Source organism: Vibrio sp. A8-1 (assembly GCF_013048685.1).
Classification (GTDB): domain Bacteria; phylum Pseudomonadota; class Gammaproteobacteria; order Enterobacterales; family Vibrionaceae; genus Vibrio; species Vibrio metschnikovii.
In genome coordinates, this window is the sequence record NZ_VHTC01000004.1 from 57672 (window position 1) to 173014 (window position 115343).

General features: G+C 44.9%; 101 protein-coding genes, 2 tRNA genes and 1 pseudogene (2 of these 104 cut by a window edge). 53 read left to right on the forward strand and 51 right to left on the reverse strand.

The window, feature by feature from the left end; all coding sequences use genetic code 11:
* The 5 genes in view from FKN93_RS03165 to FKN93_RS03185 are tightly spaced (at most 57 nt apart) and all read right to left on the reverse strand, a layout consistent with a single transcriptional unit that may run on beyond the window.
* A protein-coding gene (locus FKN93_RS03165; RefSeq protein ID WP_170904511.1) for a LuxQ periplasmic sensor domain-containing protein crosses the window boundary here: on the reverse strand, positions 1–2352 show its 5' portion. It extends 180 nt beyond the left edge of the window; the window shows 2352 of its 2532 coding nt (coding positions 1–2352); the start codon lies at positions 2350–2352; its stop codon lies off the left edge, out of view.
* A gap of 57 nt (positions 2353–2409) precedes the next feature.
* The gene (locus tag FKN93_RS03170; protein WP_004396677.1) at positions 2410–3501 is read right to left on the reverse strand and encodes a substrate-binding domain-containing protein; all 1092 of its coding nucleotides are present in this window, start codon (positions 3499–3501) and stop codon (positions 2410–2412) included.
* A 50-nt stretch (positions 3502–3551) separates the two neighbouring features.
* A complete protein-coding gene (locus FKN93_RS03175) occupies positions 3552–3833 on the reverse strand; it encodes a GIY-YIG nuclease family protein (protein WP_040905107.1) in 282 nt (93 codons plus the stop codon).
* Positions 3834–3835: 2 nt separating this feature from the next.
* The gene (locus FKN93_RS03180; RefSeq protein ID WP_004396678.1) at positions 3836–4468 is read right to left on the reverse strand and encodes a YceH family protein; all 633 of its coding nucleotides are present in this window, start codon (positions 4466–4468) and stop codon (positions 3836–3838) included.
* A gap of 42 nt (positions 4469–4510) precedes the next feature.
* Entirely contained in the window at positions 4511–4714 is a 204-nt protein-coding gene (locus FKN93_RS03185; protein ID WP_040905109.1) for a hypothetical protein, read from the reverse strand.
* Positions 4715–5104: 390 nt separating this feature from the next.
* Between FKN93_RS03185 and FKN93_RS03190 the strand changes: the two genes are divergently transcribed.
* On the forward strand, positions 5105–5434 hold the full coding sequence (locus FKN93_RS03190) for a DUF496 family protein (protein ID WP_004396679.1): 330 nt from the start codon (positions 5105–5107) through the stop codon (positions 5432–5434).
* Between the two features lie 323 nt (positions 5435–5757).
* Positions 5758–6009, forward strand: coding sequence for a YgjV family protein (locus FKN93_RS03195; protein ID WP_004396680.1), 252 nt, complete (start codon positions 5758–5760; stop codon positions 6007–6009).
* Between the two features lie 103 nt (positions 6010–6112).
* Here FKN93_RS03195 and glpK read toward each other — a convergent pair whose 3' ends face one another.
* Positions 6113–7633, reverse strand: coding sequence for a glycerol kinase GlpK (gene glpK, locus FKN93_RS03200; RefSeq protein WP_004396681.1), 1521 nt, complete (start codon positions 7631–7633; stop codon positions 6113–6115).
* A gap of 50 nt (positions 7634–7683) precedes the next feature.
* Positions 7684–8538 carry an MIP/aquaporin family protein gene (locus FKN93_RS03205; protein ID WP_004396682.1) on the reverse strand — a complete coding sequence of 285 codons (855 nt, stop codon included), beginning with the start codon at positions 8536–8538 and terminating at the stop codon, positions 7684–7686.
* A gap of 659 nt (positions 8539–9197) precedes the next feature.
* Between FKN93_RS03205 and glpA the strand changes: the two genes are divergently transcribed.
* From glpA to glpC, 3 genes are read left to right on the forward strand one after another with little or no spacing between them, the layout of a single operon-like run.
* Positions 9198–10847, forward strand: coding sequence for an anaerobic glycerol-3-phosphate dehydrogenase subunit A (gene glpA / locus FKN93_RS03210; protein WP_158145509.1), 1650 nt, complete (start codon positions 9198–9200; stop codon positions 10845–10847).
* Positions 10844–12157 carry a glycerol-3-phosphate dehydrogenase subunit GlpB gene (glpB, locus tag FKN93_RS03215; protein ID WP_170904471.1) on the forward strand — a complete coding sequence of 438 codons (1314 nt, stop codon included), beginning with the start codon at positions 10844–10846 and terminating at the stop codon, positions 12155–12157. The genes glpA and glpB overlap by 4 nt, the downstream gene beginning before the upstream one ends.
* Positions 12154–13380: an anaerobic glycerol-3-phosphate dehydrogenase subunit GlpC gene (gene glpC / locus FKN93_RS03220; RefSeq protein ID WP_158145340.1), complete on the forward strand. Its 1227-nt coding sequence runs from the start codon at positions 12154–12156 to the stop codon at positions 13378–13380. Before glpB ends, glpC begins: the two co-directional genes overlap by 4 nt.
* A 91-nt stretch (positions 13381–13471) precedes the next feature.
* Here glpC and FKN93_RS03225 read toward each other — a convergent pair whose 3' ends face one another.
* Positions 13472–14563: a ketoacyl-ACP synthase III gene (locus tag FKN93_RS03225; protein ID WP_170904472.1), complete on the reverse strand. Its 1092-nt coding sequence runs from the start codon at positions 14561–14563 to the stop codon at positions 13472–13474.
* A gap of 186 nt (positions 14564–14749) precedes the next feature.
* Here FKN93_RS03225 and trxC point away from each other — a divergent pair, with 186 nt between their 5' ends.
* The 3 genes from trxC (at position 14750) to FKN93_RS03240 (ending at position 16826) form a co-directional block, all read left to right on the forward strand.
* Positions 14750–15184, forward strand: a complete 435-nt coding sequence (gene trxC, locus FKN93_RS03230) for a thioredoxin TrxC (protein WP_040905111.1) — start codon at positions 14750–14752, stop codon at positions 15182–15184.
* A gap of 193 nt (positions 15185–15377) precedes the next feature.
* Positions 15378–16532, forward strand: a complete 1155-nt coding sequence (locus FKN93_RS03235; RefSeq protein ID WP_115152604.1) for an MFS transporter — start codon at positions 15378–15380, stop codon at positions 16530–16532.
* Between the two features lie 102 nt (positions 16533–16634).
* Positions 16635–16826: a DUF2986 domain-containing protein gene (locus tag FKN93_RS03240; RefSeq protein WP_004396688.1), complete on the forward strand. Its 192-nt coding sequence runs from the start codon at positions 16635–16637 to the stop codon at positions 16824–16826.
* On the opposite strand, the gene FKN93_RS03245 is transcribed toward FKN93_RS03240, so the two are convergent.
* On the reverse strand, positions 16815–17288 hold the full coding sequence (locus FKN93_RS03245; RefSeq protein ID WP_004396689.1) for an NYN domain-containing protein: 474 nt from the start codon (positions 17286–17288) through the stop codon (positions 16815–16817). The genes FKN93_RS03240 and FKN93_RS03245 overlap by 12 nt on opposite strands.
* A 328-nt stretch (positions 17289–17616) precedes the next feature.
* Between FKN93_RS03245 and FKN93_RS03250 the strand changes: the two genes are divergently transcribed.
* Positions 17617–19197: a BCCT family transporter gene (locus FKN93_RS03250; protein WP_158137228.1), complete on the forward strand. Its 1581-nt coding sequence runs from the start codon at positions 17617–17619 to the stop codon at positions 19195–19197.
* Positions 19198–19376: 179 nt separating this feature from the next.
* Here the strand turns inward: FKN93_RS03250 and FKN93_RS03255 are convergent.
* The 7 genes from FKN93_RS03255 to FKN93_RS03285 all read right to left on the reverse strand — a co-directional run bounded on the left by FKN93_RS03255 (position 19377) and on the right by FKN93_RS03285 (position 25915).
* Positions 19377–19450, reverse strand: a tRNA-Cys gene (locus FKN93_RS03255).
* A gap of 26 nt (positions 19451–19476) precedes the next feature.
* Positions 19477–19563, reverse strand: a tRNA-Leu gene (locus tag FKN93_RS03260).
* 351 nt (positions 19564–19914) lie between these two features.
* Positions 19915–20259 carry a helix-turn-helix transcriptional regulator gene (locus tag FKN93_RS03265; protein WP_004396691.1) on the reverse strand — a complete coding sequence of 115 codons (345 nt, stop codon included), beginning with the start codon at positions 20257–20259 and terminating at the stop codon, positions 19915–19917.
* 285 nt (positions 20260–20544) lie between these two features.
* Positions 20545–21711 carry a D-alanyl-D-alanine carboxypeptidase family protein gene (locus FKN93_RS03270; RefSeq protein WP_154171212.1) on the reverse strand — a complete coding sequence of 389 codons (1167 nt, stop codon included), beginning with the start codon at positions 21709–21711 and terminating at the stop codon, positions 20545–20547.
* Positions 21712–21944: 233 nt separating this feature from the next.
* Positions 21945–22871, reverse strand: a complete 927-nt coding sequence (gene speB / locus FKN93_RS03275; protein ID WP_154170747.1) for an agmatinase — start codon at positions 22869–22871, stop codon at positions 21945–21947.
* Positions 22872–24782 (reverse strand): arginine decarboxylase, encoded by a 1911-nt coding sequence (speA, locus tag FKN93_RS03280; RefSeq protein WP_170904473.1) that lies wholly within the window; start codon positions 24780–24782, stop codon positions 22872–22874.
* Positions 24783–25090: 308 nt separating this feature from the next.
* On the reverse strand, positions 25091–25915 hold the full coding sequence (locus FKN93_RS03285; RefSeq protein WP_202598167.1) for a tetratricopeptide repeat protein: 825 nt from the start codon (positions 25913–25915) through the stop codon (positions 25091–25093).
* Between the two features lie 576 nt (positions 25916–26491).
* On the opposite strand from FKN93_RS03285, the gene FKN93_RS03290 reads away from it, so the two are divergent.
* Complete coding sequence (locus tag FKN93_RS03290) at positions 26492–27067, forward strand: mechanosensitive ion channel domain-containing protein (protein WP_154170749.1); 576 nt, start codon at positions 26492–26494, stop codon at positions 27065–27067.
* A 70-nt stretch (positions 27068–27137) separates the two neighbouring features.
* On the opposite strand, the gene hutZ is transcribed toward FKN93_RS03290, so the two are convergent.
* Both hutZ and hutX read right to left on the reverse strand, forming a co-directional pair.
* Positions 27138–27668, reverse strand: a complete 531-nt coding sequence (gene hutZ / locus FKN93_RS03295; RefSeq protein WP_154170750.1) for a heme utilization protein HutZ — start codon at positions 27666–27668, stop codon at positions 27138–27140.
* A gap of 22 nt (positions 27669–27690) precedes the next feature.
* Positions 27691–28194, reverse strand: coding sequence for a heme utilization cystosolic carrier protein HutX (hutX, locus tag FKN93_RS03300; RefSeq protein ID WP_158137226.1), 504 nt, complete (start codon positions 28192–28194; stop codon positions 27691–27693).
* Positions 28195–28390: 196 nt separating this feature from the next.
* On the opposite strand from hutX, the gene FKN93_RS03305 reads away from it, so the two are divergent.
* From FKN93_RS03305 to FKN93_RS03315, 3 genes are read left to right on the forward strand one after another with little or no spacing between them, the layout of a single operon-like run.
* On the forward strand, positions 28391–29245 hold the full coding sequence (locus FKN93_RS03305; protein ID WP_233268120.1) for a hemin ABC transporter substrate-binding protein: 855 nt from the start codon (positions 28391–28393) through the stop codon (positions 29243–29245).
* A 17-nt stretch (positions 29246–29262) separates the two neighbouring features.
* Positions 29263–30282 (forward strand): iron ABC transporter permease, encoded by a 1020-nt coding sequence (locus FKN93_RS03310; protein ID WP_332395846.1) that lies wholly within the window; start codon positions 29263–29265, stop codon positions 30280–30282.
* Positions 30282–31061 (forward strand): heme ABC transporter ATP-binding protein, encoded by a 780-nt coding sequence (locus tag FKN93_RS03315; protein WP_154170751.1) that lies wholly within the window; start codon positions 30282–30284, stop codon positions 31059–31061. The genes FKN93_RS03310 and FKN93_RS03315 overlap by 1 nt, the downstream gene beginning before the upstream one ends.
* On the opposite strand, the gene FKN93_RS03320 is transcribed toward FKN93_RS03315, so the two are convergent.
* A complete protein-coding gene (locus FKN93_RS03320) occupies positions 31058–31528 on the reverse strand; it encodes a TetR family transcriptional regulator (RefSeq protein ID WP_170904474.1) in 471 nt (156 codons plus the stop codon). The two genes, FKN93_RS03315 and FKN93_RS03320, sit on opposite strands and share 4 nt — an antisense overlap.
* A 375-nt stretch (positions 31529–31903) precedes the next feature.
* On the opposite strand from FKN93_RS03320, the gene FKN93_RS03325 reads away from it, so the two are divergent.
* Both FKN93_RS03325 and FKN93_RS03330 read left to right on the forward strand, forming a co-directional pair.
* Positions 31904–32203, forward strand: coding sequence for a YfcZ/YiiS family protein (locus tag FKN93_RS03325; RefSeq protein ID WP_004396702.1), 300 nt, complete (start codon positions 31904–31906; stop codon positions 32201–32203).
* A 127-nt stretch (positions 32204–32330) separates the two neighbouring features.
* The gene (locus FKN93_RS03330) at positions 32331–32930 is read left to right on the forward strand and encodes a hypothetical protein (RefSeq protein ID WP_170904475.1); all 600 of its coding nucleotides are present in this window, start codon (positions 32331–32333) and stop codon (positions 32928–32930) included.
* Positions 32931–32952: 22 nt separating this feature from the next.
* Here FKN93_RS03330 and FKN93_RS03335 read toward each other — a convergent pair whose 3' ends face one another.
* The gene (locus FKN93_RS03335) at positions 32953–33561 is read right to left on the reverse strand and encodes an AraC family transcriptional regulator (RefSeq protein WP_170904476.1); all 609 of its coding nucleotides are present in this window, start codon (positions 33559–33561) and stop codon (positions 32953–32955) included.
* Positions 33562–33739: 178 nt separating this feature from the next.
* Between FKN93_RS03335 and FKN93_RS03340 the strand changes: the two genes are divergently transcribed.
* Complete coding sequence (locus FKN93_RS03340) at positions 33740–34846, forward strand: 1-acyl-sn-glycerol-3-phosphate acyltransferase (RefSeq protein ID WP_004396705.1); 1107 nt, start codon at positions 33740–33742, stop codon at positions 34844–34846.
* 69 nt (positions 34847–34915) lie between these two features.
* Here the strand turns inward: FKN93_RS03340 and FKN93_RS03345 are convergent, their stop codons facing one another.
* Positions 34916–36739, reverse strand: a complete 1824-nt coding sequence (locus FKN93_RS03345) for a hybrid-cluster NAD(P)-dependent oxidoreductase (RefSeq protein ID WP_170904477.1) — start codon at positions 36737–36739, stop codon at positions 34916–34918.
* Positions 36740–36940: 201 nt separating this feature from the next.
* On the opposite strand from FKN93_RS03345, the gene pyrC reads away from it, so the two are divergent.
* Entirely contained in the window at positions 36941–37969 is a 1029-nt protein-coding gene (pyrC, locus tag FKN93_RS03350) for a dihydroorotase (protein WP_004396707.1), read from the forward strand.
* A 74-nt stretch (positions 37970–38043) separates the two neighbouring features.
* Positions 38044–38982, forward strand: coding sequence for a M14 family metallocarboxypeptidase (locus tag FKN93_RS03355; RefSeq protein WP_170904478.1), 939 nt, complete (start codon positions 38044–38046; stop codon positions 38980–38982).
* A 101-nt stretch (positions 38983–39083) separates the two neighbouring features.
* Here FKN93_RS03355 and FKN93_RS03360 read toward each other — a convergent pair whose 3' ends face one another.
* Positions 39084–39875 (reverse strand): helix-turn-helix transcriptional regulator, encoded by a 792-nt coding sequence (locus FKN93_RS03360; protein WP_170904479.1) that lies wholly within the window; start codon positions 39873–39875, stop codon positions 39084–39086.
* A 97-nt stretch (positions 39876–39972) separates the two neighbouring features.
* Here FKN93_RS03360 and FKN93_RS03365 point away from each other — a divergent pair, with 97 nt between their 5' ends.
* From FKN93_RS03365 to FKN93_RS03375, 3 genes are all read left to right on the forward strand, one after another.
* Positions 39973–40875, forward strand: a complete 903-nt coding sequence (locus tag FKN93_RS03365; protein ID WP_170904480.1) for a DMT family transporter — start codon at positions 39973–39975, stop codon at positions 40873–40875.
* Between the two features lie 174 nt (positions 40876–41049).
* The gene (locus FKN93_RS03370) at positions 41050–41814 is read left to right on the forward strand and encodes a DeoR/GlpR family transcriptional regulator (protein WP_004396711.1); all 765 of its coding nucleotides are present in this window, start codon (positions 41050–41052) and stop codon (positions 41812–41814) included.
* A 239-nt stretch (positions 41815–42053) separates the two neighbouring features.
* Positions 42054–42776: a LuxR family transcriptional regulator gene (locus tag FKN93_RS03375; RefSeq protein ID WP_154170757.1), complete on the forward strand. Its 723-nt coding sequence runs from the start codon at positions 42054–42056 to the stop codon at positions 42774–42776.
* Between the two features lie 2 nt (positions 42777–42778).
* Here FKN93_RS03375 and FKN93_RS03380 read toward each other — a convergent pair whose 3' ends face one another.
* Positions 42779–43360 (reverse strand): acyl-homoserine-lactone synthase, encoded by a 582-nt coding sequence (locus FKN93_RS03380; RefSeq protein WP_158145321.1) that lies wholly within the window; start codon positions 43358–43360, stop codon positions 42779–42781.
* Between the two features lie 379 nt (positions 43361–43739).
* Here FKN93_RS03380 and FKN93_RS03385 point away from each other — a divergent pair, with 379 nt between their 5' ends.
* The 4 genes from FKN93_RS03385 (at position 43740) to FKN93_RS03400 (ending at position 45729) form a co-directional block, all read left to right on the forward strand.
* A complete protein-coding gene (locus FKN93_RS03385; RefSeq protein ID WP_004396713.1) occupies positions 43740–44234 on the forward strand; it encodes an acyl-CoA thioesterase in 495 nt (164 codons plus the stop codon).
* A 255-nt stretch (positions 44235–44489) separates the two neighbouring features.
* Positions 44490–44738, forward strand: coding sequence for a DUF3297 family protein (locus FKN93_RS03390; protein ID WP_040905130.1), 249 nt, complete (start codon positions 44490–44492; stop codon positions 44736–44738).
* 113 nt (positions 44739–44851) lie between these two features.
* Positions 44852–45103, forward strand: a complete 252-nt coding sequence (locus tag FKN93_RS03395; RefSeq protein ID WP_154170759.1) for a DUF2999 family protein — start codon at positions 44852–44854, stop codon at positions 45101–45103.
* Between the two features lie 374 nt (positions 45104–45477).
* Positions 45478–45729: a hypothetical protein gene (locus FKN93_RS03400; protein WP_040905134.1), complete on the forward strand. Its 252-nt coding sequence runs from the start codon at positions 45478–45480 to the stop codon at positions 45727–45729.
* Positions 45730–46027: 298 nt separating this feature from the next.
* Here FKN93_RS03400 and malG read toward each other — a convergent pair whose 3' ends face one another.
* The 3 genes from malG to malE all read right to left on the reverse strand — a co-directional run bounded on the left by malG (position 46028) and on the right by malE (position 49768).
* Complete coding sequence (malG, locus tag FKN93_RS03405; protein WP_004396716.1) at positions 46028–46918, reverse strand: maltose ABC transporter permease MalG; 891 nt, start codon at positions 46916–46918, stop codon at positions 46028–46030.
* An 11-nt stretch (positions 46919–46929) separates the two neighbouring features.
* On the reverse strand, positions 46930–48507 hold the full coding sequence (malF, locus tag FKN93_RS03410) for a maltose ABC transporter permease MalF (RefSeq protein WP_161438354.1): 1578 nt from the start codon (positions 48505–48507) through the stop codon (positions 46930–46932).
* A 79-nt stretch (positions 48508–48586) separates the two neighbouring features.
* Positions 48587–49768: a maltose/maltodextrin ABC transporter substrate-binding protein MalE gene (gene malE / locus FKN93_RS03415; protein WP_004396718.1), complete on the reverse strand. Its 1182-nt coding sequence runs from the start codon at positions 49766–49768 to the stop codon at positions 48587–48589.
* A 713-nt stretch (positions 49769–50481) separates the two neighbouring features.
* Between malE and malK the strand changes: the two genes are divergently transcribed.
* Positions 50482–51603, forward strand: a complete 1122-nt coding sequence (gene malK, locus FKN93_RS03420; protein ID WP_004396719.1) for a maltose/maltodextrin ABC transporter ATP-binding protein MalK — start codon at positions 50482–50484, stop codon at positions 51601–51603.
* A gap of 55 nt (positions 51604–51658) precedes the next feature.
* On the opposite strand, the gene FKN93_RS03425 is transcribed toward malK, so the two are convergent.
* Positions 51659–52561, reverse strand: coding sequence for a DMT family transporter (locus FKN93_RS03425; RefSeq protein WP_154170762.1), 903 nt, complete (start codon positions 52559–52561; stop codon positions 51659–51661).
* Between the two features lie 95 nt (positions 52562–52656).
* On the opposite strand from FKN93_RS03425, the gene FKN93_RS03430 reads away from it, so the two are divergent.
* Both FKN93_RS03430 and speG read left to right on the forward strand, forming a co-directional pair.
* Positions 52657–54075, forward strand: a complete 1419-nt coding sequence (locus FKN93_RS03430) for a PLP-dependent aminotransferase family protein (RefSeq protein WP_170904481.1) — start codon at positions 52657–52659, stop codon at positions 54073–54075.
* Between the two features lie 99 nt (positions 54076–54174).
* The gene (gene speG, locus FKN93_RS03435) at positions 54175–54702 is read left to right on the forward strand and encodes a spermidine N1-acetyltransferase (RefSeq protein WP_004396722.1); all 528 of its coding nucleotides are present in this window, start codon (positions 54175–54177) and stop codon (positions 54700–54702) included.
* A gap of 104 nt (positions 54703–54806) precedes the next feature.
* Here speG and FKN93_RS03440 read toward each other — a convergent pair whose 3' ends face one another.
* From FKN93_RS03440 to FKN93_RS03455, 4 genes are all read right to left on the reverse strand, one after another.
* Positions 54807–55415 (reverse strand): 2OG-Fe(II) oxygenase, encoded by a 609-nt coding sequence (locus tag FKN93_RS03440; protein WP_170904482.1) that lies wholly within the window; start codon positions 55413–55415, stop codon positions 54807–54809.
* A 210-nt stretch (positions 55416–55625) separates the two neighbouring features.
* Positions 55626–57281, reverse strand: a complete 1656-nt coding sequence (locus FKN93_RS03445) for a dihydroxyacetone kinase subunit DhaK (RefSeq protein ID WP_158137213.1) — start codon at positions 57279–57281, stop codon at positions 55626–55628.
* Between the two features lie 373 nt (positions 57282–57654).
* Complete coding sequence (gene dhaL / locus FKN93_RS03450; RefSeq protein ID WP_154170766.1) at positions 57655–58296, reverse strand: dihydroxyacetone kinase subunit DhaL; 642 nt, start codon at positions 58294–58296, stop codon at positions 57655–57657.
* A 3-nt stretch (positions 58297–58299) separates the two neighbouring features.
* Entirely contained in the window at positions 58300–59298 is a 999-nt protein-coding gene (locus FKN93_RS03455; protein WP_158137212.1) for a dihydroxyacetone kinase subunit DhaK, read from the reverse strand.
* Positions 59299–59632: 334 nt separating this feature from the next.
* Here FKN93_RS03455 and FKN93_RS03460 point away from each other — a divergent pair, with 334 nt between their 5' ends.
* The 3 genes from FKN93_RS03460 to FKN93_RS03470 all read left to right on the forward strand — a co-directional run bounded on the left by FKN93_RS03460 (position 59633) and on the right by FKN93_RS03470 (position 63066).
* Positions 59633–60718: a glycerol dehydrogenase gene (locus FKN93_RS03460; protein WP_158137211.1), complete on the forward strand. Its 1086-nt coding sequence runs from the start codon at positions 59633–59635 to the stop codon at positions 60716–60718.
* A 94-nt stretch (positions 60719–60812) separates the two neighbouring features.
* A complete protein-coding gene (locus FKN93_RS03465) occupies positions 60813–62702 on the forward strand; it encodes a sigma 54-interacting transcriptional regulator (RefSeq protein WP_170904483.1) in 1890 nt (629 codons plus the stop codon).
* 127 nt (positions 62703–62829) lie between these two features.
* Positions 62830–63066: a hypothetical protein gene (locus FKN93_RS03470; protein WP_004396755.1), complete on the forward strand. Its 237-nt coding sequence runs from the start codon at positions 62830–62832 to the stop codon at positions 63064–63066.
* A gap of 302 nt (positions 63067–63368) precedes the next feature.
* Here the strand turns inward: FKN93_RS03470 and tdh are convergent, their stop codons facing one another.
* The 3 genes from tdh to FKN93_RS03485 all read right to left on the reverse strand — a co-directional run bounded on the left by tdh (position 63369) and on the right by FKN93_RS03485 (position 67120).
* A complete protein-coding gene (gene tdh, locus FKN93_RS03475) occupies positions 63369–64403 on the reverse strand; it encodes an L-threonine 3-dehydrogenase (RefSeq protein WP_170904484.1) in 1035 nt (344 codons plus the stop codon).
* Positions 64400–65596, reverse strand: a complete 1197-nt coding sequence (locus FKN93_RS03480; RefSeq protein WP_170904485.1) for a glycine C-acetyltransferase — start codon at positions 65594–65596, stop codon at positions 64400–64402. The genes tdh and FKN93_RS03480 overlap by 4 nt, the downstream gene beginning before the upstream one ends.
* 267 nt (positions 65597–65863) lie before the next feature.
* Positions 65864–67120: an SGNH/GDSL hydrolase family protein gene (locus FKN93_RS03485; protein ID WP_170904486.1), complete on the reverse strand. Its 1257-nt coding sequence runs from the start codon at positions 67118–67120 to the stop codon at positions 65864–65866.
* 561 nt (positions 67121–67681) lie between these two features.
* Here FKN93_RS03485 and FKN93_RS03490 point away from each other — a divergent pair.
* From FKN93_RS03490 to FKN93_RS03500, 3 genes and pseudogenes are all read left to right on the forward strand, one after another.
* Positions 67682–69349, forward strand: a pseudogene (locus FKN93_RS03490) (S8 family serine peptidase); the annotation flags it as partial.
* Positions 69350–69572: 223 nt separating this feature from the next.
* Positions 69573–69881 (forward strand): hypothetical protein, encoded by a 309-nt coding sequence (locus tag FKN93_RS03495; RefSeq protein ID WP_154170773.1) that lies wholly within the window; start codon positions 69573–69575, stop codon positions 69879–69881.
* Between the two features lie 387 nt (positions 69882–70268).
* Positions 70269–71204, forward strand: a complete 936-nt coding sequence (locus FKN93_RS03500) for a LysR family transcriptional regulator (protein WP_004396761.1) — start codon at positions 70269–70271, stop codon at positions 71202–71204.
* A 50-nt stretch (positions 71205–71254) separates the two neighbouring features.
* Here FKN93_RS03500 and FKN93_RS03505 read toward each other — a convergent pair whose 3' ends face one another.
* On the reverse strand, positions 71255–71626 hold the full coding sequence (locus FKN93_RS03505) for a cytochrome b562 (RefSeq protein ID WP_203341993.1): 372 nt from the start codon (positions 71624–71626) through the stop codon (positions 71255–71257).
* Between the two features lie 142 nt (positions 71627–71768).
* Complete coding sequence (locus tag FKN93_RS03510; protein ID WP_170904488.1) at positions 71769–72518, reverse strand: phosphatase; 750 nt, start codon at positions 72516–72518, stop codon at positions 71769–71771.
* Positions 72519–72727: 209 nt separating this feature from the next.
* Between FKN93_RS03510 and FKN93_RS03515 the strand changes: the two genes are divergently transcribed.
* The 5 genes from FKN93_RS03515 (at position 72728) to FKN93_RS03535 (ending at position 79799) form a co-directional block, all read left to right on the forward strand.
* The gene (locus tag FKN93_RS03515; RefSeq protein WP_170904489.1) at positions 72728–75607 is read left to right on the forward strand and encodes an HD domain-containing phosphohydrolase; all 2880 of its coding nucleotides are present in this window, start codon (positions 72728–72730) and stop codon (positions 75605–75607) included.
* Between the two features lie 234 nt (positions 75608–75841).
* A complete protein-coding gene (zwf, locus tag FKN93_RS03520) occupies positions 75842–77344 on the forward strand; it encodes a glucose-6-phosphate dehydrogenase (RefSeq protein ID WP_170904513.1) in 1503 nt (500 codons plus the stop codon).
* Positions 77341–78057: a 6-phosphogluconolactonase gene (gene pgl, locus FKN93_RS03525; protein ID WP_154170777.1), complete on the forward strand. Its 717-nt coding sequence runs from the start codon at positions 77341–77343 to the stop codon at positions 78055–78057. Before zwf ends, pgl begins: the two co-directional genes overlap by 4 nt.
* Before the next feature lie 13 nt (positions 78058–78070).
* A complete protein-coding gene (gene gnd, locus FKN93_RS03530; protein ID WP_170904490.1) occupies positions 78071–79519 on the forward strand; it encodes a decarboxylating NADP(+)-dependent phosphogluconate dehydrogenase in 1449 nt (482 codons plus the stop codon).
* A 139-nt stretch (positions 79520–79658) separates the two neighbouring features.
* Positions 79659–79799 carry a hypothetical protein gene (locus tag FKN93_RS03535; protein ID WP_004396768.1) on the forward strand — a complete coding sequence of 47 codons (141 nt, stop codon included), beginning with the start codon at positions 79659–79661 and terminating at the stop codon, positions 79797–79799.
* Positions 79800–79908: 109 nt separating this feature from the next.
* On the opposite strand, the gene FKN93_RS03540 is transcribed toward FKN93_RS03535, so the two are convergent.
* A complete protein-coding gene (locus FKN93_RS03540) occupies positions 79909–80811 on the reverse strand; it encodes a LysR family transcriptional regulator (protein ID WP_170904491.1) in 903 nt (300 codons plus the stop codon).
* 125 nt (positions 80812–80936) lie between these two features.
* Here FKN93_RS03540 and FKN93_RS03545 point away from each other — a divergent pair, with 125 nt between their 5' ends.
* Both FKN93_RS03545 and FKN93_RS03550 read left to right on the forward strand, forming a co-directional pair.
* Positions 80937–81800, forward strand: coding sequence for an MBL fold metallo-hydrolase (locus FKN93_RS03545; RefSeq protein ID WP_154170780.1), 864 nt, complete (start codon positions 80937–80939; stop codon positions 81798–81800).
* Complete coding sequence (locus FKN93_RS03550) at positions 81794–82429, forward strand: DsbA family protein (protein WP_170904492.1); 636 nt, start codon at positions 81794–81796, stop codon at positions 82427–82429. The genes FKN93_RS03545 and FKN93_RS03550 overlap by 7 nt, the downstream gene beginning before the upstream one ends.
* Positions 82430–82515: 86 nt before the next feature.
* Here the strand turns inward: FKN93_RS03550 and katG are convergent, their stop codons facing one another.
* Positions 82516–84690: a catalase/peroxidase HPI gene (gene katG / locus FKN93_RS03555; RefSeq protein ID WP_170904493.1), complete on the reverse strand. Its 2175-nt coding sequence runs from the start codon at positions 84688–84690 to the stop codon at positions 82516–82518.
* A 649-nt stretch (positions 84691–85339) separates the two neighbouring features.
* Between katG and FKN93_RS03560 the strand changes: the two genes are divergently transcribed.
* Entirely contained in the window at positions 85340–85801 is a 462-nt protein-coding gene (locus tag FKN93_RS03560; RefSeq protein ID WP_004396773.1) for a Dps family protein, read from the forward strand.
* Between the two features lie 296 nt (positions 85802–86097).
* Positions 86098–87450, forward strand: a complete 1353-nt coding sequence (gdhA, locus tag FKN93_RS03565) for an NADP-specific glutamate dehydrogenase (RefSeq protein ID WP_170904494.1) — start codon at positions 86098–86100, stop codon at positions 87448–87450.
* A 37-nt stretch (positions 87451–87487) separates the two neighbouring features.
* Here gdhA and FKN93_RS03570 read toward each other — a convergent pair whose 3' ends face one another.
* The 3 genes from FKN93_RS03570 to pncB form a co-directional block, all read right to left on the reverse strand.
* Entirely contained in the window at positions 87488–87664 is a 177-nt protein-coding gene (locus FKN93_RS03570) for a hypothetical protein (RefSeq protein WP_170904495.1), read from the reverse strand.
* Positions 87665–87717: 53 nt separating this feature from the next.
* The gene (locus tag FKN93_RS03575; protein WP_170904496.1) at positions 87718–88761 is read right to left on the reverse strand and encodes an oxidoreductase; all 1044 of its coding nucleotides are present in this window, start codon (positions 88759–88761) and stop codon (positions 87718–87720) included.
* Between the two features lie 159 nt (positions 88762–88920).
* A complete protein-coding gene (gene pncB / locus FKN93_RS03580; RefSeq protein WP_170904497.1) occupies positions 88921–90228 on the reverse strand; it encodes a nicotinate phosphoribosyltransferase in 1308 nt (435 codons plus the stop codon).
* 294 nt (positions 90229–90522) lie between these two features.
* Between pncB and FKN93_RS03585 the strand changes: the two genes are divergently transcribed.
* Together FKN93_RS03585 and FKN93_RS03590 are read left to right on the forward strand one after the other, a co-directional pair.
* Entirely contained in the window at positions 90523–91239 is a 717-nt protein-coding gene (locus tag FKN93_RS03585) for an NUDIX hydrolase (RefSeq protein ID WP_158145282.1), read from the forward strand.
* A 67-nt stretch (positions 91240–91306) separates the two neighbouring features.
* Entirely contained in the window at positions 91307–91921 is a 615-nt protein-coding gene (locus tag FKN93_RS03590) for a triacylglycerol lipase (RefSeq protein WP_161425988.1), read from the forward strand.
* Positions 91922–91991: 70 nt separating this feature from the next.
* Here FKN93_RS03590 and FKN93_RS03595 read toward each other — a convergent pair whose 3' ends face one another.
* Positions 91992–92279: a DUF134 domain-containing protein gene (locus FKN93_RS03595; protein ID WP_161425989.1), complete on the reverse strand. Its 288-nt coding sequence runs from the start codon at positions 92277–92279 to the stop codon at positions 91992–91994.
* Positions 92280–92506: 227 nt separating this feature from the next.
* Between FKN93_RS03595 and nhaD the strand changes: the two genes are divergently transcribed.
* Complete coding sequence (nhaD, locus tag FKN93_RS03600; RefSeq protein ID WP_004396793.1) at positions 92507–93943, forward strand: sodium:proton antiporter NhaD; 1437 nt, start codon at positions 92507–92509, stop codon at positions 93941–93943.
* A 160-nt stretch (positions 93944–94103) separates the two neighbouring features.
* Here the strand turns inward: nhaD and FKN93_RS03605 are convergent, their stop codons facing one another.
* The 7 genes from FKN93_RS03605 to FKN93_RS03635 all read right to left on the reverse strand — a co-directional run bounded on the left by FKN93_RS03605 (position 94104) and on the right by FKN93_RS03635 (position 102490).
* The gene (locus tag FKN93_RS03605) at positions 94104–94490 is read right to left on the reverse strand and encodes a hypothetical protein (RefSeq protein WP_004396794.1); all 387 of its coding nucleotides are present in this window, start codon (positions 94488–94490) and stop codon (positions 94104–94106) included.
* A 428-nt stretch (positions 94491–94918) separates the two neighbouring features.
* Entirely contained in the window at positions 94919–96145 is a 1227-nt protein-coding gene (gene gltS, locus FKN93_RS03610; protein ID WP_170904498.1) for a sodium/glutamate symporter, read from the reverse strand.
* Positions 96146–96521: 376 nt separating this feature from the next.
* A complete protein-coding gene (gltS, locus tag FKN93_RS03615; RefSeq protein ID WP_158145278.1) occupies positions 96522–97748 on the reverse strand; it encodes a sodium/glutamate symporter in 1227 nt (408 codons plus the stop codon).
* Positions 97749–98397: 649 nt separating this feature from the next.
* Positions 98398–99318 (reverse strand): L,D-transpeptidase family protein, encoded by a 921-nt coding sequence (locus FKN93_RS03620; protein WP_161425991.1) that lies wholly within the window; start codon positions 99316–99318, stop codon positions 98398–98400.
* Entirely contained in the window at positions 99308–100735 is a 1428-nt protein-coding gene (phrB, locus tag FKN93_RS03625) for a deoxyribodipyrimidine photo-lyase (RefSeq protein WP_170904499.1), read from the reverse strand. The genes FKN93_RS03620 and phrB overlap by 11 nt, the downstream gene beginning before the upstream one ends.
* Complete coding sequence (locus FKN93_RS03630) at positions 100732–101544, reverse strand: MerR family transcriptional regulator (protein WP_004396799.1); 813 nt, start codon at positions 101542–101544, stop codon at positions 100732–100734. The genes phrB and FKN93_RS03630 overlap by 4 nt, the downstream gene beginning before the upstream one ends.
* Positions 101534–102490 (reverse strand): DUF523 and DUF1722 domain-containing protein, encoded by a 957-nt coding sequence (locus tag FKN93_RS03635; protein WP_170904500.1) that lies wholly within the window; start codon positions 102488–102490, stop codon positions 101534–101536. Before FKN93_RS03635 ends, FKN93_RS03630 begins: the two co-directional genes overlap by 11 nt.
* Positions 102491–102894: 404 nt before the next feature.
* Between FKN93_RS03635 and deoD the strand changes: the two genes are divergently transcribed.
* The 7 genes from deoD (at position 102895) to sstT (ending at position 112343) form a co-directional block, all read left to right on the forward strand.
* The gene (gene deoD / locus FKN93_RS03640) at positions 102895–103605 is read left to right on the forward strand and encodes a purine-nucleoside phosphorylase (RefSeq protein ID WP_004396801.1); all 711 of its coding nucleotides are present in this window, start codon (positions 102895–102897) and stop codon (positions 103603–103605) included.
* Between the two features lie 23 nt (positions 103606–103628).
* Positions 103629–105098: a hypothetical protein gene (locus FKN93_RS03645; RefSeq protein ID WP_004396802.1), complete on the forward strand. Its 1470-nt coding sequence runs from the start codon at positions 103629–103631 to the stop codon at positions 105096–105098.
* Between the two features lie 349 nt (positions 105099–105447).
* Positions 105448–106944: a hypothetical protein gene (locus FKN93_RS03650; protein ID WP_170904501.1), complete on the forward strand. Its 1497-nt coding sequence runs from the start codon at positions 105448–105450 to the stop codon at positions 106942–106944.
* A complete protein-coding gene (locus FKN93_RS03655) occupies positions 106925–108505 on the forward strand; it encodes a GGDEF domain-containing protein (protein WP_170904502.1) in 1581 nt (526 codons plus the stop codon). Before FKN93_RS03650 ends, FKN93_RS03655 begins: the two co-directional genes overlap by 20 nt.
* A gap of 283 nt (positions 108506–108788) precedes the next feature.
* On the forward strand, positions 108789–109442 hold the full coding sequence (locus FKN93_RS03660; RefSeq protein WP_233268140.1) for a flagellar brake protein: 654 nt from the start codon (positions 108789–108791) through the stop codon (positions 109440–109442).
* Positions 109443–109832: 390 nt separating this feature from the next.
* Positions 109833–110756 carry a DUF368 domain-containing protein gene (locus FKN93_RS03665; protein WP_040905172.1) on the forward strand — a complete coding sequence of 308 codons (924 nt, stop codon included), beginning with the start codon at positions 109833–109835 and terminating at the stop codon, positions 110754–110756.
* Positions 110757–111128: 372 nt separating this feature from the next.
* A complete protein-coding gene (sstT, locus tag FKN93_RS03670) occupies positions 111129–112343 on the forward strand; it encodes a serine/threonine transporter SstT (RefSeq protein ID WP_170904503.1) in 1215 nt (404 codons plus the stop codon).
* A 61-nt stretch (positions 112344–112404) separates the two neighbouring features.
* On the opposite strand, the gene FKN93_RS03675 is transcribed toward sstT, so the two are convergent.
* Positions 112405–113583, reverse strand: coding sequence for a tetratricopeptide repeat protein (locus FKN93_RS03675; protein ID WP_158147720.1), 1179 nt, complete (start codon positions 113581–113583; stop codon positions 112405–112407).
* Positions 113584–113976: 393 nt separating this feature from the next.
* Positions 113977–115343: the 3' portion of an alpha-amylase family glycosyl hydrolase gene (locus tag FKN93_RS03680; protein WP_170904504.1), read on the reverse strand. 247 nt of this gene lie beyond the right edge of the window; the window shows 1367 of its 1614 coding nt (coding positions 248–1614); the start codon falls outside the window, past its right edge; its stop codon occupies positions 113977–113979.

Sequence of the window (115343 nt, forward strand, 5' to 3'; positions counted from 1 at the left end):
AATGATTCGTGCGGTATCAATGCCCCCCAAATACGGTAACTGATTGTCCATGAAAATCAGATCGTAATCTTGTTCCTTTACCCGCTCAATGGCTTGTAAACCATCACTCACCCAATCGACCTGTATTGAATATTTCTGACAAAATGCTTGTAAAATAAAAGCATTCGTACGGTTATCCTCTACCAATAATGCGCGTATAGGCTGAGTAAATAATTGATAGCGATCCGTATTAGTCTGTTCGGCGTCGCTCAATTCCTCATTCACGACAATACGAATAGGAAACAGCAAATCAAAGCGCGTACCATAACCAACCTCTGATTTTACCGTGATCTCACCATGCAATAATTCAACTAAACTGCTGACTATCGATAAGCCTAAACCACTACCTCCGTATTCCCGAGTCGTGGTCGATTCTGCTTGTACAAAAGGGTCAAAAATACGCTGTAAATCCGTCGCCGCAATCCCGATCCCCGTATCTTCTATGCTAATCATTAACTTATCGATGCCGCCTTGTTGAATAAGCGCTAATTTAATGCAAATCGACCCCTGATGAGTAAACTTAACAGCATTACTGAGTAAATTGAATAAAATCTGATTTAAGCGTATTTGATCGCTGTGTAAGCGAATTTCCGGTTCAATCGCGCACTCAATGATCAACTCAAGTCCCTTCTCTTTGCATAAAGGGTTATAGATACGCCGAATCGCTGAAACCATAGCTACGACTGGGAAATCACTATTTTGGATCAGAAATTTTCCCTGCTCAATTTTTGAAAAATCAAGGATATCATTCAAAACAGCGAGCAGATGCTCACCGCTGCTGCACAATACATTGACTAACTCTTGCTGCTCCTGAGTGAGCGAATTTTGTTTTAATAATTGAGAAGCGCCTAAAATACCGTTTAACGGCGTCCGTAATTCATGGCTCATTTTGGCGAGAAAATCAGCCCGTAATCGAGCGGACTCTTCCGCTTGTTCACGAGCAAGGCGACTTTGCTGCTCCGCTTCCACCATCGACGTGATATCTTGTCCTTGAGTAATGATCGAAACAATCCGCTCATCCAATATGATCGGTGATAATTCCCATAGAATGGTTTTACCATCGAACTCTGTTTTGAGCGCTTTGACAATATTACCTTGTGCCGCTTGCTGAACCGCGATAATCAACTGAGGCTTAACGCGGGCAAAAAGCGAATGCTGTTGAGAATAATGACTCAAGAAATAAGCCTCAGCCGACGGATTCATGCGAATCAATCCCCCCTGGGCCGTCCACAATAGCGTCGGCGATAACGAAAAATTAAAGAGATCCTCAAACTGTTTTTCTTGTTCGGCCAGTTGATGAAAAGTGCTTTCTAACGTGCGCCCAAAGTGATCAAACTCAACAATTTGAGAACCAGGGAAATAGGCACCTTCACGTAGCTCAACCACTTGATGGGTATAAGACATTAAGCGCGTCATTTCGTTTTCAATTTTACGTTGTAGCCACCAACGAACAATAATGAAAACGACAGCGATCGCCGCAACGACAGCAAACATCCAAAATAAGTAATTATTACGTAGAGCGAGCGCGTTTTGGTTACTCTGCACAGCGTATACCGTGAGAAAGGTTGGCGCTCCGGCTAAAGTTAATGGCGTGCGACTAACCACATACTTGCCATGGATGTCGTAACCTTCTTCGCCTTCTTTGACCACCTCATCCACTTGATAAGCTTCTGTCCCTATCAATGTCGAGGCTAAAACATCACCTCCCGCAGCAAGTACCAGTTGCTGTGAGTCACTGCGCTCACGTAAGTTCTCCACTAAGGTAACATTATTGTTCAGCACCACACTGATGTATAAAAAACCTAGGGATTCACCACTCACGGTATCAATAATCGGCGTACGGCGAACCAAAAGATACACATCGCCAATTAAAGATCGCGTAGTGATTAAGTGCCAATCATGGCTAAACGCGACTTGTTCAATGATATGGATAAACGTGTTGTCAGTTAAACCATAAAACTGGGCATTACCATCATCCCAGATCGGTTGAGTAACATTAGCGATAAACCGAAAGTCCGCCATATGGCTGATATCACTGCGATCAACACTGAGAAAATACTGTTCAAGCTCATTAGTTAAGTGGCCATGTAAGGCATGAACTAAAGTGGCATTTTTCGCACTGCTGTCTTGATGAATTTTTAAAATAGTCAGACGAGAATTAAATATATTCTGGATCAAATTCGCCGTTTGATTGGTGGTCCGTATCACTTCTTGCGTAATTAATCGGCTACTAACTTGATAAGTATGAAATAAAATACCGAGCGTTAACACGCTCAATGCCATCACGATGGCTCGGCTAATCAGGGTGGCCATATGCCTTTTTTTATCAGCCACGATGGGTCTTGGCACTGCAATTATCTCCCGTCATGATTAGCGATCAGAATATCGAAACGCACGTTGTTTGAGTCGTTCAATGTGTTCAGTGGTGGTATTTTGAGTCACCAGTTCAAATTCACCAGAGTAAACCAGTGGCACTGGCAAACCAGCCAGATCTCGTTTGATGGCTTCTGCCATCGCAATGCCCGTATCGTCATTCATACGCATGACGGTGACCGCTAATCGGCCATCTTGCAATGCCTCAAGCTCTGCCGAACCTCCCCCCCAGCCATTGAGATAGATATCTTCACGTTCAAGTTCTCGCAAGGCTTGTGCTGCTCCAAGCGCAATATCGGTCGAACAAGCATAGAGAAAGGTAATTTGAGGATTATTACTAACGATATCGAGCGTCGCTTGATAGCCGCTCTCCATCGTGGCGGTGGTGTAGTAAGACGAGGCTAAATGAAAACGGTGTTTGACATTATGGATAAAACTGTCTCCACGCGCTTCACTGATGTACCCTTCTGAAAAATATAACACCCCATAATCTGCACCTTGTGGCAGCTTGCGTTGGTAAAACTCAGCCAAATGCTGAGCGCCAATTTCATGGTCAAACCCAGCATACAATAAAGGCTGACGACCTTGCCAATCACGAATGGGCGTGGTGATATTTTGTAAAATGACTTTTGTCTCAGAGGTATGCAGTAGATGATCAATAAATTTTCGATGGCGCATGGTATCTAAGGTAAAAATCAGATAATCGGTTTTATTTTGCATCGCTTCCATTAAGGAGATACTTTGCTGACGGGCATCTAAGCTAGGTCGAGTAAAAACTTGGTGTAATTGATATGTAATGCCAAGCTCATGCATACGAGCTTCAAACGCTTTAATATTACGAGACCAATAGTCTGACACTTGCTGACCGGGATAGATGACTGAAATCGTGACTGGGCGAGTTTGAGCTAGAGGTAGGGGTTCGGCTCGAGTCTGGACACTTTTCGCCAATAAATCGGTTAATGTCTGTTGCTCGGGATGTGCCTCTAAAAACGCTTGATAGGACCAGTAATCACTCAGCAGTTGTGAGGGATTAGCGAACACGGCCATAGGAAACCAACTCAGTAACACGATCAGCAGTCTTATTTTCATCCCACTTGTTATTCCTTATGGCTCGGTTTCGGTTATCTGCAACTCAACGATCAGGAAAGATCAAATCCCCCCATAACTAAACGCTCTTTTTGCGTTTTGCTCAGGCATTTGATCCGATGTTCTAATTGCAAAGCTTGGCTTTTACTCGGTCCAACATGGTGCTGCCACACTAAGCTGAGTGGGCCTTTACCACGCAAAGCTTTAGCGCCACATCCCTGCTGATGCTGGATAAAACGTCGATTGATGTCGGTTGTTATCCCACAATATAGTGCATTTTTCGATGTTCGGATCAAATAGACCCACCAATCTGAGTGTTGAATGGGAGCTAACATACTTAATGATTGGCGATCAACGCACGTAATTCAGCCACTTCATGACGTAACATCGCCACTTGTTGCTCCAGTTCATCAATACGTGATAATGGTAACTCCGTCTCTGTACTCGCAGCGACACTGTGCGTATCGACTTCACCGCAGAATAAATGGTGATAACGCGATTCTCGTTTCCCGGGTTCGCGAGCTAACTTAACCACTAAACCGCGTTCTAGTAACTGTTCTAAAATACTTTCGGTTTCTTTCACATCATTAAAATGGCACAAACGGTTGGTACGAGTGCGTAATTCCCCCGGTGTTTGTGGACCACGCAACAGCAAACAACAGATAACCGCTAATTCTTGGCTATTGAGTTTTAAATCGCCAAACTCTGTATTACAAAAACGATGCTGATATTTAGGTGTACGACGATTAAAACTACTTTCATCACTGACAAGGCGACGGGCAATCAGCGCTTCAACCGTATCTTGCACCTGTGCCTCAGACAAATTCAACACGGGATCGCGATTACTTTTTTGATTACAAGCGGTCACCAAACTGTTCAGTGTTAACGGATAATATTCTGGCGTCGTGATCTCTTTTTCGATCAGACAACCAATGACTCGTGCTTCTAAAGCAGACAGTTCGCTATGCATGTTAATTTCCTTCTAGTTAGAATCTGTACCTTGTACAGTCAATTAGTGTTCAAGCATCAAACTCAATCGTATGACTCTTCCTTGCTCATCAATCACGATCACCTTCGAGCGGTTTAACTCAATCTCACTGGCTAATAACTGTTCTCTTTCATGAAGATAAGCTTGGCGAAGCTGTTGATGTGCTTTGCTTTCATGGTGTGACGCAGGTGGTTTAGGAATGACAATGTCTGAAAAACTGAGTGGCAAAGTATTGTCCTGTTATACGTTAAGGCAAAGATAAGTAACTCAATAACGGAGACCAGCGAGAGCAATAGGCGTACTCTATCCCCATACGCTGAGAGAATCCATGAAACCGAGCAAATACCGCTGGTTACCGCTTTAAGTAGGAAGGGTATAACGTATTTCAAGCAAACAATACAAGCCCCTATACAATAAAATCTACACCCTGGCCATTTATTGGTGATTTCTTAGTCAATACCGAGGGAGGTTTGATCTTAGGTCTGTTATGCGCCTTTGCAATGTGTTTTAATTTCTCTGCCCACGTTACCTCAAGAGGCAACGCATTCGTACCACGCTGAATTTAGCGTCTTGATATCACTTGGGTAGATAGTGGCACTCATTATAGGAAAGGGATCTATGAACAGCGTATTTGAAATTGTGAGCTTGGCTCGTCGTAAGAACAAACTAAAGCGTGAACTACTCGATAACGAGAAAAAGGTTCGCGATAACCGTAAACGTGTAGATTTACTGGAAAACTTAGTCGATTACATCAAACCGGATATGACTCAAGAAGAGATCATTGAGATTGTGAAAAACATGAAGTCTGACTACGAAGATCGCGTCGATGATCACATCATTAAAAGTGCTGAAATTTCTAAAGAGCGTCGTGATATTAGCCGCCGAATCCGTGAGTTAACGGAACAAGATAAGCTCATGACTCAAGGTGGCGCTAAAAAAAGTAATTGATTTTATATGAGCAAGCTGAATAAACATGAGATTTATTCGCCGCGATGCAAGTCCGCTATCAAGCGGACTTTCTTTTGCCATCAATTCAATAATCAACAAAATATGTAATAACAAAACTATTATTAGCATTAATCGTTTGCGTAATCGCTAACCCTCTCCGAAGCTATTTTTGAGGGTGTTATCACACATTCACCATTGCTATAGTTTGAGTTAGTTAAATTAATCCAGCCATTATCGGTAAAGCGTTGTTCATTTTTCATCGTGAAAATCAGCGTAGCGCGACTGACCCGGCTTGGGCCAACTGCAAGAGGATCACACAAATAATGGATATGAATATGGTTGATATTATGGGCTATGCAGCCTCTATCATGGTGGCTATTTCCCTAACGATGAAAGACATCGTAAAACTTCGCGTACTTAACTTTATTGGTTGTAGCTTATTTGTCGGCTATGGACTGATGATCGATGCTTGGCCAGTGGTCGCAACCAACGCCTTCATCGCTTGTGTTAATGTCTACTTTTTAGCTCGGATGCAACATGCAAAAAAGAGTGAAGGCGTACAGAACGCCGCTTAAACTCTGTAACCAATAAAAAACCACGCGTCGGAAAATAACAGACTCTGGACGCGTGGTTTATCTTCACTAGTTTAAGGCTAGTTTATCCATCAGCAATATCAATTTAATCCTCTTCGTGATGCTCAGCCGCCCATGATTGAGCGCACTTCACCGCACGTTTCCAACCTTTATAACGACGTTGACGTTTTTCTTCATCGTGATGTGGCATAAAGGAGCGATCAATTTCTGCTTTATTTTTCAGCTCATCCAAACTATCCCAGAAACCAACCGCGATACCGGCTAAATAAGCCGCACCCAACGCCGTCACCTCGGTCACTTTTGGACGATGAACTTCAGTATCCAACACATCGGATTGGAACTGCATTAAGAAGTTATTGGCGACAGCTCCGCCATCAACGCGCAGTGCCGCTAGCTTAATCCCTGAATCTGCTTGCATCGCATCCAAAACATCTCGGGTCTGGTAAGCAATACTTTCTAATGTCGCACGAATGATATGGTTCGAATTCACACCACGCGTTAAACCGACAATAGTACCGCGAGCGTAAGCATCCCAATAAGGCGCTCCTAGCCCAGTAAAGGCCGGCACGACATAGACGCCATTAGCAGTATCGACTTTAGTGGCAAAGTATTCTGAATCGTGAGCATCGGAAATTAATTTTAGTTCATCGCGTAACCACTGAATCGATGCGCCCCCCATGAATACCGCACCTTCGAGCGCATAACTTGGTTCACCTTTCGGCCCACAGGCTAACGTCGTCAAAAGACCATTTTTTGAAGTCACTTTTTCTTTGCCGGTATTCATCAACAAAAAGCAGCCCGTACCATAGGTGTTTTTTGCTTGCCCCGCTTCGACACACATTTGACCGTAAAGCGCCGCCTGTTGATCTCCGGCAATCCCCGCGATAGGAATACGGGTTCCACCTTTACCACCAATGTTAGTTTGGCCATACACTTCTGAAGAAGATTTCACTTCAGGCATCATGCTTAATGGAATATCAAACTCTTTGAGGATTTTTTCATCCCAGTGTAAATTGTTGATATTAAATAGCATAGTCCGAGAAGCGTTGGTGTAATCGGTAACATGAACACGGCCTTGAGTCATCTTCCAGACTAACCACGTATCTACGGTACCGAACAGGAGTTTACCCGCTTGTGCGTCTTCACGAGCCCCTGGAACATTATCTAAAATCCATTTGACCTTGGTGCCTGAAAAGTAAGGATCAAGCAATAGGCCTGTGTTCTCACGCACATACGCTTCCAGCCCTTCACGCAATTTTAGTTGCTCACAAATTTCAGCGGTGCGGCGACATTGCCACACAATCGCATTGTAAACTGGTTTGCCCGTTTCTTTGTTCCAAACAATCGTCGTTTCACGCTGGTTAGTAATACCAATGGCAGCAATTTCATCACTACGGATACCTGATTTACCAAGCACCTCGATCAATGTCGAACTTTGTGTAGCATAAATTTCCATTGGGTCATGCTCTACCCAGCCCGCTTGTGGATAAATCTGAGTAAATTCACGCTGAGAAACACTGACGATATTGGCATCATGGTCAAGCACGACTGCCCTTGAGCTGGTTGTACCTTGATCCAATGCAACCACATATTTTTGCTCAGTCATGGTCTATTCCTTATTCACGTTCTAATAAATGGGTTAATAAATTATGCACGTTAAACATGTGCTTGTTCGTTATCTTCTACTACATCGCATTGATTAGGTATGGTGCAACCCGTTCCTTCAGTTGGCAGGTAAGCAGCGATAAATTTAGGGTAAGCCCATGCACCAAAACAAGCTCCAGCAATCGGCGCAATAATCGGCACAATAAAGTATGGGATCTCTTTTGCACCCGTTAGGGCATAATCCCAACCAGCAAAATAAGCAAATAATTTAGGTCCAAAATCACGAGCTGGGTTCATTGCAAAGCCAGTTAGTGGGCCAAGCGAGCCACCAATCACCGCAATCAAAATACCAATCAATAGTGGGTTCATCGCGTTGCGATGCGCACCATTATTCTCATCACCGAGAGCGAGAATGACAAACATCAGCACGGCGGTGATCACAAATTCAACCGATATCGCTCCTAGAAAAGAAAGAGAAGGATGAGAATAGGTCGAGAAAATCCCTGCGGTGGCTAAACCAGCTTCACTGCTACGGACAAAATTGTGGGCGATTTCATAATCGACAAAAAGGTTGCTGTACAAGCCGTAAACGAGCGCCGCAGAGCAGAATGCACCGAGCAGTTGTGCGATAATGTAGGGCAACACTTTCGCTTTATCAAAACCATGAAACGCAGCTAAAGCGATGGTTACCGCTGGATTAATGTGTGCACCAGAAACACCTGCGGTACAATAAATAGCAATGGCGACCCCAAGTCCCCAGATAATACTAATTTCCCACTGACCAAATTGAGCTCCAGTCAGTACTAGCGCAGCGACACAGCCTACGCCAAAAAATATCAGCAATCCTGTGCCGATAAACTCTGCGATACACTCTCCTAAAAGAGTCTGTTGTTTTGTTCGAGCCATAAGTAAGTGTCCTTTTCCGTTTACACCGTTATTGCACACCGTCATAGGGTGATACGGGGCAAAATCTCGCACAAAAAGATCACTTCGAAAATGAAAAAACCTCACAAATGAGCGTTCGAACACAATTTTGTAATCAATAAGAGTAATTTTTGTTAATTAGAGCCATATTTTGATCTCAGAAAACCTCGCCATTATGGTTAAAAATCGTCGTTCTTAGCGACCATCGCTCACGTGGTGAGATGAATATCATAAGAACGATGAACAACATATTTACAACTAAATATCCGAAAAAATTAATATAAACGTCGGCAACATATCAAAATAAAAGCTCAAAACTGATGAATGGTAGAGCAGAGAGCGACAGTTAACATCAAGAACAATGGCACTTTTTACTCACTCGTATTCAAAAATTTGCGTTTACATTCGTTATATTGCTTTGCTTGCCTGCCGAAAACTCATGTGAACAATAAGTAAATAAAAATCATCTAATCCCATCTATTTTGTTTAGCCATTTGCTATCTATAAGCAACTTGACGATAACCACTCACCAAAAATCTTTCGTTCGAACTTTTGTGAGCAATCTATCGAACATATTCAACTTAAAATGGCACACTAATGGTAAGTTTATTGTAAATATAATTAAGGCAGAGGTCATGAGCATGACAACGAAGCAAACCATCGAAACCGATGTGGTGATCATCGGTGGCGGAGCGACGGGAACCGGGATTATGCGTGATTGCGCTTTGCGTGGTATTCGATGCATTCTGGTTGAAAAAGACGATATCGCCTCAGGTACAACCGGAAGAAACCACGGCCTACTCCATTCTGGCGCTCGTTACGCCGTCACTGACCATGAGTCTGCTAAAGAGTGTATCCAAGAGAACCTAATTTTAAAACAGATTGCTAAGCACTGTGTGGAAGCAACGGAAGGCCTGTTCATCACACTGCCCGAAGATGATATTGCGTTTCAAGAAACCTTTATTAACGCTTGCCACTCGGCGGGCATTGCCACCAAACAACTCAGCGCTAAAGAGGCGCTACGTCTTGAACCGAATGTTAACCCTGCTTTAATTGGTGCCGTACAAGTCCCCGATGGTACCTTAGACCCTTTTCGATTATGTGCCGCTAATGTACTTGATGCCAAAGAGCATGGTGCACAGATCCTTAACCGCACCATAGTTACTGGTCTTATTCGCCAAGGTGATACTGTACTCGGCGTTCACTGCCTGCAGCTCAGTACTCATCGTCAATTTAATATTGTTGCTAAGCAAGTGATCAATGCGGCTGGAATTTGGGGACAAAATATCTGTGAGTATGCTGATCTGAATATCAAGATGTTCCCAGCCAAAGGATCGCTACTCATTCTCGACTATCGCATCAATAACCTAGTGATTAATCGCTGTCGTAAACCTTCCGATGCCGATATTTTAGTCCCAGGTGATACCATTTCTTTGATTGGCACGACCTCCGAACATATTGACTACGACCAGATTGACAATCTACACGTCAGCGAGAAAGAAGTAGATATTTTGCTCTCTGAAGGGGCGAAATTGGCTCCGATCATGGCCAACACTCGGGTATTACGTGCCTACGCAGGGGTAAGACCGTTAGTGGCGGTCGATGATGATGGTAGTGGACGCAATATCAGCCGCGGGATTGTATTGTTAGACCACCAAGAACGCGATGGCCTGAAAGGGCTAACCACCATTACTGGCGGCAAATTGATGACCTATCGATTAATGGCCGAATGGGCCACCGATATGGTTGCCAAAAAATTGGGCAATACGGTGGCATGCTCTACCCATACCCGCCCTCTTCCTGGTTCAAATCAAGCCGAAAAGCCGGTCAAAAAAACCGCCAGCTTAGCAAAACCCGTCTATGAATCGGCGCTTTATCGTCACGGTGAGCGAGCTGAGCAGTTTTTATCGGCAGACAGTAAAAGCCAAGCCATCATCTGTGAATGCGAAATGGTCACCGCGGGTGAGATTGAATACGCGATTAAGCAGTTAGATGTTAATAATCTCGTCGATTTACGCCGCCGCACACGCCTGGGCATGGGGCCATGCCAAGGTGAATTATGCAGTTACCGAGCCGCCAGTTTATTTCAAGACTATGGCGGTGTCTCTGGTCAACAATCAAGCCAACTGTTGGTGGAATTTTTAGAAGAGCGCTGGAAAGGCATTAAACCGATTTTCTGGGGCGATGCACTGCGCGAGGCAGAATTTAGTTATTGGATCTATGAAGGATTATTGGGTGCCAGCGATCTTCCTCATCCTTCTATTCAATCGAGCCAGGAGGAGACGTTATGATGAAGTATGACGTGATCATTATCGGCGCTGGGATTGCAGGTTATAGTGCAGGGATCCGCTGCTTACAAGCAGGCTTAAAAACCGCACTGATCAGCCAAGGACAAAGCGCGCTGCATTTTTCATCAGGTTCGATTGATGTCTTAGGTAAACTACCCTGCGGTAGCGCCGTTGAGTTTCCTTTTCAAGCAATCCAACAGCTCGCTCAACAAGCTCCGGAACATCCTTACAGTAAGGTTGGGGCAGCGATCAGCCAGCAAGGATTACTGTGGTTTCAACATACTCTTCAGCAACATGGGATGCCATTAAGTCATCAAGCCGATCATAGTAATCATCAGCGGATCACCTCAATGGGAACGCTTAAAGCGACTTGGCTTTCGCAGCCTTATGTATATCAACATAAAAAACAGTGCGATTTTAAACGGCTTGTGTTGGTGTCCATCGAAGGTTACCGCGATTTTCAACCGCCGATGCTACAAGATAACTTACGTTGTTTACCTGAATTTTCGACCATTCCCAGTACCATTGTTTCGATCTCGATTACTGGTTTTGCTGAACTGCGCCATAATCCTCATGAACTGCGCTCAATTGATATTGCAAGGTTGCTTAAAAAACCTTCGGCATGGCAAGCGTTTTGTGATCAATTAACGCAAGTAGCCACCGGTGATGATTTGGTAATTCTCCCAGCGATCATGGGTAACGGTGACGGATTGCACCTACTCGATAAATTACACGCCACTACTGGATTGTCTTTGCATGAAGTTCCGACCATGCCACCTTCTTTGATGGGGATCCGGATTGAGGAGTCGCTTAGTCGTGCTTTCTTATCCCTTGGTGGTATACATTTAAAAGGCGATAAAGTCACCAAAGGCGAGTTTAATCACCATCGATTGAACGCGATATACACCAAAAACCTGACCGATATGGCGCTTTATGCTGATCATTTTCTCATGGCGACAGGAAGTTATTTTAGTCAGGGCTTAGCCGCTAATCATCAGGGGATCAGTGAGCCTATTTTCCAACTCGACGTTGAAAGTGCTCAAGAGCGGGCACAATGGCGTAATCACGACTTTTTTGCTAAGTGCTCTCACCCTTTTATGACATTTGGCGTCACAACGACCGCCTCATTAAACCCTAGCCGTCAAGGTGAGACTATCCATAACCTCTATTGCTGCGGTTCTATGCTCGCAGGTTATGATCCGGTGTTTGAAGGTTGTGGTGGTGGCGTCGCGATTGCAACTGCTTATCATGCTACGTCACAAATTATCGCTCAATGGCAAGCGCAAGCTTCAACTCAGGAGGCTCTGGTATGAATCATTCCTTTATTGCCAATGCACCGAAAAACACCTCATTTGATCAATGTATCAAATGTACCGTGTGTACCGTGTACTGCCCCGTTGCTAAAGCGAATCCACTGTACCCTGGGCCAAAACAATGCGGCCCAGATGGCGAGCGTTTGCGGATCAAAAGCGCGGAATACTACGATGACTTACTAAAACTGTGCACCAACTGTAAGCGCTGTGAAACCGCTTGCCCTTCTGGCGTGCGGATTGGCGACCTGATTGCCGTGGCACGAGGCAAGTATGGTAAAAAGCCATTCAATCCGAAGTTAATGCGTGATTATGTGCTCAGTCATACCGATTTATTTGGCTCCCTCGCTACGCCTTTTGCACCAGTCGTCAATTTTGCCACCTCGCTACCTCTGGTCAAAAAAATCATGCACAAAACCATCGGTGTGCATGATCACAAAGCCCTACCGAAATATTCTCATGGCACCTTTCGCCGTTGGTTCAAACAACAAAAACAGCAGCAAGCCAGCTATAACCGCCAAGTCAGTTACTTTCATGGTTGCTATGTCAATTACAATCATCCTCAGTTAGGGAAAGACTTTGTTCGGGTAATGAACGCGATGAACATCGGCGTCAGCTTGTTGGATAAAGAAAAATGCTGCGGCGTACCTTTGATTGCCAATGGCTTTCACGATAAAGCGCGCAGTAATGCTCTACTGAATGTCAAAAGCTTAGAAACGGCCGTCTTGGAGAGACAGACTAAGGTACTCTCAACCTCATCGACCTGCTCTTTTACTCTGCAACAAGAGTATCCGCATGTGTTAGGCGTTGATAATAGCCAAGTCGTGGCAAGCATTGAGTATGTCACGCGTTTTCTACTCAAAGAATTCATGAGTGGCAATGCGCCGAAGATGAAACCCGTTAACCTCAAAGTGGTTTATCACACTCCTTGTCATTTGGAGCGCAGTGGTAATGTTATCTTTACGATTGAACTTCTGAAAATGATCCCAGGTTTAGAGCTGGTGGTTTTGGATAGTGAGTGTTGTGGTTTAGCGGGCACTTATGGCTTTAAAGCGGAAAACTACGATGTGTCAATGAAGATTGGTTCACACCTATTTGAGTCGATCAACACCGCCAAGGCAGATTTCGCGGTGACCGACTGTGAAACCTGTAAATGGCAAATCGAAGAAAACACCACCGCCGAAAGCATTCACCCGATCACACTGCTGGCAATGGCGTTAGCCTAAAACACGATAGCCAGCGTATCCATTGACGCTGGCTATCAACGATGACGCTAATCCACGGACACCGAACAGATTTGCCGTTGCTGCTCAGCGGCTATTGAGATAGTGGCCGCTGCTGACAATGTTCAATCGCTTTTTCTAGCAATTGCAGTGCGCTTTGCTCACAGGATGGTAATTGTGCATCACTACTGCCCAGAGGCGTTACCCGTGAGCCCCATTTAATATGGCCAGCGCCCCAAGTTAAGCCTGCACCAAACGCGGCGAGTAACACGTTATTATTGGGTTGAATCTTACCTTGTTCCAATGCTTCACACAGGGCAATCGGCACCGTTGCCGCCGACGTATTGCCGTATTTCTGAATATTAATAAACGCTTTATCTTGGCTAATACCCGATAAATCACATAACGTTTGAATGATACGGATATTGGCTTGGTGTGGGATGACCACATCCACGTCTTGCTGCGCTAAACCACTGGTGGTTAACACTTGCGCCGCCGCCGCGCCCATGCCTTTAACGGCTCTTTTAAAGATCTCTTTACCAACAAAATCAAACGCCCAATAACCATTGTCGGCAGCAAAGCGATCCATTGAGCTACCAAACTTCGGCACCGCCAAAATATCACGCCCTTGAGCATCACAACCAATTTTGGCTTCTTGTAACCCAACCGGTTGCTCTGTACGACTCAACACTACCGCACCGGCACCATCACCAAATAAAACGGCGGTATCGCGTTTGGTCCAGTCAATATAAAAAGACAGTCTTTCTGCGCCAATCACTAAAGCATGTTGGTAGCGACCAGCCTGCATCAAGCGAGTGGCGGTTTCTAAACTGTAGATAAACCCGGTACAAGCGGCATTAAGATCAAAAGCGGCTGCGCTATCTATTGCTAAGTTCTGCTGGATTTTTGAAGCAATATTAGGGATGAGAGAATCGGGCGAACAAGTAGCAACAATAATCAAGTCAATCTCTTTAGCGTCAATCCCGGCACAAGCAATCGCGTGTTGAGCCGCTACGGTAGCTAACTCTGAGGTATTCACGTGGCTAATCCGGCGAGATTCAATCCCAGTGCGAGTGCGGATCCACTCATCATTAGTCTCTAAAAAGGTGCTTAAATCATCATTTGAGAGCGTGGCCGGTGGCAAACATTTACCCCAACCGGTAATTTCAGCATAATATTGAGTCATTATAATCCTGCTTTTCGTTGTTATGCTCTTGCTACTGGTGAGATTAATCAAATAGCAAGGAGATAGGCATTCATTTATTATTGGCGATGTTAAGCGCATTCACCTAACAAAACGACTAGTATACGCTGATTTGCCTAATCACGTTAAGCGCTGATCGGCAAAGCAACAAAACTAAAAGAGGAAACCATGTCAACGTTCACCACTCGCTGCCCAGCTTGCCATGGGCTTAATCGTATCCCAACAGCCCGAGTTTCTGAAAGCCCGCGCTGTGGAAAATGCCAAGCCGCACTGCTTGATGGGGCTCCGATTGAAGGTACAGCGGATAATCTAGAAGCGCTATTAGCCAGTGAACAACCGGTCGTTATCGACTTTTGGGCTCCTTGGTGTAATCCTTGTGTCGGTTTTGCCCCCATTTTTCATGACGTAGCCGTCGAACGTCAAGGGCAAGTGAGATTTATAAAAATCGACACTGAAGCTCAACAGGCGTTGGCAGGAAAATATCAGATTCGTAGCATTCCCACCCTGATGGTCTTTAAACAAGGCAAAAGAGTCGATGTTCTCAATGGTGCGTTACCAAAAAGTCAGTTTGAACAATGGCTAAACCAAGCATTAACCAAATAAATTATCCCGTAAAATAACATTTAAAGTTGGCATTTCACCGCCGATTATGCCAACTTTACTACGCTTAATCATAGCTTATGACTTGATAAATTTATTTTATCGTCATGAGCATTATTTTTCGTTTTACCTTTCTATTTTTAAGTCCCATATTCGCCGCGAAACCTAGTCCTATTCTTAATTCGAGGCGATAACTATGGACATGATTACTTCTCCCGTTCATCGTATTTCAGTACCGGTTATTGCGCTCACACTGTATGCCGTCGCTTCAGGATATTTGATGAGTGTCATCCCACTCATGCTGCCACATTATGGGTTGGAACTTTCTTTAGCCAGCTGGCTAGCCAGTGTGTTTTATGCCGGTTTATTGCTCGGCGCGCTGTTTATGGAGCAGTTAGTCAATCGCTTCGGACATCGCAATACTTTCATTGGCTGTCTATTAGTGCTGTTAACGTCTATCGTGATTTTGCCCGTTTTTGCCAATAGTCTAACTTGGCTTGGTGCACGTTTTATCGCTGGTATTGCCGTTGCGGGGGTATTCGTTGTAGTTGAGTCGTGGTTACTGCATGGTAATGAAAGTGGCCGCGCAAAACGATTAGGTATTTACATGGTATCGCTCTATGGCGGTACAGCGATGGGACAATTAGGGATTGGATACTTAGGCGTTAATGGTTTAATCCCATTTATTGCGATTGGCTCCTTATTATGCTTCGCAACGGTGATTTTAATCTTTGGTCAATCTGATCAACCGTCTACCGAAGCAGGACAAAGTCTGTCTTGGAAACAAATGACCAAATTAAGTCATGCTGCCATCATTGGCTGTTTAGTTTCAGGGCTGATATTGGGCGCTATTTATGGACTGATGCCAATAGAGTTGACACAACGTGGCATTAGTCACTCAGAAATCGGCAGCTTAATGGCATTAATTATTCTCGGCGCGATGGTCGTACAACCGATTGTTCCTTGGCTATCTAAGCATCTTGGCAGAACCTTATTAATGGCTTTCTTTTGTTTATTAGGCGCTTCTGCGGCGGTATTACCATTATTAGACAGTAGCGTTACGCTTCTCGCGATCAGTTTGTTTGTGCTCGGTATGGCAACGTTTGCTCTCTACCCGATTGCGATTAATTTAGGCTGCGATAAATTAGATGCCCATTACATTGTCTCAGCCACTCAAGTGATGCTGTTTAGCTACAGTATCGGCTCTGTATTAGGGCCCGTTATCGCTGATTGGTTTATCTACACCAATCAAAGCTTACTTGGTTATCTTTTTGTGACGTTATTGATCACTTGTTTGTACATGCTGCTGGCCAGCGTGAAAACCAAACGTCAATGGGTAGCTGGAGAATAAACAACACGCAATAAACTTGATTGAGTTCGCCCTTAAAAACCAGTATGCTGCGCGGCTTTAGGGCCACTTGGCCCTAAATTGATCGTCATCGAGCACAGAAGCATGAACCGTAAAAAGAAAATTAATCAAACACTACAAAAGCATCTTAAAAAGAAAAACGCCAAGCTACATGGCACCAATAAACCTCGTTATATTTCTAAAGCGGAGCGCGCCAAATTAGAAGCAGAACAAGCCGCTTTAGAAACCGTAACTACCGATGCTGAACAGCAGGCGGATAACGGATTACAGCAATAAAGCTTGCTCTATCGGAACAAATTGACTGGCGACATCAATTAAACTTTGTGCCGTCAGTCTTGGTACACCATAAACCTCAACCTTAACCTGAAAGCGCTGCTGAATACGTTCTACTAAAGGTTCAAAATCCCCATCACCGGACACTAAAACAACCGTATCGACTTGCTGAGCTAGCTCATAGGCATCAAGCGCAATTCCCACATCCCAATCTCCTTTCGCACTGCCATCACTACGTTGAATAAAAGGCTTTAGCATCACTTCAAAACCTACACCGCGTAAAATATGATGAAATTGCCGCTGTTGAGGCTCTTTACTGGCAATCGCATAAGCGTTCGCTTTAAATACGTGACGGCCTTGAGTCACTTGTTGCCAGAACTGGTTATAATTAAAGTGACGCCCGTATCGCTCTCGACAGGTGTAATAAACGTTTTGTACATCAACCAAAATGGCAATTTTTTCCATCTCATCCTGCTTATTTTATCAAATTCAACATAGCCCCAATGACTTGGCGTTTTCGGAAATACGAGAGCGGACTATCAACAATCGCACTTCGTCCACCGATGATGCAAACTTTACCACAGCGAACAATGTTCACTCACATAAAATAAGCAACTATTTTAGTATTTTAAACAGCATAAAAATTTATAAATTTGACTTTAAAACAAAATTGTCGCTATTATCTGCATCGAAAAATGATTTGTACTCTAATTATTTATTTATCTTTTGACGTATTCATCACTTGTCTACACGTAGACGAGTGACGAATGCGAAGCACTTGTTGAGTCATCGTATGCAAAACGCTTTTAACAAATACAGCATTGAAACGACCGATTACCATGTCGGTAGAGACAATGTACAAAAATGGGGATTTGATGTTCATAATCCTGTCTTCGGTATTAGTGCCGGATTCATTCTACTGTTTCTTATCTCCATCATCTGGGTCGGTCCGGAGATAGCCAAATCTGCACTCGACACACTTAAAAATGGCATTATTCAACATTTTGATGCCTATTTCATGTGGATAACCAATTTCTTCCTGCTCTTTGCTATGGGATTAATGATCTCCCCTTTAGGTAAAATTCGCCTTGGTGGACGAGACGCAGCCCCTGATCATTCCAGAATATCGTGGCTATCGATGCTTTTTGCTGCAGGCATGGGCATCGGTTTATTATTTTGGAGTGTCGCTGAGCCAACCGCTTATTATACCAATTGGTGGGGAACGCCCTTTAATGTCGAGGCTTATACACCAGAAGCAAAATCTCTTGCCATGGGTGCAACGCTATTTCACTGGGGGATTCACGGATGGGCGATTTATGCGATTGTCGCCTTAGCATTAGGTTTTTTCTCTTTTAATAAAGGCCTCCCACTCTCCATTCGTTCCGTGTTTTATCCTATTTTTGGTGACCGTGCATGGGGCTGGCTCGGTCATATTATTGATATTATGGCCGTATTAGCCACTTTATTTGGTTTAGCGACTTCATTAGGCTTAGGCGCTCAACAAGCCACAAGTGGTATTAACTACGTTTTTGGTACCCAAGGTGGGATCGGGATGCAATTTGCCGTGATTGTCTTTGTGACCTTGATTGCCATCATCTCGGTGGTACGTGGTATCAACGGCGGCGTTAAAGTATTGAGTAATATCAATATGGCTTTTGCTCTCGCTTTATTGATTTTTATTATCAGTGTTAGCTTTAATACCACGCTACAATCGATTCCTGCGACCTTCATGGCTTACGTAAAAAACATTCTTCCCCTAAGTAATCCCCATGGTCGTGATGATGAAATCTGGATGCATGGTTGGACGGTCTTCTACTGGGCTTGGTGGATATCATGGTCACCTTTTGTCGGCATGTTTATTGCGCGGGTATCACGAGGCAGGACGGTGCGTGAATTTATTCTTGCGGTGGTATTTATTCCAACCTTACTGATCATCGTTTGGATGTCAGTGTTTGGTGGGATCGCTTTAGAGCAGGTTTCTAACCAAATCGGTGAGCTAGGCACACATGGATTAACCGATATTTCGTTAACATTATTCCATGTCTACGAGCAATTACCGCTCGGTAACGCCTTATCGCTGATCTCGATCGTACTGATCCTGATCTTTTTCATTACTTCAGCCGATTCTGGTTCTCTGGTCATCGATAGTATTACCGCAGGAGGAAAAGTGGATGCTCCGGTATTACAACGTATATTCTGGGCAACGGTCGGTGGTTCAATTGCTGCCGTACTACTTTGGGTTGGGGGCTCAGAGGCGCTACAAGCACTGCAATCCGGCGTCGTCGCCACAGCTCTGCCTTTTAGCTTTGTATTGCTACTGATGTGTGTAAGCTTAATCAAAGGATTAAGAACCGAGCAAGCGCTTTACTCTTAATCCATCTGATCAAAATAAAAAAGCCAGCCACGATTAATAGGCTGGCTTTTTTCTAATTGGAATATCCGCACTCAATATCATTAAGTTATATAGAGAGATTAATATCGCGGCGATATAAATGAAAAAGTAGAAACAACGGAGACAAAAAAACCAGCATCTAGGCTGGTTACTTAAAAATATGGAGGCGCGTCCCGGAGTCGAACCGAGGTTCACGGATTTGCAATCCGCTGCATGGCCACTCTGCCAACGCGCCTTTGTATCAGTTTCTATTTTGGCTGATGGTGCCCCGGGCCGGACTTGAACCGGCACGACTCGAAAGTCGAGGGATTTTAAATCCCTTGTGTCTACCAATTTCACCACCAGGGCAACGCAAATTGCGGTATGGCAACACCATCTGCTCTTTCGGGCTTTGCCCTGAGAACGAGGCGTACTTTACCGTATTCCTCAGCAAGGTCAATAAAAAAATGTGATTTATCAATCAAGTGATCAATAAATGAACCAAGTGGTATAATAGACAACCGAACCGAACAAAGTTCAAACACTGAGTAGGCTTTATTCTCTAGATTGATGCTTTAAAATAAAAGTAAGATTTCTGCATTACTTGATGATGATGGGGCCAACCACATCATCTCACCCCATCAGCATTGCAGTCTCAATGTATTAGCCCATAAGAATTTTTTTAATTTTTAGACTATCGGACTTTATTCTTTACCGCCATTAAGCATAATGAACATATTCAATAATCACTTGATTACCTTCTATTGACACATGCTGAATATCACCATCAATGATCACACGACTGGTTAAACTGATCGCTTGCTGATTATAAGCAGCCGCCGTTTTTAAACTCGGTATCACCATATGGGGTTCAATATGCAAATGTCGACAAAACTGGCTAATAAAAGTCATCGACAAAGGACTATCACCGCGCAGAAGTTGAGAAAACTCTACTTGGGTTAAGTTGAGTCGTTTCGCCATCTGCATCTGAGTTAAATGCATTTTGGCTTTTTGTGACATCCATACGTTGTATAAGGCTTGGCGGTCTTCAGCGCTAAACTCCATTATTTATCCTTTAACGAGTGCAACAGGTAATCATTGCACAGGATGACAAAAAGGATTCGTGATGATGTCAGTGGGAAGTTAAGGTCTGTTTAAATTTATTTAACTTAATTTTTAATATCACTCGACCGCTGACGATAGCTAGCTCATTAAATACATTGATCAAGCGATAAATAGGATGAGCGAGCACTAGAGAGATATCGATAACCTCCTTTGCATCACCATACATAGAAAAGAGACACAGCAGAGAAAAAATTTCTCTGCTGTGTCATTCATGATGAAGGGATTTTAAAACCAGCTTGCGAATAAACGTTTGATTCTATCTAAGGTTCGTTTAAACCAACCGCCTTGCTCAACGCTTTCTAAAGCCACCAAGGAAGCTTCACCGACCTTGCGATCATCGACTTGATAAATCACTTTACCAACAATATCACCTTTTTGGATCGGGGCTTGTAAATCCTTATTCATTTCGATCAAGCCACTGAGCTTAGGTAACTCACCTTTAACCACAGTTAAATAGGTTGTCTCAGCGACCCCAACAGGTAACTGATCTTTTTTGCCCATCCACACTCTCGCCTGCTCAATCGGCTCTCCAGCTTGATGAGGCGCTATGGTTTCAAAGAAACGGAAGCCATAGCTTAGCAACTGCTTACTATCGGCTTCTCGGCCTTTAGCGCTATTGGAACCCATAACGACAGAGATCAAACGCATGTTACCATTGGTCGCCGAGGTGGTTAGACTAAAACCAGCCCCGCTAGTAAACCCTGTCTTCATACCATCGACATTCATGCTCCGATCACGTAATAAACCGTTACGGTTGTATTGAGTGATGCCGTTATAAGTAAACGACGTTTCACTATAGAGCGGGTAAATTTCTGGTAGATCACGAATAATCGCTTGCGCCAGCTTAGCGATATCATAAGGCGTACTGTATAGACCTGAACTGTCTAATCCATGCGGATTGGTAAACGCCGTATTCGTTAGCCCAAGCGTTGCAGCCCAAGAATTCATTAAATCAACAAACGCATTTTCAGAACCAGCCACATGTTCTGCGATAGCCACACTCGCATCATTACCAGATTGAACAATCAAGCCGCGATACAAATCCATCATATTGACTTTCGTGCCTACCTCAATAAACATTTTTGAGGAATCGGGAAAGTTTCTCGCCCATGCTCTTTGGCTAATTACCACTTGATCATCAGGGCTAATGTTACCCCGCTTCATTTCTTGTCCGGCAACGTATGACGTCATCAGTTTCGTTAAACTCGCTGGATTCAATTTATTATGAGCATTGTGTTCAACTAAAACCGTACCCGTATGGTAATCCATCAAGACATAACCTTTCGCAGAAAGCTGCGGAGGATTGGGTACCACAATCGGTGTTGCATTACTTACCAGGGGAATAAAAGACAAGCACGTCGCAGAAACGACAATAGACTTGATATTTTTCATAACTCGCATCCCAAAATCAAAGAGAAAAATAGTATAACTAACTGACTAGATTACCCTGTTTTTCTTTACTCACTCTTACAGTAGTGTAAATGAACGTAACAAGCCTTCCCATACTTAACCACTGGAAAAGCGAAAAGTGCCAACAATTCGCCTTTATCACTGAGAATGTGTGCGTTAGTTAACAAAAAACCGAGCCTGATGACTCGGTTTGAAAGTAGATGCAGCCAAACAATTTAGGCTTTATTTTGATTGGCTGACCAAACGTACAGCAATTCTAGTGCGATGGTAGCACCAGCTAGCGCGGTCATTTCACTTTGATCGTAGGCAGGAGCGACTTCAACCACATCCATCCCGACTAAGTTGATACCTTTCAACGCGCGAATAATTTTCAAAATTTTATCGGTATTAAGTCCACCGCACACCGGTGTACCAGTACCTGGAGCAAACGCTGGATCGAGGCAATCGATATCAAAGGTTAAATATACCGGTTTATCAGCAATGATAGTGCGAATTTGCTGCACAATCTCTTCCACCGACATATCGTTGGCTTGCATCGCGTTGATAACATTAAAGCCATGTCCTTCTTGCTTATACTCAGTACGAATACCAATTTGCACCGAATGTTTAGGGGAAATCAATCCCTCTTTCGGCGCATGATAAAACATCGTCCCATGATCATAAGCACTGCCATTAGCATAAGTATCCGTGTGTGCATCAAAATGAATCAGCGCCATTTCACCGAACTGCTTAGCATGAGCACGCAAAATCGGTAAGGTCACAAAGTGATCGCCCCCGAGAGCCAACAAGGTTTTACCATTTTTGATGATTTCACCCGCCGCCGCTTCAAGACGATAGGTAAAATCTTCCGCATCGCCGCAATCGAACACTAAATCACCAGCGTCAATCACTTTCGTCTGGGCAAATAAGTTGAAATCCCATGGGAATTTCTTTCCTTCCCAAGCAAGATTCACTGAAGCACGACGAATCGCATCTGGCCCCATACGAGCGCCAGAACGACCTGAAGTCGCCATATCTAACGGCACACCCAGTACGACCACATCGGCATCGCTATCAATCGGGTTTCTCACATACGGACGACGGACAAAGGTCATCGCATTGGAGTAGAGTGAATAATCAGTTTTCGTAAACAAATCATTCATTTAAAAATCCTCTAAATAAGTATAACCACTCAAGCCTTGCTCTAGCTCTGCTAAAACAATCTCTTGCTCTGCGGCCGCCACACGTTGGCTGACCAATTGACGGTAATTAGCACGAATCGCATCAACATCAATATGCACATAGCGCATCATGTCTTCTACGGTATCGCCTTCATTGATCGAGGTAATTTCCGCGTCTCCGCTGTCAGTAATATTGACCACCACACTGTGGGTATCACCAAACAGATTGTGCATATCACCCAAAATCTCCTGATAAGCACCCACTAAGAAAAAGCCCATTAAATACGGTTTATCCTTTGACCAAGCCGGCACCGGAAGGGTAGTTTCAATCCCTTGCCCCTCAACGTACTGCTCAATCGCACCGTCTGAATCACAGGTGATGTCTAGCATAACGGCACGGCGATCTTCAACATTTTGTAAATCGGACAAAGGAAGCACAGGGAACACTTGATCAATACCCCATGCATCCGGTAATGATTGAAATAAAGAGAAGTTAACAAAGAATTTGTCCGCTAATCTTTCTTGCAGCTCATCAAGAATGGGGCGATGGAAACGATTCTTAGTGCTCATTTTCAAACGTAATTCATAGTAAATACGCAGTGAAAGCTGCTCAATCCATGCACGGTGTTGTAAGTTGATCACGCCCGAAGCAAACAGAGTATGCGCTTCTGATAAATCACTTTGCGTATCATTATAAATTTCAATTAATGCACGTGCATCGGTACCTTCTCGTAAGGTTTCCCAACTGCGCCACATATTTTGCATCAGCACCGGCGCATCCGTTTCTGGCTCGCTGATCTGCTCAGGCATATACGCTTCTGTACCAATAACATTGGTAATCAACACCGCGTGGTGAGCGGTGATTGAGCGACCGGATTCAGAAATAATAATCGGTTTCGGTTGCTCATACAGATTACACATATCAGCAACAACATTGACAATGTTGCGTGCGTATTCTTGTAAACCATAGTTCATCGAGTTCGATGATTGGCTTCGCGTACCGTCATAATCAATCGCTAAACCGCCGCCGACATCAAAATAATCGATCTGCGCACCAAGCTCTCTGAGCTCACAATAAAAACGAACAGCTTCATTGACCCCATTACGTACGTCACGAATGTTGGCCATTTGTGAACCTAAATGGAAGTGCACCAGTTGCAAAGCTTCAAGTTGATTTTCAGCTCGCAGACGCTCGACCACTGTTAACACTTGTGAAGCTGCTAAACCAAATTTGGATTTTTCACCGCCACTGGATTGCCATTTACCCGCCCCTTGCGACGCTAAACGAATACGGAGTCCTAGACGAGGTTTCACGCCAAGACTCTTGGCTTCTTTTAGGATCAGGTCGAGTTCTGAAAGCTTCTCCAAGACGATGAAAACTTTGTGACCTAATTTTTCACCGATTAACGCTAAACGAATGTATTCGCGATCTTTATAACCATTACAAACGATCACTGAACTGGCTTGTTGCGCCATCGCTAGCACGGCGAGCAACTCGGGTTTACTGCCTGCTTCAAGGCCCAATTGCTTAGTTTCGAGTTCAGCTTGACTGGCTAATATTTCGTCCACTACTTCTTTTTGTTGGTTCACTTTAATCGGATAGACCAACAAATATTTATTAGGGTAATCACACTCTTCAATCGCTTGATTAAAAGCGTCACAAATATTGTGCACACGTTGGTGCAGAATCTGTGGGAAACGAACCAATACCGGAAGATTAAGATTACGAGCTTCAAGTTGTTTGACTATCGAGCTCAATGCGGTCGGATGAGCATTATCCTTTCTTGGTGAAACGGTCACTTCACCATGGTCATCAATGCCATAAAAACCTTGGCTCCAATAATGAACATTGTAGTCCGCACGAACACGATCTAATTTGGATGATTTTTCCACTTGATATCTCACAAAAACAGAGAGAATGTAGTGACAGCCACATCATGCCATCACACCTGACACCCTAAATGTCACGCGCTTTATCGGTGAAAAGAGAGGGTGTGTCTAATGATAATAATTTGTCGTTAAGACAAGCTTTAGTTATGGCTAGCACCAATGAGCAAAAATCATAAAAACCTCCGTATTCCATCGCTCCATAGACAGTCAATGAACGCCTTTCATCGATTAGAGAAGCCTGAGCCATTTGGTTGTTAAATCGCCAAAATTATCCAAATCGCTATCGCGGCTTTAAGTACCAAAGGACAATCTTAATTGTGGTTGATTAACGCATTGAAGTTTTTGTTACTGTACAGTGATTCAAAATCGGGCTCTTCAAGAATTAAATCGCGCATTGAAGGGCTTATCTCTATCGCCCGTTGAATATCTTCCAACGCTTGTTCATCTGCGCCTAAACGAGCATAAGCACACGCGCGCTGATACAACGCAGGCCCGTTATCGTCATCGAGTTCTAACACTCGGTTACATAAACTCATCGCCCAGTGATATTCTTGCATTTCCATAACGGCATCAGCTTTATAGGTTAACGCTTCGAGATCGCCAGGACGAATTTTGAGGATTTCGTCATACACTTCAATTCGCTGTTCTGCCGTCTGCACACTTTGCGATCTCAGCCATAAATTATGGATCTCATTAATCACTTCAATTTCACGGTTATTGTCAGTGATAATCCGGCTTTTGCGCTTTAAATCTTGCTCTAAAGCGACAAACTTACGTTCATATTCTTGAGCGATTTTATTAATGCTTTTATCGGCCATCTCCCGAGTATTATGTTTTACTTCACGCAGAGATTGCCAACCAATTAAAGCCACTAAAGAAGCCACACCAGCAATGACATAGAAAAAGTAAGTCACGGTAACATTAGAATAACTCAGTGACCGATCGGCGACGGACAATTCACGGTCGGTAATTTGAATGGTTAAGCGACGTTCTAAATCTTGTTGATCCTGACGTAATGCTCTCAATTCATCGAGGATGTAACGTTCGACTAATGGCCTATCCAAAAGTGGCGATTCTGAATATGGCGGCTCACGATCTTCCTGTGCCCAAGCGACTGACCCTATCAGCATCACCATGGCAAAGATTATTCGGTAAATGTGTCGCACGTACTACGCTCCTTACTGTTTTACTGCCACGTTTCGTTTAGCGATTGATTTAGCTTGCAGTGGTGTCGATATTAACGGCATGATTTCGACTTATCACATGATCATCAGAATCATGGAAATACACACCCTGTTCATCCACCACTCACCTTATATGACTTGGAGATGCCAATGGAAAACATTTCAACTCAAAGCATCAAAAACCAAAAAACGGGCCTATTTTTTATAATTAAGCGTTAATATTAACAAATTTAAGTCAAAAAATCATCAAAACGCTTAACAAGCAGCATAAAAATTGTTTCGAACTCTATCTATACTTTCTCTATCCTACCTCCACGAAAAGAATTCGATTGAAATTCCGTGTATTTCAGTTATTTTCACTGCCATTTAATGGATTCATCTCACATCACTTGCCGTTGCAGGTAAGCGGCAGATAAGAGTCGAGCATGACTCTCATCATCCCTATAAAGATAGATAAACCATACGATTGGAGAGCAACGAACCTAGCCAGCATCGCTGCGTTTCAAGTAGGAAGAGGATAACTGTATTATGCAAGTGCTTTCTTTATTACAAGATAACTACCAATGGGCACTCTCTGTGCTCATCTTACTGCTCTATCCTAAACTGGTTTTTTTGAGTTTGCGGGTATTGGATAAAACCGTTGGGCAACGGGAAGATAGTGACCGATTACAGCGGGTTAAATGGCTACTCAAAACCTCGCTTTTTGTGATGATTCTCTTAGGGATCATGATGATCTGGGGGATCGAATTACGTGGGCTGTTGGTGATCGGCTCTTCGTTGTTTGCTTTGATCGGGGTAGCTTTATTCGCAAGCTGGTCTTTACTCAGTAATATTACCTCCTTCTTAGTGCTGTTTATCCAAAATCACTGCCGAATCGGATCTTGGGTAAAAATCATCGATGGGGGTAACTTTATCGAAGGACGATTGGTAGATATGACGCTATTTAATGTCGTACTCGAAACCTTAGACGGTAATCGAGTTCTCTACCCGAATAATTTATTTATTGTTCGTCCAGTTGTGGTTCTCGCCAAAGCTCCCGAAAAAAGTGCCAAAAAAACACAAAAAAAACAATTACCAAAGCTAGCACATCGAAGTATTGATTGATGTTCACCGCTACCCTGATCAAAGGCTGAATAATCAGCCTTTGATGTCCAAACCGTGTATCTCCGAACGACTACGCGTTCGCGATTTGACGATGCCCCTCTTCAAGATGAACAAAATCAACCAGATCATCCCCTGACACTTGATACGCTTGTCCAAAACCTTTCACAAACAATCCATGCTCTGGCTTTAAGCAAAATAGTGAGAAGTCTTCAAGTTGACTGAGGTTATCAATAATGTCACCAAATCGCTGTTGCATTTGTTCAATCACCTGTTGCCATAGCGGCGAGTGACGTTCAATCATGCTCGCTTGGGCATCAAACGTTAACCGCTTACGAGCAAACAGCTGCTTAGCCGTCGATTCATCTTCAATCATCATGATCGATACTTGAGGGTTGACCGCTAAATTACGCGCATGACGCGCAATATGAGAAATCAGAATAAAGTAGCCTGCTTGATTTTGTACAAAGGGAGCATAACTTACATTTGGTTTACCTTGTGCATCAACCGTCGCGAGCTGTAATGTCGTGCGCTGTTGACGAAACTCTTTAATTTCTGGCTCTAAACGACCTTGTAGTCTTTCTTGTTTAACTTGCTGTTCCATTGACGTTCTCCTTACCAGGCGATTATTTAAATTGTTGTTGCATCGTTTGAAAACGATCGACCTGCTGAGCGATAAGCTCTCGCTTGTCATCGCGGCCTAAATAAATCTTAAAAATAGAATCCCCCTGCTGAGTGAAAAAACCAAAATAGTGGCTCTCTCGCCCCATAAAAGGTTTACTGACCAAAGCAACGTGATCAATCAACTCTAATTTTAAGTGGCCATGAAGTTGGCCTGGTTGCCCCAACAAGTTGTAGTAACCACGCGCCATTTTACCCTTCGGTAACGGGGCTTTGATTTCAAAAATAGAGCCAAATGACTGCACGATAGTGGTCACGTTTGTCCCCCAATCAGCAATCTCCGTTAATACCATCTGCGCATGATCACCCGAGAGCAGGGTAACCATTTCGTTAGGAAAAGCAGACACGACAGCAAATTCACTCACGCTTAAACGTTCAGCAATCTGTGCTGGGAGTAATGCGGGCTCATCATTTAATAACTGCGCCACTTGGTGTGATAATTGTTCCATTTTGTTATCCAATACAATTACGTGAGTACCTCAACGCGGCTAAGAATAATTAGACACAAACGATAATACAATTGATAATTGATATTGTTTGTATTATGAGTAATAATTTGCGCTCTTGAAACCAGAAATAGCCAATACCGCGGCAGCTTCATGTAGGCTGGGTATAACGTGGCCCATTTAGTTAATGAGCAGCATTATGAAATTGTCCATACCTTTTATTCGGCGACTTGCCAGTGTTTTATTCCTCTTGTGCGCTCATCATTTATCGGCAGCGGAGCGTGTGATCAGTGCAGGGAGCAGTGTTACTGAACTTATCTTTGCGTTAGGTGGACAAGATCAGCTCATTGCGGTTGATGTAACCAGCAATGAACCGCGCACGCGTGAACTCCCTCAAGTGGGTTATCACCGACAGCTCTCGGCAGAAGGCTTGTTAGCGTTGAATCCAACCCAATTAATTGGCTCAGAGGAAATGGGACCAGAAAGTACCCTACGCCAGCTACGCTCTGCAGGTGTCAAAGTCAATATCATCAACAGTGATCCTCATCCGCAAGGTTTGCTTGAACGTATCGATCAAATCGCCCAGTTAATTGACCGCCAATCGGCAGCGAAAACATTAAAACATCAAGTGAATGGGACATTAGAGCAACTTAAAGAGGGACAGCCTGATCAATCGCCACTCAAGGTGCTATTTTTACTGCTCCATGAAGGGCGAGCAGCCAACGTCGCGGGCTCAAATACCATTCCTGATACGCTGATCACTTTAGCTGGCGCTCGTAATCCTGCTGCGGAGATGATTTCAGCCTATAAACCCTTATCGATGGAAGCGCTGATCACCATGCAGCCAGACGTTATTTTGGTCAGTGGCCGTAGCTATGATCAGCTCGGCGGAGCAGAGGCGATTCTAGAAGCACTGCCGATGTTAAAAGCGACACCTGCGGGTATCCATCAACGCATCATTACCATTGATGGTCATGCACTCGTCGGCGGCGTCGGCCTGAAAACCATTCAAGAAGCACTGCGTTTGCAAGCGCTGCTCTATCCAAAGGGATAATAGCCGTGTTACGTCATGTGCCTATTCATCTATTACTTATTGCCCTAGCGCTAAGTTTGGGAATATTAAGTTTAGCTTCCATTACCGTTGGACCGATGTCGATCAGTTTTCGAGATAGCCTATATAGCTTACTATTTCGCTCTGATGATATTGCGACTCATATTAATCTGGTTATTCACCAAATTCGTCTCCCACGCACTCTCCTGTGTTTATTGGTTGGCGCAATATTAGCGCTCTGCGGGGTTGTTATGCAGGGCTTGTTTCGTAACCCTCTCGCTGAACCAGGGATCATTGGGGTATCTGCAGGTGCATCATTAGGCGCAGCGCTCGCCATTGTATTACTCGCCTCTTTTGAATTGAATGCCACATGGATGAGCATGTTCACGCTCCCCTTGTGTGCTTTTATCGGCGGAGTATTAACAACGTTACTGGTTTATCGACTAGGCACCAGTCAATTGGGAACTTCAGTGACCATCATGCTATTGGCTGGCGTAGCGATCAGTGCGCTTTCTGGGGCAGGGATTGGCTATTTAAATTTTCTGGCTGACGATCAAATGCTGCGTGATCTAACCCTATGGTCGATGGGTTCATTTGCTGGCGCTAATTGGCCACAAATCTATTTGTGTCTATTCGTACTGGGAATATTAGCTTATTGCTTTCATCGTCGAGCGATGGCACTGAATGCGCTTTTGCTGGGTGAATCGGAAGCTCGCCACCTAGGTATTGGCACTCAGCAACTCAAGCGAGCGCTGATCATACTTTGCGCCGCAGGCGTTGGTATCACGGTCAGCGTGGCTGGGATGATTGGTTTTGTCGGCTTGGTCGTGCCCCATTTAGGGCGGATGCTCGTTGGCCCTGATCATCGATATTTATTACCCGTCTCCGCTCTCCTTGGTGCATTACTGCTGACTTGCGCCGATATGTTTGCCCGAGTTGCCGTTGCACCAAGTGAATTACCGATCGGGATTGTCACAGCGCTCGTCGGTGCTCCCTTTTTTCTCTATTTACTGTTTAAACAAAAAGGGAAACTGTTTTAATGCTTACTCCAGCGATTCAAGCGCATCACTTAACGGTCTGTTTTCATTCAAAATCGATATTAAAAGATATCAATATTGAACTCCATCATGGCGAAGTCACTGCTTTACTTGGTCCTAATGGTGCGGGGAAAAGTACCTTATTGAAAGCGTTAAGTGGCGAGATTGACACCCACTCTCGCATTCGTTTCTTCGGCCAACCTCGCGAAAACTGGTCAGCAAAGACCTTAGCAAAACATGTCGGTATTTTACCGCAAAGTAGCTCATTAAACTTTCCATTTACGGCTCAAGAAGTAGTCGAACTTGGTGCGATCCCGCTTGATATTGGCCATCGACAAACTCGGCAATTAGCGCGTTATTATATGCAAAAGACCGATGTTTTACCGTTAGCTAATAGGCTCTATCCTGAACTCTCAGGCGGAGAAAAACAGCGTTTACATTTAGCAAGAGTGCTCACCCAACTGCATCAATCCGGTGAGCAAAAAGTCTTAATGCTTGATGAACCCACGTCGGCATTAGACTTGGCGCACCAACATAATACCTTGCTTATCGCTCGTCAGTTAGCTCGTGAAGAACAATGCGCCGTCGTGATTGTCTTACATGATTTGAACTTAGCGGCGCAATACGCCGATCGGATGGTGATTCTTCATCAAGGACACATTGTCTGTGATGCTCCACCGTGGCAAGCTCTGAGCGCCGAGATGATCAAGCAGGTCTATGACCATCATTCGATGGTCGCCCCTCACCCGACGTTAGATTTCCCAATGGTCTACCCGGTTTAATCAAGCTCACTCATCGCAATGATCGATTTACCAATCAACCACTCTAATTGTTGGCGACTTTGTGGTCCCCATTTGTCGTCAACCAGTTTATAAAGCCGAGTCATCATTTGCGCTGAAAAAAACTCGGCACGCTCAGCCATGACCACATGTTGAAACAATAAACGCAGTGTTGCCATAAAAGCCGGAGTCGTGCGTAGCGCCTTCAACCAGCTTTCTGCAAATTCATTCAACCCTTGTTCTAACTCTAAATGTTCCGTGAATTGGTGAAAAATTTTGCTTTCTAACGCTAACGCAAAATCGGTTTTCTTAGGGAAGTGATGACTAATACCCGTTCTCGAGACCCCAGTCTGCTGACTTAATGTGGTGTAAGACATTTTGTCGTAGCCCAAACTGAGCAGTTGATCGATAACGGCATCCATAATTCTTTGAATCGTAATTTCAGTATCTTCTTTACTACGTTTTGGCATGGCTCATGCTCTTCATCAAAGGGTGATTATTCGGCTAGATAGTTCAAAGACTGTTGTTCTTGCGAGGTTAAATAGTCAGCAAACCGTCGGGATCATCTTACAAAGTCCTAGTGAAGGCAATGAAACCGGTAGCATTATGACAAAAAACTGTCACTCATTCGCACAAATTCTTGACGCACATCACAAGATATTGCCACGTACTCATCGTTCATCTACGCTGCACTGACTATTCAATCATAGTATGAATCATTGATTGATCGAGATTCCACTTCAACTGATATCAACATGAACCAATCCGATCGAAAGCGGATATTAAGTGGTAAGCGACATCATAGCAGGCTAAAATAGCCTTAGTTTTTATAAGAGGATAATGAGATGACCAATCAATGCTACGTTGAAGATGAAGTATGTGAAGCCTGTGGTGTTGCCGGAGAAATGGGATTTATCATTAAAGAAGGTGACGAAGTTGCCGAAGTCACCATTTTTGCGACCGAACAAGATTTACTTCAACAAGAGTTTGATAAATACCTACAACTCGCTCAACAAGTGTGTGCCAACGTTGAATATCAAATTCTTCCTACTCAAGAAGCCAATAAACTGCATGCTCAATTCAAATTTGAAGTCAGTGCGGAAAAGTTGATTTTTGAGCTCAAGTCGCGTTCATTATTCCGCTAAAGTGCTCAGGTGAGCGATCACTCGCTCGCCTGATACCCGCAGCAATACAAAGCGACAACCATTCATTGAAAATCCGCAGCATTAGACCGATACTTTTACCGTGGTCACCAACACAAGGATGTCAGCCATGCGGCACTGGTTACTGGGTGTATTGAGCTTACTATGCGCACTGCCTTTGCTCGCCATCCCTCTTGATTATTATAAAATACTCAACCATTTAGATAATTATGGCAACCTCAATTTACGCAATAAACCTTATACTGAATTGCCTAATGGCCTTGAAGTCAAAGGCAACCTTAATATTGCGCAAACCTCGATTAAACGTCTACCCCCTCAACTTCGTGTAGAAGGCAGTTTGGAAGCAAGCAATAGCCAACTGCAACGTATCCCTCGTGGAACCTTTATTCGTGGTTATGCGAATCTACTCGGCTCACAAATCACCCGTTGGCCTGCTGGCGTTAATGTCGGAGGGTACATCAATTTGACCGATACCCCGCTTGAGCAGCTACCGCCAAGGTTGGTCGTTAAGGGAGATCTAAGCGTCGTCAGAACCCCGCTAACCGAACTTCCAGAAGGCTTGGTCGTTCAAGGTGATCTGTATATTGGCGGCTCCCAGATCACCCGTTTTCCAGACACCATGACGGTCAATGGCAACATCTTTTTAGGAGGGAATCAGATTCAACAATGGCCGACCAATCTTACCTTAGGCGGAGCCGTCGCCCGATAAGGATTAGCTTGGCTGAAATGAATTAAGGTTGCTCACCTAAAATCAATTGACACAGTTGTTGATACTGTTCAACTTGACTGGCAAACAGAGTCTCAATAATTAGCGCTTCTTTTACCCCTGACAGACGGCGCTTTCGTGCCTCACGCACCAATAATGCCAAATGATACTCTTTACTGATCCCAAGATGGCTGTCTGGCGTCCATTGACTCAATACTTGGCTTAAACCGGTGAGTTTGAGTTTGGGTTCAAAGTTTTGTACTTCATACTTCAGCACTTGCAATAAATGAGGATACACTGGAGTTGTAGAGACAGGCTGTTGTAAGCGTTGTAAAATACTGCTGCTCAAGTCATTGTGTTTAATCGTTCCAGCCTGCGAAGGAAACGGACAGCGCAGGCGGACTGAAAAATCCACTCGTGTGATTTGAGTATTCGGAAAAAAAGTTAATGCACACAAGCAATCGATGGGGATCCATAATGCTTGGTGGGCTTCTATGGCGTATTCATGTTTGCCAAGTCGAAATAAGACTAAACCGTGATTCACTTGGATTAAGCTATGCTTACTCGTTCGTTTTCGCGCCGTCACTTGCAAATAAGGAAAAGTACAAGTTTCAGATTGAATCGCGTAGTTCATGGTTGGCCTCATGCATTTTAAGGGCGCTAAGAGTAACGCTTCTTGATAAAAAAGCCAACTGAACTGAACCTTATCAGACTGATTCTGGTCTGACCTTGTAAATTATGTGCTTATGATAGCTGCGAGTCACTCAGAGTATGCGTAGAATAGGCGAGCTTTTTATTTGATGTACAATACTATGACCTCAACCAACGATCCTTATTTAGATATACGTCCTTATAATGACGATGAAATTCCTGCGGCGCTTGACCGTTTAATCAATGATGAAGAATTTATCTCGGCGATTTTGCAGCACCGTTTTGCTCACCAACCTGCTTGGCTCAGACCACTATTGAGCCCTATCGTAAAAATCTATTTGAAATTTAAGTGGGCCAAACTGACTTCGGTTGAAGCCATTCAGCTAGAGGTAAAGAAATATCTCGATCAAACCTTGGAACATACCACCAATGGCGTTACTTATAGTGGGCTTGATCAATTAGATAAAAATCGCTCTTACCTTTTTATCTCTAATCATCGCGATATCGCCATGGATCCTGCGTTAGTTAATTATGGTCTGCATAAAAGCGGCCATCGAACGGTACGCATTGCGATTGGCGATAACTTATTGAAGAAACCCTGTGCCACGGAATTAATGCGTCTGAATAAAAGCTTTATCGTGCAACGTTCTGCTAAAGGACCGCGCGAAATGATGAAGATGCTCGGTACGTTATCAGGCTACATTAAGCACTCGCTGGAGACGGGCAACTCGATCTGGATCGCCCAGAAAGAAGGACGAGCCAAAGATGGTAACGATTTTACTGATGCGGCGATTTTAAAAATGTTTCATGTCGAAGGACGTAAACAAAAAGTTGATTTTGCTGAATATATGCAATCACTCAATATTGTACCGGTGTCGATTGCTTACGAAAATGACCCTTGCGACGTCGCCAAAGCACGCGAACTGTATGAAAAAGCGACTCACGGCCAATACCAAAAAGCCGAATTTGAAGATATTGAAAGCATTATTCAAGGGATTGTTGGCGAAAAAGGACGAATCCATGTTGCCTTTGGTGACGTAATTAGCGAGCCTTTTGCTACTCCAGAAGCCTTAGCCGATGAAATTGATCGCCAAATTCACGCTAATTATCGTCTCTATCCAATCAACTACTTGGCGGCGAATGTCGACCACGAGGAGATACAGGATGAGCATAAAGTGCAACTGGAAGCGAAGTTAGCTCAACTCCCTGTTGATGCTCAACGTTATTTGCTCGACAGTTACGCCAATCCTGTACGCAATAAAGCTTAATTGTTGTCCACTTAATCGAGCCACTCCTGACATTTCAGGAGTGGCTTTTTCTTTTGGCCTGTCGCCGATTTATGAGCTTATTACTTCAATATCGGTTTCAGGAACACTGCAACACGCCAATACTTTACCAAGATGGCGTTCATGATCGGGCAAAGCCAATGACTCCGGTTGTTCAACACGACCCGACTGCACCGTCACTTTACAAGCGCCACAAAAACCTGCGCGACAACTGTTGGCCACTTTTAAACCCGCTCGCTCGGCTTGCTCAAGCAACGTGGTCTGGTTATCGCCTTGAAACGCCTTTCCATCGAGTGTGATGGTGAGGGGCTGATACGCTCGATTAACCGATGGTGTCACCGTAAAGACCTCCTGGTGATAAGCCGTTTCTGGAACACCTAGCTTCAGCAACAGGTTTTTCGCTTTTTGCATAAATCCATCTGGCCCACAGACAAAAACCTGCCTCTGTATCACATTCTCTATTTTTTTGAGATGAGATAAGGATAGTCGTCCTTTTAAAGCAGGCCAATCGATAGAAGGCTGAGTCAAACTGATCATCAGCGTTAAGCCTGAATGAGCAGAGCGTAAAGCGTCTAGCTCATCACGAGCGGGAATATCGGCTTCACTACGGCATTGGTAATAAAATACAATATCTTGCATCATTTGGTGGTCCGCTAAATAACGCAGCATCGATAACATAGGCGTAATGCCACTACCCGCAGACAAGAATAATAGCGGCTGAGATAAATGCTCATCGCGCAAATGAAAATTTCCCTCAACAGATTGGGCGACTAAACTCTCCCCCACCTGAAGATGTTCCAATAACCAATGAGAAACTTGCCCACCATCGATCGCCTTAACGGAAATCGCTAAACGCCCCGGCCGAGAAGGACTAGAAGAGAGCGTATAGCGGCGATGATACACTTTACCGTCAATAATCACTTCAATCGGTAAATGTTGGCCGGGGAAATACTCGGGGAAATCACTGCGTTGCGGCTCTAACCAAAAAGTCACAAAATTATTGGCGATGGTCTCGCGCTCAACGCAGCGCATTTGATAATGGCGCTGTCCTTGGTCAAGGTAGTGCTCTTTTTCTTTGTATTCCAAGACTTCGATCGGATCATTAACCGAGATCATCCCCTCATTTTTTGCAATCAAGTTTTGACCGAAAAACACGCCGCCGCGTTGATTGGCGCGAAATTGAGCTAAGGTTCTTAACGGTTCCGTACTGGGGCGAAACTGCCCCGTACTCATATCAACCGTGGTCAAAATACAGCGTTCACAGGGTTTGACCAGTTCAAATTCAACCTGACCAATTCTGATCCGCTTCCAGCTATCTTCGATGAAAGGCTCCCCGCCAGAAACGACCAAGTTGGTTCGAAATTGCGTCATGCTATGTCGCTCTGGGCTACGGCGGTTCAACTCATCCAACGACGCTTGGCTAATTAATAACAGGGGATAACCATCAGCAAAGCTGACATTGCTGCCGACTTTCTCGCGTACTCGATTGGACTGCTCACCTGTAAAGAGTAATTCAACCCGCTGACCCAACGCAGCACTGAACCAATCATCCGCTTCGTCGGTGGTGGTATAAGCGGTAAAATTATCATCCCAGACTTGAGCCTGCGCCACTTGGCGCTTAAACGTACTATAACGCAGCGTTAAGGGCTCACGACCTGGCGAAGTAAAAATCAATCCATCGGCGGTTAATGCTGAGCGAATCGCCACCATAGCTGGGTACTTTCGCGCCGTTACCATACTGCCATCCGCCAAAGCAACCATGAAACGGCGATCAAACATCAACCCTTGTTTTTCAACCCAAGCCGTCGACAGCGATAAACCTGCCGTCGATTTGACGGGATAAATACTAATTTGTGAAAGCTGCACAGCCGACATGGTGATTCCTTATTGGTATTTTTATTGACGCTAAGCCTAACGGAAAAGCGAGGGAAATAAAAAGCCGAAAACAAAGAAAAAGATGATATTAAACCACTTTTCCTCTATCATCCTGTCGCCTAAACGGAAGCGTTTGCGTCATAAGTACGTGAACATGGTTTAGGCTCCAATCATTCAACTTTTCCATGGTGGGAGCAATTCATGACAACCTTTACCCTGACTCGTCCCGACGACTGGCATGTTCATCTACGCGATGGTGATGTTTTACAAGATACCGTTCGAGACATTAGCCGCTATAACGGACGTGCACTGATCATGCCCAACACCGTCCCACCAGTCACCACGACTGATATGGCTCTTGCCTATCGTGAACGCATCTTAGCGGCTAAACCTCGCGCTCACTTTCAACCCTTAATGACTCTGTATCTCACCGACAATACTTCGCCTGATGAAATCCGTAAAGCCAAAGCATCCGGTGCGATTGTAGCGGCGAAACTTTACCCAGCCGGTGCGACTACCAACTCTGACTCTGGTGTCACTGACCCGAAAAAAATCTACCCAGTTCTACAAGCGATGCAGCAAGAAGGATTACTGTTATTGGTGCATGGCGAAGTAACGACACAGGATGTCGATATCTTTGATCGCGAAAAGACCTTTTTAGAGACCGTATTAGCGCCTATCGTCAACGACTTCCCAAACTTAAAAATTGTCTTAGAACACATCACGACCGCAGAAGCCGTCGCCTTTGTCAAACAAGCTGGGGAGAATGTCGCCGCGACGATCACCGCACATCATTTACTGTTCAATCGTAACCACATGTTGGTCGGCGGCATTCGTCCACATTTCTACTGTTTACCAATACTCAAACGAGCAACCCACCAAGACGCCCTAGTTGCCGCGGCCACCTCTGGCAATAAAAAATTCTTTTTAGGCACTGATTCCGCGCCCCATGCACAAGGCCAAAAAGAGTCCGCGTGTGGCTGCGCAGGATCATACACCGCGCACGCCGCCCTTGAGCTGTATGCCGAAGTGTTTGAGAAACAAGCTAAGCTTGAAAACCTCGCCGCATTTGCCAGTCATAATGGGCCTGATTTTTATGGCTTACCCCGTAATACAGATACTGTGACGTTAACTAAGCAAGCTTGGTCCGTGCCTAATACGATGCCGTTTGGTAACAACATGGTCGTTCCAATACGAGCTGGTGAATCTATTCACTGGACGGTGAAATAAACCGAGACACCAATTGCAGTACCCGCTTATAACGCTTAAGCTCATGACTTTTCTTACTCTTATTAGGGAAAGTCATGACTACTGCTTATCGTTACCCCATTGGCACACGCGGTCAACCATGGACCGAACAAGAACGTCAGGCTTGGCGTGCACAAACTAAGATTCAGCGCCCTTATCAAGCGGTGGTGGAGGCGATTAATGCTTTATCGGAGCAATTTTGTGTTGAGCAATACGGCGCACTGTCTTACGACCCTGAGCGATATCCGCTGCTGTGTGTTAAAACTCAGCCTTGGCATGCGGATAAACCAACCCTTTTAGTCACTGGCGGAGTACATGGTTATGAAACCAGTGGTGTTTTTGGTGCTCTGCAATTTTTAACCGAACAGGCTTACCGCTACGCGGAACAGATGAATATTGTCGTAGTTCCTTGCGTCAGTCCTTGGGGGTACGAAACGATTCAACGCTGGAACCCCAATGCGTTAGATCCTAATCGTTGTTTTTATCCAAACAGTCCAGCAGAAGAGTCGGCTTCCCTGATGGCGCTGGTCGACAAACTACCGGCGATACTTGCCCATATTGACCTGCACGAAACCACCGACAGTGATGAAAACGAATTTCGCCCCGCATTAGCGGCGCGCGATGGTGTCGATTATCAGCCGGGGCATATTCCTGATGGCTTTTATACGGTAGGAGACAGCGAGAATCCGCAGTTGGATTTTCAAGCTGCAATTATTGAGTCGGTACGCCAAGTCACTCACATCGCACCCGCCGATCAACAAGGTGAGATTATTGGCTCACCGGTTATCCAAGAAGGGGTGATTGTTTACCCAGTAAAAGAACTCGGCTTATGCGCTTCAGTCACAAATAGCCAGTACTGCTCAACCACCGAAGTGTACCCAGACAGTCCACGGGTCAATAGTGACGACTGTAATGCGGCTCAAGTGGCAGCGATCGTGGGCGCTTTAAACTATTTATACCCAAACGACTTGAAGTTGCAGGTAAGCGGCAAGTGAGTGAATCCCCATGAGCATAGGCAAATCATGTGATTGGGGTAAACGAATGTAGCCAACACTGCTGCCACTTCAAATCGGAAGCGAGTACTGGCTTGATAAGCTTAAGACAGCAATCGGTTCTTATACTGCTCCGGCGTTTGTCCGGAGTATTTTTTAAACATACTAATAAACGGACTGGCCTGATTGTAGCCCAAGGTTAATGCTACTTCTTTGACCGATTGTCCATGACGCAATAACTCCATCGAATGCAAATAACGCACTCGCAATCGCCATTCGGTAAAACTCATGCCTAATTCTGCCTGACAATAACGGGCTAACGTTCGCTCGGTAGTATGGATACGCTGTGCCCATTGCGAAAGTGTTGTTTCATCGGTTGGATTTTCTTCAATCGCTTTGAGTATCGGCGACAAATATTTGTGATGACTAGAAGGCAGGAAATGGTGCTGCGTCTCCTGCGTGGCTAATTGATCGAGTAACACTTGTACTAAACGCTGATCTTCACGACGGGTTGCGACACTCACTGAGCGCTGACGAAAGTCATCAATGATCGCCGAAACAATCGGGGTGACTTTAATTAGACTGGTTTTTTGTGGGAAACCTTCGGTCATTTCAGTCGCAATATTTAACGAACAGTACGCTAACGGACGTCGGTTATAACTTTTATGGAGGATCCCTGCGGGTACCCAAATAGCCAGATGGGGCGGAGCCAAAAAACGTACTTCTTCTGCCTCCATCTCAAGAATACCTCCGGAAATTAACTGCACTTGCCCCCAAGCATGGCTATGCTCTCGAGTCTCCGTATTAGAAAGAAAAGCCTCAAAATTCATGAATACTGCTGACGGAGCCTGCTCAATAGACAGGGAGGGATGAAGGTTTCTGCTGCGTTGATTCAAACTTGTCTTCCTATCGCTCAAAGTGTCTTTTTAAAGATATATATAATCATAGAGACCTGTCAAACTATAGCCAACAATAACCGACTCTGAGGCAGCGATGATTTATTTTCTCCCTTTGTTCACCGTGCTGATTTGGGGTGGCAACACCATTATCAATAAGATGGCCGCCAGTACCATAGAGCCAAGCGCAATGAGCTTTTATCGCTGGTTGCTCGCGATGCTGATCTTAAGTCCTTTTTGTTTACCAACCGTTATTCGGCAGCGTCACATCATTCAACCCTATTTGCCCAAGCTCGCTGGCCTAGCATTACTGGGCATGGTGTTGAATCAATCTTTAGGCTATTACGCGGGATTAACCACCAGCGCTTCAAATATGTCACTCATCACCTCATTGGTGCCGCTATTGAGTGTGTTTATTAGCGTACCCTTGCTCAATAAACGCATTTCTGGCTTGAGTATTACTGGAGGTCTGCTGTCATTGGTCGGTCTTGCATTAATGCTCGGTCAAGGCGATGTGTTATTTTTCCTTCATCAATCGATCACTCCCGGAGACGGTTTAATGGTCTTGGCGGCGCTGGTGTATGCTTTGTATTGCGTACTGCTCAAACGCTGGAAGATGCCACTAAGTAGCTGGACGATCATCTACTTACAAGGCGTATTAGCCGTATTCATGCTGATTCCATTATGGTTGACCAGCAAACAACTTCTGCCTACCGAAGGGTCATTGCCACTCATCGCTTACGCTGGTATTGCCGCCTCACTGCTTGCGCCATGGATGTGGGTAAAATCGATTGATGCCATTGGTGCCGATTCATCGGCGATGTTTATGAATTTATTGCCCGTGGTCGCGGTGACATTAGCCGCCACCTTGTTGGGTGAATACATTCATCAATACCACTTCATCGGCGGTTTAATGGTCATTAGCGGCGTCATTTTATCCCAAGTACGCATTCGACGTCGTTCGACTTTAGAACCGATAGAAAAAGCCTCAACACCATAAACCACAGCCAACGGTTCGCTCAACGAACGTTGGTCGATGGAACCAATATTCATGTTCGTTTTGTGTGAAACGAAGCTTAAAACGAACCAAAAACACGAATAATTTGCTCTCGTTGATTGAATTTAGTCCATTAAACCGTACACTTAGCGCACTTCAACGTATAAGGATAGGCCTGTGAAAGCGGTTAAACGTCATCAAGAAATCATTGAACTGGTGCAAACCCAAGGGTTTGTAAGTACGGAAGAACTGGTCGAACGATTTAATGTGAGCCCGCAAACCATTCGTCGCGATCTTAATGAGTTAGCCGATGCTAACCAACTCCGTCGTAATCATGGCGGAGCCACCATCGCCACCAGTTCGGAAAACTCCTCCTATCATACTCGTCAAGTCACATCACAAGCGGAAAAAGAAAAAATCGCCGCGGCTTTAGTCAAACATATCCCTGATGGTGCAACGCTGTTTATTGATATTGGTACCACGCCAGAAGCGATTGCTCGCGCCTTGATGTTAGAGCACCACCACTTACGCGTTGTCACCAACAACATTAATGTGGCGACCATTTTGATGAGCAAGCCTGATTTCAATATTATTCTGGCAGGCGGTGAAGTGCGGAATAAAGACGGTGGTGTGACCGGAGAAGCCACTCTCGACTTTATCTCTCAATTTCGGCTTGATTTTGGTATTTTGGGGATCAGTGGTATCGACTACGATGGATCGCTGCTCGACTTCGATTATCATGAAGTACGAGTCAAACGCGCGATCATCGAAAACAGTCGTTGCGTCTATTTAGGCGTTGATCACAGCAAGTTTGGACGTAACGCTATGGTCAAATTAGGCACACTCGCCGATATTGATCTGATCATCACCGATCAAGCGCCGCCAAAGGAAATTGAACATTTTGCCAAAGAGCACGAAGTGACTATCCAAGTTACCCTCTAAGGGGTTAAACAGTCCGGTTATCGCCAACAGCTGGGAATGGCGGAGCAGTGAAAAATGAGTGAGAGTCAAAATAGGCTCTCACCATGGCGATATGCACAGATAAACGATGTCATTAGGATAATCGAATATTAACTCTACCGCAGTAACAAAGGGATAACACCATAAGGATAATTGCGGACATTATCTCTATTTAAGTATATTATCAGTTCAGTTAGCGCCTTTGTTGTCAATGGTCATTTATGCAAAAAATTCTGCGCCTGATCCAAGAAAATCCTTTTATTGATAGTTTTCAAGCTCTGCAATCTACGTTGGCTAAGATGAATCATCTCATTGAGCACGAATACTTTTTATTTGGCCTTTCTTTACAGACGACATTAACCAGTAACGACACCCTCATCGCCGATAATTACCCTCTCGCTTGGCGTCAACAGTACGACGAATCGCAATTTATGTTGATTGACCCGATTGTTCGCTACAGCATGACTAACTTTTTACCGATCCGCTGGTCGGAGATTCGCGCACATCATCAAGATAGCCAGATCATTTTTGAAGAAGCTCGCCTTAATGGCTTAAAAGAGGGATTCTCGATTCCAGTGCACGGATTAAGAGGCGAATTCGGGATGCTCAGTTTCGCGACCTCAGACACACGTCATTACGACCTTAATCTTCCGGCTATTCAGGCCTCGCAACTGCTTGTCCCCTTATTGGCACAAAACATAGACAATATTGTCCGCTGCCACCGTGAGGCAAAGCCCAGAGCAGAGTTAACCTGTCGTGAAGGACAATGTTTAAGTTGGGCAGCGGAGGGAAAAAGCGCTTGGGAAATCGCGCAAATTATTAATACCTCAGAGCGAACGGTGAAATTTCATCTCTCTAACGCTTGTAAAAAGCTTGGTGCGACGAATCGCTACCAAGCGATTACTAAAGCGATTTTAGGCGGTTATATTAACCCTTATTTATAATGTTAAGCGCCGACACTCTCTCGGTACCGCTCATTCATTGGGATAGATAACGCCACAGATCGTGTTGACCCGAGTACATGCACTTGTTGATTGCCTAACCTTTCACAAGGGATCCCTAAGCGTTGAATGAGTTTTTCGACACCAACCGACGTTACGGTTACATAACGCGTAATACGCTGCTGTTGCGCATGATGATAAAGCGATTGAAACATCTTCATCGTCACGTTACTCACCCCACCAGCCAGTGCTGAAAAATCTTTATCCACCGCAAAACGGCTCAATTCATACACCTGCGAATCTCGCGGTGCAGTCATCGCCCCAAGTAACTCTGGGAAAGTGTTTTTTAACATATAATCCGACGTCGTCGGTAAAATTCGCCAACAGCCCACGACCTGTCCCTGTTCTCCCTTGGCATATAAGTAATGAGCTTGGGGTATATCATACTCATCGCTTTCTAAGCCCCCTGCGGTTTTTAGCTGCCAATTAAGACGCTGATAAAAAACCTTATAACGTAAGCCTAATAATGCAGCATAGTCTTGCTCAGGTAATGTCGTGAATGAATGACTGTAAATAGAAATGGCCATGAGACTTCTCCTTTGGTTAATGGAGAAATCACGCTATACAAACTTGACGCACAAGAAACCTGTTCGATCGAACAGTTACATCACTCACCTTGATGCTCTATGATCAGGTGAGCTGAATTACTAACAATCAGTTGGCAAATTGATTAGGTACATACTTCAAAAAATTTAATTCGTACCGTGTAACTAACCCCTCTTTTAGAGGGGTTTTTTATTGCACCCGAGAGATGCATCCCGTTGATCCATTGATACTCCACTGAATGGAGATGCAACCAAACGCGCATCACGACAACTTCACAAAGCCAAATGACGTTAAGATACGCTTTGCTTGATCTATAGTAATCTTATCGAGATAGCGATAGTCACATTAAGGAATGTATACATGAGTTTTGGCAAACGAGAGATAACCCTACGCTTTTTAGCAGAACCTGGCGATGTTAACTTTGGCGGTAAAGTTCATGGCGGCGCGGTCATGAAATGGATTGACCTTGCCGCTTATGCGTGCGCTGCTGGCTGGAGTGGTAAATATTGTATTACCGCTTATGCCGGTGGCATTCGTTTTGTTGCCCCAATCCATGTGGGCAACTTGGTCGAAGTCAACGCTAAAGTCATCTACACAGGCAAAACCTCTATGCATGTCGCGATCGATGTGCAAGCCAGCGAGCCGACCGCACTAAACAATCGCCTCACAACACATTGCATTGTGATTATGGTCGCCGTCGACGAACAAGGTAAACCAACCCCAGTACCAGAATGGCAACCCACCTCAGCTGAAGACATCGCTTTACGTGAGTCGGCGATACGTTTAATGAACATGCGTACCGAAATTGGCGAAGAGATGGAAGCTCACGTCAAATACCTAAAACCCAAAACCTAAGCTTCACTCTAATGGTAAAAGATAGCTAATACTTTATGCGTTGTCGTATGCCCAAGCACCTTAGTGTTGTAGGTAGATGGTGAGCATTCATCTATCAGTATCGATAATCATCTGATTGGGACGGAGGAATGTTGCCGAGTTATCGATCATTACGCACCACGGCAGCTGCAAATAGAGGGGAGATAAACGTGGCTTGAACACTCCGCTCGCACTGTCTACAATAGCGCACTTTTTCGTAACTTCAGGTCACATATGATGAATGACACAACCGCAAAACCAGCCTTACCCGATCGTCTAGCCAGTAATTCTCGTAGCCCTTTCTTTGTCGCAGAATGCTTTGATCATGCGATTGGCATTCGCTTTAACGGCAAAGAACGCGGTGATGTAGAAGAATACTGTATCAGTGAAGGCTGGATTAAAATTCCTTCTCCTAAAGCGAAAGATCGTTACGGTAATCCAATGCTGATTCAACTCAAAGGTACAGTAGAAGCGTATTACGTATAATACTCCCGCTATTTATGCGTTAAGAAAGGCAACATTGATCCCGATGAATTCGAATCGGGATCAATGGGCCTGATATGCATGGATAAACCAGAGAAGAGAAGAAAGGTAATCTTATGAATCCAATTATAGCCCTCTTAAAAGAGCACGCGATCAGCGACCAACAAATCAATGACGTGTTTCAAGCACTGACACAAAACCCGCTCGCGGCAATGACCACCATCAGCCAACTGGGGTTACCTCAAGATAAATTGCAACTGTTGCTCGCTCAAGTAATGCAAAATCCAGCGTTAATTAAACAAGCCGTCGAAGAGCTTGGCTTAGATTTTTCAAAAGTCGAAGAAGCACAAACCAAGCTTCGTAACTAAGCGCTTCATCGTCTTTTTCTCGTTCAACCTTAAAGCAAAGTCCTATTGCCTCTCTATACCCAAAAACTTTGAGTTGCAGGTAAGCGGCAAGTGAGTCAATCCCCATGAGCATAGACAAACGATGCGATTGGGGTGAACGACCCCAGCCAACACCGCTACAGCTTCAAGTACGAAGGGGATAACGACATCTCCTGTCATTGAAACGTCATCTCGCTTTGCTTTAATTGGTCTGTAGCACCGATAATACCCGCACAACTGACGCCAATCTCATGCAATCATAAAGCGGCCAAACTGGGCAGAGTCCGTGTTCTACCCCGTGGGATGAACATACTCTTATCCCCGATTGAGGTTAAATAATAACAACGAGAAAAACCATGTCCTTAACACTCGATAAAATTACGCTCAGTGAATCGACCCTACTCGATGCAAAAGCCGTTGAGTATCAATGGGTTCGTTCGTTATATGTCGAAGGCTACTCTGCCGATGAGATTAACCATTACATCAAAGCCTGCTTTGGCGGCGATGACACCTTTGCCGATCTGTTTCGAAAGGTGGCTCTAAAGCAAGAAAGCTTATATGTCCTTTTGCAGTACATGAGCTGCGCTCCCTCGACTCGAGAGCTGTAACCCGCGATACAAAATCTTCGATCTGCCTCGCATCAAAATGGCATTCTGCTGTTTGTTCTCTGCTTATTGTTTATCATCTTCAACCGTAGCGAACTCGGCAAACGTCAGGCATAAAAAAACCTGAGTTAAACTCAGGTTTCGGTTACAAAAACTGTTAGTCATGAAGCTAGTAAGGAATAGAGCTAACAGCCAGCTATGCGTAACGCCAGAACTCATATCGAACTCAACTGATCGGCGGCCAAACCAAAAGTGTTGAGTCGATACAAAATGGGCGACCTGATGGTCGCCCTTATTATTGTTATCCTTTCACACCGCCAGCGGTTAGGCCTCCAACGAGCCAGCGCTGTGCAATTAAAAAGACCGCAGTAATAGGTAATGCTGACAATACCGCCGCCGCAGCGAAATTACCCCACAAATAGTTTTGCGGATAAAGGTATTGTTGCATTCCAACAGCCAACGTATAAGAGTTTACATCAGATAGTAATAAAGATGCTATCGGAACTTCACCAACTACCATGATGAAAGATAAAATAAACACCACGGCTAAAATTGGCACCGACAATGGCAGTAAAACCAATCTAAACGCTTGCCAAGGTGTGGCACCATCAAGGGCCGCGGCCTCTTCTAACGAACTATCGATACTTTCAAAATACCCTTTAATCGTCCAGACATGTAACGCGATACCACCAAGATAAGCAAAGATTAAACCACCATGGGTATTTAAACCTAAAAACGGGATGTATTGACCTAATTTATCAAACAACGCGTAAATGGCGACCAAAGCCAATACCGCAGGAAACATTTGAAAAATCATCATCGCTTTTAAGATGGTTTCTTTGCCCTTAAAACGCATCCGCGCAAACGCATAAGCCGATGTTGTCGACAGAGCCACAATAAACACCGAGCTGATTACCCCAACTTTAACCGAGTTCCACAACCAAGTCAGCACTGGGAAAGGCGGCGGGATCACCGTGCCGTCGGCGTGCGTAACCGTCATACCTAATGCCAATTTCCAGTGCTCAAGTGACGGCCGATCGGGGATAAGGCTGCCCGTCGCAAAGTTACCTTCACGAAATGAGATAGCAATCACCATCAATAATGGGAAAATAATCAGTGATAAAAATGCCCATAACGCGATGTGTGAGGCCCAAACTCGATATTTGAGCGACTTTCCTTGAACCATAGCCATATTCTTCGCTCCTATTTAGTTTCTGATACTTTGGCAAAACGTAAGTTGAACAGCGCTAACGCTCCCACTAACAAGAAGATTAAGGTCGCAATCGCACTAGCCAGACCAAAGTCTTGACCGCCCGCACCTTCAAACGCGATACGATAGGTATAGCTCACCAGCAGATCGGTATAACCAGCAGGTTCCGATGTGCCAATCATGTTAGGGCCACCCTGAGTTAATAACTGAATCATCACAAAGTTATTAAAGTTGAAAGCAAAGCTCGCGATCAGTAATGGGGTTAATGGCTTAATCATCAAAGGCAAAGTAATGCGAGTAAAATTGTGTATGAAGTTTGCGCCATCAATCGCCGAAGCTTCATAAAGATCATCGGGAATCGCTTTTAGTAGACCCATACATAAAATCATCATGTAAGGGAAACCCAACCAAGTGTTAACAATCAACACCATGGTTTTCGCCAAGAAAGGATCCGAGAACCAAGCTGGGCTTATGCCAAAAATGGCTTGTAGCATCATGTTTATTTCACCAAAACTTTGGTTAAATAACCCTTTAAAAATCAGGATAGAAATAAACGCCGGGACAGCATAAGGCAAGATTAATAGGACCCGATACACCGCACGACCTTTTAACGACTCCCACTGTACCAAGCTCGCCAATATCAAACCAATCACCAAGGTAAAAGCGACGGATAAAACCGAGAAGACAATCGTCCAGATAAAGATGCTGATGAATGGCTCTTTAATACCATCATCTTTCCATACTCGCTCAAAGTTATGCGTACCAATTGACACGATAAATCCGGGAGACACTGTCGGACCGACAAACTCACCTTGTTCGTCTATCACCTGATAAAAGCCGATCTCCATGTTCGGACGTAACCATTCACCGGTTCGATTATTGAATAGCGTCTTACCATCTTCTTGCACCGTGTAAAGAGGGACTACACCGGCAAATTGGCGTAAGCCACTCATCCGAATATCAATGCCTGATGGGAAGTGCAAATCAATCCCCGATAAGGTACTGCGATAGCCAACAATGGTGCGCACCGGTTCAGGCTCACCCAGTGGACTATCAAGCGGAGCAAGATACAAATCAGCAGGGACAGAACCTGTCAGAGGGAAACTTTCGGTGATATACCACTCATCACCGTCTTGCACAGCGATACGATAGCCATCATCCGCCTTGTGCAGTGTAAAAGGATAGCTATCGCCACTTTGATAAGTACGATTTAATAACACCGTCTGCGCTCGCTCAAAGGAGAGCTGATTTTTAGCGCTGTAGTTGGTAAATGCTAAATTGACGGTATAAGCAAGAGGAAAAAGGATAAACAGGATCATCCCTGCTACCCCTGGATAAATATAACGATGAGCGTAGGTCTTCTTACTACCAAAAATATACAAAGCTAAAACAGTAAGAACCAGAGTAAGCATAGCGAATGCCAGCTCACCGCGAGAATACATTAAAATCGTTGTATAGCCATTCACGATACCTACTGCGCTTAAAACGGCCCATTTAAGGATTGAGCCTTTGCTGATTGATCGTATTTTGGCTGAAACTGATATCGCCTCTGTACCTTGAATTGACTGCATATAACAACCTGCTAGCGAAATGAAAACTGAGAAAATAAGGAGAGGTTACCCTCTCCTCAAAAAGTACTATCGAATAAAATTATCGCGTCATTTGTCTTTCTGCATCCGCCAAAGCGGCATCAACGGTTTGACGTCCATCAACGATATTGATGATAGCGCTCTTCGCCGCTCCCCAGAAAGCGTTCATCTGTGGGATGTTTGGCATCACTTCACCGTTCAGTGCGTTATCCATCGTTGCTGCGATACGAGCATCAGAATCGAGTTCACTTTGGAAAGAGTTCAACGCAACAGCACCCAATGGTTTATCGTTATCCACCATACGTAAACCTTCGTTGGTCAGCAGGTAGTTTTCCAAAAACTCCACGGCAAGATCACGGTTAGGTGAAGCGGTGCTGATCCCAGCGGTTAATACGCCAACAAATGGTTTTGAGGCTTGACCATTAAATCTTGGTAGCGTGGTCACACCATAATTGATGCCTGAACGCTCAATGTTATTCCAAGACCAAGGACCATTAATGGTCATCGCGGTATTACCTTGGTTAAAGGCCGCTTCCGACACCGAATAATCCATATCGGCAGAGATGACGCCTTTATCGACCAAACCTTTTACAAAGTTCATCGCATCTTTAACGCCTTTATTGGCAATGCCAGCGTCTTTAATATCGTAACCGCCGCCAGTGTATTTAAAGGCATAGCCACCATCAGCAGCCATCAGTGGCCAAGTGAAGTAAGGTTCTTTTAAGTTCCACATAATCGCAGATTTACCTTGCTTCTTGAGTTTTGCATCAAGCTCAGCCACTTCTTCCCAGTTTTTTGGCGGGTTAGGAACTAAATCTTTGTTATAAATCAGCGAGAGAGATTCAACCGCAATGGGGTAACCAATCAGTTTGCCATCATAGCGAACAGCATCCCATGCAAAATCAACAATACCGTCTTTAATGCGTTGTGAAGGTTTGATTTCTGCTAATAAACCCGCTTCAGCATAACCACCAAATCGGTCATGCGCCCAAAACACAATATCAGGACCATCACCCGTTGCTGCCGTTTGCGGGAAACGGTCTTGCAAACCATCAGGGTGAGCAACGGTAACTTTAATCCCCGTGTCGGCTTCAAATTTCTTACCAACTTCAGCTAGGCCGTTATAACCTTTATCACCGTTGATCCAGATTGTGAGTTGTCCTTCTTGAATAGCAGCATTTGCACCAAATGAGCCAAGCGCAACCAAAGTGCTTAGCGCGACAGTGCTTAGGGCATTTTTCATCTTCATATCCTTGTTATTTGTGTTGTAGGGCGAACACCGATTGAGGTTTTGCCGTATTTCGCCATCTATCATCAGCAAAAAACGGGGGTGACTCATCCTCCTACTCCCTACGCCCTAGCCATTATGGCCTAGTTTCGTGATCTACATCGTCACAGGTTAGCGATCATAGTCACAAAAAAAGCGTTGACTGTGATGAAGTTCAACTTCATGACAATCAATAATTTGAACTGGATCTATATGATGGTTTTATCCCCTCCTCCGCCTCATCCTTGGCTACTCCCCCTATAAAAAAAAGCAACGGGAGGATGTGAGCAACAACATCATCAAGGAAACTAAGCACATCCAAGAGTGGATGGTAAGAACCCTTTCCAGTATCTATTGCAGTGCTGGCTTGCATTGCCGAATGGGTTTGCTGTCATCACTTGAGCGTTCGTGGTAATTATTGTACGGGGGAGACGTTCGAGCATGGCGGGGGAAGCAAACTGATTCTTGGCTTTGATGGGTGATGTTTTCTACAAGTCAGTGACGTTGTAGGCATCACCCTTTCTTTTCTTACTGATGAAATGAGAGGTAACGCAGCATCGCTGCAGAATCATCGGCATTCACCATGAAAAATGATTCACCTTAATGTATTCCTACTGTTATTGCCTGCAAGATAATTCATATAATGATAGGCAGTAATCATTAAAAAATCTTGATCGAGGACGAGCGACATGGCGAGTGTCACGTTAAAAAATGTATGTAAAGCTTATGGTGATGTATTGATTTCTAAAAATGTTGATTTAGAAATCCCAGAAGGCGAATTTGTCGTCTTCGTAGGTCCATCAGGTTGTGGCAAATCCACCTTATTACGCTGTATTGCTGGCCTTGAGGAGATCACCTCTGGTGACCTTTATATCGGCGATCAACGCATGAACGATGTCGAACCGTCAAAACGTGGTGTCGGCATGGTATTTCAATCGTATGCCCTTTATCCGCATCTCAATTTATACGACAACATGTCGTTTGGCCTCAAACTAGCCAAAGCCAGTAAAGCAGACATTAGCCAACGAGTAGAAAAAGTGGCTGATATCCTGCAACTAAGCCATCTATTAGACCGTCAACCTAAAGCACTGTCTGGCGGTCAACGTCAACGGGTCGCGATTGGGCGGACCCTAGTTTCTCAACCCGATGTGTTCTTACTCGATGAACCACTGTCTAACCTAGATGCAGCGTTGCGTGTACAAATGCGCTCTGAAATTACCAAGCTACAGCGCAAACTCGGTTGCACGATGATCTACGTAACCCATGACCAGGTCGAAGCGATGACCATGGCCGATAAAATCGTCGTTCTCGATGCTGGTTTTGTTTCGCAAGTCGGTAAACCGCTTGAGCTCTATCACTACCCGAAAAACCGCTTTGTCGCTGGATTCATTGGCTCGCCAAAAATGAACTTTATGAGTGTCACGATTGAAGAAGCAGAGAAAGAGCGCGTAAAAGTCAAACTGTCTAACGGTTTCTCTTTCTGGATCCCTGTTGATGGTACCACCGTCACCGCCGGTGCTCGTATGTCACTCGGTGTACGTCCTGAGCACTTACTCTTACCAGAAGATGGCGATGCGCCCATCGATGGCAAAGTGATGATTGTTGAAAAACTCGGCAATGAAACCCAAGTGTATATGAATGTGAAAGGCTCAGACTCTGACATCATCTACCGCCAGCCAGACACGCTCGATATCGAAGTCGGGGATACGCTCACCATTGGTCTGCCCGCTCATCGCTGCCATTTATTCCACAGTGATGGCCGTGCATGTCAACGCTTACATCAAGAAAAAGGCGTTGTGATTGAGCGTTAAGTCTCGTCCTTGCAGACAACGGTCTGAAACCGTTGTCTGCCGCATGCAAAATAACTTAATTTTCCAATATTAAGCCTCGCTTTCGTCCCCATAGCTTCGGCTTTTTGACGACAAAGTACACCGCTAACGCGGTTAATATAAAACCTAATATCCCCAATCCATCCAATGATTCATCAAACGCAAACCATGCCTGAATCGCCGTCGTCGGCGGAACCAAATAAAAAATAGAGGCCACATTGGATGAAGCACCATGCTCGACCATGTACAGCAAAAGTAAAACGGCAACACATGATAAAACAACGACTAACCAAACCATGGTCAACACAAACGTCGTCGTCCATTGAATACTCATACTTTCAACCTTAAGCGCAAGAGGAATAAATAGTATGGAAGCCGCCATGTATTGCACCAAGGTTCCCCCCAATAGATCACTCTGTTGACAAAATCTTTTCTGGTACAAAGTGCCAACGGTGATGCCAAACAAAGAGAGAAGACACATTCCTACTGCTGCCCATTGCTTCTCTTCTGATTGCCACTCAAGGTTACCAAGCAAAACCAAGCTGATACCGACAAATCCTATCCCCAGCCCAATCCATTGACTAACAGTAAAACGTTGTGGCGTCATGATAACCAACAGCAAAACGGTCATCACAGGTTGAGTGCCGACTAACAATGAGGTTAACCCTGCCGGCATCCCCCAATAAATCGCCTGATAAGTTCCGCCCAAATACAACCCATGAATCAGTAAACCAGCAACACTTGCGTGCCATAGTGCTTTCCCTTTTGGGATAGATTGCCGTTTAAAAAGAGCCAGCAAACCTCCGAATAAAAGTACCGTTAACAGCATACGCAAGCTGAGCAATGTCATAGGTTCAGCATAAGTCAGCCCATAACGAGCACCCACGAAGCCTGAAGACCATAATATGACAAACAGAAAAGGGATCATTTTAATGAACATAGAAAATCTCTCGCCATGAGGATAACAATTACGCTACTTTAATTGGGTACAGAAAAACAAAAAGGCACAGTTTCCATTATTTCAACGGGTACAGAATGGTCAAAATTTGCAAATATAAACAAGTTGAAGCGTATTTACGCCATGCCATTGAGCAACGTTTGTTTAATTCACACGAAAAACTACCATCCATTCGTGAATTAGCCCTTGCCCTATCGGTGAGCAAAAATACCGTCATTCGAGCCTATCAGGTGTTGGAAGCTCAAGGATGGGTGTACGCTCAGCCAAGAAGTGGTTACTGTGTTTCACCACCACCGTCATCGTTAGAAATCAGTGAGCAAACACCTCGCCAAGTCGATTTGTTGTCAATGTCGAAAGACATTCTGGCCAATCCAATCAAACACTATGAGATGTCAGCAGGTTCCGCACACCCGAATATCGACTCTAGTGCCATTCGTAGTTTGTATGCACATATCGGACGTCACAGTCGTAAACAAACGCATATTCCCAGTCACTATCAACTGCCACCGGGGAATAACCAACTCGTAAAACAGCTAGCAAAGCTTTCGCAAGAGAGCGGTATCTTTGCCCAGAGTCGAGACATTGCCATTACTCATGGAGCACAACAAGCCATCAGCTTAGCTTTTCGAGCGCTCACTCAAGTGGGAGACATCGTGGCCGTCGAGTCGCCTTGTTATTTTGGTACCTTATTGTTAATCGAGTCTTTAGGGTTAAGAGTGGTGGAAATACCCAGCCACACAATAACTGGGATTGATCTAGATGCACTGGTTGATGCTTTACAGCGCTGGCCAATCAAAGCGTTATTGCTTACGCCTAATTTTACTAATCCAACAGGGGCATTGATGCCACTGCTACACCGTAAAATACTGCTAGAAAAAACATCTTCACTGCCAATCATTGAAGATGATGTCTTTGGTTATTTAGGGTTTAACGACCCAATCCCCAGCCTAAAAAGTTTGGATAACCACGATAGAGTTATTTATATTAATTCGCTGTCTAAAACGTTAGATTCTCGACTTCGAATTGGCTGGATAATTGCTGGACAATACATGGAAAAAATAGATAAGATTTTACTCAGTGAGAACATGGGCAGCCTAAATTTAATACAATCCGCAGTGGCTGAGTTTCTCTCTTCCGGTCAATACAAAACTCATCTTGCTAAAATGCGCCGCCTATATCAATATCGCCAGCAAAAGTTTACCACCATGTTGAACCAAGCATTCAATGGCCAACAAGGATTACAGGGACAATACCACCTCTGTCATCCAGAAGGTTCATTTTTAAACTGGCTAACACTACCGTCTCATATCGATACTTACGAGCTCTACCAACAATGTCTACCAAAAAAAATCAGCTTCTTGCCAGGGCATCTATTTGCGACCCAACATCAATTCACTCACTGTATTCGCTTTAGCGTGGCAAATTTGAATGATGAAAAAAAATGGCAACCCAGCTTAAATCTTCTCGCGCAGATGATCACGGCTCAACTAAAATAAAGATAAACCGAAGCAAATCATCTTAGTTCGCAGAGATCCGCCCCCATTAACCACTATGATGTACAGTTAAATACAATAAAAGAATAATAAGGATTATCCATGAAACACCAGCTATCTCTTAGAGCTTTAGAGCGCGGCGACTTGCGCTTTATTCATAATTTGAATAATAACCGCAACATTATGTCTTACTGGTTTGAAGAGCCGTATGAATCGTTTGATGAACTGGAAGAGTTGTACAACAAACACATTCATGACAACGCCGAACGGCGTTTCGTGGTTGAGAATCAGCAAAAAGATCTGATTGGCTTAGTCGAGCTCATCGAAATTAACTACATCCACCGCAGTGCTGAATTTCAAATCATCATTACCCCAGAGCATCAAGGTAAAGGCTTTGCGCGCACCTTAATTCATCGTGCGCTGGATTACTCTTTCACCATTCTCAATTTACACAAAATTTATCTGCATGTATCGATTGAAAACGATAAAGCGATTCATCTATATGAAAAATGCGGGTTTATTGAAGAAGGGCATTTAGTACAAGAGTTTTTCATTAATGGCCGCTACCGCGACGTTAAACGGATGTACATTCTGCAAAGCGACTATTTAAAAAAAACCTATCCAGAATAAACGTCCAACCTGTACTTACCTTGCACCACAGTATGACTCTTGATGAGCGTAGATAGACTTAGGTAATCATTGCACGAAGCGCATCCGTCGCTTCGTGCTTATTATTAACGAGCAATATCCAAGCGGTTTTCGGTTACCCCGTTAGTTCGAAACCAACCCGCGATACTGAACCGTTCCGCTTGAGTCGGCAGCACTTCATGAGGAAATTTTTCCGATAAGAAGACGACTAAACGACCTGAGATAGGCGCAATCGTCTCAATCAGCTGATCGTTCAAATCATAAAGTTTTAGCTCTCCGCCATCGGCGGCGCACCAATTGGGGTTCATGTAAAACACCGTAGTTAACTTGCGATTTTCATTACCGCGAAACGCATCGAGATGTTTTTTATAGAAATCACCGGCTTCGTATTTCGCAAAATGCGCTTCGTATTCAAATAACCCTAAAAAGAAGTCTTGATTCACTTGCTGGCGAATCTGCTCCATCCGCTCCAAATAATCTTGTATTGGCTGGCCCATCGATTCTCTCAGCCATTGAATCTTATCACTGCGGATCTGGCTTATACGCTGGGCTTCCTCTTGCCGGCCGATACGCGCTCGCTGCCAACTTTCTGGGGCGCAAGACCGTAAACGGCTGACTTGATCGGGCGTTAAAAAATCATCCCACACATACCAGCCTTGCTCCGCTATCGCGTCCAGCAACTTCTCTAATCCCATGATGTTCACTACTTAGTTAATGAACCATGGGTTATAACCAGACTCGGTTAGCCGTACAAATCACGATGTTAATCCATAAGGATAATAATCGTTATCGTTGTCAATAATAGGCGTAACACAAGAGGATGCGAGGAATATTGAGTTGCTTCGATAATAAAAAAGCCACCGGAAAACCGGTGGCTAAGATAAAAAATCGTTAATCGCTAAAGCTTAGCGATTCAGCTTGGTAAGCGCTGCAAAGACGCTTTCGACCGCAACCGCACCGGGGTCTTTAACACCGCTTAAACTGTCACTGGCTAAATAAGACGAGCGCCCAGCATTGGCTTTATTCATTAACGCGGTGGAAGCACTGCCTTGCTCGGCGGCGCTTGCCGCTTCGGTTAGGCTTTGCCCAGCCACTAACGCTTCCAGTGCAGGCTGCAGCGCATCGATCATCGTTCTATCACCCAACTCAGCACCGCCGTACTGTTTCATTTTATTTAGTCCTGCCACTAATGCGCTCGCCAGTGGTTGCCCTTCACTCATCTGCTGACCCGCCGCGGTAAAGAAAATTGACAGTAACACGCCACTTGAACCGCCCATCACGGTCGCAAGACGCTCACCCACCACGCCTAATAACTTATCGACTTGCGCGAATGGCAATTGATTAGCTTGACTCTCACGATAGATTTGTCGAGCTCCAGCAGCAAAGGTAGAGCCGGTATCGCCATCGCCAACGAGGCTATCGAGACGGTTAAGCTCACTTTCATTATCAATCAAGGTCTGGCAAATACAGTTAACGATCATTTGATGCTCAGCATGCTCGGAGGCTTGATAGTGCAGTTGATCGGCTTGCTTTTCGACTACGCGGCGCGCCACATCATTGACCGCTAAAGGCGTTGGCCAACTGCTGACTTCGGTTGGGGCCAGTAATGCCGTTTCCAGTTGCGGGTTCAAATGCAATAACGAGAGAGAGAAGCCTTTCATATCCAACGCCGTCATCAAGGGCGCTGGACCCACTAAGTACTGGATTGAGGACGCAAGAGAAGAATGACACAGATCGCGCGTTAACAAACTCATTTCAAGATTGGATACGCCACCCAAGTTATTGAGTAGCACCGCGACTTTATCATCAGCCGTTAACGGATAAGCGCTCAGCAGCTTTTCAATCATGATAGCCAGAATATCGCGGCTATTTTGGGTTGCTAAAACCGAAACTCCGGGCTCACCGTGAATGCCTAACCCTAGCTCAGCATGACCGGGAGCGACTCGCTCGCTGTGCGTTTCACCCGGTAAATGGCAACTGGAGAGTGCCACGCCAATACTGGCGGTGCGTTGAATCGCCACTTGCGCCGCTTCGGCAACCATCACCAGCGATTGACCTTGCTCCGCCGCATAGCCCGCGACTTTATGCACAAATAAGGTACCCGCCACACCACGAGGCTGCTTATTATCGGGCAAGGCAATGTCATCACTGACCATCACCATTTCAACTTGATAACCGAGACGCTTGGCTTTTTCTGCCGCTAAACCAAAGTTTAACCGGTCGCCGGTGTAGTTTTTAACAATCAACAAACAGCCCGCGTCACCGGTGACTTGAACAATGGCATTGAACACCGCATCAACACTGGGCGAAGCAAACACATCGCCACACACCGCAGCAGTCAGCATATTCTTACCCACAAAGCCAACGTGAGCCGGTTCATGGCCTGAACCACCGCCAGAAATAATCGCTACTTTGCTTTTATCCCAATCACGGCGAACCACGATGCGAATGTGTGGGTCGATATCGAGTTGTTCTAGGTTTTGCCAAGGGCTGGTTAATACGGCCCCTTCAATCGCTTCATTTACCAATTGCTCTTTATTATTAATAAAAAATTGAGTCATCACGTTATTCCTTGGATTGAAAGTAAATCAACAGCCTTGATTGTGCGTATGAGGACGGCGAACAGCAAAAAAAATCTCACGTTGCAGAATGAAACGTCATTGATTCGACGATTGGTTCATAATGAAACACCGCTAAGCGTCCCTCGAATTAGATTGTGAGCTTAGACAATATGTCGTGAAAAGAACCAGAGAATGGTCCCTAAACGTTGATGAATCACCAGAAAGACTGGGCTTTGTCGCTTTCACGATAACGAGAAAAGTCGCACCAATCGCTGCGTTACTGTGGGGAGTATCAATAGAAAGGTAAAGCAGCCGATACTGGTGCTGCTTTATTCAAATACAAGATCAAGAGAAGAAGGGGGAAGAAACCGAACTACGCAGTTGAGAGATGTGCAAATGCTTGATGTAAACTGGCGATCATCACTCGGCTTGATTCAATCCCAGGGTCCAAATACCCACAGCTTTGCTCACCTAAGTAGGCCGCTCTACCGCGCTTAGCGGGCAGAGCAATCGAATCACGAGCCGCTTGTTGGCAAGCATCCTCCAATTCAATTAGGCTTTGCGCCATGGTCTGTTGATTAACCACACAGCGCTCTAAGGTTTGTGTCGCGACATACCAAATGTCATATAAGGTTTTATCTTGGTACTGTACATAGCCGCGCGTTTTTATCCCTTGCTGGCCATTCAATAATGCTCGATAGAGATCATCGACACTGAGCGCCGTTTTACCTTCCACGCTGTGCGCCGCGCGCTGAAACAAGGTGTAATACAAAGGGCCACTCGCTCCTCCAACGCCGGAAAGAAACACAAACCCTAAATTTTGCAATAAATGGGCAATACTCATGTCCGCTAAACTCGGTAATTTGCTGACCAGTAACGTACAGCCACGTTGAATATTCACACCATGATCGGCATCACCAATTTCGGCATCCAACTGATTAAGGTATTCACTGTGTTGGAGTAAATTTTGGCTGAGCAACTGTAACCAGTGATAGACCATCGCTTGGCTAAGCATGGTTTATTTCCCCCATTGCCAATAGGCAGTATCCACTGGAGCTTGCCAGCAAGATAAAGCCCGAACATCAAGGGCGAATAAAGTAACAGAAAAAGCATTAGGATGCGCGCCACGGCATACCGCTTGTGCAATCGAGTCGACGATGGTCATCTCACACTGGGCTAAGTGCTGACTGACCCATTGGCAGAGGTGGCCCAACTGCTGCTGATTTTGCCCACTCAAACCATTCACTAACAATAAATACCGTGGATGAGCCACTAAGGGTGCAATGATAAATTGCTGCTGCCAATCATGGGTTGCACTCGACCATTGGATTTGTAATCGAGGTCGTAGTGGCGCATTCGCTAGCTGCTGCTGCAAATGTTGCAACACCTCGGAAAATGTCCCTGAGGTTAACTGCATAATCCCTTGTTCATTGTGCAGACCTACCCCGACTTTGATCTGTTCAAGCTCTTGATCTGGCTCGGGAGCTTGAGCCCCTACAAAACCTACGCTGATGGTATGGCATTGTGCTGTCCATTGCCGGGCCTGCTCCACCAAAACGCTGAGTTGTTGTTGACCAGACAATCCCGAACCGGCCAATTGTAAACTGTAAGCACCCAGCAGTTTTTGTAGTAAGACAATCCCCGCCAGTCCTTTGCCCCCCATCGAGCAGTGGTCTGGCAAAGGGGCACAATCATCATCAACCAGACAAAAATCGACCCAATAACCTTGCTCGGTTAACCACTCGGTAGCCAGTTGAAAATTCAGTACATCACCGGTGTGATTTTTCACTAAAAACAAAATCGGTACTGACGATGAAAAATGCGCGTTCACATGGTCGGTAATTTGCAGTGCCGATGGCGCAGTAAAGTGCTCACCAATGCATGCGGCGGCCAGCATCCCTCGACCAACAAATTCACTGTGCAGAGGCTCGTGGCCTTGACCACCACCGCTAATCACTGCAACAGGGGAAGGAGAATAGCTCAAAAAGTGGCCATCAAACACATTATACACAGACATCGCTCCAGGCTATTTTTAGCCCAAAACTCTACCACGAGCGCTAAATTAAGCAATTTATCAGCCAATGGTTTCATTATGAAACTCTCAGAGCTACCCCAGCGTTTCATAGTGAACCAATCGAGTTAAATTTGTGAACTGTGTCTTTCCTTGTTTAACGAGAGGCGGCGAAAAGCAATGAAATGTGAAACAAGGATTCGATTCGTCATCGGGTTAACAAAATTGATTGCTAAGTCAAGTCAAAGCTCTTACTACTAGAGCCAACCGAGCACGGCATCTCTTCTCACCGTCAGGCTCATTATAAAAATGGTTCATGCAAATAATAAGGATCAATAACGTGGAAAAAATCTTAATCTCACCCAGCAAATACATTCAAGGCAAAGGCGCTATTCATCAAGTAGCTCGTCATGTTACGGGCTTTGGTCAACGGGCTTTCGCGATCACCGACCCGATGGTTCTACCGCTGGTTGAAGATAGCCTAGCCACTCAGTTTGCTGGCCTCGACATGCATCTCACCCTATCGCCTTTTCATGGTCAATGTAGCCGCAATGAAATTGAACGCTTAGTTCAGATCGCCAAAGAGGATCAGGCGCAAGTGATTATGGGTATCGGCGGCGGTAAAACCCTCGATACCGCGAAAAGTGTCGCTTACTACTTAGGTTTACCTGTGGTGATCATCCCGACCCTTGCCTCTACCGACGCACCGACTAGCTCACTGGCGGTGATCTACACCGAACAAGGCGAATTCAGCGAATACCTATTTTTCCCCGCTAATCCGAATATGGTGTTAGTCGATAGTGAAATTATTGCCAAAGCTCCGGTACGTTTATTGGTTGCAGGAATGGGCGACGCGCTCGCCACTTACTTTGAAGCGCGGGCAGCGATTGCTTCTGGTAAGGCGACCATGGCAGGAGGCCTCGCCACTAAAGCCGCTTTTGCGATTGCTCAAACCTGTTATCAAACGCTATTAGAAGATGGTTACAGCGCGATGATGGCGGGGAAACAAGGTCTGGTTACTCCAGCGATGGAAAACATCATTGAAGCCAATACCTATTTAAGTGGCATCGGCTTTGAGAGTTGCGGGCTGGCGGCCGCACACGCGATTCATAACGGTTTAACCGTACTGGAAGAGTGTCATCACCTCTATCATGGTGAAAAAGTCGCGTTTAGTACCTTAGTTCAATTGGTATTAGAGAATGCACCTAAAGAAGAGTTTGCCGAAGTGTTGGCTTTCTGCCGTCAAGTGGGTTTACCGACCAACTTGCATGAAATGGGCGTGACCACCATCGACCTACCACAAATCATGGCGGTGTCAGAAATGGCCTGCGCCGAAGGCGAAACCATTCATAACATGCCATTCCCAGTGAGTGCAGACCAAGTCTATGCGGCGATACTCACCACCCATGCCTTAACCACCGCCTAACGGTACTCTTTATCCCCCATCTTGTTTGGGGGATTCGTTTTTTGGTGAGCTTCTTGTTACGATATCCCCAGCCTCCCTACCCGCAGATGTATTTATGGTTACCGATACCTATAAACAATGGAAAATTTTTGTCGATACTGGCTGGTTACCTACGAAAGGCCAGCAAACCGAACTCTATCAACAGTGGCAGCAAGCTAGCCAATTTTGCCAAGCGAAAGCTTGGCAACCACCCAAAAACTTAAGAGGCTCAACACTGAATGAGACTCTGCAGTCACAACAAAATCTACTCTGTTTTACTCAACGAGTCTTAGATGCGATTACCGAAAAGCTACGCGCACCCGCCTGGTTATTTTGCATAACCAATGCACAAGGGATCACCTTACACCTGCAAGGGGCGGCAACAATTAGCCAAGCGCTATCAAGCCTAGGTTTATGCGTCGGAGCAGATTGGACAGATAAACGGATCGGCAATCATGCCATCGAGCGCTGTTTAGTCACTCATCAAGCGCAGTTATCAAGCGGAGCCGAACATTTGAGTAAAGCGCTGCATCCTTGGTTTTTCTCGGCGGTGCCTATTTTCGATCCCATGGGCGAGTTACTGGCAAGCTTGACGTTAATTGGGGAAACCCAACAACACACCATGATGATCGATGCATTAATCGAAAGTGCCGCTCGGGAAATTGAAACGCTACTCAGCTCAGAGCAGCGCCTCACTCAAGCCAATACGCTACTGACCCAGCGTGATGTACTGTTAGAAGGAATAGAGCAAGGCGTGGTCACTTGGCAAGCGTCAGGATACGTGCAATACATTAATCACTGTGCTCGGCAGTGGTTGGGCTTAGATGAAAGTCATATTGGCCTACACATTGAAGCGTTATTTCATTTTCCGCCCGTGGTTGAGCAAGCCTTAGCAGAGAGAACCAAACTGGAAAAAGTCGAAGTCATGGTCGATTGTCAGCATCAATTGCTGAAAGTGATCCTCTCACTTAAACCACTCAGTAGCGGTGAAGTGATGGCGCTGTTTCATCCTAGCGAACCACTAACCCAGTCTCATGAACGTCACTTTATTGGCGGAGACTATTGGCAACCGGGCGAAAACCTGTGGTTATTAGAAGGCCACCCATGTCAGCAGCGGATTGAAAAAGCGGCAAAAGTCTCAGTGCCAGTACTACTGCAAGGCGAAGATGGCGTCGGTAAACTCTCGCTCGCGTTAGCCATTCACCATAAAAGCCAACAACGTCTCGCACCACTGATGATTATTGATTGTGCGGCCTTACAACCCGAACAATTGGCGCAAGCGCTATTGGGTGATGATCAACAAAGTCAGCCATCGAAATTTGAATTGGCCTACAATGGCACACTGATTGTAGAACATGTCGAGTATCTACCGCCTACCTTACAAGCGAGCTTATTAGCGATTTTAAAAACCGGGTTTCTCACTCGTTTACATAGTCAGCAAGTGATTCCCGTTAATGTGCGGGTGATCAGCACCAGCAGTGCTGATTTAGACAAGTTAGTCGAATCAGGATTGTTTAGCCGTCAATTGTGTTACGCCATGCAAGGGATTGAGGTGTGTATTCCTCCGCAGCGTGAAGCGCTCGATTATACTCGTAGCCTTATCTCGCATATTGTCGACCGAGCCAACTACACGCTTGCCGCTGACGCTTTGCAAAGGCTCTTGGATTATAGCTGGCCCGGTAATCGCAGTGAGCTATTGAGTGTGATGGACAAAGTTCTGCTCAGTTCGGCTCATCGTGTTATCCGCCTTGGCGATCTACCCGATAGAATTCGTCAACGCACCGACCAAGCGCAACCCATTCAAAGCCTCGAATTAATGGAAAAAAATGCCATTATTCATGCGTTAAAACATCATCAGGGTCATTTGCAACAAACCGCTAAAGCATTGGGCGTTGGCCGGACAACCTTATGGCGTAAGATCCGCAAATACGACATTGATGAAACCGCGATTATTGAATCTTCTTAGCTAACGATCAGATAGGCCTGACATCAATCCTATCCAATCAATATAAACTGGCACCAAATATGCTTAATAAAAATAACTCAGCGCTCACTCGTCATCATGCTGAATACCACGTTTAGAGGAAAGCATTATGGGCCATCTCTATAAAATTGAATCTTACAGCGAAGAAGCCGTGCGAACACTTGCTCAATTCATTCAAGCCAAAGGGGGCAAATGCTGCATCGCAGGGTTTGCGGTGATCACCAATCACCCTTTTAAAGAAAGAGACGCCGGGCGTTTACTGCCATTGATTGGCAAAGTCACCGATAATCTCACCGAATGGGATAAAAGTCAGTTCGAAGTGCTGGATAATCAGATCGCTTGTTAATTCATTCGTCACTGCTAATAACAAACCAAAGCGGCTTATGTCTTTTAACTGAGCAACAACCATTAAAGACATAAGCTACGGCTTTAATAAAAAGCAAAGCAGTGTAATAATCAACCAGGCGATATGCAACAGTTTCATTTTGCAACGCAGATTGCACCTAAAATGGCGCTATTTCGACTGCAAGGTCATATCGAGACCGTACTTGCTAACTGTAGATAGAAAGATATGCCTCAATGACGACATAAAAAAGGAGCTTAATCAGCTCCTTTTTGGTTGATACGGATAGAATTACCCAAGAAAATTTACGCTTGCCAATCAAGAATCACTTTGCCGGATGCGCCGCTGCGCATAGCGTCGAAACCCTGTTGGAAATCATCGACCTTGAAGTGGTGGGTGATGATTGGGGTTAAATCTAAGCCAGATTGAATGAGGCTGGCCATCTTGTACCAAGTTTCGAACATTTCACGACCGTAAATGCCTTTGATGACTAAGCCTTTAAAAATCACTTGATTCCAGTCAATCGCCATCGATGAAGGTGGAATGCCCAGCAGAGCGACGCGTCCGCCATGATTCATGGTTTGCAGCATTGAGCTAAACGCACTTGGCACTCCAGACATTTCAAGGCCGACATCAAAGCCTTCTGTCATGCCCAGTTCATTCATCACATCTTCAAGCTTTTGCTCCGCCACGTTAACCGCTCGCGTTACACCCATTTTGCGCGCTAAATCTAGGCGGTATTCGTTAACATCAGTGATCACCACATGGCGCGCACCAACATGTTTCGCCACCGCCGCCGCCATAATCCCGATTGGACCTGCTCCAGTGATCAGCACATCTTCGCCCACTAAATCAAACGATAAAGCGGTGTGAACCGCATTACCAAACGGGTCAAAGATAGACGCGAGATCATCAGAAATACCATCGGGGATCTTAAACGCGTTAAACGCTGGGATCACTAAATACTCTGAGAATGAACCGGTGCGGTTCACCCCCACGCCAATGGTGTTGCGGCAAAGGTGAGTACGACCGCCGCGGCAATTACGGCAGTGACCACAAGTAATATGACCTTCACCGGAAACGCGATCTCCTATCTCAAAACCGCGAACTTCTTGACCAATGCCAACTACTTCACCGACGTATTCATGGCCCACCACCATCGGCACAGGGATGGTTTTTTGTGACCATTCATCCCAGTTGTAAATATGCACATCGGTACCGCAAATAGCGGTCTTTTTGATTTTAATCAGTAAGTCATTATGACCCAGCTCTGGCATATCGACTTCGGTCATCCAGATGCCTTGTTCTGCTTTTAGCTTGGCTAATGCTTTTATTTTCATTTGATAAGCCCCATCTCTTGGCCGACTTGAATAAAGACATCAATCGCTCTGTCGAGCTGCTCGCGACTGTGAGCCGCTGACATTTGCGTGCGGATCCGTGCCTGACCTTTTGGTACCACCGGGAATGAAAAACCAACCACGTAAATGCCTTTCACTAATGCACGCTCAGCAAACTCAGCGGCCACTTTCGCATCACCAAGCATAATCGGAATGATCGCATGATCAGCGCCGCCCATGGTAAAACCTGCCGCTTCCATACGAGTACGAAAATGCGCTACGTTGCTCCACAGTTTATCGCGTAATTCACCACTTTCAGCTAACAGATCCAAGACACGCAGAGAAGCGGCAACAATCGCTGGTGCGACGGAGTTTGAGAACAGATAAGGACGTGAACGCTGGCGTAGCCAATCAATCACTTCTTTCTTACCGGAAGTATAACCACCAGAAGCGCCGCCCATGGCTTTGCCTAGCGTTCCGGTAATAATATCAATTCTGTCGATAACGTTATGATATTCATGAGTACCACGGCCATTTGCACCCATAAAGCCCACCGCATGGGAATCATCAACCATCACCAAAGCATGATACTTGTCCGCTAAATCACAAATCGCTGGCAAGTTCGCCACTACGCCGTCCATAGAGAAAACACCATCCGTGACAATCAGTTTATGGCGCGCGCCCGCTTGGTCAGCGGCAATCAGCTGCTGTTCTAACTCTTGCATGTTGTTATTGCTATAACGAAAACGCATCGCTTTACATAAACGAACACCATCAATGATTGAAGCGTGATTAAGCGCGTCAGAGATGATGGCATCTTCTTTATCAAGCAAAGTTTCAAATAACCCGGTATTCGCATCAAAGCACGAGGTATAAAGAATGGTATCTTCTTTGCCAAGGAAGACGGAAAGCTTCTCTTCAAGCTGTTTATGGATATCTTGCGTACCACAGATAAAACGCACCGAAGCCATCCCAAAACCATGCGTCGCCATGCCTTGTTGACCCGCTTCAATCAAAGCCGGATGGTTCGCCAAACCAAGATAGTTATTGGCACAAAAGTTAAGTACTTCTTGACCGGTTGAGATAGAAACCGCCGCTTGTTGCTGTGAGGTGATCACGCGTTCAGACTTATAGAGACCTTCCGTTTTAACATCATCAAGCTGTTGGCGTATTTGTTGATAAAAATCACAAGACATTGCATTTTCCTTATTGGTTGCCGTTATCTCCAGCAGATTAGATAGTTAGTGTAATAGAAGCCTATGAATGGGATTATCTCGCTTTGCGGAAAAGCATTCGTGAACTTAATTCACAAATCAGCCTCATTGACTAATAACTAGCGACCAATGTACTCAACCATCGCATAAGAGCAAGCGATACCGCTCGACGAACGACATCAGTATAAAAAAGCCTGAAGACACAAAGCATCTTCAGGCTGATTCGATGACTAAAAAACACGCAAGAGGTTAAAAGTTAAAATATTGCAGTCCATTACCAGGGGCTAATAACGTTTGTGAAATATAGCGATGAGTCGCCGTGGTTGGATGGGTGACATCCCAAAATACAAATTTATCTGCACCATCACGAGCACAGGTATTGGTGATCGGGTGACGATATAAATAATCCGCCGCAGAAGAACGGGTGAGATTCAAGCAAGGTTCACTGGCATTGGTAAAACCATGCTTTTCCGGTTCAGCGACCATTGAATCAAATAATGCATGAGTATCAAACAGATGAATCGCGTAACCTTGTACGATATATTGCGCGGTTAGCTGCTTTAAAATGGTATTCAATGCGGTAATTTTACCGCGAATTAAATCAATTTCCGCCGGTGTCGAATAGGTAAACTGCGGTGCTTTAGTCACATCCGGTAGCGTCATCATTAAAATATTTTTCGCACCAGCTTGAGTTAAACGTTGTAATGCCGTAGTAAAATCAGCCGCAACCTCAGCAACGTCTCGGTTATAATTCATAAAATCATTCAAACCAAAGACCAAAGTATATAAGGTATTTTCTGGACGATAATTTTGTGCTTTACCCATGTACTGTAAATAAGAGTTCACTTGACCTGTGATACCTGTTAACACCACATATTGATTCGCTCCGGCAGCGCCACCAACCGCCCAGTTATAGATCGGCATATTTTTAGACTGAGCAAGGTATTCTGCCCAAACCAACCCATTAGAAAAATGCCCTAAAAACCAACTGTTTGGATTAGGAAAACGCCACTGAGCGGCATTAAAAATATTGCCCGTATCCGATAAACTATCACCGAAGGCGACGATCTTGTTAATCTGATTGGCTTGCATCACAGGATCATTCGACCAAATCGTATGGTTTAAAGATAAACGATTATCCGCCGCATAAAAGGTAATATCCGCATTATCATGGTTAATGCTTAAAGTGTGTTCGCAGCGCTGACGAATGGTATTTTGTGAGGTCTGAGTATAAAACATATTTTTTAACCCGACCGAGCTCCACCAGTAACCTTCCAAAGTAAAATAACTGCCGTCATTATTTGTCGCCCACTGCCAATCGGTTGCAGGATCATTACGACTATGACTCGTGCGATACCAGCAACGCACATAGGTATAAGTTTGTCTACCTGTAGGAGCCACTGAGTAGTTTGCCTGCACAGTTTCAGGAATAGAAAAAGTGGGAGTAGGAGTAACCGATGTACCAATAGGTAAAGTTACACTTAAAAGAAACGTTAATATATTCATATTTATACCCCATATGTATACGGTAGATAATTGGTACATCATTATCTGATTAGTGAATCAAAACATATTACCCTGAGTTATATGACAATAAGTAGTGACTGATAAAAATTGTGGCACTAAGGTCAAATTCGCGATTCTCCTATCGTCATTTATTTTCATACCGATATCATCCTGATAAGAAAAAACAAAATAACCACATAAATATCAGTTAGTTAATCAGAACCTATTAACTTAATTCGTTTATTTTGTGATCTTATTTCAATAAAAATACTAATTATAATTGTTTTCTTTTCTGTTTAATTACTTTGCGCTATACGTGATCAAGTCATTAGTCTTGATTATGAAATCTCGCGCAGTGACATGATTAAAATATGAAATGTTCGCGGTTGATTATACGATCTGACCAACCGACTTGACGTTGCTGACAAATCCATGATTCTCCATGAGTATCAGTAACAACACGATTGGAGTGAGTGAACCAAATAGCGCAGTAGCTGCAAGTCAACTGGGTAATATAGGATGATCAACCTGCAAAAATATCGCTCAAAAAGGACAGGGCAAATGATAAAAAAAAACCAATTAAAACGTTACGTTAAACTAGGTACAATAGCGATTGTCGCCGGCAGTGCGACTTCCGCGATAGCTCACCCAACGCTGGCATTTGATGAAGCGAATATTCCTACTCGTTACATTGTCAAATTTAAGCAAGATGAACAGCCATTCTCGATGGCCAATAACCCATTCTGGGGGCCGAGAATTGGTCAGCAAGCTCTATTATCACAGGTACAAGCCAGTGATATTGAACCTATTGGTCATGATGCTTTATACAGCGCGAAACTTGCAGAAGAGCGCGTTGAAGCCCTCCGTTCACGCCCAGATGTCGAGTATGTAGAAATCGACCCACCGCGTTTTTTAATGAGCGAAACCACACCTTGGGGTTACTTTGCCGTTAAAGCCGATCAGTTAGAGGATAGTCAAGCTGGCAATCAAACCATCTGTATCATTGATTCTGGTTACGACCTCGCCCATAACGATTTGAGCGGTAACCGAGTCACAGGGACGAACGATCGTGGAACTGGGCAATGGTACATTCCGGGTAGCAGCAATGCCCATGGCACCCATGTCGCGGGTACGATTGCCGCCATCGCCAACAACGAAGGTGTAAAAGGCTTACTACCAAATCAAAATGTTAACCTACATATTGTCAAAGTATTCAATGAATCCGGTTGGGGCTATTCATCGACGCTCGTGCGAGCGATTCAAACCTGTGCGGATAATGGGGCAAAAATTGTCAACATGAGCTTAGGGGGTAGTCAATCAAGCCGCACCGAACAAAATGCAATGAATGCATTGTATGAACAAGGAGTATTAATGATTGCCGCTGCGGGTAACTCCGGTAATACCGCACACAGTTATCCTGCCTCTTATGATTCAGTGATGTCTGTCGCTGCCGTCGACAGCAATTACGATCATGCTTCGTTCTCTCAAGCCACTAACCAAGTAGAAATCGCTGCGCCTGGAGTTGCCGTACTCTCTACCGTCAGTGTAGGTGAAGGGGTTTTATCAACAATAATCACTGAAGATCGTGATTATTTTCGCCGTGGCGTCGTGCCACATAATCGCTTAAATAATAATGGCTTTGGTTTTGAATCGGCACCGATTGCGGGGCAATACACCGCACCTTTAGCGTTATGTGATACGAGCTCTGGTCGCTATCAATGTGGCGATATGCGTGGCAAAATTTGTCTCACTGAACGAATCGCTAATGAAACGCCATCCGTTCGTCCAGAAATTAATGCTGTTGCAGCCTGTAACAATGCTGGCGCGTTAGCCGCGATTGTCTACAGTAATCAGCAACGTCCTGGCCTCCAAAACCCGTTTGTTCTCGATCAATACGACACTCATCCGTTATTGTCTGTCAGTGTTAATCGTAACGTAGGGCAAGAATTGGCGGCTTTAGTCGGGCAAGACATTACCGTATCCACTCGTACCGGTGAAGATTATCAGTACTATAATGGAACTTCGATGGCAACACCGCACGTTTCAGGCGTTGCAGGCTTAGTGTGGAGTTATCATCGACAGTGCTCTGCAAAACAAATCCGCCAAGCATTAACTCAAACCGCTCTGGATTTGGATGTCCCGGGTCGAGATAATCGCACTGGCTACGGGTTAGTGAATGCACTCGCAGCGAAAAACTATTTGGATGCGGGGTGTAATGGTCCGCGAGGTTAATTCCTCTCGTTAGGCTTAAAATGTCAGGTCGTCAAACGGCGCGATCCCCTTGATTTACTGTCCATGTTGTCTTGGGGATCGTTATTTTCAAAACATAAACGATGATAAGACGACACCCTATCCAAACCTCTAAAAGTCGCAGGCAGGGTGAACAAAGAGAAACCAACACCGCTGCAGCTTTAAAGAGGCAGAGGATATTGATTAAGGAAGAGAGGCCATTATGTTAGCATCCTTACTATTGATAATAACCAGCTTATCACCACTCCCCACTGCCACTCAGACCAATTTTCTTGCGGAGGATAGCACCATCGAACAAAATCAATCTACGTCACGTTTTTATGTCAAATACCATACTGATAAAAAAGCCGTGGCGCTCGAATTACTAAAAAGTTTGGAACTGACCTTAATTGATAGCTTCGATGACCAACAGGTGCTCGTCATCGAAGGTGAATCATCGATTGTCGAATTACTCAACGATAGTCCATCGATTGAATATACGGAACCCGTTCCTATTCGCTCCCTTTTTTAATGATTAGCGGGTGATTGAGGAAGGGGATTACATCACCTTTCATATAAATAATGACTAATTAATCAATGGCATATATCCCACACTGCATTCTCCCTACAAAATCTCTGGCACAAGTCACAAAAGTAAATATTAATAATGATACATAGCGACGATTTGGTTATTAATCTGCCAAAATGATGCGCTTTTTCAAAATAACCGCATTGCACTCTGTAAAGTAAACAACCATATTGCCGATGATTTCGTCTCTGTGTCGCCACGAGAAAAAATGAACCGATCACTATTGTTAAAAGTACTGTTGTTAAAAGCGGTAAGCAAAACCAATCCTCCTTCCTAAGTTGGGAGTTGAGGTTAATATTATTAACACTTAATTAGATAAGCACAGGCACTATGCTTAACACCAAACTTATCAGTCTACTTCCTGATCTTGCGACGTTTATACTGGTCGTCAACGAAGGCAGTTTTACTGCTGCTGCTCATAAGCTTGGGGTCACTCCCTCAGCGCTCAGTAAACTGATCACTCGCTTAGAGCTGGCTCTCAATGTCAAACTGTTTGAGCGTACCACGCGAAAATTAATGATCACTCAAGCCGGGCAACGGGTTTACGACCAATGCTTAGTGATGATTAACGCGGCTCAACAAGCCGTTGACTTATCTGATGCTGATCATAGTGAGCCATCCGGTTCACTGACCGTCGCCGCCCCTGAAGCTTTTCTGCATTCGGTGCTGCAGCCTTTTGTACTGCCTTTTCTTAAGCAATATCCTTATATCCAATTAAAACTACGCGCCGCCGATGGTGAAATCGATTTATTTCGACATAATATTGACGTCGCCTTTAAGCTGACCGATAAACCCGATGAAAATTTAGTGATGCGTGAACTCTGTAAAACAAATTTGGTGCTATGCGCTAGCCCAGATTATCTTCAGCAACGTGGAGTACCCGCTCATCCCACTGAACTCATCGAGCACGACTGTCTCTATTTAGCTGAAACCGAACGCGATCATATTTGGGATTTTCTTAAAGAGGATGAATTTCATACCGTTGCTGTCACCGGTCGATACGCAGTCAATCAATCCCAAATCCGCTTAAATGCGGTAAAAAGTGGCTTAGGGATTGGTATCTTTCACGATTTTGTAGTTCAAGATGCCATCGCCGAGGGAAAAGTGGTGCAACTGCTGCAAAACTGGACGATAAAAAGTAACTACCACGGAGCGATTGCCATGCAATATGCTCAGACTAAGTACATGCCAGCGCGCTTAAGAGTTTTCATCGACTTTGTCTTAGCCCATTTAAAACCCAAATTAACCATGCCGACGCCCGAATAAATCAAGCCCAAGCGATGAGCTTGGGCTTGATGACAACAAAAGGTAAAGCGTTAGCGTCTTCGATGGTATTCCATACGTAATTGATCAACCTCTCTCAAGGTGAGCTTAGCTTGAGCTAACTGACCGCTGTCGAGTTCATCACTCAACTGATCCAACACCGCCATTAGCTTAGTGAATCCTTCTTGATAAACATCATGTCGACGAGGAGGATATTGACCTTGTTGGGCTTTATTTACTAACTCCGTTAACTTAGTGACAGGGACTTGCATTTCTTGCACGGTTTGCGCGCTCGCCGCCTGAGAAAATTCAGCCCTCATTTGACGCATCACTTGGCGCAAATCGACATCCGCTGCCCATACTTGACTACTCAACAGTAATCCGATTGTTAACCACACACTCGATTTAATGATCCTTTTTTGCATCACTGGCTTCCTTGTTATTATCGTATTAGTTATTTGCTATCTAAGACTTCTACTGCACCATTATAGTCAATGATTGAAAAAAGTGACGTCACCAAAAGTCGAAAACCACTCATGACTCCATACAACTTATCCCAACACATCATTAACGATAGTAATCCTGATATTCGCTAATTCTGGCTCTTCCTCTTAATGCTAAAAAATCTAAAAACTGTACAGGAGTGTGAGTAATCACTTTAGCGCTATCCATCGCTAAGCTGTCTAACAACTCACTGGCTAATGTCAGGTTACCAACATCATGACAAAAATGGGCGTCACTGCCCGTAGTTAACCATGCTCCGTGCTTTTTGGCCTCTTCGGCTATCTGATAGCAACGATCAACACTGCCCACTCGACTATGGCCTTTTAGGGTACTGTTATTAATTTCTATCGCCACATGATGTTCAGCAGCACAAGCGACAACCGCAGCGAAATCAAAATCAAAATTCGGATTCCCTAAATGACCAAGCGCATCCACTCGACCGCTTTTGATGGTATTGATTAACGCTTGGGTATGGGTTGCTTTATCTCTGGGTTTAAATACGGGCTCATGAAAGCTGGCGATCACCCAATCGAGATTTTGATCAACAGAAGAATGGAGATCGATCTCTCCTTGAAGATTAAGTATATTCGCCTCAACGCCACGTAATATCGCCACATCATGTAGAAATCGCGGCAAAATACGTTGGTTGGAAAAAAACCAGTAATGGGGAGCGCCCGGCATCGAATGGGCGTGGTCGGTGGTGCAAAACATCTGCAGCCCTTTCTCCTGAGCCGCTTTGGCATTTTCAATCAAGGTACTATAAGCGTGACCACTGGCGTAGGTATGGGTATGAGTATCGACCGTAAGTTTCATAATCAACTCCCTTTATTTAGTGAGCTTACAGTTTACCAGTCATGCCATCGGCTTACCAATCAGCTGCAATACAAGTTCGCTACGAATCTATTAATCTATCCAATTCCTACTCAATAAAGTCAGGTTAGATTCACACAATCGATCAGCTACCTTGGCAAGTCAATCGACGTGAACAATACTTACTCCATTGCATAGCTTAGGGCATCGTCATGGTGAAGCGTTATTTCTCTCTCAGCATACAAATCAGCACACTATTTATGGTGTTAGTGAGCTTGATTGGTATCACTCTTATTTCCATCAGTTATTACCATTCACGTCAACTGATGGGTAATATCGCGGATAATATCAGCCATGAAAATAGCAAAAAGGTTGAAGTTGCCTTTCAACAAAGTATTACCCCTATTTTAACCACTCTCGACTTTATGGCATTAAGTCATTTTATTGAAATGGAGCAACTACCAACAGAAAATTCTCATTTTTTAGCTTCACTACGTTTAGTGTTTGAACGCAACGATAATCTTGTCGCCCTCTATTTTGGTAATCACAAGGGTGATTTCACCATGATTCGTCCACTCTTCAACCCACAAACTCGATTACGCTTTCAAGCACCTGATCAGGCTACGCTATTCATTAATCAAACTAGAACCAATGGGCAAGATACGGTTATTTTCTTAGATAACGATTTTCAGACCATTGATCGCCGTGAACATGGTAACAATATCTTTGATCCGCGTGAGCGTCCTTGGTATCAAAATGCCCATGAGGATGGTCAGATTCGTTTAACGGACCCCTATTTTTTCCACTTTCTACAAACTTTTGGAGTGACTCTTTCACGTCGTTCAAGGGATAACAGCACTGTAGTCGGCGCAGACTTCACTCTTGATAGCTTATCTCAACAATTGGCGACGATTGCTTACTCGGCTAACACTCAATTAGCCTTATTTGATCAACAGTTTCGTCTTTTAGCCGAACATAATAGTCCATTATCATTAACCGATGATGCGTTGATCACCCATCAAAAATTATCCACCAGTGTCTTTGCCGGTGTAGCACAACGTGTTACCCAACAAGCGATATTTAGCGATGTGGCTTTTAATGGGCAAACCTGGTCGGTTACCTTAATCCCTATTGCATTAAGTCCACACGTTCAATTATCGTTAGCTCAAGCAACCCCCCAAAAGGAACTTCTTGCCGCATTGCTCAGTATGCGTAATCGACAAATTGGGGCCGCTTTTATGATGCTCGGCTTAGGTTTCATTATCGTTTGGTTTGTTGCTCAGCGTCTTGCTCGTCCCCTCAGTAACTTAGTTGTCCAAACCGATAATATCTCTCGCTTTGATTTCCAAAAAACTCGCTATCCGAAAAGCATCATTAAAGAAGTAGCGGATTTAACGAAATCCATCGAATTAATGGAACATACCTTACATGATTTACTGCGCTTGCTGCGTGATACCGCCTCTAACCAAGACTTTGAGGTATTTGCAAAAACGATTACTCATCAAAGCTATTTGATCACCAAAGCTGAAACGATTTTGCTCTATACCTACAACCACGAGCAGCAGCATTTCACCACGGCGGCCAATCATGCGATCATTCCGTTTAAAATTGATATTAATTCACTGGTACAAAATACACCTTGGTTATTGGCTGAACTTCGCCAAGGACAAACGGTACATTTGAATCGCAACGACAATGTGTTGTTCCCACTGAAAGAGCAGCTCTATAACAGCGACATTTATCTCTTCCCGCTGCTCAATAAATCACGCCAATTGATTGGTGTGTTGAATTTAGGTTACGAACGCGCCATCACTAAAGCTCAAGCGGATAAACATGCCTTCCTGCGTGAAGTGCTCAGTTTTGCTGAAATTGCCAAAGATAATATTGATAAAATGCAGCAACAAAAGCAGATGCTTAATGCGTTTATCACTTTGATCGCTTCGGCGATTGATACTAAATCGCCCTATACCGGCGGTCACTGCCAACGAGTGCCTGAATTAACCAAAATGCTCGCCAAAGCTGCCACTAAAGATAAGCGCTATTTCCCTGATTTCACCTTATCAGCCGAGCAGTGGGAAGAATTAATGCTCGCCGCTTGGATGCACGATTGCGGTAAAGTCACCACTCCAGAATTCGTGGTCGATAAAGCCACCAAACTGGAAACCATTTATGATCGAATTCATGAAGTACGCATGCGCTTTGAACTGCTTAAAGTTCAGGCTGAAGCCGATTACTGGCAAGGGCTCGCTACCGGAGGCGACCCTGATTTACTTAAAAAAACGCTCTCTGAGCAACAGCAAGCCCTTGATGATGATTTTGCCTTTGTCGCACAGTGCAACATCGGCAGTGAATCAATGACGGATCAAGATATCGCCCGTCTTGAACAGATTGCTCAACGGCAATGGAAGCGTACCTTAGACGATCAGATTGGTATTTCTTGGTTAGAAGCACAGCGCCACACCAACAAGCCCAATTTACCGGTGATGGAAAACGTGCTCGCCGATAAAATCGTTCACCAGATTCCGTGGGATAGCGATCCGCTAGCCACAATAGAACAAGAAGGCTTTGTGCTTAAGCCCAAACCGCTGCGCTATAACCGAGGTGAGCTGTATAACCTCAGAGTGCGCCGCGGCACCTTAACCGAAGAAGAGCGGTTTATGATTAACGATCACATTGTACAAACCATCGTGATGCTAAAACGGCTTCCCTATCCTGAGCACCTCAAGCAAGTGCCTGACATTGCAGGTGGTCACCATGAACGTATGGACGGTAAAGGCTATCCACGAGGATTAAACGAACAGCAACTGTCGATTCCTGCGCGGATCATGGCGATTGCTGATGTGTTTGAAGCGCTGACCTCTAGCGATCGTCCCTATAAAAAAGGCAAGAGTCTGGAAGAAGCCATGCAAATCATGACGACGATGGCCACCAGCGGGCATATTGACCCTAAACTCTATCTGCTCTTTTTAGAACAACACGTGTATCTCGATTATGCACAACAGTTTCTAACCAACATTGAATTTACCAGCTTTGACCCCTCATCCTACATCACGACCGTAAAAACCTATTTACGAGATAGCGTTAATATTTAATCGATTGCGCTATCAATAGTTGATGTGTGTCAAATTGTCGTAGACAATACCCTCCTCGCTTAATCATGCTAGCCAGCGTGATTAAGCCATACCTCACGACTTGGACGTATCGCCTCAAGTGGTCAGGTATATCGGTTTTGACGATACCAACAATAGTCAAAACCTACTTTTTATTTTGGTATTGCGCTGCTAGGGTTGGCGCATGCTAAGTACCTCGTTTTTAAGGGAAAGATGATGGTAATACCTGAAAACAGTTGCATCGTAATTTTTGGTGCATCGGGCGACCTAACTTATCGAAAGTTAGTGCCTGCTCTGTATCATTTATATGCAAGTAAGCAACTACCTGAATCCTTTACTATTTTAGGTGTCAGTCGTACAGAGTACAGTGACGATTCTTATCGTGAAAAATTAAAACGCTCACTGCGTGAATTAGAGCAAACCGAGCCAGCTATTCTTGATGCCTTTTGTGAACATCTTCACTATCAAGCACTTGATACGTCCGACATGGACGATTATGCCAAACTCTCAACGCGTTTGACTGAGCTCGCCGAGCAGTATCAACAACAGCAACGCAATACCTTATTCTATCTCGCCACCCCACCGAGTTTATATGGCGTCATTCCTGCCTGTCTCGCTGCCCATGGCTTAAATGATGAACAAGACGGCTGGAAGCGCTTGATCATCGAAAAACCCTTTGGTTACGATTTGCAGTCAGCTCAAGCGCTCGATATTGAAATTCATCGTCACTTTGCTGAGCACCAGATTTATCGCATTGACCATTATTTGGGTAAAGAAACGGTGCAAAACCTGCTGGTATTCCGTTTTGCCAATGGCATGTTTGAACCCCTTTGGAACCGTAATTTTATTGATTACGTCGAAATCACTGGCGCGGAATTTTTAGGGGTTGAAGAGCGTGGCGGCTATTACGATGGCTCTGGCGCTGTGCGGGATATGTTCCAAAACCACTTACTGCAAGTGTTGGCGATGGTCAGCATGGAGCCACCTGCAGAAATCAATGCCAACTCTATCCGTAATGAAGTGAACAAGGTTTTACAAAGCTTACAACCTCTTTCAGAGGCGGATTTACGCAATAACCTCGTACTGGGTCAATATACAGAATCAGACATTCGTGGCCAGTTCCTGCCCAGTTATCGAGACGAGCCGGGCGTTGCCGATGATTCGCGCACTGAAACTTATGTTGCGCTGAAAATGTTCATCAACAACTGGCGTTGGAATGGGGTTCCGTTTTATGTGCGCTCTGGCAAACGCCTGCCAACCCGCGTGACCGAAGTGGTTATTCACTTCAAACGTACCCCGCACCCAGTGTTTGGCCAAAATGCCCCTGACAATAAGCTGATCATTCGTATTCAACCGGACGAAGGCATTCAAATGAGCTTTGGCTTAAAAGAACCCGGCGCTGGATTTAAAGCCAAAGAAGTGTCGATGAACTTTCATTACACCTCACTGGCCGAAACCAAAATGCTCACCGCTTATGAGCGCCTTTTATTGGATGCACTTAATGGTGATGCGACCTTATTTGCCCGCACTGATGCGGTGGAAGCGTGCTGGAAGTTTGTGCAACCAATCCTCGATTTCAAGCAAGATCCACAAGCATTGTTTGGTTATGCCTGCGGCACCTGGGGACCGATGGAAGCCGATCAATTACTGGAGCGAGATGGCCGCGCATGGCGTTTCCCTTGTAAGAATCTCACTGACACGGATTACTGCGAACTATGATCAATCATAAAATTTTTCAAACACCACAGCAGGTGGTGGATACGCTGGCGGATGAGATGCTGCGCTATAGCCAGCAGAACCAACCAGTACATATCTCCCTTTCTGGCGGTAGCACGCCAAAAATGCTCTTTCAACGACTCGCAAGTGCGCCCTACGCTGAAGCGATTGATTGGCAAAACCTGCATTTTTGGTGGGGTGACGAACGCTGCGTTGCAGCGGATGACCCAGAAAGCAACTATGGCGAAGCCAATGCGTTACTCTTTAGCCAAGTGGCGATCCCTGCACAAAATATTCATCGTATTCGCGGTGAAGCGGATCCACACACCGAAGCTGAGCGCTTTGCCGCTGAAATGCTGCAATGCATCACCAGCGAGAACGGTACTCCCGTCTTCGATTGGATATTACTTGGCGTCGGTGCCGACGGTCATACGGCGTCACTGTTCCCTGACGTGACGGATTATCATGACCCACATTTATCGGTGGTGGCAACTCAACCTCAATCAGGTCAGTTACGAGTATCAAAAACCGCCAAAGTTTTACAAGCGGCGAAACGGATCAGCTATCTTGTGCTTGGCGCAGGCAAAGCAGATATCGTCCATGAAATTCACACTACTCCTGCGGAAGAGTTACCTTATCCAGCAGCAAAAATTCAGTCGACAACGGGTGAAACCGAGTGGTTTTTAGATTTAGACGCAGCGAAAAAGATTGCGTAAAGGAGAGAAATAAATGAAAGGTGATATTGGTGTAATCGGCCTAGCAGTAATGGGCCAAAACCTAATTCTCAACATGAACGATCACGGCTTTAACGTGGTGGCTTATAACCGTACTACCGCGAAAGTGGATGAGTTTTTACAAGGCCCAGCCAAAGGCACCAAGATTGTCGGTGCTTACTCACTACAAGACTTAGTCGATAAGCTCGCCACGCCTCGCAAAGTCATGCTGATGGTCCGTGCTGGAGATGTGGTGGATGCATTTATCGATCAATTAGTTCCTTTACTCGATAAAGGTGACATCATTATCGACGGTGGTAATACCAACTTCCCAGACACCAACCGCCGTGTGGCCGCGCTACGCGAAAAAGGCATTCACTTCATTGGTACTGGCGTATCGGGTGGTGAAGAAGGCGCGCGCTTTGGCCCATCCATTATGCCCGGTGGCGCACCAGAAGCTTGGGAAGCGGTCAAACCGATTTTCCAAGGTATTTCAGCCAAAACTGAAGCCGGTGAACCTTGTTGTGATTGGGTAGGCAACGATGGCGCTGGTCACTTCGTGAAAATGGTTCATAACGGTATCGAATACGGTGATATGCAGCTCATCACTGAAGCTTACCAGTTTATGAAAGATGGCTTGGGTATGAACCACGACGAGATGCAAAAAGTCTTCGCCGAGTGGAACAAAACTGAACTTGATAGCTATTTGGTGGCAATTACCGCCGATATTCTTGGCTATAAAGATCAAGATGGCCAACCATTAGTGGAAAAAATCCTTGATACCGCTGGTCAAAAAGGCACGGGTAAATGGACGGGGATTAATGCCTTAGACATGGGTATTCCACTGACGCTCATCACTGAGTCCGTATTCTCTCGCTGCTTATCCGCACTTAAAGAGCAACGTGTTGCAGCGGAACAACTGTTTGCAAAAACCATCACTCCAGTGGAAGGTGATAAACAAGAATGGGTTGATGCGCTTCGTCAAGCCTTGTTGGCATCGAAGATCATCTCTTATGCGCAAGGCTTTATGTTGATGCGTGAAGCCTCTAACGAAAACGGATGGGACCTTAACTACGGCAACGTAGCATTGATGTGGCGCGGTGGCTGTATTATTCGTTCCGCTTTCCTCGGTAATATTCGTGATGCGTTTGACGCCAATCCAGACATTGCTTTCTTAGGCTCTGATGCTTATTTCAAAGGCATTTTGGATAACTGCCTTGGCGCATGGCGTAAAGTCGCGGCGAAATCAATGGAAGTCGGCATCCCGATGCCGTGCATGACCTCAGCACTCACTTTCCTCGATGGCTATACCACCGCTCGTTTACCAGCGAACTTGCTGCAAGCTCAGCGTGATTACTTTGGCGCACACACTTATGAGCGTATTGATCGCCCACGGGGTGAGTTTTTCCATACTAACTGGACTGGTACTGGTGGTGACACCGCTTCCACGACATATGATGTCTAAACGATTGGCTAGCGAAAGGGTTGACTACTGATAAATTCATCCTTAGTATCTACGCCTAAAAAATAAGCATCAAGGAGGATGTTAACTGAGTTAACATCCTCTATTTTTTAGACTCCAACATCAACATTGAGATCCAACGATGACCATTAACAAGTTCTATGTATTTGTCCCACAGGCAGTGGAAGAAGACGCACATACGGAAAGTGAAGTGCAATCAGCAATGGAAGCTCAACGTCAAGCATTGGTAAAACAAGCGCAACAACAAGGCGCACTGGCTTAATCAATAAGCAGAGCCAGCTCATTGCTCGCTCTGCTTACCTCTCTTTACTTACTCTTCACGTTTATCTATACCCAAATCACTTGGAGTTGCAGGTAGGACGGGGATATAACTATAAAACAATATCCTGCCAGTCATGACTAGCAAAGTAATCCGCTAAATGATCGATCAATGCCCTGACCGCCGGTGATAAATGTCGCCTTGACGGATACAAAGCATAAATCGACATGGTTTTTGGCTGCCAGTCGGCTAAAACCGATACCACCTCACCTTTTGCTAACGCACCACTGGTTAAATACGTTGGCTGCAACGCGATACCCATGCCATGCACTGCAGCGTGAAGCAAAGTGGTCGCCTCATTGGCGGTCAAACGGCAGCTCACTTCCACCGATTGTAATGTCTCACCTTTTGTGAGATGCCAAATATGTCGCTCGAAATTTTTATATCCTAAACAAGCGTGTTGAGTAAGATCGCTCGGCTGCGTGATCGCCGGATGCGCGGCTAAATAACTGGGTGCAGCCACTAATATCGACTCACATTTTGCTATCGGGCGACCAATTAGCGAAGGATCCGGATCGGCGGCAATCCGAATTGCCAAATCAATCCGCTCAGCAATCAGATCCGCCGTTTTATCTTGCACATCAATATCGATCTCAACTTGCGGATGCTTGGCGAGGAACGGCTTTACCACTGGGATAAGCTGGGCAAAACCAAACGACATGCTGGTCGCAATACGAATTTTTCCCGCTAAGGACTGACTATCCATCAGTTGATGTTCTAACTGCTGAGCTTGCTCTACCCAGAGTTTAATCGCCTCTAAACACTGCTCTCCAGCAGTGGTTAACGACACCTTACGTGTGGTTCGATTCAGTAATCGCGTTTGTAACCAGCTTTCCATGGTTTCAATGTGCCGAGTCACCATCGGCCGCGAAATATCCAGTCGATCGGCTGTGGCTGTGAAGCTTTGCGTAAGCGCAACGTCGAGAAATACTTGAGCCGCGGTCAGTTTATCCATCGTATTAGTTCGAATTAAGAAACAATGATGTCAATTATTAGCTATATATCCGAACAAGTCTAATTCGTATGATAGCTCCCGAACCGATAACCCACTTTCGATACTCTATTTTAGGATAAATAATCATGAAAAAACTGACTCTACTGACCGCAACTACACTGATCAGCAGCACTGCATTTGCGGCGCAGCAACCTTTAACACTGGACGTTTACAACGCCGATGGCAATAGCTTTCATGTAAACTCAACCTTAGTTTACGGCGCAACAGAAGCCATGGTGATCGATACTGGCTTTACCAAAGCCGATGCCTTACGCATTGCCGCTAAAGTCATCGATTCAGGCAAAAACCTAACCACGATTTTTATTAGCCAAGCGGATCCTGATTACTATTTTGGCGCGGAAGTATTGCATGAGCTATTCCCTGATGCGAAAGTCCTCACCACTCCGGGAGTGCGCGCGACAATTGAAGAAAAGCTGGATGGTAAATTAGCATTCTGGGCTCCGAAAATGGGCACTAACGCGCCAGTGAAGCCGGTATTGCCTACCGCTTATCATGGTAAAACACTGACGATTGATGGACAAACTATTGAGATCCACGATGCTGAAGGTGAGCTAGCCCATCGCCCTTACTTATGGATCCCAGCCAACAAAGCCATTTTGGGCAATGTGGCGGTCTACGGTAACGTTCACCTATGGATGGCCGATGCGCAAAGCGATGCGAGCCGTCAAGCGTGGGCACAGCAGCTTGAGCGCATGCAAGCCTTAAAACCAGAAGTGGTGATCCCTGGTCACATGATTGCCGGCACTCCATTAGATGCCTCAGCGATTAGCTTTGCTCAGCGCTATTTAACGGATTTTGCTAAAGCGAAACAAACCAGTAAAGATAGCCAACAATTAATCAAACGTATGCTTAAGCTTTACCCTGAAGCCGGTTTACCAATGGCATTAGAGATTGGCGCGAAAGTACATATGGGTGAAATGCAATGGTAAAGGTTCACTACTTTTTTGACCCAATGTGCGGCTGGTGTTTCGGTGCTAGCCCACTACTAGAAACACTGGCTGAAATGCCGATTATCACACTCAAGTTACACCCGGGTGGGATGTTGCCACGCTCCGAATTGGCCGCCGAGTTTCGAGCGCATATATTAGAGGCAGACCAACAGATTAGTTTGGTGACTGGACAAGTTTTTGGTGAAGCGTACCGCTCACGAATTGCCAGTAAGCAGCCGCTCATCGTTGATTCTTACCTTACCGCTCAGGCGATCATCGCCGCTGAGGAATTGCAAGGCCTAGGATTGGCGATGCTGAAAAAAATTCAGCAAGCCCATTATCAACAAGGATTAACCGTTGCCGAACCTGAAGTATTGGCTCAGTTAGCAAGCCAATTAGGTATTGAGCACGATAAATGGCACAACGCCATGCAGCAAGCCAAATCTGATTTACCAGCCACGATTGCCAATAGCAAACAACTGATGGCTCAGTATCAATTACGGGGATTCCCATCGATGATGATTGAATTGGCGAATGGACAGTGGCGCTCCGTACAGCCGAGTGCCTACTATGGTAAACCTGAAGCGTGGCAAGCTTTTTGGCAGTCAATGGTAGCTTCCTCATCCTAGCCAGATTCTCTTAGCCATAGTGCTACTAAAAAAATAGCCCCCAGATTTGGGGGCTATTGACGTTTACAGATTAAATCAATCAATGATTATAATAGATCAAAACGATCGGCATTCATCACTTTGCTCCATGCCGCAACGAAGTCATGCACAAACTTTTGTTGGTTATCTTGTTGCGCATAAATCTCAGCGTAAGCACGTAAAATCGAGTTTGAACCGAAGACTAAATCGACTCGGGTTGCCGTCCATTTAGCCTGACCCGTTTTGCGGTCACAAATCTCATACGAGTTACGCCCCGTCGGTTTCCATGTATAACGCATGTCGGTTAAATTAACGAAAAAGTCGTTACTTAATACGCCCACGTTATCGGTCAATACCCCATGTGGTGTACCGCCATAGTTAGTCCCCAGTACACGCATACCGCCGATCAGTACCGTCATTTCTGGAGCGGTTAAACGCATCAACTGTGCGCGATCCAATAGCAGCTCTTCAGGCTTGACAACATAATCTTTTTTCAACCAGTTGCGGAAACCATCAGCCACCGGCTCAAGGACATCAAATGAAGCAACGTCCGTTTGATCTAGCGTTGCATCACCACGACCAGGAGCAAACGGTACGGTGATAGCCACGCCCGCCGCTTTAGCCGCCATTTCTACCCCAAGGTTACCAGCCAGTACGATGGTATCAGCGACACTGATCCCTGCTTCAGCAGCAATCTTCTCTAATACCGCTAACACTTTCGCCAAACGCTGTGGTTCGTTCCCTTGCCAATCTTTCTGTGGCGCGAGACGGATCCGTGCACCATTCGCACCACCCCGTTTATCGGAGCCTCGGAAAGTACGAGCACTGTCCCAAGCGGTGGAGACCATTTCACTAATACTTAAGCCGCTGGCGGCAATTTTCGCTTTCACCGCATCAACGTCATAATCACACCGTCCCGCTGGGATTGGATCTTGCCAAATCAACTCTTCTTTAGGGACATCAGGACCAATATAGCGAGCTTTAGGCCCCATATCACGGTGCGTCAGCTTGAACCAAGCGCGAGCAAACACCTCAGAGAAATAAGCTGGGTCTTGATAAAAACGCTCAGAAATCTTGCGATAAGCAGGGTCCATTTTCAGCGCCATATCGGCGTCAGTCATGATTGGGTTATAGCGAATACTTGGATCTTCAACATCAACCGGCTTATCTTCTTCTTTGATATTAATCGGTTCCCATTGCCAAGCGCCAGCTGGGCTCTTTTTCAATTCCCAATCATAAGTAAACAGCAAATAGAAATAGCCGTTATCCCATTGCGTTGGATGGGTTGTCCAAGCCCCTTCAATACCACTGGTCACCGTATTACGACCGATGCCACGCTTAGTATGATTCATCCAACCTAAGCCTTGCTCATCCAGTTCCGCGCCTTCAGGGGCGGGGCCTAAATTCGCCGCATCGCCATTACCATGACATTTACCAACGGTATGACCACCAGCGGTTAACGCAACCGTCTCTTCATCGTTCATTGCCATGCGCTCAAAAGTAACGCGCATATCATGAGCCGTTTTCAGTGGGTCTGGCTTACCATCGACTCCTTCTGGGTTGACATAAATCAGCCCCATCATTACTGCTGCTAATGGATTTTCAAGATCTCGCTCTCCCGAATAACGGCTGTTTTTAGCGCCACTCGGTGCCAACCACTCTTTTTCTGAACCCCAATAAATGTCTTTTTCTGGATGCCAAATATCTTCGCGCCCAAAAGCAAAACCAAAGGTCTTAAGACCCATCGATTCATAGGCCATGTTACCGGCAAGGATCATCAAATCAGCCCAGCTGATTTTATTGCCGTATTTTTGCTTGATTGGCCACAGTAAACGGCGAGCTTTATCTAAGTTGGCGTTATCTGGCCAAGAGTTGAGAGGAGCGAAACGCTGGTTACCCGTACCCGCACCGCCGCGGCCATCAGCAATACGATAAGTTCCGGCCGAGTGCCAAGCCATGCGGATCATTAAACCGCCATAATGACCCCAGTCGGCTGGCCACCAATCTTGGCTATTGGTCATTAACGCTTTGAGGTCGTTTTTTAAAGCGGCAACATCGAGTTTTTTTAGTTCTTCACGGTAATTAAAATCTGCACCCATTGGGTTCGTTTTCGTGTCATGTTGGTGCAAAATGTCAAGGTTGAGCGCTTTAGGCCACCAATCCATATTGGTCATTTCATTCGATGTCACGGCACCATGCATAACTGGGCACTTGCCACCTGACGAGGTGTTATTGCTTTCCATTATCTTCTCCTTGCGACACATTGCTGCGATGATTCATCGCATTCACGGGTAGATTTCTATCTAAAAATCTTATACTTTCATTGTGTTACTTTTTGCTCTACTACACTTTAGATCAAGCTGAATGTTCTGCCATCAATAAACTTGCGCACCTTCACGAGTTAGAGAAAATCTTCTCAACGTTTAGCGCTTGAGGCATAGAATAGGCAATATCGCTAGTGGCGGCTAATCGCCTCGAACGATTAATCTGATAGGTAAACGTCCAAATAACTTGAAGATTCAGCAAGGTAGGTAGATAGTAGTTGAATAGCATTCGATAACATTAACCATAATCAAACTGCATTGCATCTATCACGAGTTCTATCCCATTATGTGAAGTATGTATCGGTGCTCATACCTAAACCCGTTGACGTTGCAGGTAGGTAATCAGAGAGTTTAGCCTATGAACATAGATGATCATGGGCGTGAAATAAGCAAAGTAAACCAACACTGCAGCTTCAACTAAAAAGTTATATACCTAAACAATTTGGCGTTACAGAAAGACGGTAAGTGAGTAAGCCCCCATAGACAACGATGTGATTGGGGCGAGCGAACCTAGCCAATACCACGTAAGTTCAAGTCGCAAAGGTATAAGTCAATAAAGGAGATAAAGATGAATATTGGTATCAATGAATCTGATCGCATTAACATTGCCCAAGGACTAAAACGGTTACTCGCCGACTCGTACACCCTGTACCTACAAACCCATAATTTCCATTGGAACATTACTGGGCCACAATTTCGTGAGCTGCATTTAATGTTTGAAGAGCACTACACTGAGCTCGCGGTTGCAGTGGATGATATCGCCGAACGTATCCGCTCTTTAGACGTAGCGGCGCCGGGAACCTACAAAGAATTTGCTGAGCTTAGCTCAATTAAAGAAGTGGTAGGGCTAACTGATGGCGTGGAGATGGTTAACATCCTTACTCAATCTCATGAACAAGTGATCCGTACTTGCCGTGATGTACTGAAACTCGCTCAAGCAGCAGACGATGAGTCCACAGCTTCACTAGTCTCTGACCGAATGCGTGTCCATGAAAAAACCGCATGGATGCTACGCGCTACTTATCGATAAGCACCCGTATAGCATCAACCGTTTAATTGGTTATCCATGCTAGACTGCTGATATCAACAAAGGGATGCGACGGTTCATCCCTTTTTATTTTCCTCCTCGCAAAAAATTCCTCTTCCCTTTGTTTTTCCATAGATTTTTAACCACTTTCCGTGCATTATTTCTCATCAGTGACAGTTATAAAAATAACCAAAGCTCAGCCTGTTACTGTTAATAACGAGGAGGCGGTATCGCTATCATCATTTGATGACCAACGGATACCGTCCAGTATCAAGGGATAACATCACAAGGACCACATCGTGACTTATATTCATAACACCATTGTCAAATTACAAAAAACAAGTCCTGCACAAGCTGAATTTTATCAGGCCGTAGAAGAGATCTTAGATTCTTTACAGCCCATTCTAGAAACCAACGATAAATACAAACAGCATGCGATTATTGAACGAATTGTTGAGCCTGAACGCCAAATCATGTTTCGAGTGCCTTGGGTAGACGATCAAGGACAGGTTCAGGTCAATAAAGGCTATCGTGTTGAATTTAACTCGGCATTAGGTCCATACAAAGGTGGGCTACGGTTTCATCCGAGCGTCAATGCCAGCATCATTAAATTCTTAGGCTTTGAGCAAATTTTCAAAAATGCGTTGACCGGTTTACCGATTGGCGGCGGTAAAGGCGGAGCCAATTTCGATCCTAAAGGTAAATCCGACGGCGAAATCATGCGCTTTTGCCAATCGTTTATTAATGAGTTGTATCGTCATATCGGACCGACATGCGATGTCCCGGCTGGCGATATTGGCGTTGGTGCTCGTGAAATTGGTTATATGTTTGGTCAATACAAACGGTTAACTGGCCGTTATGATGGTGTCTTTACTGGTAAGAGCTTACTGTGGGGCGGCTCTTTGGTACGTAAGGAAGCCACTGGTTATGGCTGCGTTTATTTCGCACAAAATATGTTGGAAGACAACGGCCTCTCGCTAAGCGGGAAAACTTGCTTAGTTTCCGGCGCTGGCAACGTCGCGATTTACACCATAGAAAAACTCTACGAACTGGGCGCAAAACCGATTACCTGCTCAGACTCTAACGGGACGATTTATCATGAAACCGGGATTGATTTAGCCACGTTAAAAACATTAAAAGAAGTACGTAAAGTGCGCTTAGAAGAGTATCTCACTGAGCATCCTGACGCTTGCTATATCCCAGCCAGTGATTATCCACAAGATGGGCACGCCGTCTGGCGCTTTCCAGCTCAGTTAGCCTTCCCATGCGCGACACAAAATGAACTGACGGAACAAGATGCACAGGCTCTTATCGCCAATGGTATTATCGGTGTTTCTGAAGGAGCCAACATGCCATCCACTCAAGATGCTGTAGAAGTCTTCCTTGCGGCTAAAATTTATTACGGCCCGGGGAAAGCCGCAAACGCTGGCGGCGTAGCAACCAGCCAATTAGAAATGGCGCAAAATGCGAGCATGCAAACGTGGAGTTTTGATGAAGTCGATGAAAAACTCAAAGTCATCATGAAAAACATTTACCGCAACGCTCGTGATACGGCAGCAGAATTTGGTGAACCGCATAACTTAGTGCTAGGCGCTAACATCGCGGGGTTCCGTAAAGTTGCCGACGCAATGATAGAGCAAGGCGTGGTTTAAAATAATGCCCTTAATGCTGGTTCGCTGGCATTAAGGGTTAACCGATAAGCCCAACAGAGAACTGAGGGTTTAAACCAGAAATCGCTAACTGCAGTGCTTCTTTAGGCTTTACCGGCATACTATACAAGAAACCTTGTACGAAAGTGACACCCAGCTTTTTTAAAATAGTAAGCGAGAAAAGCCGTTTCAAATAAGCGTAGAGTCGCTTAAACATGAAGCAACTCTAATCACGTAAGGGAATCAATTTATCAATATAGATAAACAGAATTATAGCAATTCTACACGCACAGTTTCCCCTGTCTCACTACTTTGCAGCGCCATCTCTATCAGTTGGATATTTTGTAGCGCTTGTTCAGCGGGAACTGGATTATCGGTGCCAAGTCGAATCGCATCGGCCACGGCTTTAAAGTAGTGTTGATAACCACCGACTTCTGTCTCGATTAATTCTGAGCCTTGCTCGCTGTATAGTTGTCCATAGAGATATAAGTCTTCTTTTGCCCATTCAGGGCTGTCAGGTAATCGACCTTGCTTTAAATACTCTTCTTGTGGGTCAAGACCCTGCTTAACAAACTTGGCCTTCGTGCCCAACACATTAAAGCGTAAATTGGGCTCTGGGCTGTAGAGGTTAGCGTGCAGATGCACTAGGTGAGCGGGATAGTGTAAGATGAGGTTGAAGTAATCAATGGTTTGCGCATCGGGGCGCATCATCCGACATTGGGCGTTAATGGCTTGTGGTAAACCAAACAGCGCCAGCACTTGATCGAGTAGGTGAGGAGCAAGATCAAACAATATTCCGCCACCTTGTTGTGACTGTTCACGCCAGCGTTGACGTACTTGCGGGCGATAGCGATCAAAATGTGACTCAAACAGGCGTACTTCACCTAATCGTCCCTCTTTAATCAGTTTTTGCACGGTGAGGAAATCCCCATCCCAACGTCGATTATGAAAGACACTCAGTAACAGACCTTGCTGATGGGCAAGAGCGATCAAGGCCCGTCCCTCTTCGACACTGGTGACAAATGGTTTTTCGACGATCACATGCTTACCGTTTTCTAGCGCTCGCTTTGCTAGAGGAAAATGGACATCATTGGGCGCGGTGATGATAACTAACTCAGCATCGCTATTATCCAGCAGACTCTCTGCATCTTGATACCACTGAGCTTGTGGCCAATCAGCTTCGACCGCCGCTTGCTGACTGGAACTGATCGCGCACAATGTCAGTTCAGGTAAACTTTGAATAAAAGGTAAATGGAAGGTTTTTGCCGAGTAGCCATAGCCAATAACGGCGGTTTTTATTGGGTGGTAAGTCATAATTGAATCTTCTCTTTTAGTATGTCGAGACTATCTTCATCATGCCCAATGCCGCTCTTGGGGTAAAGGTTTGTTTATCATAGCAAGCATTTGATAGTCAGCAGCCCATAAAAGAAAAAACCACCATCAAAAAGATAGTGGTTAGCAAATAGAACTCAATTAAGCGGCGGCGATGTAATGTCGTTTGGTATGCTTTTTTTGTTTCAGCTCGGCTATCAACGCATCGATATCCACCTCGATATTGAAACGCTGTTTGAGATTGGCGAGGAAAATAGGATCTTCACACATCGCTTTTTGTGGCTCATCGCTGATTTTGGCGACGGGTCGACCGCGGCATTCCGTTAACTTAATCACGATAGACAGTGGCTTATAGACTTTGCCTTGCGCATTTTTCCAATCCGCGAGATCGTTAGTCAAGAAAGTACCGATCCCAAATGAAACGCGCACTCTGCCAGCAAAGTATTCACACAAATCGAGTGCTCGCGCAAAGTTGAGTCCATCGGAGAAAATAAATAGCTTGTTACGAGGATCAATACCAAGCTTCTCATAGTGAGCGATCATCTTATCACCCCAGGTAAATGGGCAACCTGAGTCATGCCGAACGCCATCATACGCTTTCGCTAAATGGACATTAAAATCGTTGAGAAAAGCATCAATATTTAAGGTATCGGTTGGCGCAATAGCAAGCTGACCATCAAAAGCGCGCAGCCACTGTTCAAGGGCAACGCGTTGTGAGTCTCCGACATTAACCAACGCTTGATGGCCCATAAACCACTCATGAGCAATCGTACCAATCGGCTTGAGATTAAACTCACGAGCAAAATGATAATTACTGGTGCCTAATAACTGCTCGGGGATTTCTTGTTGTAAGTAAGCAATCACATCTCGCTGAACTTGGCTGGAAAAACGTCGCCGCGTACCCATTTCGGTCAATGAGAAGTTGCTGATCCCACGCTGAGCAATTTCTGCTTTTAAAGCTTGCACTTTATCAGCCAATACTTGCATCGGTAACTCGGCGGGCACTTGCGCCCAGTGACGACGACTACGAACTTCAGAGATCAAAGCCATCACTAATGTTTCATACAAAATGGTGTCTCGCCACGTACCTTGAATCGCGATGCGTAGCTGGCGCTTGCCCTCTTGCTTAATGATCCCCATTTCCACTTGACGCTCTGGTTGAAAATGGAAATAGCGTAATGACTGTAAAAAAGTGTGATTAAGGTGTGGGGCATGTTGCTCTAAATAAACAATGTCAGCATCCGAAAAACGCAGTGAAGCCAAATGATTGATTTCTTGGCGAACTTCTTCTAATAAGCCACTCAGGTCTTCATCGCTGCGTACAATCAATTCATAGCGCACCTCAACATCCGGATACAACGAATGAACAGCCTGCATCATATTGATTTTATAGGCATCAAGATCCAGCAAACTGCGGATAAAAAGAGGAGAAAACAGGCGATCGCTCATGATGATGCCATCCTTTCGTTCGGTTTTATTCAGTCATTACGTTAGTAACAACGTGTTGCTAACTTTTGGCGAACAATAAATTACCCTTGCAAGTTTGTCAACTTTTGTGACAAACCTAGTCACCAGCCAATTAACCTCGTTATAAATAGGGACAACGCAGATTAACCCGCTAGTTATAGCAACAATCACAGCACGTTTATTATCCAAGTTATGTTTGTCACAAAGTGTTATTTACATTTGACCATCATCATCCACTTACCTAGAATAGACCCGTTGTTGATAAGAGAGCCCATTATGATTGTCACTATCGATATGATTTGCCTGCGTCTTGCGCCAAAATCTATCCAAGTTTTATTGGTGAAACGGTCTAATCCGAACCGGCCGGATTGTGGTAAATGGGCATTGCCCGGTGGGATAGTCTATGACGAAGATATGACCGCTCATGGTGGTGAACCGGTCGATGAGGATTTTGATGCGGCGAGACGACGTATTTGTCGGCAAAAAGTCCATACCTATCCCAACTTTATCAGCGATCCGCTGGTTGATGGCAACCCCAAACGCGATCCGAATGGCTGGAGTGTTAGCATTTCTCATTACGCTTTATTAAACGCTTCTAATGTTAAACAAATCGAAGATTTTGGCATCGACCCCGAACGAGCCAATTGGTTTGATCTTCCTCCCCTACTTAACGGGGAAATGGCACTGGCTTTTGATCATGTCGCACAAATTCAGCATGCATGGCAAAAATTACGCGCTGCGGTTGAATACACGTCGGTAGTATTATTTTCATTAGAAAAAGAGTTTTTAGTCGCTGACATTATTGACGCCTACGCCAAGTTTGGCGTCGAAGTCAATCGTATGACCATTAAACGCCGCTTGATCAATACCGGAGTGATCGTCAGTACCAATAAAATGGCTGCCTCTTGTAAAGGCAAAGGTGGCAAGCCAGCCACCGTTTATCGTCTGGCTAGTCACGAAGTGACCTATTTTCAAACCTGTTTACGAGGTTAACTGATCGAAAATCATGTACAGTAACGGTGATGAGGTTAACTGATAATAGATAGGTAGGTAGGAAGCAATGCAGATTATTCTTGTTCATGGACTTTATATGCATGGCTTGGTAATGCATCCTCTGAGCCATCGTCTGCATAAATTGGGGTATCGTACTCAAACCATTAGTTACAACTCACTCGCGATTGATGATGAGACTATTTTTCGCCGCCTTGACCGGGCAATCGCTCATGGTTCCCATAATGCTTTAGTCGGACACAGTTTGGGCGGATTGGTGATTAAACGTTATCTAGAATCACGCACGCCTTCTGGTGATACCGTCTCCCATGTCGTTGCTATTGGCTCTCCTTTGCAAGGTGCTTCGATCGTCAATAAAATTGAGCAATTAGGTTTAGGGGCAGCACTAGGTAATTCTGCCGAATTTGGCTTAAAACAACACCATGACGAATGGCGCTATCCGCAAAAGCTTGGCAGTATTGCCGGCACAATACCTTTAGGTCTGCGCAGCCTTTTACTGCGTGATCAACTGGACTCCGATGGCACAGTGACAGTAGAAGAAACCAAAATAGCTGGCATGACAGATCACATCGCAATATCGACCACTCATACGAGCATGCTGTTTAATCATTCCGTTGCCGAGCAAATCGACCACTTTCTTCGCTATAACCGCTTCCGACGCTAAGGTCGTTGGAGACTTCTGGCGACCTTTTGCTTCACATCAAACCGATGACGGTAGAAAACATACCCACGATTCATTCAGAAGAAGATGTTGCCATCATCAGTGCTTTGCCATGCAATAAACAGTCAGCAACTTTACGTCTGGCCGCTTTGACTAAATTGGCGAGTGTCTGCCGCGATACGCCCATGACCAACGCCGCCTCTTGCTGTTGTAAACCTTGGTAATCGACTAATCGGATCGCTTCAAACTCATCGGCTGCTAATGTGACGCGTTCTAATTGTGCCATCGGAATGCCGTTAGGTTTAAAACACGTTTGTGCAGGCACACCACAAATGTGTCTAGGAATTTTAGGACGAGCCATCACTGTTCTCTTTTCTGGGCATTCATAGCGCCGTTAATCGGTATTGTGTCATTTTAGCAAGAAAAGGCAACGTAACGCTTTATAATCAAGCTGATGCTGCTATCGATTGATAAATTTAACAAAATGATACAAAAGCAAAACAAATTAAACATTTATAACCTATCTCACATTCAACTTAGCTAATAATCAGTACACTCTGCCGGTTTTTGACTATTGGAGTACCTATAATGAATCGACTGTGGATCGGTTTTGGCTTGTTATTGATCCCGCAACTCGCGTCTGCAAGTAATGCCACCCATGACGCACCACTTGTACTTACTCATTCGACGATTGGCTATGCCTCTTTAATTTTATTTTGCTTCGCCTATGCGCTGGTGATGCTAGAAGAGTACTTACAACTGCGTAAATCGAAACCGGTTTTGCTTGCTGCCGGACTGATTTGGGCGATGATTGGCTATGCCTATCAACAGCATGGTAATGTTGATATTGCACGAGCAGCGCTCGAACATAACTTGCTGGAATACGCAGAACTATTGCTGTTCTTGCTGGTTGCCATGACATACATCAGTGCGATGGAAGAGCGACGCTTATTTGATGCGCTGCAAGCTTGGATGGTCGGTAAAGGCTTTAATTTTAAAACTTTATTCTGGCTAACCGGTATTTTGGCTTTCTTTATCTCACCAATTGCCGATAACTTAACCACCGCACTACTGATGTGCGCGGTCGTGATGAAAGTTGGTGGTAGCAACACCAAGTTTGTCAATCTGGCGTGTATCAATATTGTCTTAGCGTCTAACGCAGGGGGAGCATTTAGTCCATTTGGGGATATTACCACTCTCATGGTATGGCAAGCCGGTCATGTCACGTTTATGCAGTTTATGGATCTGTTTGTACCTTCAGTGGTCAATTATCTGATCCCTGCTTTCATTATGTCGTGGTTTTTACCCAAAGAGCAGCCAGACGCGGTTTATGAACAGGTAGAAATGAAACGCGGCGCACGACGAATTGTCGCACTGTTTATTTTTACCGTCGCAACCGCCGTCTCTTTTCATGCCCTATTCCACTTCCCTCCCGTGATTGGCATGATGATGGGGCTTGGGTATTTACAATTCTTTGGTTATTTCCTCAGAAAAACATTAGCCAGCTCATTAGCTAAAAAAGCCGCAATGGCGATGGCGAAAAATGATGAGGCCGCGTTAAAACGTCTCGGTTCTGTGGTTCCTTTCGATGTTTTTCGACGTATTTCTCATGCCGAATGGGACACGCTCCTGTTTTTCTACGGCGTGGTGATGTGTGTCGGCGGGCTAAGCCTGCTCGGTTATTTAGGTCTGATGTCGGAGCTGATGTATACCCAGTGGGATCCTGTGTGGGCGAATATTGCGCTGGGTATCTTGTCGGCGATTGTCGATAACATCCCTGTTATGTTTGCGGTATTGAGTATGGAACCGGAGATGTCGCTCGGCAACTGGTTATTAATTACCTTGTCTGCGGGCGTTGGTGGTAGCTTACTTTCTATTGGTTCAGCAGCTGGAGTGGCTTTAATGGGGGCTGCTCACGGTAAATACACCTTTGTCGGCCACTTAAAATGGGCTCCGGTGATCATGCTGGGTTACGTAGCGAGTATTGCCGTGCACCTACTGCTCAACCAAGGACTATTTACCTAATCTTGTCTCAACATTGCTATGGTGTTGGAAACCGTCATCGACACCGCTAGCAACGCTCAATAAACCAAGGCAGAGGGATGATGATCATCAAATCCTCTGCCTTGATTTTATTGATCAACGACCAGCATTTACGGTAGTACCGCTAAACCATACACTGCCGTTAGTTGTTTTGTGGATCTGCATCTAAACGCACCCAGACATGGCTCATCTGGTACAACGCACACGCACTGCAGGTTAAAACTTCCCCGCCACCGTGAATACGCATCACTAAATCATCCCGCTTCTCTTTCGAACTTTGTCGAAACTGTATCGCTAATTGATTATCTTTAACGATAAAACTGCGTTGCCACAAACGAGTACCGTTCGACTCAAACGCCACTTCACCGTCTTTGAAGAGCAACATATCTTGATTGTGTTGATTATCGTACTTACCTTCAAAAGAGAACGTCGGTCTATCAGCCAGACGCTCTAATTCTTCTTGGCTACAAGCGACTAACAGAGCAAGCAACAGCAGGGTAATTGCTGTTTTAAACCACTGACGATGCATGCTCCTCTCCTCCTGCTGTGTGCTGCTTACTATCCTGCGAATGACGACCGCTGATTGATTCCGTTGAGCCAAGCATCACAACCTCTAGCGCTCAAATAAATACACATATTTTGGTAATGAACAATATGCATAAGTATAGAACAAGATTCGATTTACTGACTTAACCTTAGCGTGATCGTCGATTAATTAACCAACTCCTCGCGTGATCAACCAAACCCATTTGCTGATACCTACCTTTTCGCCAGTCACTAACGGTGAGAGTATCAAATGGTATCTGGTTATCGTACCTAGAGATGCGCAAAATGAATAGTCAGTAAAATCTGATTCATCACCCTACAAAAGCGTTAATCGTCATCGAGAGAACATTACGGAACTTATCCCTTTCCGACTTAATGCTACCGCTTTAACTCGAAAGGGGATAATCAACATTAGCGCAATAGAGTGATGTACCCTTGCAAAACGATCAGATTCACAATATCAATGAAAAAGGCCCCGACAATCGGCACGACCATAAAAGCTTGGGGAGAAGGCCCATAACGGTTGACAATCGATCCCATGTTCATCACTGCCGTTGGTGTCGCCCCTAAGCCAAAACCACAATGGCCACTCGCCATCACCGCGGCATCATAAGTTTTGCCCATTATTCGAAAAGTCACCGTATACGCGAACAGCGCTAATATCACCGATTGAACGCTAAGAATAATTAAAAAGGGCAGCGCAAGATCAAAGACATTCCATAACTTAAGGCTCATCAGCGCCATTGCGAGAAATAATGACAGCGATACAGTGCCTAGAATATCGACCGTTTCGGTATCGATCTTACCCATTTTGCTCACCTCTAACAGATTGGTGATGGCAACACCAATAAAGAGTGCATAAACAAAATCCGGAACCATTAACCAAGCGATCTGAAAATGTGCCACCCATTGGCTAACATAATGTGCCCCTGTGACACACAGTAAAATCGTAGCTAAACTTTCAACTACTTTTTTAGCAGTCACACGGTCTTCTTCATGCTCGTTGTACGTGACAAGCTCAGGAAAACGTTGATGAGTTTGATTGCCAATACCGTAGTCAGATTGTAGATGATGTTTATCAATCAATCTTTTCGCCATTGGACTGCCAATGATCCCACCAATGATTAAGCCAAAAGTCGCAGAAGCCATGGCAATTTCAAGCACATTATCTAAGCCATAGACATTTTGAAAAGTCTGTGCCCAAGCCGCTCCGGTCCCATGACCACCTGACAGGGTAATCGACCCCGCAATCAGTCCCATCAAGGGATCTAACCCAAGCAAAGTCGCTAATGAAATGCCTACGGCGTTTTGAACAACGATAAAAACAGAAGCGACAGCCAAAAATAAAAAGACTTTGAGACCGCCTTTAACCAATTGAGTGTAATTCGCGGCAAGGCCAACGGTAGCAAAAAACATCAACATAAAGGTGTTTTGTAACGGCAAATCAAAACGTATATCTACCGCATTAAAATGTAATATGGTCAATACGCTGGCAACCACCAAACCACCGACGATCGGCTCTGGTATGGTGAATTTCTTCAAGATCGGGATGTGAAAATTAATAGAACGCCCTAAAAAAAGCACACTGATTGCCACTAGAAAAGACTCTAGGGGACCAATAGCAATAACCTGATTCATGTTACCTCTCAACTGCATGTATGATTTCGGTGATTCCCTAATTGAAATGGGTACTTTGGCAGGGTGCCTAGCAATAGCCTGTATTTCTAGAACCAATTGCTGTTTAATTCCCAAAAAATAAGAATAAAAAGCAAATTAATCGCCATTAATTCTCGTAATTTGAGAAAAATGCAAGCATCAGCCCTCACACAGAATCATGATTGAAAAAGGTTGCTTATAGCCAAACAACTTAGAGTTGCAGGTAGGAAGGAGATATGAACAATCGCGGAAAAAAAGAAAGGGGAAAAGAAAGCCCAAGCGGCGTTTAGCGACTTGGGCTTTCTTTCTATTGAAGGCTATTCAAACGCTAACCTCAGTCATCGTCTCAAAACGAGACTTAACCAAAGATGCTGATATACCCTTGCAAAACGATCAGATTAACAATATCAATAAAAAAGGCACCGACAATCGGCACGACCATAAAGGCTTGTGGTGAAGGACCATAACGATTGACAATCGAGCCCATGTTCATCACTGCCGTTGGTGTCGCTCCTAAGCCAAAACCACAATGCCCACCAGCAATCACCGCAGCATCATAATTACTACCCATAAATTTAAAAGTCACGTAGTAGGTAAAGAAAGCGAGAACAATGGACTGCACGGTGAGGATCACTAAGAATGGAATGGCTAAATCGAGCACATTCCATAGCTTTAAACTCATCAACGCCATCGCCAAAAATAAGGACAGCGAGACGGTTCCCAGCATGTCGATGGTTTCAGTATCGAGCTTACGAACTTTCGTCACTTCGAGTACGTTAGTGATGATCACGCCGATAAACAAGGCATAAACGAAATCAGGGATCATCAGCCATTGGATTTCTAAAGTACTTGCCCATTGTGAAACGTATCGCGCTCCAACCACGCAAACAATCAAAAAGAACAGTTGTTCAACCACCTTTTTTCCGGTGACTTTGTCTTCTTCATTTTCGTTGTAAGTGATGATTTCAGGGTGCCGTTCATGGGTTTTAGAGCTTCGACCATACACAGATTCCATATTGTGTTTGTTTACCAAACGCTGAGCGACCGGGCTACCAATTAAGCCGCCAATGATCAAACCAAAGGTGGCCGATGCCATGGCTATCTCAAGCACATTATCAAGGCCATACATCTCTTGGAAAGTTTGCGACCAAGCCGCACCAGTACCGTGTCCGCCAGAAAGCGTAATCGACCCTGCCACTAAGCCCATTAATGGATCCAAGCCTAACGCAGTCGCCATAGAGACACCGATGCCATTTTGAATAATGATATAAAACGACGCGATGGCCAAAAACAGAAACACCTTGGCCCCGCCTTTGATAAGTTGTGTGTAGTTCGCCGCCAAGCCAACAGTGGCAAAGAACATCAGCATAAAGGTATTTTGCAGCGGTAAATCAAACTCTAAATCCATACCATAAAAATGCAGCATGCTGATCAGGCATGAAACAATTAAACCGCCGACAATCGGCTCTGGTATATTGAATTTATTTAAAATCGGCAGCCTAGCATTAACAAAGTGGCCTAAAAACAGCACGCTGATCGCCACTAAAAAGGACTCCAGTGCCCCAACTGAAATTAAATGATTCATACAACCTCATCATAATATGCTCTTCATCCTCCATGATGATTGAGGGTTAATGGGATAGTCTATTCGATAGCTCACGTCCACAAAGATACGTATCTCAACCGTTGTTGTGCGCCTTAGGCTGATTTAATGGGTGGAATAAGCGATGGTTAACTCACGCTGTTTACCCTTTAAAATGTAAAAAGGAGCACACCACAAGTGGGTGGCGGCGCTCCTTTTTGCTGTTGAGCGTGCGCGAAAGCGGGTCTTTCTGGGCCACAATAGGCTCCTTTACATCAACAGAAATGACCGATGCTATCGGATAGCGTTGTGGCTATAACCTCTATCGCCAAATCATTTGGGATAGAACAAGAGAAGATGTCCCTAGGGCGAATTTACCTTTAGCGATGTTTATTTTTTCAGCTAAAAATCAACACGCCCTAGCCTGCAATTTACTTGTTCCTATCGTAGTGGAATACTCTGACTCATGGATAGGTTGTGAGTCGAAACCAAGGAAAAACTCAAGTTCGCAACAGGCTGCATGGCCATAACCGGGCCGGACTATAGCACAGGAACCACGATTTTAGGTAACCCTATCCCATTGGCGGAAGGCACATTATTACAAATATGTGACAAAAATATGAATTAGGATAATCACAAAGGTAAATGATTCTCACCAATCATCACTGACCGATGGGGCCACCACCTGTACAGGGAAACCATTTTGCGCAGCAATGGCCGCTCGAGCACGTGCGTCAGAATGATGAGAGGCGCTCAGCCACCAAGTTAACTCAACCGGCAAATCAAGGGATTTTTTACTCCCATCACTACGGGTTAGAGGCTCATGAGCTTCAAGGTATACACTGCGATCAGGCTCCAGCGTGACTTTGATCGGCTCATCGATGATCCGCACTTTTACCCCGCGATCCACTTGGTGAAAAAGCCACTCAATGTCTTTCGGATCCATACGAATACAGCCCGCACTCACGCGCATGCCAATCCCAAAGTCTTTGTTAGTGCCATGAATAAGATACTCTCCTGAACCATAGGCTAAGCGCATCGCATAGTTACCCATCGGATTATCTGGACCGGCAGGAACCACCGCGGGTAACTCAATGCCGCGCTGCAAATACTCATTACGCACTGACTGCGGCGGAGTCCAAGTTGGGTTACGGCGCATTTGGCTGATTTGTGTGGTCATTTCTGGCGTATCACGGCCAATTCGACCAATTCCAACCGGGAAAATATGCACCTGCTGAGTATTAGGTGGAAAATAATACAAACGCAACTCGGCAAGATTGACCACAATGCCTTGATACTCAACCTCAGGTAAAATGACCTGTGAAGGAATCGTCAACACCAAACCCGCTTGGGGGAGAAACGGGTCGACGCCTTTATTGGCCGCCATTAAAGCCAGAAAACCGACATCATATTGGCCTGCTATCTGCGCCAACGTTTGTCCTTCTTGCACTTCATGATAATGCATCCGCCCGACTAGGCGACTGCCCTCTTTAGGCAAGTCATAGACTGCCGCTTGCAAAGAGGCAAGCCCACTTAACCAGAGTAAACCAATGAGAAACCCGTTACGCAACATCAATAGGATTATCCTTTGCTTCTTTGTAGAGACGTAAGGTTACTTCTCTTGCTACTTTATGATCAACCATCGGTGAAGGATATAACAGAGACTTAACACCCGGCCATTTCCAAGGCGTATGAATATAGGCAGTAGGCACACTGGCCAGTTCAGGCACCCATTGACGAATAAATTGCCCGCTGGGATCAAACCGCTCACCTTGAGTGATCGGGTTAAAAATTCGAAAATAGGGCTGACCATCACAACCGGTGGAAGCGCACCATTGCCAACCGCCATTATTCGCCGCGTAATCACCATCGATTAATTGCTGCATAAAGTAGCGCTCTCCCCAATGCCAATCGATATGCAGATCTTTGGTCAAAAAACTCGCCACGACCATTCTTAATCGGTTATGCATCCAACCGGTTTGATTTAATTGCCGCATCGCCGCATCGACAATCGGATAGCCAGTGTTACCCTCACACCAACGAGCAAAAGCTTGCTTATCATCAGACCATTGCAGTTGATCACCCCATGAATGAAAAGCTTTGCCTTTCGATAATTTACTTTCAAACACCAATAGATGCTGATAAAACTCGCGCCAAATCAATTCACTCAACCAGATTTCCGCGCCAGAAGATAACAGGGCAGATTGCGATTGCGCATACATTCGCGCAATACATTGCCGGACCGAGAGCATGCCAATCGCCAGATAAGGAGAAAGCCGACTCGTGCCTTCCTGAGCAGGAAAATCACGTTGCTGATGATAATCATCGATCGATTGCTGGCAAAACTGACGTAATTGGTGGCGTACAGTTTCAAAATCTACGGGCCATTGATCACTCGATACTCGTGGATAAGCAAAGTCTTGCCTCTCATTCCACAACGCGTTGTGTTCAGAGTCTAACAACGGATTGACTGCGGCAGTTGGCGTTGAAACGATGACTGGCGGTGTAAACCGACTCAACCAGGCCCGTTTGAAAGGAGTAAAGACTTTAAAATACTCCCCTTGTTTATTTAATACCTGCCCAGGCGTAAGCAGACACTTATCATCACAAGCTAACCAATCAATCCCGAGCGTACTTAATGCCTGTTCAGTTTGGCTATCCCGCTGCTGTTCATTCCATTCATAGTCGCGATTGACCAACACTTGATTGACCGACAAGCTTTGTGCAAATTCACTGACCACTTGACTTGCTTGTTGATAGTCATCAACCTGTTTGTAAAATAAAGGAATATTTAATGCCGCTAATTCTTGCTGCAAAGTAAACAAACGGCGATAAATGAAATCCGCTTGGATCGGAGCCAAGTCATGACGTTGCCACTGATGAGGTGTAGCCACGAAAAGGGCCGAAACCGATTCACCGCTGGCAATCGCCTGCTGTAATGCTGTGTTATCTATCGCGCGCAAATCTCGGCGCAACCAGACCAGTTTCATGACTCATTCTCCTGATGGGTTAAGACATCCAAAACACTGGATAAGACCAAGTGATCCTGCAGTTGGGTTTTCAACTGAGCCAACGCAGAGCGCTGCGCTTCTGCTAAACTTCGATGTGAAAACACACTCACTCCTTGCCAGTCGTGCAAACTCTCGTGCTGGAGCAAGCCACTCATATCGTCAACGCCTTCAATAAACGTCACTTGATAGCCTTTTTCGGCCCACATTACCGCCCAAAGCCAAGCAAGAATGCTACCGTGTCCATCAAAGCTGATACACAAACAAGGACCACGATGCGCCGCTTTATTTTCCGATTCGAGAATACTCGATAATTTACTGAGCATCAGGCTGCTAAACAGCCCCTTTTGCAGCGAGCGTAATGGTCCTTTGACCTTTTCCAGAGCTTCAATCACCGGCAACACAAACTGCGCTTCAATAATATCCAAAGGGTATTCTTTCATTACCGTGGCAATCACATTCGCGGCTTTGGCTCGTTTCAATTTAGCCAACGCGTCCAGTAACGCAGAACACGCTTCAAGCTCTCCACCCGGGTCCAGCACCTCACTTTCCGGTAGCTGATTGTTGTGTAACAACTGACTTACTTTGCCAATCGAGACGCCTTTTAATAACCAGCTCTGAATGGTTTGGATCGTCTGAATATCCTGTTCGGTATACAGCCGATGCCCTTTCTCGGTACGTAAAGGTTGCAACAAGCTGTAGCGACGCTGCCAAGCACGTAACGTTACAGGCTTAACGCCGGTTAACTCCGCAACTTCACGAATCGCATAGTGCTTCGCCTCATAGTCCATAACGTAATCTCAATGTTTGTGGGTGGGGATCCAAATAACGCTGCTGACTAAGATACTCATCAGGATACATGGATAAATAGTGCTTAATTAACGTTAAAGGCGCGAGCAGAGGCAATAAACCTTGACGATATTCATCGATCACTCGCGCTAACTCGGCTTTCTGTTGTGCGGTCAAAGAGCGTTTAAAATAACCTTGGATGTGCATTAGCACGTTAGTATTATTTTTGCGGCTAATACGGTGAGTAAGTGCTTGCATTAAGCCTAAGCGATATTGCTCGATAAAGGTGTCGGTCGGATATTTGGTCACTTCCGCGACTAAACGCCCTAAAGCTTTGTAGGACATCGGATGATGAGCCATTAAAGAGAGTTTATAACGCGAATGGAATTCTACGACTTTGCCTGCCGTTGGCTGTGAGCCAAGCGATTGGTAAAAATCATTTAAACAAAAAACGCGAGTAATAAAATTTTCTCGCAGCACAGGGTCATTTAATCGACCATCCTCTTCAACCGGTAGCCAAGGCATCCGTTGCATTAATTGTTGCGTGTACAACCCGACGCCATTTTTTTCAGCCCCGCCTCGTTCACCGTAGACTTTGACTCTTTCCATGCCACAGGTCGGCGATTTAGCACACACGATATAACCGGATAAATGTTCAGATTGCAGCTGCTCTATTTTCTGCTCGGAATAATTGAGTAAAGCCGCCGTATGATCGCGGCTGGCATCTTTTGTTTCCACCAAGGCGATGCGTTCATTATTCGACATTAAACGTATGGTTGGTCGTGGCACTGGTAGCCCCATACCGACTTCGGGACAAACGGAAACAAATTCGAAGAAGTTGGCCAACTCTTTGGTAACAAAGTTGCTTACTTTATGCCCAGAGTCAAAGCGAACCGGTTCACCGAGTACACAAGCGCTAATACCAACGCGAATAGGGGTCGATTCCATCTTTTTTCTCCTAATGACGATAATGTTGGGTAACATCACTCACGGTTGTACAATTATTTTATTTGTATAAGGTATAGCACAGCTCCGCAAAGTTATACAAATTATTTTTTTGTACATGAAACTGAGCATCTTTTGTCTCCCTATTCGATTAAGCAGCTAAAAAGCCTAAAATTACAGCGAGAAAACGAGTGTTTTGTGATTCAAACGATTAACAAATCGATTGCGCCATCAAATTAAACAGATTTAGTTATCAATAAGGGATTCAAAAGATTATCAAGGTGTTTTTGTGACTTAGTTCTCACGGAGTACTGGTACGACAAGATAGTATTGCTGCAACTGAACATTCATCAGTCAACAATAATCGTAATTAACTATTGTGACTGATTAACTCTTGGAGAAAAATGATGGCGACCCCACATATCAACGCACAAGCAGGCGCATTTGCAGAAACCATTTTGATGCCTGGCGATCCGCTTCGCGCAAAGTTCATCGCCGAAACCTATTTAGACGATGTGACCCAAGTTTGTGATGTCCGTAACATGTTCGGTTACACCGGTTTTTACAAAGGTGTCAAACTGTCCGTCATGGGTCACGGCATGGGAATTCCATCCGCGAGCATTTATGTACACGAACTGCTGGCTGAATACGGCGTAAAAAATATTATTCGTATCGGTAGCTGTGGCGCTGTTCGTGATGATGTTAACTTAATGGATGTGGTGATCGCGATGGGCGCATCAACCGATTCTAAAGTAAACCGCATCCGTTTCGGCGGGCATGATTTTGCTGCAGTGGCCGATTATGACTTGCTAGAAACCGCAGTTAACCAAGCGCGCGCTCATCAAATTCCAGTTAAAGTCGGTAATATTTTCTCTGCCGACCTCTTCTATACTCCAGAGCCAGAAATTTTTGAAAAGATGAAAAAGCTAGGCATCTTAGGTGTCGATATGGAAGTCGCTGGTATTTATGGTGTTGCGGCAGAGCACGGCGCTCGCGCACTCGCTATTCTCACCGTCTCTGATCATATTTTGCGTGGTGAAAAACTCAGCTCTGAAGAACGTCAAAAATCGTTCCATGAGATGATGACCATTGCGCTCGATACGGCAATCAACCTTTAATTTTTTACCCCGAGGGGGAGATCGTGTCTAACGACCAATTACCAGCGGCCGCTGAAGGTTTGCAACTCAACTTTTGTAAAACATTGGCGTGTGATAACTTTGGCTTGAGCGACGCAAAACATTATGTTCTGCAACATGCGAACCCAAAGCGGCCAACGATGGTTTGTCGTGAGTGTGGAGCTTTCCCCCCCTTACTTAATAATCGCGATGTGCTTAATGAGCTGCATCGCTTACGTCAGCAACACAGTGATGGTTTGCCCGCGTGTCGGCGCGATAATTGTCAAAATTTTGGCTTATCGGTGCACACTCACAAGCACCTTTATCACGCTTTTGGTTACAGTGGCGACAGACAGCGTTATCGCTGTAAACAGTGCCACTCGACTTTTGTCGATAAATGGTCAGGTTCGAATAATAAACTTTTATTACAAGAGAGCTTACTCGGCTTGCTGTTTACCGGATATTCTGTGCGCGAAATTTGCCGCAAGTTACACATCAATCCTAAAACTTTTTATGATCACGTCGAACACATTGCCAGCCGATGTCGACGTAAATTAGCCATGATTGACGCTCGATGGGTCAATCACGCCAAGACGTATCAGTTAGCCTCTTATTATTTGCCGCTACAACCTCGCAGCAATAATGGCGCGCTGTGGATGGCAACGGGTGATGCCAAAACCGGTTATATTTTGTGTCAGCATGTCAACTATTCAATACATGAACAGGCGCAAGGAACGAACGATCACGATCCTTATCATCTACCTGCACGTTTTGTCAGTAAAGATTACTCTTCAGAATCAAACCTCCCGCTGTCAGTTTCTTCATCTATTTTACGGGAACGGATTGATCAAAAATATCAAACGATTTTAGCGCGAGGCAATGTTGAAGACCCAATGGGGAATTTAACGCGTTTTGATTATCCATCAAAAGGAGCATTAATTCGCCCGCCCTATACCGCGTATGCTCATTATCTGCATGTGCTCGATCTGTGTCACAGCGATAAACCTGTGACGATTTTCATGCCACAAGATCCCTTATTACGCTCCGCATCAATGAGTGTTTGCTTACCTCGTATCCAAAATAACACCGTACATCTGATGTACGTTGAAGAGGATGAAACCTGGTCAAACCATCATGCATTCAACAAAATCGATATCGTTCTCATGGGCTGGTGGCGAGATCGATGGGCGATTATTAATCATCAGAATAGCGCGAAAGGGATCTGTTATTTAGCGGGTAATCAGCCCGATCCCGAGCATTGGCTATCGATCGCTTCCACCCGTCAAATAGCTTTCTACCAACAGCGCTTCCAATTACTGTTTGAATCGCTGATTAATGAGCCGCGTCGTAAATTACGTCCCGGTGGCATCTTGCCGTTATTGGATATTTTCCGTGCTTGGCATAACCTCTGTTATCAAGATAAATATGGTTTCACCGCAGCACAAAACTTAGGCGTAACTCAACATCCTTTAACATTAAAAGAGCTTTTATCATAACGTAGCCTCCGGCAGCATTAAAAACCGCCCGCAAAAACACTCTTCATCCCCTGCGGGCGGTATTCAGTACTCAATCAAGGTTATAGACTCGAACACAAGGTCTATCGACCCCATCACGTATTCACACTAGACTAAGAGGGAAGTGACTTTCTTACCACACCTTGGGGTGAATCAAGAAATGTGAACTAAGATCAATAAATACGGTGTCATCGAGTAATTCACAGTACATTACTTGTCGATAGAGATAAGCTTAAGCCTAAAGACCATGCACAAAAAGGTTCAATCATCCTTGATTAGGAAAGATGGCCTAAGGTTAATCAATCAGCATGGTACTGATAAGGATGATCATTTGGATAAGCATCAGCGCCTCCTCGAACAGGAAATTAAACAACTAAAATCGAGAATTGATTCTGAACCTCAACAGGTCATCGCTATCGCTCAGCAATGTTTATCTCGAGCCGAGCAGTTGGATTATTCTCAGGGTATCTTGCAATCACAGATCATTCTCTCACGTTGCGCTTGGGTCAATGGCGATTATCGCCTTGGTTTGAAAACCATTAAGCAAGCTTATCTCCACCAACACAGCCAAGATAATGATGATTATCTCGCCGAAATTTTTCATGTTCATGCTCTGCACTTCTGGGGACAAGCAAAATATTACACCGCACAACAGTATTGGATTAATGCGCTTGAGCAAGCTTCCCTTGTCGATGATACCGAAATCCTAATCGAAAGCCTTATCGGACTGGGTAATATTTGGCGCATGACTCATGACTATCAACTGGCTTGTTCTACCCATGAATTAGCCGTCAAAGTCGCCAATAATTGTCGAATCGCTTGGTTAGAAGGCAAAGCTCGGATTTTATGGGCTTGGGACCTTTATCTGCTCAATCATTACTTAGATATGCTTTCTGTGCTCGATGGCGCAGAAGAAGCCTTGCAAACTCATGCCGATCAAACTTGGCAAGCAGAAATATGGGATTTTCGTAGCCTCGCATTATTGGGTTTAGAACGTTTAGCGGATGCCGAACAAGCCACACAACGCGCGCATGATTTAGCTGAGCGACATAACCTGCCATGGATGAAAGCTCACGCTTATATTAGCCGCGCACGATTAGAATTATTGCGTAAAGACATCGATAAAGCTGGTCAGTTACTCGCTTTGGCCGAACAATCTGCAGAGAAATTCGATGATCGAGAGCTACTCTCGCAAATTTGCTATCAACAATCGTTAGTCGCGGAAGAGTGTGGTAATTACCCGCAAGCCTTGGCCGCTTTTCAAAAATATCGACAGCTTTCTCTTAGCATGCAACGTGAACATACCGCGCACTTAGGGTTAGATAAGGCGCGCCTCTCAAAACGGCAATTAGAGCAGCGGGCTCGAAAACTCACTCGTCGTATCCGCTCCCAGTATGAATATGATCCACAAAAACATTTATCTAATGTGGTGTCCGAAAACTACTGGTGGGAGCAGCTAATGCTTTACAAAGCGGAATTAAAGCAAAGTAAACATTGCGTGTTGATCATTCGTCATGACGATCCCTCCTATTTAGATACCTGCACGGAAATCATCCATACCTTGTGTGTCGCGCCGGATTTATTATCCCGTTTAAGCCCAACACGATTAGCCTTATTGTTGGCGGAAATCGGCCCTCCAGCCGAGCAGTTTTATCATACCCTTGAGCAAATATTGGACGTCTATCCATGGCAACGCAAAGGCTTAACCGGGCCAAAACCACGATTAACTTGGCATGATATCTTGAGTTTTCCGTTTACTTTAGAACAATTAGAACAATTAGAACAACTTCAAGCACAGGAAGAGGCCAATGGAAACACTGCTCAATAAAATTCAAGATGCAGGGTTAGATGTCACTGCCGTGAATGGGGAAGAAGCGATCATCTTTTGGCATCATGTTTATCAACATATCGCCAATTCTCCTGAAGAAAAAGCCTTGTGTCTTACGTTAAGTGCCGAGTATCGTGCGGAACTTAACCAATTAGCAGCCAGCTCTGAGGAGTTAAATGCCGCACTAGATCTGCTCAGCGCCAGCAAAAATATTGAGCTAATTTTAAGTATTAAACAGAGTCTCAGCGAACGCTTAATCGAGCTTAGCCACTACCATGCGGCACTAAACGAATACGTGACCATCTCCCATCTTGCCGTCACCCATGGCTATATTGATGACTTTGCACAGTCAGTACTTGGGATGGGGAATTTATGTGATGCCTACGGCGATCATAACCGTGCGCTGCGTTATTACCAAAAAATCGATGCGCTTGACCACGCACTCAGCAGCCGATCATTACGCTTACGTTATAAATTACATATGCTGGCCTGCTATCTACATCTTCAACGTTTTTCGGCGGCTTATGATTTACTCAAGGAGTGTGAAGAGCTCAGTATCTTAGTCAGTGATAAAACCTTGATGGGGCAAATTGCACTGTATCAAGCGAAGTTATGTCGTCAACACGGTCAATTGGACCAAGCGATCACTCGACTATCCCATGTCCAATATGTCAGTGGCAACGTCCATTCGATGTGGCTGTCTAACATGATACGCATTGAACAAGCTTATTGCTTATTAGAGTTAGATAAAGCACACATGGCAGCGTTGCTACTCACTACCACGGAAAAACGCCTCACGAAACTTAATGTACCGATTTTAGAACAGAGCCTCTATGCGGCATTCAGTGAAGTGTGTGAACGCCAAGGCGACTATCAACGTGCCTTATATTATGAGAAAAAAGGCTTTCGCTTAGAGTCTGACTTAGTAAAACGTATTCCGATTGGTGAACTGGGTGCGGCTCAATTGCGCCGCTTGGCTCGCTTCGAACCACAGTTAAAACTGATTCTCTCTGAACAAGAAAACCGCGAACTAAAAGAGACGACTGAGCACCAAAAAAACACCGTCGCCCAATTACAGCAAGACGTCTTCACCGATCCATTAACCCAATTACATAATCGCCGTTGGTTAGAAATAAAACTGAAAGATTTACTGCTCCACGAGACGTCTTTTGCTTTTTTAGTGGTGGATATTGATCACTTTAAATCGATTAATGATGAATTAAGCCATTTAGTCGGTGATAAAGCGATCACTCATGTTTCTGAAACGCTTGCCGATTATTTTAAGTTTCGTGGAGCCTCCTGTGTGCGCTTTGGTGGAGAAGAATTTTTAGTCATTCTTGAAGGCTGCTCATTAGACCAAGCCATTATGCATGCCGATACCTTCCGAGAACGTATCGTCAATTACGATTGGCAAACCATATTAGGCGAACGAGGTCTCACCGTCAGTATTGGTATCACCCTCCATCGTGATGGTGAAAATACTCAGCGAACCTTCTATCGTGCTGATAAAGCGCTTTACAGAGCGAAAGCCAATGGCCGCAATCAAGTTTGTAGTGAATAGTCATCAACTACAAACTTGATCTAAAACGCTTAATTTTTGCTTAAATTGCTTGGAAAAGGCCTCGAATCCACCTAAGATCGGCCACTGTTCACTTTTATAAATTTAACAAAAAGCGAATTCAGACCCCATAAAAAATCGACAAAGCAACGATTACACCCAAGAGTCTGAACGCGGAGCATTTATGCATACAACGTCATTAATCAATCATGAAAAACTGGCTCACCCTAAACCACCATCAACAGCCGATACCGTCACCACGGTCAACAGTATTGATGCTTTAGCGATGGTAGAGCATGGCAGTGAGTTAACCTTAAGTATTACCACACCGGTAGGAACAAAATTTCTTTGCAAAACCGCGTTTATTGGTACTCATTCAGACACTTATTTACTGATTGAAACGCCTAAAATTTCAGCCGATGACTTGAATTATTACTTCCAGCAAGGTTTTTGGATCCATATTCGCGCTATTTCATCGCGCGGTGAAGGGGCAAAAATTCATTTCCGTAGCCAACTGCTGCATACCATTCAAGATCCTTTGGCTCTTTTGGTACTTTCTATCCCCAATACCATGCAGGTGACGCAATTGCGTCAAGAACCCCGTTATGAGGTTAATTTGGCGGCTCGTGTGATTTGTGAAAACCAACGTTCTGAATGTGAGGTGAGAGATCTATCGAAAAATGGTTGCCGTTTTATCACACCACCATTAAGCCGCCATTGGCAAGTTGGCGATCATGTCAGTATTGATATCTCGACTGAGCGACAGCATAGCCAAGTTTTTTCGCCTCTAACTGGACGAATTTGCAATCTACAGCGCTCGATTCATCACGTTCGGTATGGCTTGAAATTTGACGAGTCAGGAAGAGAAAGTGCGAAAACACTGCTCGGACAGTTGAAATTCAATGGTACTAAACTGATGCTGACGAAATCATCTCAATAAAACATCATTTTCTTAACAACAAAAAAATAGCCAGTCGCAACACGGCGACTGGCTTGTATTGGGTGAACAAATTGTCGTTCACTAACAACGTCAGTTGATTAAAACGGCCCTCGGCTTAAGAAGGGCCGCAACAAATTATGCACTAGGTTTAATTATATTTAAAGTTGCAATCAGTGACTGGCGTTATATTTACTAATATTTTCATTCGGTTAATTGCAAAAAAACATCATTAAACTCAGAAAAACAAGGTTTAGATCACACTCAAACACGGCAGCGATTAAAGCCTTCAAGCTCAGTGATGAATCGCGGTTAGCAATAACAACGGTAGGAGGGGGAAGTGGACTTCGCTATACTTCTCCATCGCTTAATAGCCACCTTTAGGTCAGTATAATGAATTATCTCAGCACATTTTTAAAAGGGATCGCTATGGGAGCAGCAGATGTTGTTCCAGGTGTCTCTGGCGGCACTATCGCTTTTATTACCGGAATCTATGATACTTTATTAGAAAGTATTCGGCGCATTAACCCACACCTAATCCAACATTGGCGGCAACATGGGTTGCTCTCCACTTTTCGCCATATCAATGGCGGATTTTTATTGGTTTTATTCAGTGGCATTTTTACCAGCATACTCACCTTAGCGAAATTCATCTCTTGGCTATTAGTTAACCAACCTATTCCCACGTGGTCATTTTTCTTCGGATTAATCATGGTCTCGGTGTGGCATATGCTGCAGCAAGTAGAAAAACGGCAGGCTTCACGTTTTCTCGCTTTTATCGTCGGTGGTGTCTTCGCTTATACCATCACCATGATTAATCCTATTCAACTCGATGTGACAACATTCAATATCGTGCTAGCAGGCAGCATTGCGATTTGTGCAATGATTTTACCTGGCATTTCAGGCAGCTTTATTCTTCTATTACTCGGCATGTATACTCCGATCCTCAATGCTGTCAAGACGTTACAAATTGATATGCTGAGCTTATTTATGTTTGGCTGTATCCTAGGCATTACCAGCTTTTCCCATCTTTTATCATGGCTACTCAAACGTTATCGAGATGTCACTCTGACTTTTTTAACGGGTCTGATGATGGGAACACTACCTAAAATTTGGCCGTGGAAAGAAACGTTAACGTGGCGAACCAACTCCAGTGGCCAAGAAGTTCCGGTATTACAGCACAACCTATTGCCTTGGGATTACGAGCAACTCACCACTCAACCAGCACAATTAGGCATTGCCATACTATGCATGCTAAGTGCGGTGATCATCGTCCTTGGACTAGAAAAAATTGCTCAGCGTGAACAGAGCCATTAAAGCGAGTTCATGTGCTCACCATTGAATTCACACTTCAACAACAGAACCGAGATAATCTAACAACATAAAGGCAATGCAATTACTTTCATTTTACATCGATATTTTTCATGATTGTGAGTAATTAAACCTAGACACCAGATATCGGGTGATTATTATTGGCTACCTTCAGTCAATCATCACTGAAGTAAATAGCACGGATGGATCTTGACTAAACAAGATCGCTGAAGCTAACAATGCCTTGAAACGGATGATGACCAACCACATTGGCTGCTCAACGCATCGAATCGGTCGTTGAACACTGATCAGATCTGCCCATTGGTTCGATTTCAAGGCTCAACACTCTAATAATTACATTTGAACACAGGGATAATTATGCAAAGCAACTCTCTCCTTGCCCGTTTTGCTCGTGGAAATCTGGTATTACAAATTTTAGCTGGGATCGTGCTAGGCATCGCACTGGCTATTATTTCACCAGAAAGAGCAGAAAGTGCGAGCCTGATTGGTAATCTATTTGTCGGTGCACTCAAAGCCGTTGCACCGATTTTAGTGTTTATCTTGGTCGCCGCTTCAATCGCTAACCAAAAGAAAAACAAACACACTTATATGCGCCCTATCGTGGTGCTTTACCTTTTCGGTACTTTTGCGGCCGCATTAACGGCGGTTTTGTTAAGCTTTATGTTCCCAACCACATTGACACTGGTTGCCGGAGCAGAAGGAGCGACACCACCTCAGGGTATTAGCGAAGTCATCCAAACACTTTTATACAAGTTAGTCGATAACCCAGTCAACGCGCTGATGTCCGCCAACTACATTGGTATTCTTGCGTGGGCGGTTGGCCTTGGCTTAGCACTGCATCATGCTTCTGCGACCACTAAATCCGTATTTGAAGATCTTAGCCACGGAGTATCACAAATTGTTCGCTTTATTATCCGCTTAGCTCCATTTGGTATTTTTGGCCTTGTTGCATCCACCTTTGCCTCAACCGGATTTGATGCACTAATCGGCTATGCTCAACTGCTGGCTGTCTTGCTAGGCGCGATGCTCTTTATTGCGTTAATTGTCAACCCAGCTATCGTTTATGCAAAAACCAAAAGCAACCCTTACCCATTAGTCTTCCAGTGTTTACGTGAAAGTGGAGTGACTGCCTTTTTCACCCGTTCAAGCGCAGCAAATATTCCTGTGAATATGGCACTGTGTGAGAAATTAAAGCTTGATGAAGATACTTATTCCGTCTCTATTCCCCTTGGCGCGACGATTAATATGGGCGGTGCAGCGATTACAATTACCGTATTAACGCTGGCCGCTGTTCATACCGTCGGTATTGAAATCGACTTAATGACCGCTTTATTACTGAGTGTGGTTGCCGCTATTTCAGCGTGTGGAGCCTCGGGGGTTGCAGGGGGGTCGCTACTATTAATTCCTCTTGCTTGTAGCCTATTTGGTATCTCTAACGATATCGCCATGCAGGTCGTTGCTGTCGGCTTTATCATCGGTGTTATCCAAGACTCAGCAGAAACAGCGCTCAACAGCTCAACAGACGTTGTCTTTACCGCAGCCGTTTGCCAAGCGAAGCAAACTCAAGCGTGATTTATCTTTTACATAAACAAAACGGCCCGATTCATATCGGGCCGTTTTTTATTACAAACACTTATAATGGCTTATGCTTATCCATTGCTGTTTGAGAAAAGTCTAAGACTGCCGGTTTAGGGGCTTCTTGCTGGGTTTCAGCAAGGCTTTCTGGTTCATCAGTAAACCAATCCTCTTCCTGCCCATGTTCAGCTGATGGAGCTAAAATATCCTCATCCTCTAACTCTTCCCCTTTATTCGGCACTGGCACTGCGCGTTTATACAACTTATTGAGCGCTCGAATAATCGAGTGTTTATTCACCGTCGATGCGGTAATTTTTTTCTGTAATGGTTTTGCTAACGACTGTAACCCCACCACGGAGTCCACCCCAATTTCACTACCAATTTGATCACGTAGCCCTTTTGCAGGTCCGTAACCAAAAAAAGCCGCAAGAAATAACCAAATATACGCAATCGCATTACCGCTTGGCCCACGAGCAACCCAAGCTTCTCCGGCATGATACATCGCCTCCGCATGGCCTTTCTCTGCGGCGCGCTCTAACCAGTAACAGCCTTTACCGTGATCGGCGGGAACGCCGACTCCTTGCAGGTAGTTCAGCCCTAGTTTCATCATTCCTTCAAGGCTATTTAATTTTGCCGCCTTAGCAAACCAAAAGGTTGAATCACTGGGAGCAGGTGCAATGTTATCTTTAGAGACACACCAATCCCCCATAAAGATGATAGATGGGATGTGTTGATCTTCCGCGGCCTCTTGAATCAAAGAGAGCCCTTTAGAAACATTGGTTTCCGTTCCTCTCCCGTAAATCATTGCCAGTCCGGTTTCAAACTTCGCATTGACATCCCCTTCAATAGCACGAATGAATTGCTGCCAAAACTTTGCTTTCTCTCTGAGAATCATATCATCACGCGCTTTTTCACAAATGCGCACAATGCCATACATCCCATTAATATTGTCAAATTGCGCGGCTTTCTCATACCAAAACAGCGCTTCTTTCAAATTTGTACGTTCTGCTTCTTTGGCTAAATATAAGATTGTGGGTACGTGCCCCGACTCCGCTTTAAACAAACGTTCTTTACGCTCTTGTTCTCGCATCCGTTCAAGCGCTTTACGGTATGCTTCTTCTCTGGCTTTCTTCTCCGCTTCTAAACGCTTTTTCCGGATCGACAAGGAAATCATCCAGACAAAAATCAGGATAAGCGAAAGCCCAGTCGCCCCAATTGCCATACCAATGGTATTCATATCATCTCTTTTTATCTATGGCTCAAGTGCACTCAAAATGGTCTATTTTTATACAGACAATCCCCAAGTAACTGACCGTTACAGCCTCAAATCAATGGGGGCAGAGCACTGAATACAGTTGCGCCTTAACTCACTATCCGTAAGCTTACTGTATATCAACGTATTCCCCAATCGATTCCCCTTTTTCCTCATAAAGAATTTGCACTGCATTCAATAAGAAAGGGCGAACACAATGGCATGAGAACCACCTTTCTTATACCACAACCATAATGATAGAAAGAGATTGTCAGCCACAGAGTAGGGATCATAAAAAGAAACAGGGGGTTAAAAACAAGGGAGGGAATCGATACTCCACAGAAGACAAACAGTGGAGCATCGAAAAGGTGTGTCCGATTAATCTGATATTTTCACTTGTAAAAATCGAGCTTGTAAAGGATCCATTGGTATCGTGTACACACCCTTGATGGGTGCGAGCCTTGTATGATTATCAAGCAAGTCGACCAACTCAATCGCAAACCCCAGTTCTGCGGCTGAAAAAGAAAATTGTTCAGTCTCTTGAGAGATATTTAATAAAAATAATACACGATCCTCGCCCGACTGTTTTAGATCTGCATAACGGGTTGCATCCGCAAGTAAATGGGTTCTAGAACCTTGATAAAGCGCAGGATGGTTAGCCCGTAGAGCCAGTAAGGCTGCAACATGGTTTTTTAAATCCGCTTGGTTTGCATCAAGCGTTGCGTTCACACCCTCAATTTTTGCACTGCTGCGTGCGACATGATCGTCACAGACACCACGTATTGCGCACGTTTGGTTATCTTCTTTCGCAGCAAAATCATCAACTTGGTCGCCAATTTCTTCACCATAGTAGAGAGTGATTGGCCCCGTATAAGCGACAAGAAAAGCAAAGGCGGCTTTGTGGCGCAACCAATAATCCTCCTCATTGGGCTGAGCAAGTCCACCGCGTTGCAATAAATCCCCAAAGCGCACTAAATCATGGTTCCCAAGCATTAGGTTAGGCTGAGCATGTGCGGGGTATGAGTTGTGTGTCATAAACCCATTATTTAACCATTGCGCCCCCTTTCCACCGTCACCACTTTCATTGACCGCGAGCGTTTCGACGATTCGATAACGCATCGGAAAGTCGAAAGCAGAACACAAAGCAGGTGCTTGTGTTTCACCATAAGCTTCACGAGCAATATCAGATTCACCTTTCCAGACTTCCGCCACCATATAACCCAATGGATTCACTGCTACTCCATCAGCATTGATATAAGTAACACTTTGAGAGGTTTGCTCAACCGCTTTACGAATTTGGATCCAATCAGCCAACGGCACTTGATAAGCCTGATCTAACCGCCAGCCATCAATATTAAGCTCTTTGATCCAATAGGTTGCCACTTCTTTATAAAACGGCAAACTGTCTGGGTAATCAACAGGGTCATTGCTCCCTGAAGGAAGTAAGCCAGAAGGTGAAGGTTTAATTAAGCCTTGTTTATGATGGCCAAAGACCCCATCAAAGAAAACGTATAACCCTCTTTTATGCGCTTCATCCACCAAGGTTTTAGCCGTGGCTAAGTCTCCGAAACGGGGATCTATTTTAAAATAATCGGTTGCAAAATATCCCGTTGCATCAAGACGATCAGCCCAGTGATCTTGCCCTGCTATTGGCTGAGATTCAAAAATCGGAGTCAGCCAAATCGCATTCACACCCAAGGCTTTAATATAATCCAAAGAATCAATAATTCCTTGTAAATCTCCTT

What these genes read in the sequence shown, in the direction of transcription:
- FKN93_RS03170 (WP_004396677.1), bottom strand. Translation starts at nt 3,501, where the DNA reads ATGAAAATAAGACTGCTGATCGTGTTACTGAGTTGGTTTCCTATGGCC.
- FKN93_RS03175 (WP_040905107.1), bottom strand. Translation starts at nt 3,833, where the DNA reads ATGTTAGCTCCCATTCAACACTCAGATTGGTGGGTCTATTTGATCCGA.
- FKN93_RS03180 (WP_004396678.1), bottom strand. Translation starts at nt 4,468, where the DNA reads ATGCATAGCGAACTGTCTGCTTTAGAAGCACGAGTCATTGGTTGTCTG.
- FKN93_RS03190 (WP_004396679.1), top strand. Translation starts at nt 5,105, where the DNA reads ATGAACAGCGTATTTGAAATTGTGAGCTTGGCTCGTCGTAAGAACAAA.
- FKN93_RS03195 (WP_004396680.1), top strand. Translation starts at nt 5,758, where the DNA reads ATGGATATGAATATGGTTGATATTATGGGCTATGCAGCCTCTATCATG.
- glpK (WP_004396681.1), bottom strand. Translation starts at nt 7,633, where the DNA reads ATGACTGAGCAAAAATATGTGGTTGCATTGGATCAAGGTACAACCAGC.
- FKN93_RS03205 (WP_004396682.1), bottom strand. Translation starts at nt 8,538, where the DNA reads ATGGCTCGAACAAAACAACAGACTCTTTTAGGAGAGTGTATCGCAGAG.
- glpA (WP_158145509.1), top strand. Translation starts at nt 9,198, where the DNA reads ATGACAACGAAGCAAACCATCGAAACCGATGTGGTGATCATCGGTGGC.
- glpB (WP_170904471.1), top strand. Translation starts at nt 10,844, where the DNA reads ATGATGAAGTATGACGTGATCATTATCGGCGCTGGGATTGCAGGTTAT.
- glpC (WP_158145340.1), top strand. Translation starts at nt 12,154, where the DNA reads ATGAATCATTCCTTTATTGCCAATGCACCGAAAAACACCTCATTTGAT.
- FKN93_RS03225 (WP_170904472.1), bottom strand. Translation starts at nt 14,563, where the DNA reads ATGACTCAATATTATGCTGAAATTACCGGTTGGGGTAAATGTTTGCCA.
- trxC (WP_040905111.1), top strand. Translation starts at nt 14,750, where the DNA reads ATGTCAACGTTCACCACTCGCTGCCCAGCTTGCCATGGGCTTAATCGT.
- FKN93_RS03235 (WP_115152604.1), top strand. Translation starts at nt 15,378, where the DNA reads ATGGACATGATTACTTCTCCCGTTCATCGTATTTCAGTACCGGTTATT.
- FKN93_RS03240 (WP_004396688.1), top strand. Translation starts at nt 16,635, where the DNA reads ATGAACCGTAAAAAGAAAATTAATCAAACACTACAAAAGCATCTTAAA.
- FKN93_RS03245 (WP_004396689.1), bottom strand. Translation starts at nt 17,288, where the DNA reads ATGGAAAAAATTGCCATTTTGGTTGATGTACAAAACGTTTATTACACC.
- FKN93_RS03250 (WP_158137228.1), top strand. Translation starts at nt 17,617, where the DNA reads ATGCAAAACGCTTTTAACAAATACAGCATTGAAACGACCGATTACCAT.
- FKN93_RS03265 (WP_004396691.1), bottom strand. Translation starts at nt 20,259, where the DNA reads ATGGAGTTTAGCGCTGAAGACCGCCAAGCCTTATACAACGTATGGATG.
- FKN93_RS03270 (WP_154171212.1), bottom strand. Translation starts at nt 21,711, where the DNA reads ATGAAAAATATCAAGTCTATTGTCGTTTCTGCGACGTGCTTGTCTTTT.
- speB (WP_154170747.1), bottom strand. Translation starts at nt 22,871, where the DNA reads ATGAATGATTTGTTTACGAAAACTGATTATTCACTCTACTCCAATGCG.
- FKN93_RS03285 (WP_202598167.1), bottom strand. Translation starts at nt 25,915, where the DNA reads ATGGTGATGCTGATAGGGTCAGTCGCTTGGGCACAGGAAGATCGTGAG.
- FKN93_RS03290 (WP_154170749.1), top strand. Translation starts at nt 26,492, where the DNA reads ATGCAAGTGCTTTCTTTATTACAAGATAACTACCAATGGGCACTCTCT.
- hutZ (WP_154170750.1), bottom strand. Translation starts at nt 27,668, where the DNA reads ATGGAACAGCAAGTTAAACAAGAAAGACTACAAGGTCGTTTAGAGCCA.
- hutX (WP_158137226.1), bottom strand. Translation starts at nt 28,194, where the DNA reads ATGGAACAATTATCACACCAAGTGGCGCAGTTATTAAATGATGAGCCC.
- FKN93_RS03305 (WP_233268120.1), top strand. Translation starts at nt 28,391, where the DNA reads ATGAAATTGTCCATACCTTTTATTCGGCGACTTGCCAGTGTTTTATTC.
- FKN93_RS03315 (WP_154170751.1), top strand. Translation starts at nt 30,282, where the DNA reads ATGCTTACTCCAGCGATTCAAGCGCATCACTTAACGGTCTGTTTTCAT.
- FKN93_RS03320 (WP_170904474.1), bottom strand. Translation starts at nt 31,528, where the DNA reads ATGCCAAAACGTAGTAAAGAAGATACTGAAATTACGATTCAAAGAATT.
- FKN93_RS03325 (WP_004396702.1), top strand. Translation starts at nt 31,904, where the DNA reads ATGACCAATCAATGCTACGTTGAAGATGAAGTATGTGAAGCCTGTGGT.
- FKN93_RS03330 (WP_170904475.1), top strand. Translation starts at nt 32,331, where the DNA reads ATGCGGCACTGGTTACTGGGTGTATTGAGCTTACTATGCGCACTGCCT.
- FKN93_RS03335 (WP_170904476.1), bottom strand. Translation starts at nt 33,561, where the DNA reads ATGAACTACGCGATTCAATCTGAAACTTGTACTTTTCCTTATTTGCAA.
- FKN93_RS03340 (WP_004396705.1), top strand. Translation starts at nt 33,740, where the DNA reads ATGACCTCAACCAACGATCCTTATTTAGATATACGTCCTTATAATGAC.
- FKN93_RS03345 (WP_170904477.1), bottom strand. Translation starts at nt 36,739, where the DNA reads ATGTCGGCTGTGCAGCTTTCACAAATTAGTATTTATCCCGTCAAATCG.
- pyrC (WP_004396707.1), top strand. Translation starts at nt 36,941, where the DNA reads ATGACAACCTTTACCCTGACTCGTCCCGACGACTGGCATGTTCATCTA.
- FKN93_RS03355 (WP_170904478.1), top strand. Translation starts at nt 38,044, where the DNA reads ATGACTACTGCTTATCGTTACCCCATTGGCACACGCGGTCAACCATGG.
- FKN93_RS03365 (WP_170904480.1), top strand. Translation starts at nt 39,973, where the DNA reads ATGATTTATTTTCTCCCTTTGTTCACCGTGCTGATTTGGGGTGGCAAC.
- FKN93_RS03375 (WP_154170757.1), top strand. Translation starts at nt 42,054, where the DNA reads ATGCAAAAAATTCTGCGCCTGATCCAAGAAAATCCTTTTATTGATAGT.
- FKN93_RS03380 (WP_158145321.1), bottom strand. Translation starts at nt 43,360, where the DNA reads ATGGCCATTTCTATTTACAGTCATTCATTCACGACATTACCTGAGCAA.
- FKN93_RS03385 (WP_004396713.1), top strand. Translation starts at nt 43,740, where the DNA reads ATGAGTTTTGGCAAACGAGAGATAACCCTACGCTTTTTAGCAGAACCT.
- FKN93_RS03390 (WP_040905130.1), top strand. Translation starts at nt 44,490, where the DNA reads ATGAATGACACAACCGCAAAACCAGCCTTACCCGATCGTCTAGCCAGT.
- FKN93_RS03395 (WP_154170759.1), top strand. Translation starts at nt 44,852, where the DNA reads ATGAATCCAATTATAGCCCTCTTAAAAGAGCACGCGATCAGCGACCAA.
- FKN93_RS03400 (WP_040905134.1), top strand. Translation starts at nt 45,478, where the DNA reads ATGTCCTTAACACTCGATAAAATTACGCTCAGTGAATCGACCCTACTC.
- malG (WP_004396716.1), bottom strand. Translation starts at nt 46,918, where the DNA reads ATGGCTATGGTTCAAGGAAAGTCGCTCAAATATCGAGTTTGGGCCTCA.
- malF (WP_161438354.1), bottom strand. Translation starts at nt 48,507, where the DNA reads ATGCAGTCAATTCAAGGTACAGAGGCGATATCAGTTTCAGCCAAAATA.
- malE (WP_004396718.1), bottom strand. Translation starts at nt 49,768, where the DNA reads ATGAAAAATGCCCTAAGCACTGTCGCGCTAAGCACTTTGGTTGCGCTT.
- malK (WP_004396719.1), top strand. Translation starts at nt 50,482, where the DNA reads ATGGCGAGTGTCACGTTAAAAAATGTATGTAAAGCTTATGGTGATGTA.
- FKN93_RS03425 (WP_154170762.1), bottom strand. Translation starts at nt 52,561, where the DNA reads ATGTTCATTAAAATGATCCCTTTTCTGTTTGTCATATTATGGTCTTCA.
- FKN93_RS03430 (WP_170904481.1), top strand. Translation starts at nt 52,657, where the DNA reads ATGGTCAAAATTTGCAAATATAAACAAGTTGAAGCGTATTTACGCCAT.
- speG (WP_004396722.1), top strand. Translation starts at nt 54,175, where the DNA reads ATGAAACACCAGCTATCTCTTAGAGCTTTAGAGCGCGGCGACTTGCGC.
- FKN93_RS03440 (WP_170904482.1), bottom strand. Translation starts at nt 55,415, where the DNA reads ATGGGATTAGAGAAGTTGCTGGACGCGATAGCGGAGCAAGGCTGGTAT.
- FKN93_RS03445 (WP_158137213.1), bottom strand. Translation starts at nt 57,281, where the DNA reads ATGACTCAATTTTTTATTAATAATAAAGAGCAATTGGTAAATGAAGCG.
- dhaL (WP_154170766.1), bottom strand. Translation starts at nt 58,296, where the DNA reads ATGCTTAGCCAAGCGATGGTCTATCACTGGTTACAGTTGCTCAGCCAA.
- FKN93_RS03455 (WP_158137212.1), bottom strand. Translation starts at nt 59,298, where the DNA reads ATGTCTGTGTATAATGTGTTTGATGGCCACTTTTTGAGCTATTCTCCT.
- FKN93_RS03465 (WP_170904483.1), top strand. Translation starts at nt 60,813, where the DNA reads ATGGTTACCGATACCTATAAACAATGGAAAATTTTTGTCGATACTGGC.
- FKN93_RS03470 (WP_004396755.1), top strand. Translation starts at nt 62,830, where the DNA reads ATGGGCCATCTCTATAAAATTGAATCTTACAGCGAAGAAGCCGTGCGA.
- tdh (WP_170904484.1), bottom strand. Translation starts at nt 64,403, where the DNA reads ATGAAAATAAAAGCATTAGCCAAGCTAAAAGCAGAACAAGGCATCTGG.
- FKN93_RS03480 (WP_170904485.1), bottom strand. Translation starts at nt 65,596, where the DNA reads ATGTCTTGTGATTTTTATCAACAAATACGCCAACAGCTTGATGATGTT.
- FKN93_RS03485 (WP_170904486.1), bottom strand. Translation starts at nt 67,120, where the DNA reads ATGAATATATTAACGTTTCTTTTAAGTGTAACTTTACCTATTGGTACA.
- FKN93_RS03495 (WP_154170773.1), top strand. Translation starts at nt 69,573, where the DNA reads ATGTTAGCATCCTTACTATTGATAATAACCAGCTTATCACCACTCCCC.
- FKN93_RS03500 (WP_004396761.1), top strand. Translation starts at nt 70,269, where the DNA reads ATGCTTAACACCAAACTTATCAGTCTACTTCCTGATCTTGCGACGTTT.
- FKN93_RS03505 (WP_203341993.1), bottom strand. Translation starts at nt 71,626, where the DNA reads ATGCAAAAAAGGATCATTAAATCGAGTGTGTGGTTAACAATCGGATTA.
- FKN93_RS03510 (WP_170904488.1), bottom strand. Translation starts at nt 72,518, where the DNA reads ATGAAACTTACGGTCGATACTCATACCCATACCTACGCCAGTGGTCAC.
- FKN93_RS03515 (WP_170904489.1), top strand. Translation starts at nt 72,728, where the DNA reads ATGGTGAAGCGTTATTTCTCTCTCAGCATACAAATCAGCACACTATTT.
- zwf (WP_170904513.1), top strand. Translation starts at nt 75,842, where the DNA reads ATGGTAATACCTGAAAACAGTTGCATCGTAATTTTTGGTGCATCGGGC.
- pgl (WP_154170777.1), top strand. Translation starts at nt 77,341, where the DNA reads ATGATCAATCATAAAATTTTTCAAACACCACAGCAGGTGGTGGATACG.
- gnd (WP_170904490.1), top strand. Translation starts at nt 78,071, where the DNA reads ATGAAAGGTGATATTGGTGTAATCGGCCTAGCAGTAATGGGCCAAAAC.
- FKN93_RS03535 (WP_004396768.1), top strand. Translation starts at nt 79,659, where the DNA reads ATGACCATTAACAAGTTCTATGTATTTGTCCCACAGGCAGTGGAAGAA.
- FKN93_RS03540 (WP_170904491.1), bottom strand. Translation starts at nt 80,811, where the DNA reads ATGGATAAACTGACCGCGGCTCAAGTATTTCTCGACGTTGCGCTTACG.
- FKN93_RS03545 (WP_154170780.1), top strand. Translation starts at nt 80,937, where the DNA reads ATGAAAAAACTGACTCTACTGACCGCAACTACACTGATCAGCAGCACT.
- FKN93_RS03550 (WP_170904492.1), top strand. Translation starts at nt 81,794, where the DNA reads ATGGTAAAGGTTCACTACTTTTTTGACCCAATGTGCGGCTGGTGTTTC.
- katG (WP_170904493.1), bottom strand. Translation starts at nt 84,690, where the DNA reads ATGGAAAGCAATAACACCTCGTCAGGTGGCAAGTGCCCAGTTATGCAT.
- FKN93_RS03560 (WP_004396773.1), top strand. Translation starts at nt 85,340, where the DNA reads ATGAATATTGGTATCAATGAATCTGATCGCATTAACATTGCCCAAGGA.
- FKN93_RS03570 (WP_170904495.1), bottom strand. Translation starts at nt 87,664, where the DNA reads ATGTTTAAGCGACTCTACGCTTATTTGAAACGGCTTTTCTCGCTTACT.
- FKN93_RS03575 (WP_170904496.1), bottom strand. Translation starts at nt 88,761, where the DNA reads ATGACTTACCACCCAATAAAAACCGCCGTTATTGGCTATGGCTACTCG.
- pncB (WP_170904497.1), bottom strand. Translation starts at nt 90,228, where the DNA reads ATGAGCGATCGCCTGTTTTCTCCTCTTTTTATCCGCAGTTTGCTGGAT.
- FKN93_RS03585 (WP_158145282.1), top strand. Translation starts at nt 90,523, where the DNA reads ATGATTGTCACTATCGATATGATTTGCCTGCGTCTTGCGCCAAAATCT.
- FKN93_RS03590 (WP_161425988.1), top strand. Translation starts at nt 91,307, where the DNA reads ATGCAGATTATTCTTGTTCATGGACTTTATATGCATGGCTTGGTAATG.
- FKN93_RS03595 (WP_161425989.1), bottom strand. Translation starts at nt 92,279, where the DNA reads ATGGCTCGTCCTAAAATTCCTAGACACATTTGTGGTGTGCCTGCACAA.
- nhaD (WP_004396793.1), top strand. Translation starts at nt 92,507, where the DNA reads ATGAATCGACTGTGGATCGGTTTTGGCTTGTTATTGATCCCGCAACTC.
- FKN93_RS03605 (WP_004396794.1), bottom strand. Translation starts at nt 94,490, where the DNA reads ATGCATCGTCAGTGGTTTAAAACAGCAATTACCCTGCTGTTGCTTGCT.
- gltS (WP_170904498.1), bottom strand. Translation starts at nt 96,145, where the DNA reads ATGAATCAGGTTATTGCTATTGGTCCCCTAGAGTCTTTTCTAGTGGCA.
- gltS (WP_158145278.1), bottom strand. Translation starts at nt 97,748, where the DNA reads ATGAATCATTTAATTTCAGTTGGGGCACTGGAGTCCTTTTTAGTGGCG.
- FKN93_RS03620 (WP_161425991.1), bottom strand. Translation starts at nt 99,318, where the DNA reads ATGTTGCGTAACGGGTTTCTCATTGGTTTACTCTGGTTAAGTGGGCTT.
- phrB (WP_170904499.1), bottom strand. Translation starts at nt 100,735, where the DNA reads ATGAAACTGGTCTGGTTGCGCCGAGATTTGCGCGCGATAGATAACACA.
- FKN93_RS03630 (WP_004396799.1), bottom strand. Translation starts at nt 101,544, where the DNA reads ATGGACTATGAGGCGAAGCACTATGCGATTCGTGAAGTTGCGGAGTTA.
- FKN93_RS03635 (WP_170904500.1), bottom strand. Translation starts at nt 102,490, where the DNA reads ATGGAATCGACCCCTATTCGCGTTGGTATTAGCGCTTGTGTACTCGGT.
- deoD (WP_004396801.1), top strand. Translation starts at nt 102,895, where the DNA reads ATGGCGACCCCACATATCAACGCACAAGCAGGCGCATTTGCAGAAACC.
- FKN93_RS03655 (WP_170904502.1), top strand. Translation starts at nt 106,925, where the DNA reads ATGGAAACACTGCTCAATAAAATTCAAGATGCAGGGTTAGATGTCACT.
- FKN93_RS03660 (WP_233268140.1), top strand. Translation starts at nt 108,789, where the DNA reads ATGGTAGAGCATGGCAGTGAGTTAACCTTAAGTATTACCACACCGGTA.
- FKN93_RS03665 (WP_040905172.1), top strand. Translation starts at nt 109,833, where the DNA reads ATGAATTATCTCAGCACATTTTTAAAAGGGATCGCTATGGGAGCAGCA.
- sstT (WP_170904503.1), top strand. Translation starts at nt 111,129, where the DNA reads ATGCAAAGCAACTCTCTCCTTGCCCGTTTTGCTCGTGGAAATCTGGTA.
- FKN93_RS03675 (WP_158147720.1), bottom strand. Translation starts at nt 113,583, where the DNA reads ATGAATACCATTGGTATGGCAATTGGGGCGACTGGGCTTTCGCTTATC.